This window comes from Bacillus sp. REN10 (assembly GCF_016820555.1).
Lineage (GTDB): Bacteria > Bacillota > Bacilli > Bacillales > Domibacillaceae > Bacillus_CE.
This window is the reverse complement of sequence record NZ_JADHDW010000008.1, coordinates 1-115343: the sequence shown is the minus strand read 5'-3', so window position 1 is coordinate 115343 and position 115343 is coordinate 1. Positions and strand designations below refer to the sequence as shown.

The 115343-nt window shown below is 38.1% G+C and carries 118 protein-coding genes, 4 pseudogenes, 3 riboswitches and 2 other annotated features; of the genes and pseudogenes, 75 read left to right on the top strand and 47 right to left on the bottom strand.

Annotated elements, in window-relative coordinates; genetic code table 11:
• Positions 1-131 precede the first annotated feature (131 nt).
• Both IRB43_RS12365 and IRB43_RS12360 read left to right on the top strand, forming a co-directional pair.
• The gene (locus IRB43_RS12365) at positions 132-911 is read left to right on the top strand and encodes an SDR family oxidoreductase (protein ID WP_203363790.1); all 780 of its coding nucleotides are present in this window, start codon (positions 132-134) and stop codon (positions 909-911) included.
• A gap of 191 nt (positions 912-1102) precedes the next feature.
• A riboswitch (cyclic di-AMP (ydaO/yuaA leader) is annotated at positions 1103-1240 on the top strand.
• Positions 1241-1332: 92 nt separating this feature from the next.
• Positions 1333-2646, top strand: a complete 1314-nt coding sequence (locus IRB43_RS12360; protein WP_203363789.1) for a TrkH family potassium uptake protein — start codon at positions 1333-1335, stop codon at positions 2644-2646.
• Between the two features lie 16 nt (positions 2647-2662).
• Here the strand turns inward: IRB43_RS12360 and IRB43_RS12355 are convergent, their stop codons facing one another.
• Positions 2663-4036, bottom strand: a complete 1374-nt coding sequence (locus tag IRB43_RS12355; RefSeq protein WP_203363788.1) for an MATE family efflux transporter — start codon at positions 4034-4036, stop codon at positions 2663-2665.
• Positions 4037-4104: 68 nt separating this feature from the next.
• On the bottom strand, positions 4105-4716 hold the full coding sequence (locus tag IRB43_RS12350) for a TetR/AcrR family transcriptional regulator (RefSeq protein ID WP_203363787.1): 612 nt from the start codon (positions 4714-4716) through the stop codon (positions 4105-4107).
• Positions 4717-4878: 162 nt separating this feature from the next.
• Here IRB43_RS12350 and IRB43_RS12345 point away from each other — a divergent pair, with 162 nt between their 5' ends.
• On the top strand, positions 4879-5763 hold the full coding sequence (locus IRB43_RS12345) for an ATP-binding cassette domain-containing protein (RefSeq protein WP_203363786.1): 885 nt from the start codon (positions 4879-4881) through the stop codon (positions 5761-5763).
• A complete protein-coding gene (locus tag IRB43_RS12340) occupies positions 5760-6560 on the top strand; it encodes an ABC transporter permease subunit (RefSeq protein WP_203363785.1) in 801 nt (266 codons plus the stop codon). The genes IRB43_RS12345 and IRB43_RS12340 overlap by 4 nt, the downstream gene beginning before the upstream one ends.
• A gap of 106 nt (positions 6561-6666) precedes the next feature.
• Here IRB43_RS12340 and IRB43_RS12335 read toward each other — a convergent pair whose 3' ends face one another.
• On the bottom strand, positions 6667-7224 hold the full coding sequence (locus IRB43_RS12335; RefSeq protein WP_203363784.1) for a GNAT family N-acetyltransferase: 558 nt from the start codon (positions 7222-7224) through the stop codon (positions 6667-6669).
• A 320-nt stretch (positions 7225-7544) separates the two neighbouring features.
• On the opposite strand from IRB43_RS12335, the gene IRB43_RS12330 reads away from it, so the two are divergent.
• Positions 7545-8558, top strand: a complete 1014-nt coding sequence (locus IRB43_RS12330; protein ID WP_238941989.1) for a helix-turn-helix transcriptional regulator — start codon at positions 7545-7547, stop codon at positions 8556-8558.
• A gap of 336 nt (positions 8559-8894) precedes the next feature.
• Here IRB43_RS12330 and IRB43_RS12325 read toward each other — a convergent pair whose 3' ends face one another.
• Together IRB43_RS12325 and IRB43_RS12320 are read right to left on the bottom strand one after the other, a co-directional pair.
• The gene (locus tag IRB43_RS12325) at positions 8895-9098 is read right to left on the bottom strand and encodes a cold-inducible protein YdjO-related protein (RefSeq protein WP_203363783.1); all 204 of its coding nucleotides are present in this window, start codon (positions 9096-9098) and stop codon (positions 8895-8897) included.
• 122 nt (positions 9099-9220) lie between these two features.
• Complete coding sequence (locus IRB43_RS12320) at positions 9221-9400, bottom strand: aspartyl-phosphate phosphatase Spo0E family protein (RefSeq protein ID WP_203363782.1); 180 nt, start codon at positions 9398-9400, stop codon at positions 9221-9223.
• Between the two features lie 235 nt (positions 9401-9635).
• Here IRB43_RS12320 and IRB43_RS12315 point away from each other — a divergent pair, with 235 nt between their 5' ends.
• From IRB43_RS12315 to IRB43_RS12295, 5 genes are all read left to right on the top strand, one after another.
• Entirely contained in the window at positions 9636-11348 is a 1713-nt protein-coding gene (locus IRB43_RS12315; protein WP_203363781.1) for a sigma-54-dependent Fis family transcriptional regulator, read from the top strand.
• Between the two features lie 147 nt (positions 11349-11495).
• Complete coding sequence (locus IRB43_RS12310; protein WP_203363780.1) at positions 11496-13010, top strand: class I adenylate-forming enzyme family protein; 1515 nt, start codon at positions 11496-11498, stop codon at positions 13008-13010.
• A 27-nt stretch (positions 13011-13037) separates the two neighbouring features.
• A complete protein-coding gene (locus IRB43_RS12305; RefSeq protein ID WP_203363779.1) occupies positions 13038-14597 on the top strand; it encodes a fatty acid--CoA ligase in 1560 nt (519 codons plus the stop codon).
• Between the two features lie 359 nt (positions 14598-14956).
• The gene (locus IRB43_RS12300) at positions 14957-15187 is read left to right on the top strand and encodes a hypothetical protein (RefSeq protein WP_203363778.1); all 231 of its coding nucleotides are present in this window, start codon (positions 14957-14959) and stop codon (positions 15185-15187) included.
• Between the two features lie 133 nt (positions 15188-15320).
• A complete protein-coding gene (locus IRB43_RS12295) occupies positions 15321-15929 on the top strand; it encodes a DedA family protein (protein WP_203363777.1) in 609 nt (202 codons plus the stop codon).
• A 273-nt stretch (positions 15930-16202) separates the two neighbouring features.
• Here the strand turns inward: IRB43_RS12295 and IRB43_RS12290 are convergent, their stop codons facing one another.
• Positions 16203-16727 (bottom strand): DUF2199 domain-containing protein, encoded by a 525-nt coding sequence (locus IRB43_RS12290; protein ID WP_203363776.1) that lies wholly within the window; start codon positions 16725-16727, stop codon positions 16203-16205.
• A gap of 26 nt (positions 16728-16753) precedes the next feature.
• Complete coding sequence (locus IRB43_RS12285; protein ID WP_203363775.1) at positions 16754-17866, bottom strand: NAD(P)/FAD-dependent oxidoreductase; 1113 nt, start codon at positions 17864-17866, stop codon at positions 16754-16756.
• Positions 17867-17980: 114 nt separating this feature from the next.
• On the opposite strand from IRB43_RS12285, the gene IRB43_RS12280 reads away from it, so the two are divergent.
• The 11 genes from IRB43_RS12280 to IRB43_RS12230 all read left to right on the top strand — a co-directional run bounded on the left by IRB43_RS12280 (position 17981) and on the right by IRB43_RS12230 (position 26953).
• A complete protein-coding gene (locus tag IRB43_RS12280; protein WP_203363774.1) occupies positions 17981-18892 on the top strand; it encodes a hypothetical protein in 912 nt (303 codons plus the stop codon).
• An 84-nt stretch (positions 18893-18976) separates the two neighbouring features.
• Complete coding sequence (locus IRB43_RS12275) at positions 18977-19642, top strand: DUF975 family protein (protein WP_203363773.1); 666 nt, start codon at positions 18977-18979, stop codon at positions 19640-19642.
• 77 nt (positions 19643-19719) lie between these two features.
• Positions 19720-19903: riboswitch (cobalamin riboswitch) on the top strand.
• A 123-nt stretch (positions 19904-20026) separates the two neighbouring features.
• Positions 20027-20602, top strand: coding sequence for a GNAT family N-acetyltransferase (locus IRB43_RS12270; RefSeq protein WP_203363772.1), 576 nt, complete (start codon positions 20027-20029; stop codon positions 20600-20602).
• A gap of 73 nt (positions 20603-20675) precedes the next feature.
• Positions 20676-21299 carry a hypothetical protein gene (locus IRB43_RS12265; RefSeq protein WP_203363771.1) on the top strand — a complete coding sequence of 208 codons (624 nt, stop codon included), beginning with the start codon at positions 20676-20678 and terminating at the stop codon, positions 21297-21299.
• Positions 21300-21796: 497 nt separating this feature from the next.
• Entirely contained in the window at positions 21797-22123 is a 327-nt protein-coding gene (locus IRB43_RS12260) for a late competence development ComFB family protein (RefSeq protein ID WP_203363770.1), read from the top strand.
• 251 nt (positions 22124-22374) lie between these two features.
• A complete protein-coding gene (locus IRB43_RS12255; protein ID WP_203363769.1) occupies positions 22375-22719 on the top strand; it encodes an ArsR/SmtB family transcription factor in 345 nt (114 codons plus the stop codon).
• 14 nt (positions 22720-22733) lie between these two features.
• On the top strand, positions 22734-24029 hold the full coding sequence (locus IRB43_RS12250) for an arsenite/antimonite efflux transporter (protein ID WP_203363768.1): 1296 nt from the start codon (positions 22734-22736) through the stop codon (positions 24027-24029).
• A 15-nt stretch (positions 24030-24044) separates the two neighbouring features.
• On the top strand, positions 24045-24464 hold the full coding sequence (gene arsC / locus IRB43_RS12245; RefSeq protein WP_203363767.1) for an arsenate reductase (thioredoxin): 420 nt from the start codon (positions 24045-24047) through the stop codon (positions 24462-24464).
• Between the two features lie 23 nt (positions 24465-24487).
• The gene (gene arsD / locus IRB43_RS12240; protein ID WP_203363766.1) at positions 24488-24853 is read left to right on the top strand and encodes an arsenite efflux transporter metallochaperone ArsD; all 366 of its coding nucleotides are present in this window, start codon (positions 24488-24490) and stop codon (positions 24851-24853) included.
• A 20-nt stretch (positions 24854-24873) separates the two neighbouring features.
• Positions 24874-26643 (top strand): arsenical pump-driving ATPase, encoded by a 1770-nt coding sequence (arsA, locus tag IRB43_RS12235; RefSeq protein WP_203363765.1) that lies wholly within the window; start codon positions 24874-24876, stop codon positions 26641-26643.
• Between the two features lie 34 nt (positions 26644-26677).
• Positions 26678-26953 carry an iron-sulfur cluster assembly accessory protein gene (locus tag IRB43_RS12230; protein WP_203363764.1) on the top strand — a complete coding sequence of 92 codons (276 nt, stop codon included), beginning with the start codon at positions 26678-26680 and terminating at the stop codon, positions 26951-26953.
• Positions 26954-27113: 160 nt separating this feature from the next.
• On the opposite strand, the gene IRB43_RS12225 is transcribed toward IRB43_RS12230, so the two are convergent.
• Positions 27114-27620 carry a ferritin gene (locus tag IRB43_RS12225; protein ID WP_203363763.1) on the bottom strand — a complete coding sequence of 169 codons (507 nt, stop codon included), beginning with the start codon at positions 27618-27620 and terminating at the stop codon, positions 27114-27116.
• A 240-nt stretch (positions 27621-27860) separates the two neighbouring features.
• Positions 27861-28088 (top strand) — a binding site (T-box leader).
• A gap of 32 nt (positions 28089-28120) precedes the next feature.
• Positions 28121-28349 (top strand) — a binding site (T-box leader).
• 53 nt (positions 28350-28402) lie between these two features.
• On the opposite strand from IRB43_RS12225, the gene thrS reads away from it, so the two are divergent.
• Positions 28403-30319, top strand: coding sequence for a threonine--tRNA ligase (thrS, locus tag IRB43_RS12220; protein ID WP_203363762.1), 1917 nt, complete (start codon positions 28403-28405; stop codon positions 30317-30319).
• Between the two features lie 31 nt (positions 30320-30350).
• Here the strand turns inward: thrS and IRB43_RS12215 are convergent, their stop codons facing one another.
• Positions 30351-30656, bottom strand: a complete 306-nt coding sequence (locus IRB43_RS12215; protein WP_203363761.1) for a hypothetical protein — start codon at positions 30654-30656, stop codon at positions 30351-30353.
• Positions 30657-30856: 200 nt separating this feature from the next.
• Here IRB43_RS12215 and ltaS point away from each other — a divergent pair, with 200 nt between their 5' ends.
• Positions 30857-32797, top strand: coding sequence for a lipoteichoic acid synthase (gene ltaS / locus IRB43_RS12210; protein WP_203363760.1), 1941 nt, complete (start codon positions 30857-30859; stop codon positions 32795-32797).
• A gap of 46 nt (positions 32798-32843) precedes the next feature.
• Here ltaS and IRB43_RS12205 read toward each other — a convergent pair whose 3' ends face one another.
• Both IRB43_RS12205 and IRB43_RS12200 read right to left on the bottom strand, forming a co-directional pair.
• Positions 32844-33149, bottom strand: a complete 306-nt coding sequence (locus IRB43_RS12205; RefSeq protein ID WP_203363759.1) for a hypothetical protein — start codon at positions 33147-33149, stop codon at positions 32844-32846.
• The gene (locus IRB43_RS12200; protein ID WP_203363758.1) at positions 33139-33348 is read right to left on the bottom strand and encodes a helix-turn-helix transcriptional regulator; all 210 of its coding nucleotides are present in this window, start codon (positions 33346-33348) and stop codon (positions 33139-33141) included. Before IRB43_RS12200 ends, IRB43_RS12205 begins: the two co-directional genes overlap by 11 nt.
• A gap of 273 nt (positions 33349-33621) precedes the next feature.
• On the opposite strand from IRB43_RS12200, the gene IRB43_RS12195 reads away from it, so the two are divergent.
• From IRB43_RS12195 to IRB43_RS12185, 3 genes are all read left to right on the top strand, one after another.
• Complete coding sequence (locus IRB43_RS12195; RefSeq protein WP_203363757.1) at positions 33622-33864, top strand: hypothetical protein; 243 nt, start codon at positions 33622-33624, stop codon at positions 33862-33864.
• Between the two features lie 12 nt (positions 33865-33876).
• Complete coding sequence (locus IRB43_RS12190) at positions 33877-34182, top strand: hypothetical protein (RefSeq protein ID WP_203363756.1); 306 nt, start codon at positions 33877-33879, stop codon at positions 34180-34182.
• A gap of 117 nt (positions 34183-34299) precedes the next feature.
• Entirely contained in the window at positions 34300-34836 is a 537-nt protein-coding gene (locus tag IRB43_RS12185) for a hypothetical protein (RefSeq protein ID WP_203363755.1), read from the top strand.
• 120 nt (positions 34837-34956) lie between these two features.
• Here IRB43_RS12185 and IRB43_RS12180 read toward each other — a convergent pair whose 3' ends face one another.
• Positions 34957-35739: a nucleotidyltransferase domain-containing protein gene (locus IRB43_RS12180; protein WP_203363754.1), complete on the bottom strand. Its 783-nt coding sequence runs from the start codon at positions 35737-35739 to the stop codon at positions 34957-34959.
• A gap of 218 nt (positions 35740-35957) precedes the next feature.
• Here IRB43_RS12180 and fmdA point away from each other — a divergent pair, with 218 nt between their 5' ends.
• The 5 genes and pseudogenes from fmdA (at position 35958) to IRB43_RS12160 (ending at position 38911) form a co-directional block, all read left to right on the top strand.
• On the top strand, positions 35958-37136 hold the full coding sequence (gene fmdA / locus IRB43_RS12175) for a formamidase (protein WP_203363753.1): 1179 nt from the start codon (positions 35958-35960) through the stop codon (positions 37134-37136).
• Positions 37137-37156: 20 nt separating this feature from the next.
• Positions 37157-37222, top strand: a pseudogene (locus tag IRB43_RS18265) (zinc ribbon domain-containing protein); the annotation flags it as partial.
• Between the two features lie 29 nt (positions 37223-37251).
• The gene (locus IRB43_RS17890; protein ID WP_238941987.1) at positions 37252-37692 is read left to right on the top strand and encodes a hypothetical protein; all 441 of its coding nucleotides are present in this window, start codon (positions 37252-37254) and stop codon (positions 37690-37692) included.
• Positions 37689-38450: a glycosyltransferase gene (locus IRB43_RS12165; RefSeq protein ID WP_203363751.1), complete on the top strand. Its 762-nt coding sequence runs from the start codon at positions 37689-37691 to the stop codon at positions 38448-38450. The genes IRB43_RS17890 and IRB43_RS12165 overlap by 4 nt, the downstream gene beginning before the upstream one ends.
• A gap of 242 nt (positions 38451-38692) precedes the next feature.
• The gene (locus IRB43_RS12160; RefSeq protein WP_481748146.1) at positions 38693-38911 is read left to right on the top strand and encodes a DUF7674 family protein; all 219 of its coding nucleotides are present in this window, start codon (positions 38693-38695) and stop codon (positions 38909-38911) included.
• 90 nt (positions 38912-39001) lie between these two features.
• Here IRB43_RS12160 and IRB43_RS12155 read toward each other — a convergent pair.
• Positions 39002-40265, bottom strand: a pseudogene (locus tag IRB43_RS12155) (MDR family MFS transporter).
• Positions 40266-40646: 381 nt separating this feature from the next.
• Positions 40647-41000 (bottom strand): hypothetical protein, encoded by a 354-nt coding sequence (locus tag IRB43_RS17885; RefSeq protein ID WP_238941986.1) that lies wholly within the window; start codon positions 40998-41000, stop codon positions 40647-40649.
• A 1315-nt stretch (positions 41001-42315) separates the two neighbouring features.
• Here IRB43_RS17885 and IRB43_RS12145 point away from each other — a divergent pair.
• The 3 genes from IRB43_RS12145 (at position 42316) to IRB43_RS12135 (ending at position 46013) form a co-directional block, all read left to right on the top strand.
• On the top strand, positions 42316-42705 hold the full coding sequence (locus IRB43_RS12145) for a hypothetical protein (protein WP_203363749.1): 390 nt from the start codon (positions 42316-42318) through the stop codon (positions 42703-42705).
• A 318-nt stretch (positions 42706-43023) separates the two neighbouring features.
• Entirely contained in the window at positions 43024-44502 is a 1479-nt protein-coding gene (locus tag IRB43_RS12140; RefSeq protein ID WP_238941985.1) for a CapA family protein, read from the top strand.
• Between the two features lie 317 nt (positions 44503-44819).
• On the top strand, positions 44820-46013 hold the full coding sequence (locus IRB43_RS12135) for a serine hydrolase domain-containing protein (protein ID WP_203363748.1): 1194 nt from the start codon (positions 44820-44822) through the stop codon (positions 46011-46013).
• Positions 46014-46603: 590 nt separating this feature from the next.
• On the opposite strand, the gene IRB43_RS12130 is transcribed toward IRB43_RS12135, so the two are convergent.
• The 4 genes from IRB43_RS12130 to IRB43_RS12115 all read right to left on the bottom strand — a co-directional run bounded on the left by IRB43_RS12130 (position 46604) and on the right by IRB43_RS12115 (position 50340).
• The gene (locus tag IRB43_RS12130) at positions 46604-47959 is read right to left on the bottom strand and encodes a sigma-54 interaction domain-containing protein (RefSeq protein ID WP_238941984.1); all 1356 of its coding nucleotides are present in this window, start codon (positions 47957-47959) and stop codon (positions 46604-46606) included.
• A 675-nt stretch (positions 47960-48634) separates the two neighbouring features.
• Complete coding sequence (locus tag IRB43_RS12125) at positions 48635-49093, bottom strand: acyl-CoA thioesterase (RefSeq protein ID WP_203363746.1); 459 nt, start codon at positions 49091-49093, stop codon at positions 48635-48637.
• Positions 49090-50007 carry an alpha/beta hydrolase gene (locus tag IRB43_RS12120; protein WP_203363745.1) on the bottom strand — a complete coding sequence of 306 codons (918 nt, stop codon included), beginning with the start codon at positions 50005-50007 and terminating at the stop codon, positions 49090-49092. The genes IRB43_RS12125 and IRB43_RS12120 overlap by 4 nt, the downstream gene beginning before the upstream one ends.
• Before the next feature lie 24 nt (positions 50008-50031).
• Entirely contained in the window at positions 50032-50340 is a 309-nt protein-coding gene (locus tag IRB43_RS12115; RefSeq protein WP_203363744.1) for a muconolactone Delta-isomerase family protein, read from the bottom strand.
• Between the two features lie 268 nt (positions 50341-50608).
• Between IRB43_RS12115 and IRB43_RS12110 the strand changes: the two genes are divergently transcribed.
• The 17 genes from IRB43_RS12110 to IRB43_RS12030 all read left to right on the top strand — a co-directional run bounded on the left by IRB43_RS12110 (position 50609) and on the right by IRB43_RS12030 (position 71435).
• The gene (locus IRB43_RS12110; protein WP_238941983.1) at positions 50609-51604 is read left to right on the top strand and encodes an NAD(P)H-dependent flavin oxidoreductase; all 996 of its coding nucleotides are present in this window, start codon (positions 50609-50611) and stop codon (positions 51602-51604) included.
• Positions 51604-53028, top strand: a complete 1425-nt coding sequence (locus IRB43_RS12105; protein ID WP_203363743.1) for a carotenoid oxygenase family protein — start codon at positions 51604-51606, stop codon at positions 53026-53028. The genes IRB43_RS12110 and IRB43_RS12105 overlap by 1 nt, the downstream gene beginning before the upstream one ends.
• A 53-nt stretch (positions 53029-53081) precedes the next feature.
• The gene (locus IRB43_RS12100; protein WP_238941994.1) at positions 53082-54809 is read left to right on the top strand and encodes a class I adenylate-forming enzyme family protein; all 1728 of its coding nucleotides are present in this window, start codon (positions 53082-53084) and stop codon (positions 54807-54809) included.
• Positions 54810-54836: 27 nt separating this feature from the next.
• Positions 54837-56042 carry an acetyl-CoA C-acetyltransferase gene (locus IRB43_RS12095; RefSeq protein WP_203363741.1) on the top strand — a complete coding sequence of 402 codons (1206 nt, stop codon included), beginning with the start codon at positions 54837-54839 and terminating at the stop codon, positions 56040-56042.
• 96 nt (positions 56043-56138) lie between these two features.
• Complete coding sequence (locus tag IRB43_RS12090; RefSeq protein WP_203363740.1) at positions 56139-57242, top strand: acyl-CoA dehydrogenase family protein; 1104 nt, start codon at positions 56139-56141, stop codon at positions 57240-57242.
• Positions 57243-57307: 65 nt separating this feature from the next.
• A complete protein-coding gene (locus tag IRB43_RS12085; RefSeq protein ID WP_203363739.1) occupies positions 57308-58498 on the top strand; it encodes an acyl-CoA dehydrogenase family protein in 1191 nt (396 codons plus the stop codon).
• 97 nt (positions 58499-58595) lie between these two features.
• Entirely contained in the window at positions 58596-60152 is a 1557-nt protein-coding gene (locus tag IRB43_RS12080; RefSeq protein WP_203363738.1) for a class I adenylate-forming enzyme family protein, read from the top strand.
• Between the two features lie 169 nt (positions 60153-60321).
• The gene (locus tag IRB43_RS12075) at positions 60322-61707 is read left to right on the top strand and encodes a 3-hydroxyacyl-CoA dehydrogenase NAD-binding domain-containing protein (protein WP_203363737.1); all 1386 of its coding nucleotides are present in this window, start codon (positions 60322-60324) and stop codon (positions 61705-61707) included.
• Between the two features lie 794 nt (positions 61708-62501).
• Positions 62502-63161: a response regulator transcription factor gene (locus tag IRB43_RS12070; RefSeq protein ID WP_203363736.1), complete on the top strand. Its 660-nt coding sequence runs from the start codon at positions 62502-62504 to the stop codon at positions 63159-63161.
• Complete coding sequence (locus tag IRB43_RS12065; protein ID WP_203363735.1) at positions 63161-64204, top strand: sensor histidine kinase; 1044 nt, start codon at positions 63161-63163, stop codon at positions 64202-64204. The genes IRB43_RS12070 and IRB43_RS12065 overlap by 1 nt, the downstream gene beginning before the upstream one ends.
• Positions 64205-64253: 49 nt before the next feature.
• Positions 64254-65741 carry a multicopper oxidase family protein gene (locus IRB43_RS12060; protein ID WP_203363734.1) on the top strand — a complete coding sequence of 496 codons (1488 nt, stop codon included), beginning with the start codon at positions 64254-64256 and terminating at the stop codon, positions 65739-65741.
• Between the two features lie 418 nt (positions 65742-66159).
• Positions 66160-66480, top strand: a complete 321-nt coding sequence (locus IRB43_RS12055; RefSeq protein WP_203363733.1) for a DUF3870 domain-containing protein — start codon at positions 66160-66162, stop codon at positions 66478-66480.
• A gap of 149 nt (positions 66481-66629) precedes the next feature.
• Entirely contained in the window at positions 66630-67703 is a 1074-nt protein-coding gene (locus IRB43_RS12050) for a DUF819 family protein (RefSeq protein WP_203363732.1), read from the top strand.
• Positions 67704-67757: 54 nt separating this feature from the next.
• Positions 67758-68840 carry a dipeptide epimerase gene (locus IRB43_RS12045; protein ID WP_203363731.1) on the top strand — a complete coding sequence of 361 codons (1083 nt, stop codon included), beginning with the start codon at positions 67758-67760 and terminating at the stop codon, positions 68838-68840.
• A 32-nt stretch (positions 68841-68872) separates the two neighbouring features.
• Positions 68873-69886, top strand: coding sequence for a C40 family peptidase (locus tag IRB43_RS12040; protein ID WP_203363730.1), 1014 nt, complete (start codon positions 68873-68875; stop codon positions 69884-69886).
• 750 nt (positions 69887-70636) lie between these two features.
• On the top strand, positions 70637-70915 hold the full coding sequence (locus IRB43_RS12035) for a hypothetical protein (RefSeq protein ID WP_238941981.1): 279 nt from the start codon (positions 70637-70639) through the stop codon (positions 70913-70915).
• Positions 70916-71183: 268 nt separating this feature from the next.
• A complete protein-coding gene (locus tag IRB43_RS12030) occupies positions 71184-71435 on the top strand; it encodes a hypothetical protein (protein ID WP_203363729.1) in 252 nt (83 codons plus the stop codon).
• Positions 71436-71588: 153 nt separating this feature from the next.
• Here the strand turns inward: IRB43_RS12030 and IRB43_RS12025 are convergent, their stop codons facing one another.
• From IRB43_RS12025 to IRB43_RS12005, 5 genes are read right to left on the bottom strand one after another with little or no spacing between them, the layout of a single operon-like run.
• On the bottom strand, positions 71589-71882 hold the full coding sequence (locus IRB43_RS12025) for a DUF3784 domain-containing protein (RefSeq protein WP_343070869.1): 294 nt from the start codon (positions 71880-71882) through the stop codon (positions 71589-71591).
• Positions 71883-71936: 54 nt separating this feature from the next.
• Positions 71937-72662: a hypothetical protein gene (locus tag IRB43_RS12020; RefSeq protein ID WP_203363728.1), complete on the bottom strand. Its 726-nt coding sequence runs from the start codon at positions 72660-72662 to the stop codon at positions 71937-71939.
• A complete protein-coding gene (locus IRB43_RS12015) occupies positions 72659-73369 on the bottom strand; it encodes a fluoroquinolone export ABC transporter permease subunit (RefSeq protein WP_203363727.1) in 711 nt (236 codons plus the stop codon). The genes IRB43_RS12020 and IRB43_RS12015 overlap by 4 nt, the downstream gene beginning before the upstream one ends.
• Complete coding sequence (locus IRB43_RS12010) at positions 73366-74220, bottom strand: ABC transporter ATP-binding protein (RefSeq protein WP_203363726.1); 855 nt, start codon at positions 74218-74220, stop codon at positions 73366-73368. The genes IRB43_RS12015 and IRB43_RS12010 overlap by 4 nt, the downstream gene beginning before the upstream one ends.
• Complete coding sequence (locus IRB43_RS12005) at positions 74217-74816, bottom strand: TetR/AcrR family transcriptional regulator (protein ID WP_203363725.1); 600 nt, start codon at positions 74814-74816, stop codon at positions 74217-74219. The genes IRB43_RS12010 and IRB43_RS12005 overlap by 4 nt, the downstream gene beginning before the upstream one ends.
• Positions 74817-75064: 248 nt before the next feature.
• Here IRB43_RS12005 and IRB43_RS12000 point away from each other — a divergent pair, with 248 nt between their 5' ends.
• The 4 genes from IRB43_RS12000 (at position 75065) to IRB43_RS11985 (ending at position 78437) form a co-directional block, all read left to right on the top strand.
• Positions 75065-75778 carry an ABC transporter ATP-binding protein gene (locus IRB43_RS12000; RefSeq protein WP_203363724.1) on the top strand — a complete coding sequence of 238 codons (714 nt, stop codon included), beginning with the start codon at positions 75065-75067 and terminating at the stop codon, positions 75776-75778.
• Positions 75771-76916 carry an ABC transporter permease gene (locus tag IRB43_RS11995; RefSeq protein WP_203363723.1) on the top strand — a complete coding sequence of 382 codons (1146 nt, stop codon included), beginning with the start codon at positions 75771-75773 and terminating at the stop codon, positions 76914-76916. Before IRB43_RS12000 ends, IRB43_RS11995 begins: the two co-directional genes overlap by 8 nt.
• Positions 76917-77102: 186 nt before the next feature.
• Positions 77103-77187, top strand: a riboswitch (cyclic di-GMP riboswitch).
• Between the two features lie 23 nt (positions 77188-77210).
• Positions 77211-77774 (top strand): hypothetical protein, encoded by a 564-nt coding sequence (locus IRB43_RS11990; RefSeq protein ID WP_203363722.1) that lies wholly within the window; start codon positions 77211-77213, stop codon positions 77772-77774.
• A gap of 114 nt (positions 77775-77888) precedes the next feature.
• Positions 77889-78437, top strand: a complete 549-nt coding sequence (locus IRB43_RS11985; RefSeq protein WP_203363721.1) for a GNAT family N-acetyltransferase — start codon at positions 77889-77891, stop codon at positions 78435-78437.
• Between the two features lie 70 nt (positions 78438-78507).
• On the opposite strand, the gene IRB43_RS11980 is transcribed toward IRB43_RS11985, so the two are convergent.
• Together IRB43_RS11980 and IRB43_RS11975 are read right to left on the bottom strand one after the other, a co-directional pair.
• The gene (locus IRB43_RS11980; RefSeq protein ID WP_203363720.1) at positions 78508-78660 is read right to left on the bottom strand and encodes a hypothetical protein; all 153 of its coding nucleotides are present in this window, start codon (positions 78658-78660) and stop codon (positions 78508-78510) included.
• A 35-nt stretch (positions 78661-78695) separates the two neighbouring features.
• The gene (locus IRB43_RS11975; RefSeq protein ID WP_203363719.1) at positions 78696-79565 is read right to left on the bottom strand and encodes a YitT family protein; all 870 of its coding nucleotides are present in this window, start codon (positions 79563-79565) and stop codon (positions 78696-78698) included.
• A gap of 120 nt (positions 79566-79685) precedes the next feature.
• On the opposite strand from IRB43_RS11975, the gene IRB43_RS11970 reads away from it, so the two are divergent.
• The 5 genes from IRB43_RS11970 (at position 79686) to IRB43_RS11950 (ending at position 82444) form a co-directional block, all read left to right on the top strand.
• Positions 79686-79931: a hypothetical protein gene (locus IRB43_RS11970; RefSeq protein ID WP_203363718.1), complete on the top strand. Its 246-nt coding sequence runs from the start codon at positions 79686-79688 to the stop codon at positions 79929-79931.
• Positions 79931-80647, top strand: a complete 717-nt coding sequence (locus IRB43_RS11965) for an N-acetylmuramoyl-L-alanine amidase (RefSeq protein ID WP_203363717.1) — start codon at positions 79931-79933, stop codon at positions 80645-80647. Before IRB43_RS11970 ends, IRB43_RS11965 begins: the two co-directional genes overlap by 1 nt.
• 241 nt (positions 80648-80888) lie before the next feature.
• On the top strand, positions 80889-81164 hold the full coding sequence (locus IRB43_RS11960; RefSeq protein WP_203363716.1) for a hypothetical protein: 276 nt from the start codon (positions 80889-80891) through the stop codon (positions 81162-81164).
• A gap of 147 nt (positions 81165-81311) precedes the next feature.
• Positions 81312-81965, top strand: a complete 654-nt coding sequence (gene bluB / locus IRB43_RS11955) for a 5,6-dimethylbenzimidazole synthase (protein ID WP_203363715.1) — start codon at positions 81312-81314, stop codon at positions 81963-81965.
• A gap of 257 nt (positions 81966-82222) precedes the next feature.
• Positions 82223-82444, top strand: a complete 222-nt coding sequence (locus IRB43_RS11950) for a hypothetical protein (protein WP_203363714.1) — start codon at positions 82223-82225, stop codon at positions 82442-82444.
• A gap of 80 nt (positions 82445-82524) precedes the next feature.
• On the opposite strand, the gene IRB43_RS18005 is transcribed toward IRB43_RS11950, so the two are convergent.
• On the bottom strand, positions 82525-82659 hold the full coding sequence (locus IRB43_RS18005; RefSeq protein ID WP_275296774.1) for a hypothetical protein: 135 nt from the start codon (positions 82657-82659) through the stop codon (positions 82525-82527).
• Between the two features lie 234 nt (positions 82660-82893).
• Between IRB43_RS18005 and IRB43_RS11945 the strand changes: the two genes are divergently transcribed.
• From IRB43_RS11945 to IRB43_RS11935, 3 genes are all read left to right on the top strand, one after another.
• Positions 82894-83256: a DUF2500 domain-containing protein gene (locus IRB43_RS11945; protein WP_203363713.1), complete on the top strand. Its 363-nt coding sequence runs from the start codon at positions 82894-82896 to the stop codon at positions 83254-83256.
• A gap of 112 nt (positions 83257-83368) precedes the next feature.
• Positions 83369-83545: a hypothetical protein gene (locus IRB43_RS11940; RefSeq protein ID WP_203363712.1), complete on the top strand. Its 177-nt coding sequence runs from the start codon at positions 83369-83371 to the stop codon at positions 83543-83545.
• 4 nt (positions 83546-83549) lie between these two features.
• Complete coding sequence (locus IRB43_RS11935) at positions 83550-84467, top strand: AraC family transcriptional regulator (protein ID WP_203363711.1); 918 nt, start codon at positions 83550-83552, stop codon at positions 84465-84467.
• On the opposite strand, the gene IRB43_RS11930 is transcribed toward IRB43_RS11935, so the two are convergent.
• On the bottom strand, positions 84464-85684 hold the full coding sequence (locus IRB43_RS11930; RefSeq protein ID WP_203363710.1) for an MFS transporter: 1221 nt from the start codon (positions 85682-85684) through the stop codon (positions 84464-84466). The two genes, IRB43_RS11935 and IRB43_RS11930, sit on opposite strands and share 4 nt — an antisense overlap.
• 304 nt (positions 85685-85988) lie before the next feature.
• Here IRB43_RS11930 and IRB43_RS11925 point away from each other — a divergent pair, with 304 nt between their 5' ends.
• The gene (locus tag IRB43_RS11925; protein WP_203363709.1) at positions 85989-86219 is read left to right on the top strand and encodes a hypothetical protein; all 231 of its coding nucleotides are present in this window, start codon (positions 85989-85991) and stop codon (positions 86217-86219) included.
• 50 nt (positions 86220-86269) lie between these two features.
• Here the strand turns inward: IRB43_RS11925 and IRB43_RS11920 are convergent, their stop codons facing one another.
• The 4 genes from IRB43_RS11920 to IRB43_RS11905 form a co-directional block, all read right to left on the bottom strand.
• Entirely contained in the window at positions 86270-87751 is a 1482-nt protein-coding gene (locus IRB43_RS11920) for an amino acid permease (protein ID WP_203363708.1), read from the bottom strand.
• Between the two features lie 252 nt (positions 87752-88003).
• Entirely contained in the window at positions 88004-89503 is a 1500-nt protein-coding gene (locus tag IRB43_RS11915) for an aminotransferase class I/II-fold pyridoxal phosphate-dependent enzyme (protein ID WP_203363707.1), read from the bottom strand.
• A gap of 201 nt (positions 89504-89704) precedes the next feature.
• Positions 89705-91111: a sigma-54 interaction domain-containing protein gene (locus IRB43_RS11910; RefSeq protein ID WP_203363706.1), complete on the bottom strand. Its 1407-nt coding sequence runs from the start codon at positions 91109-91111 to the stop codon at positions 89705-89707.
• Positions 91112-91325: 214 nt separating this feature from the next.
• Positions 91326-91838 (bottom strand): DUF3231 family protein, encoded by a 513-nt coding sequence (locus tag IRB43_RS11905; protein ID WP_203363705.1) that lies wholly within the window; start codon positions 91836-91838, stop codon positions 91326-91328.
• Between the two features lie 253 nt (positions 91839-92091).
• Here IRB43_RS11905 and IRB43_RS11900 point away from each other — a divergent pair, with 253 nt between their 5' ends.
• Complete coding sequence (locus tag IRB43_RS11900) at positions 92092-92502, top strand: hypothetical protein (RefSeq protein ID WP_203363704.1); 411 nt, start codon at positions 92092-92094, stop codon at positions 92500-92502.
• A gap of 103 nt (positions 92503-92605) precedes the next feature.
• Here the strand turns inward: IRB43_RS11900 and IRB43_RS11895 are convergent, their stop codons facing one another.
• From IRB43_RS11895 to IRB43_RS11860, 8 genes and pseudogenes are all read right to left on the bottom strand, one after another.
• Positions 92606-93328: a thermonuclease family protein gene (locus IRB43_RS11895; protein ID WP_203363829.1), complete on the bottom strand. Its 723-nt coding sequence runs from the start codon at positions 93326-93328 to the stop codon at positions 92606-92608.
• 323 nt (positions 93329-93651) lie between these two features.
• Positions 93652-93906: a hypothetical protein gene (locus IRB43_RS11890; RefSeq protein WP_203363703.1), complete on the bottom strand. Its 255-nt coding sequence runs from the start codon at positions 93904-93906 to the stop codon at positions 93652-93654.
• Between the two features lie 204 nt (positions 93907-94110).
• A complete protein-coding gene (locus tag IRB43_RS11885; RefSeq protein ID WP_203363702.1) occupies positions 94111-95376 on the bottom strand; it encodes an SMI1/KNR4 family protein in 1266 nt (421 codons plus the stop codon).
• Between the two features lie 77 nt (positions 95377-95453).
• Positions 95454-96137 (bottom strand): ankyrin repeat domain-containing protein, encoded by a 684-nt coding sequence (locus IRB43_RS11880; RefSeq protein WP_203363701.1) that lies wholly within the window; start codon positions 96135-96137, stop codon positions 95454-95456.
• Positions 96138-96351: 214 nt separating this feature from the next.
• Positions 96352-96663 (bottom strand): nucleotidyltransferase domain-containing protein, encoded by a 312-nt coding sequence (locus tag IRB43_RS11875; RefSeq protein WP_343070868.1) that lies wholly within the window; start codon positions 96661-96663, stop codon positions 96352-96354.
• Positions 96660-97163 carry an HXXEE domain-containing protein gene (locus IRB43_RS11870; RefSeq protein ID WP_203363700.1) on the bottom strand — a complete coding sequence of 168 codons (504 nt, stop codon included), beginning with the start codon at positions 97161-97163 and terminating at the stop codon, positions 96660-96662. The genes IRB43_RS11875 and IRB43_RS11870 overlap by 4 nt, the downstream gene beginning before the upstream one ends.
• Positions 97164-97365: 202 nt before the next feature.
• A pseudogene (locus IRB43_RS11865) lies at positions 97366-98070 on the bottom strand (class I SAM-dependent methyltransferase); the annotation flags it as partial.
• 227 nt (positions 98071-98297) lie between these two features.
• Positions 98298-98579: a DUF2642 domain-containing protein gene (locus IRB43_RS11860; protein WP_203363699.1), complete on the bottom strand. Its 282-nt coding sequence runs from the start codon at positions 98577-98579 to the stop codon at positions 98298-98300.
• Between the two features lie 168 nt (positions 98580-98747).
• On the opposite strand from IRB43_RS11860, the gene IRB43_RS11855 reads away from it, so the two are divergent.
• The 3 genes from IRB43_RS11855 to IRB43_RS11845 all read left to right on the top strand — a co-directional run bounded on the left by IRB43_RS11855 (position 98748) and on the right by IRB43_RS11845 (position 100520).
• Positions 98748-98993, top strand: coding sequence for a hypothetical protein (locus IRB43_RS11855; protein ID WP_203363698.1), 246 nt, complete (start codon positions 98748-98750; stop codon positions 98991-98993).
• A 567-nt stretch (positions 98994-99560) separates the two neighbouring features.
• Complete coding sequence (locus IRB43_RS11850; protein ID WP_203363697.1) at positions 99561-99860, top strand: hypothetical protein; 300 nt, start codon at positions 99561-99563, stop codon at positions 99858-99860.
• A gap of 108 nt (positions 99861-99968) precedes the next feature.
• Positions 99969-100520, top strand: coding sequence for an SH3 domain-containing protein (locus IRB43_RS11845; RefSeq protein ID WP_203363696.1), 552 nt, complete (start codon positions 99969-99971; stop codon positions 100518-100520).
• A gap of 127 nt (positions 100521-100647) precedes the next feature.
• Here IRB43_RS11845 and IRB43_RS11840 read toward each other — a convergent pair whose 3' ends face one another.
• Complete coding sequence (locus IRB43_RS11840) at positions 100648-101838, bottom strand: coenzyme F420-0:L-glutamate ligase (protein WP_203363695.1); 1191 nt, start codon at positions 101836-101838, stop codon at positions 100648-100650.
• Between the two features lie 118 nt (positions 101839-101956).
• Here IRB43_RS11840 and IRB43_RS11835 point away from each other — a divergent pair, with 118 nt between their 5' ends.
• From IRB43_RS11835 to IRB43_RS11825, 3 genes and pseudogenes are all read left to right on the top strand, one after another.
• Complete coding sequence (locus IRB43_RS11835; RefSeq protein ID WP_203363694.1) at positions 101957-102853, top strand: LysR family transcriptional regulator; 897 nt, start codon at positions 101957-101959, stop codon at positions 102851-102853.
• Positions 102854-103466: 613 nt separating this feature from the next.
• A complete protein-coding gene (locus IRB43_RS11830) occupies positions 103467-103970 on the top strand; it encodes a DUF1259 domain-containing protein (protein ID WP_238941980.1) in 504 nt (167 codons plus the stop codon).
• Positions 103971-104455: 485 nt separating this feature from the next.
• Positions 104456-104916 (top strand): annotated as a pseudogene (locus IRB43_RS11825) (CarD family transcriptional regulator).
• Positions 104917-105909: 993 nt separating this feature from the next.
• On the opposite strand, the gene cspC reads toward IRB43_RS11825, so the two are convergent.
• The 6 genes from cspC to IRB43_RS11795 form a co-directional block, all read right to left on the bottom strand.
• Entirely contained in the window at positions 105910-106113 is a 204-nt protein-coding gene (gene cspC / locus IRB43_RS11820; protein WP_203363693.1) for a cold shock protein CspC, read from the bottom strand.
• Between the two features lie 169 nt (positions 106114-106282).
• Positions 106283-106408 carry a helix-turn-helix domain-containing protein gene (locus IRB43_RS11815; protein ID WP_203363692.1) on the bottom strand — a complete coding sequence of 42 codons (126 nt, stop codon included), beginning with the start codon at positions 106406-106408 and terminating at the stop codon, positions 106283-106285.
• Between the two features lie 160 nt (positions 106409-106568).
• The gene (locus tag IRB43_RS11810; protein WP_203363691.1) at positions 106569-107081 is read right to left on the bottom strand and encodes a GNAT family N-acetyltransferase; all 513 of its coding nucleotides are present in this window, start codon (positions 107079-107081) and stop codon (positions 106569-106571) included.
• Positions 107082-107490: 409 nt separating this feature from the next.
• Positions 107491-107940 (bottom strand): hypothetical protein, encoded by a 450-nt coding sequence (locus tag IRB43_RS11805; protein ID WP_203363690.1) that lies wholly within the window; start codon positions 107938-107940, stop codon positions 107491-107493.
• A gap of 798 nt (positions 107941-108738) precedes the next feature.
• The gene (locus IRB43_RS11800; protein WP_203363689.1) at positions 108739-109956 is read right to left on the bottom strand and encodes a site-specific integrase; all 1218 of its coding nucleotides are present in this window, start codon (positions 109954-109956) and stop codon (positions 108739-108741) included.
• A gap of 65 nt (positions 109957-110021) precedes the next feature.
• Positions 110022-110534, bottom strand: coding sequence for an ImmA/IrrE family metallo-endopeptidase (locus IRB43_RS11795; RefSeq protein WP_203363688.1), 513 nt, complete (start codon positions 110532-110534; stop codon positions 110022-110024).
• Between the two features lie 191 nt (positions 110535-110725).
• Here IRB43_RS11795 and IRB43_RS11790 point away from each other — a divergent pair, with 191 nt between their 5' ends.
• Both IRB43_RS11790 and IRB43_RS11785 read left to right on the top strand, forming a co-directional pair.
• On the top strand, positions 110726-111208 hold the full coding sequence (locus IRB43_RS11790; RefSeq protein WP_203363687.1) for an MrcB family domain-containing protein: 483 nt from the start codon (positions 110726-110728) through the stop codon (positions 111206-111208).
• A gap of 53 nt (positions 111209-111261) precedes the next feature.
• Positions 111262-111951: a protein NO VEIN domain-containing protein gene (locus IRB43_RS11785; RefSeq protein WP_203363686.1), complete on the top strand. Its 690-nt coding sequence runs from the start codon at positions 111262-111264 to the stop codon at positions 111949-111951.
• 153 nt (positions 111952-112104) lie between these two features.
• On the opposite strand, the gene IRB43_RS11780 is transcribed toward IRB43_RS11785, so the two are convergent.
• Positions 112105-113019, bottom strand: a complete 915-nt coding sequence (locus IRB43_RS11780; RefSeq protein WP_203363685.1) for a LysR family transcriptional regulator — start codon at positions 113017-113019, stop codon at positions 112105-112107.
• 327 nt (positions 113020-113346) lie between these two features.
• Between IRB43_RS11780 and IRB43_RS11775 the strand changes: the two genes are divergently transcribed.
• Together IRB43_RS11775 and IRB43_RS11770 are read left to right on the top strand one after the other, a co-directional pair.
• Positions 113347-113880 (top strand): cupin domain-containing protein, encoded by a 534-nt coding sequence (locus IRB43_RS11775; protein ID WP_203363684.1) that lies wholly within the window; start codon positions 113347-113349, stop codon positions 113878-113880.
• Positions 113881-114082: 202 nt separating this feature from the next.
• On the top strand, positions 114083-114886 hold the full coding sequence (locus IRB43_RS11770; protein ID WP_203363683.1) for a dihydrodipicolinate synthase family protein: 804 nt from the start codon (positions 114083-114085) through the stop codon (positions 114884-114886).
• Positions 114887-115343 lie beyond the last annotated feature (457 nt).

The window sequence follows — 115343 nt, the reverse complement described above, 5'->3', positions numbered from 1 at the left end:
TGATCGACTGGCTTTTCTGGCTCTATGTGCTTTGTGCACGGTGTTTTTTCTATCTAACTACTTATATTTGCATAATGCCAGCAGGATGCTTACTATGATAATATAACTTATTTATTAATGGAGAGGATGTCATGAGGACAAAGACAGCGCTTATTACAGGAGGCTCGCGTGGAATTGGCAAAAGAACAGCGATGACTTTAGCGGAGAATGGGATGAATCTTGTGATTAACTACCGTTCCAACGAAAATGAGGCAGTTCAATTTGCTGAACAACTCTCAAAAGACTATGCTATACAGGCCATCGCTATTCAAGGAGATATTTCTAAAAAAGAGGATTGTGATCGCCTCATTCAACGAGCATTTGAGCGATTTAGCGGTATTGATATTTTTATTCATAATGCAGGTCCCTATATCAAAGAGAGAAAAACGCTAGATGAGTATACATGGGATGAGTGGGCATACATGATGGACGGAAATTTAAATAGTGTGTTTTATTTAACGAAGCTCACTCTTCCGTTTATGAGGGCAAATGGCTGGGGACGCATTGTCACATTTGGCTTTGATCGAGTGGAAACAGCCCCTGGCTGGATTTATCGCTCAGCTTTTGCCGCAGCTAAAACCGGTCTTGCTTCCTTAACGAGAACGATTGCCATTGAAGAAGCGAAACATGGCATTACAGCGAATATGGTATGTCCTGGAGATATTATTGGTGAATGGAAGGAAAAGAACATTGTCGATGCTTATGCGGAACCAAATGTCTTAACGCCAGTTGGTCGTAACGGAACTGGAGAAGATCTAGCGCGTGTGATCAGCTTTCTCGTATCCGAGCCATCTAGTTTTATTACCGGCAGCATCATTCCCGTCACCGGCGGACAAGATGTATTGGGAAAAGTGTTTCATTTGAAATCGTGATGAACAGGAAACAAGGCACTCTTTCAACAGTTTGTTGAAGGGTGCCTTGTTTTTCACGTTAAGAAAGTTTCTTTGATGTTAATAAACTTTCTTGATTTTCTATCATTAGCATCTGATTTTTTGGTGAAATTATGTTATATATTTACATGAAAATTGCTTTACAAGCTAGCGAGAGAGGAGTAATATAATATCATTCTTATATGCTTAATCCGCATGGAGCGGGGGAACCAACGCAGATTGATTTCTGCAGGGGTGAAGCCAAGAGACTTGGCCGGGCTACCTTCCAGTCCGAATCCGACAGCTAACCTCGTCAGCAACAGGAAGGCCTTCTGAAACCATTGGCAGGGGCTAATGGTTTTTTGTCGTGGTTTTGGGGAAAGTAAGACTGTTTGTAAATATTTAAGAAAAGAAGGATGTTACAATGAAAATCATAAAGATTTCACCATCAACTTTGCTTGTGGCTGTCTATGGGCTGTTTATTGTTTTAGGAGCTTGTTTATTAAAGCTTCCTATTTCAACAACGGCACCGATTCGCTGGGTGGATGCGCTATTCACTTCCGCTTCTGCGATGACAGTAACCGGCTTAGGTGTAGTGGATACTGGGACTCATTTTACGAAGGTAGGTCAGTTCATTATTATGGGTCTGATCCAAGTAGGAGGACTAGGAATTATGTCCTTTGGGATCTTGATCTTTATCATGCTTGGAAAAAAGATTGGTTTAAAACAGCGGCTGGCCATGCAGGAAATTTTAAATCAAGTACATGTCGGTGGAGTGATCCGGCTAGTTAAATACTTATTTATTTTTTCGTTAGCGATTGAGTCGATCGCTGCTGTTTTTTTAGCGATCAAATGGGTGCCGGAACTGGGATGGAAAGATGGGGTATTTGCTTCTTTTTTTCATGCGGTGTCTGCTTTTAACAATGCCGGTTTTTCTTTATGGCCAGACAACTTATCGAGGTATGTAGGAAGTCCAATCATCAATTTGACGATTACATCGTTAATTATTCTAGGAGGGATTGGTTTTACGGTCATCATTGATGTATGGGAAAAGCGCAAGTGGAGAAAATTCTCCTTGCATACAAAAGTGATGTTAGTTGCAACACTTTGTATCAATATCATTGGTTTACTATTCTTTTTTTTCCTAGAGTCTGTGAACGTGAAAACGATAGGAGCAATGCCGCTATCTGATCAGTTGTGGGCGTCTTACTTTCAATCAGTCACGACGCGAACCGCTGGATTTAATACCGTTGATTTAAGCGGACTAGAAAACTCAACAGCATTTTTAATGATGATTTTAATGTTTATCGGTGCTGGGAGCGGATCGACAGGAGGAGGTATTAAGTTGACCACCTTTGTGGTGATGCTAGTGACGATGCTGACCTATGTAACAGGAAGAAAAGACATTCATTTGTTTGAGCGTACAGTGCGTTCGGATCATTTGCTTCGGGTGTTGTCGATCACGATGGTAAGCACTTTTGTTGTTGTGGGAGGCGTGCTAATTATTAATATCACCGAGCCGCTTCCGTTCTTGCCGCTGATGTTTGAAGTGGTATCCGCTTTTGCCACAGTCGGCTTGTCAATGGGAATTACCGCCTCCTTATCCGTCATTGGAAAACTCGTGATTATTGCGATTATGATTACAGGAAAAGTAGGACCGCTTTCTTTAGTATATATCCTTGCCCGTAAACATGAGCAAAAATATAAATATCCGACGGAAGACATTTTAACAGGTTAATATAGAAAACCACGCCTTAATTGACGGCGTGGTTTGTTTGGATGGCTTTAAATTTTTTCTTTTGAATGAAGAGAAGTCGAGCGGAAAGAGTGAATGCTCCCGCGGTTAATCCAGAAATTAAGCCGATCCAATAGCCAAATGCGGCTAAATCGGTTTCATTCGCTAAATAGTATCCGAGCGGAAGACCGATGATCCAATAGCTGATCATCGTCATGATAAACGTAACATTGACATCTTTATAGCCGCGCAGTGCTCCTTGAACCGGTGCTTGAATCGCATCAGATAACTGAAATAAAGCGGCAAAGAGCAGAAATTGACTGGCAAGCTTGAGCACATCTGATTGCGAAGTGTAAATTGCGGCAATTTGTTCTCGTAATAAAAATAAGATACATGTGGCAATCATGGAAACCAATACGGTAATTGCCACGCCGAGCCAGCTGTATATTTTGGCATCCTTCCATCGCTTGGCTCCGATTTCAAAACCAACCACGATTGTTAAACTCATCGACATACTGAGCGGAATCATATAGAGCATCGATGAAAAGTTGAGAGCGATTTGATGAGCCGCAATCACATGTGTGTCATATTCACTCATCAATAGCGTCACTGCTGAGAAAATGCTCGTTTCAAAAAAGATCGACAGACCAATAGGAACACCGATTAATAAGATTTCCTTCCATTTTGGGAAAGAAATCGGCGGAAATGATCGAAAGATGTTATAGGAAGAAAACGGCCGTTTCTGATGGATGATCCATGCGGCAATCAAGGCAACGATCCAATAAGTGAGAGCAGAAGCATACCCTGCTCCAATTCCTCCAAACGCAGGAAGTCCCCACTTTCCAAAAATGAGTATATAGTTAAACAGCACATTTAACGGCAAGGCGATTAATGTAATAAGCATCGACGTTCTTGTCATGCCAAGTGCATCGATAAAACAGCGCAGTACGCTAAAGACAAAGACGGGAATAAGACCGGTAGCAAGAGCCGCCACATACCCTTTGGCGATGTGGTGCACGTTCTCTTCAAGTTTCATTGCATTTAAAACAGGGTTGAGAACGACAAGGCCAATAGCAAACACAATGACAGCAAGAGCGATGGATGCATAAATCCCTTGCATCACTGAAAAAGGGACCTCTTCTTTTTTCTCTGCTCCGACTAACTGAGCGACAATCGGAGTAATTGCCAGCAAAATCCCGCTTAGCCCAGTAAAGACTGGAACCCAAAGAGAAGAACCGATCGCTACGCCAGCGATATCGTCCGCTGAATAACGGCTCGACATCATAATATCGAAAAAGTTCATGGAAACCATTCCGAGTTGGGTAATTAAAATCGGAAGCATAATATAAAAAAGCTGCTTGAGCTTTTCTTTTTTTGTAAATGTTTGTTTCATGTTATCCTTCCTTTCGCCGTTATTTGGCAGAATGAAAGAATTATAACATACTTTTCTAGTAGAAGGGGCTAGTTTTCGTCATTGGGCATTGAATGCGGTGATAAGCCGTAAAAGAATAATTGAATTAATTCCTCCGTAAACTGGGCTAGATCATCATGCGAAAAGTCGTCATAGGTCAGTTTGTCACTCGCCTCTTTCCAGGTGTCTAAGTAAAACAAAATTGCTTGAATAGAGAGGTTTGGATTGATTTCGTTTCTTGCTTGGGCTTGTTGAATCATTTCAATAAATAAGGGCATGATGTCATTTTGATAGAGGGATTCAACAAATTGTTGTAGCTCATGATCATCCGTTAACAGTTGCTGAAAGTTTGCTGGTTCGATATCTTGAATCGTTGCTTTTTTTTGAAAAAGAATCATTTCGATTTTCACTTTTAAAGGAAGCTCACGTTGAAACAGGTCTTTCGATTGCTGTACTTGTTTGGCGATATATTCTTTCATGACCTCCCTTATTAATAACTCTTTACTTTCAAAATAATTGTAAATGGTTACTTGCGATACTTGAGCAAGCTGGGCAATTTCTTTGATCGTTATTGCTTTTGCTATTTTTGTTTTCAATAAAGTGAAAGTGGCTTCTTTAATTTGTTGTCTTTTCTTTTCCGTTCGTTTATCAAAACCGTTCATGAGAATCACCTAAATTTCGTTCGTTTTCTTTTATTATGCCACGTTTTGAAATGGAATAGAATAAATATTTCAAAAAAACATTGTGTTAAGGAAAAGAATGGCATACAATTAAAATGAAATATTTTATCGTTTATATTTCAAAACTTATCGGGGGTGGGCAAGGTGATCGATGTTAATGGATTGACGAAACAGTTTTCAAATGGTCGAGGGGTATTTGATCTTTCGTTTTCGATTGCAGAAGGAGAGGCATTCGGTTTTCTCGGTCCAAACGGGGCAGGAAAATCAACGACGATTCGTTTATTAATGGGGTTTATTCAAGCGGATCGTGGGCAGGCGACCATTCGACAGTTAGACTGCTGGAGAGAAGCAGCAGCTATTCAAGCATTCACTGGCTACTTGCCGGGGGAAATTGCTTTTATCGAAGGGATGACCGGCAGTGAGTTTCTTCAATTATTAGCTGATATGCGCGGAATGAAGAACCATTCTTTGAAAAATGAGTTAATTGAAAGACTGCAATTTGACCCAAATACACCGATTAGGAAAATGTCGAAAGGAATGAAGCAAAAAGTGGCGATCACCGCAACCTTTATGCATCGGCCATCTGTCATTATTTTGGATGAACCAACATCAGGACTTGATCCTCTTATGCAGCAGTTATTTATCAACCTTGTCAATGAAGAGAAAAAACGAGGTACGACTTTTCTATTTTCGTCTCATAGCTTTCAAGAAATTGAGCGGACATGTGATCGAGCGGCGATTATTAAAGATGGTCATCTAGTCGCAGAGAATGATGTGCGGCAGTGGCAAACTTTGCAGCGGAAAGTCATTGAAATAACAGTAGCAAATGAGGCGGAAGCGAGCCAACTTCAGCAAGTATTACAGGCCGAACGAGCAGATGAAAACCGAGTTCGAGTGATGGTAAAAGGTGACTTTAATTTGCTAATTCGTACCTTGGCGGATTATCATGTGTTGAATCTAGATGTGCATGCTCAAAGCTTAGAGGATATTTTTATGGACTATTATGATCGGAGAGGTGAACACTCATGAATGGTGCGCTGTATCAAAAGATGATGAAGGTACATGCAAAGGCGATGTTCAGCTATGGAATGGGGGCTGCACTTTACTTATTACTCGTGATTAGTGTTTATCCTTCCGTTTCAGGAACAGAAATGGATCAGCTGCTGCAACAAATGCCACAAGGGTTTATTGATGCGTTTAATTTAGATCAAGGAATGGGGACGCTGCTTGATTTTATTAGCGGCAAATTCTACGGATTGTTGTTTGTGATTATATTAACTATTTATTGTATTATGACCGCTTCACAGTTATTGGCTCGCCTAGTCGACCGCGGGGCGATTGCTTATTTGCTGTCGATGCCGGTAGCAAGAGACGCAATTGCTAGAACACAGTTGCTCGTATTGTTATCAGGGCTTGTGATCATTATCGGTTGTACGATGCTTGGTGGGATCATCGGAGCGTTTCTTTTTATTGATGAATCATTTGCACTCGGGAATTTTGTGAAATTAAATTTGATTGCTTTGTTGTTCTTTTATGTGATCAGTGGTATCGCTTTTCTATTTTCAGCAATCATGAATGATGAGAAGAAAGCTTTAGCGTATTCAGCTAGTTTAATTTTGCTGTTTTATGTGCTAGATTTAGCGGCAAAAATAAGCGATCAGCTAGATTGGTTGCAATATATGACGATCTTTACAGTGTTTAATCCAGCGAAGATTATCAAGCCCGATTATGCTTTCGGTTGGATTATGTTGGGGCTTGGATTAGCAGGAACGATCTTGTTTGCAGTCGCTATTCGCATCTTTACGAAAAAGGATTTAAGTGTATAAATTGGAAAACCCTTCAGCGGGACGCTGAAGGGTCTAATCATTAGCTCATAGTAGAGGATATGAGAATCGATTGTCACTTATAGTGAATTTGGCAGAGGGGAAATTTTTAAGCTTCCATTGCTTGATCGTCTGCTGCTTCGTTCATTTTGCGCATCATGTAGAGGGTGAATAAATCTTTTGAAATTTCAAAGAGATCGTACACATCTTCATGTTCATTGATTTGTGCGTAAATCGATGGACGCGTCTCGTTTGCTAAAATAGCATATGGTAGTTTTTGAGCCGCTTTTAAGGAGCGTGTATTTACTTTGCGGATTCGCATAAACACCGCTTCAATGCCTAGCTCATAAAATAGTTCTTGAAAGAAAGCTTCCTTTGCTGGAGCATTATATCCTTTTCCATGATAGGGCTTACCCAACCAAGTGCCCAGAAATCCTGCTTTTTCATTAATATCATATAAATTGATTGTACCAATTGGGTTGCCCCATTCATCTAAAATTGTGCGTGAAATTAATTCACCGCGCTCTTCCGCTTCAATTGTTTGTTTAGAAACGAAGACAAACTCTTCATAGGAGTGAGCTTTTTGACGCACGAAAGGGAAGACTTCGGGATGCGTCATCAAATCAAATAGTACATGGCTGTCATGTACATCGCGCTTCTTTAACATGTTAATCCCTCCATGTGAGGGCAGTTCGGTCCTACTGTGCCCGAATTCCACCCTCGAAATTTTTCATAGCTTTCATAAAAAATTTCGGGGTGGGAATCGAACCCACTAGAACCAGCTAAAGAAGCTGGTGGCGCACCATTTGCCTTCCCTAAATCACCATTGATTATTTGTTTTTCTGCTACTATCATACAAAAAAAATTTTTGTTTGGAAACTGTTTTTTATACATTTTTAAATTTTTTTTTTCGAGAAAAAGAGAAAGAAATATTGGATTTAATTCCTAATTTTTTTGATACAATGAAGGAAGAAAGGGGCGAAATGTATGATCAAAATTAACAACAAGCAACGGCTTCTTAAGCTGATGGAGTGGTTTCGGGAAGAGACGGATGAAGGTCATCAATGGACGATGGAGGACATCATTTCCAAGTTTCAAACATTTTATGGCGAAGAGTATAAACCAAATAAAAACTCATTAAAAGATGATATTGAAAATTTGATAGAAGCTAATTTTGATATTACTATCAATCAGGAAAAAGAAGGAATGCCGAAATACTATAGTCATCAATATCGGCTGTTTGAGCCTTATGAATTAAGAATGCTAATTGATGCCGTTGTTTCTGCCCGGTTTATCACGAAAGAAGAAACGAAAAGTCTCACTCGAAAAATAAAAACGCTAACAAGTAAGCAACAAGCGAAAAGGTTGCAAAATGAGCTTTTAATTGATACCTCAATCAAGAGTAAAAGCAAATTAGTTCGGCTGGCGATTCACGATTTACATGAAGCGATTACAGAGAAGAGAATCGTGACGTTTCAATACGGTCGATATAATGTGGACAAGCAGTTTATTTTAAGCCACGAGGGAGCACTATACAAAGTGAAACCGCTCGCTTTAACATGGGCACACGACTTTTATTATCTAATTGCTTATTATTTCGAAGCGGATGAAATTAGGCATTACCGCATTGATCGTATGCGAAATGTTCAAGTGACGGAAGAAGCGTTTGTGTATGAAGCTTTTGATGTTGGCAAATACGTTCAATCGACCTTTAACATGTTTGCCGGACAAGCAAACTGGATTAAAATTCGTTTTACTAATGAATTAATTAATGTGATGATTGACAAATTTGGCCATGGAGCAGATATCCAAAAGGATGGAGAAGAGCATTTTATTCTGTCAGCAAAAGCGATCGTCAGTGATGGTTTAGTAAACTGGATCTTAAATTTTGGCGCGAAAGCAGAAGTGGTGCAGCCATTTGCCTTAAGGGAGCGAGTGAAACAAGAAGTAAACAACATGTACGATTTGTATATAGCAGATAAGGTGAAGGCGCAAGAATAATCGCCTTCACCTTGTTTATTTTTTTATCATGTTGATTCGCTTTTTTGCATGAGAACGAGCGACAATTACAACATGTGCAGGTTTTTACTTAATGTTTAAGACCGAGGAGTCGGTCAATGACCAGTATCAGCGACTGAGTTTTGTCTACTCCTTCTAGGCACTAGCGACTAGTGGCCTTCCACACTCATCCTTGGGATAAGTCAACATCGATTTACTCATGTTCATCGTGCTTTCTTTATCTCGTGCGAGTCGTTTGAGCCCATATGTCGCCAAACAGTGCCATTTCGTCATTCTATCATTTGCTTATCGTGTCTGAGCCGTCGTCTCCACTTTTCTTTACTTATGTAAATTGTTGTTTTTTAGGGCGGTGATGTGTCGTGTTCCGGTGTTCATTTCTGATCCGCAGAATGGGCATGGCGGGGCATCTTTTGTAGCAAAGTCTTTTCTCATCCAGCCGTTACAGTTTGGTGACACACATTCCCATGTAGCCACGTCTTCACTCGGTAAAGGTTCTGTACGTCGGTTATTGTAGTAAGACATATCGTCACTTCCTAGTTAGCATATTTTTCGTTCCATGCTATTATCTCATACTTTTATGTGGTTTCATAAGTTTCTGTCTACTTTATTTGAAAGACTGTTATTTCTTGTTGTGTTTTTTGTGATTAATCGTTGAATGACTGGAAACTTCTGCTGATCATTTGGTACTTGGCAATAAGCTTGTCCAACTCTTGGCTGTACTTGATTGTCTCGCTGTGACTTAACCCCTTCATCATTCCTGTTTTAATCATCAAGTGACGTTTAGACATAATTTCGGTAACTAAATTCGAATCAATTTTTTCCATTTTTTAGTCTCCCATTTTTCATTCGTATTTTAATTCACACAACAGTATGTATTATGCCCAGTTTAGAAAGAAAATGAAAGATGTTCGACAAAACTTCTATGAAAGTTACAAAAAAACAATGCATACACGAATTTTGTTTATAAAAGGCTGTTGGCAAAAAAGTATCCTCCACTAACAAACCATGATAATATGAAGTTAAAATATTTGGAAAATTCTCAAAGAAGGAGGCGTCATTTTGACTTATATAAAAGATATCATGACACCGGTCACAGAAACGCTAGGTGAAATGTCTACGTTAAAAGAAGCACTTGTGATGATGAAGGAAAACAAATGGAACACTTTGCCTGTTACGAATGATCATCGTGAACTAGTCGGTGTATTTACCCGCAGTTCTGTATATAAAATGATCTTAAATGAACAGCCTTTGTCAGCGAATGTAATGGAGTATGTCATTGATCAGCCGTTCACACTTCCAGTGAATATGACGTTTAGAGAAGTAGCGGAAATTGTCAAAACGACTAAAGTAGGTACTGGAATTGTTCTTGATGAAAATAAGAAGGTTGTTGGTTTAGCTACACAAACAGATATTGTGAGGGCATTAATGCTGAAGCGGAAATTAGATACGGCGATTGAGCATGCGTATGACGGCATCATCCTGATTGATGAAAAGTCTCGCATTGAAATGGTTAATCCTGCTCTGTTGGATCTATTTAACTTACAGCAGCAAGACGTTTTGCATCAGCCTGTTGATCAAGTGTTTCCTCATTTTCATTTGTCGAAGGCTTTTCATACAGAAGAGGCGGAGCTTAGCGACTTTATGGAAGTGAACGGGATCAAGTATATTGTTCACCGCATTCCGATTGTTCAAGATCAAAAAGTGATCGGCGTGCTTGGCAAAGTGATGTATCGACAACTGCATGAAGTGAGCATTTTGTTTAAAAAACTCGAAAAAGCGGAAAGCAAGGCTGCTTATTATTTAAGTGAATTGAAAAAGTCAGAACAATCTCGATTTACATGGGATCACATTATGACGAATGATGCGTATTTAGATAAGTTGAAGAAAAGTGCGGCGAAAGCAGCTAAAGGTCGTTCAACCATTTTAGTTCGAGGGGAGTCCGGCACAGGAAAGGAATTGTTTGCTCATGCTATTCATGCAAGCAGCGCGCGAAAAGAAGGGCCCTTTGTCGAAGTTAATTGTGCCGCCATTCCTGAACAATTGCTAGAATCAGAGTTTTTCGGCTATGAAGAAGGAGCGTTCACGGGTGCGAATCGCAAAGGGAAAATCGGGAAGTTTGATTTAGCGAATGGCGGAACGCTTTTTTTAGATGAAGTTGGAGATATGTCGCTTGTGTTGCAAGCGAAGCTGTTGCGCGTCATTCAAGATCGTGAGTTTTACCGTGTGGGAGGAACGGAGCGTATCCATGTCGATGTGCGAATCATTGCAGCGACGAATCGGCCGTTAGAAGAGATGGTGCAAAATGGCGAATTTCGTGAAGATTTGTATTACCGGTTAAATGTCATTTCGTTATATATTCCGCCATTAAGAGAAAGAAAAGGAGATGTTCAATTATTAATTGACCATATAATGAAAGAATTAAACCGGGTGCTCAGCACAAGTGTGACGGGAATCAAAGAAGAGGCTCTCCAGTGTTTATTGTATTACGATTGGCCGGGAAATGTCCGTGAATTAAAGAACATTTTAGAACGAGCGATGACATTTGCAGAAACAGGACATATTCAAATGGAAGATTTACCTGAATATTTGACGACGAAAGCAGAGTCGGCTTTATTATCGCTTGATCAGTCTTATTCTTTAACGGAGCAAGCCGAAATGTCGGCGATTCAGAAAGTGATGGAAGAAGTGAACGGAAATAAAGCGAAAGCAGCTAGATTGCTAGGAATTAGCCGATCAGGCTTATATGAAAAACTGAAAAGATACCAATTATGAAACTGTCCATTTTTTGAACAATTGTGGCGCGTTTGTTCATGAATGAGACAGCCGCTAAGAGCGATCTTTTGTCCAGATCGCTCTTTTCGTGCTGGCATAAAAGTTGCAAATCTATTATATGAAATAACCAAAAAAGGGGGGAGTGAATTGGACATTGGCTACTATTTAGCACTAAATGCAAGAAATTACCCGACAAAGCGAGCAATTCATTGTGAGGGTAGAGAGTACACATATAAAGCGTTTAACGAGCAAGTAAATCGGCTTGCTCATGGGTTGCTGGACTTAGGTGTACAAAAAGGAGATAAAATTGCCTTAATGATGAAAAACTCGGACTACTTCGTCTTTGCTTATTTCGCTAGTGCAAAGATTGGAGCGGTGGTTGTCCCTGTTAACTTTCGGCTCACTTCACCGGAAGTTCATTATATTTTAGCGCAGTCGGATACTTTATTTGTTTTTTGTGATCAAGAATATGAGCCCATTATTCAAGCGGCTAAGAAGCAAACCGCTGTGAAAGCAGTGGTTGTGGCTGGACAAACGGTGAATCATGTCAGCTTCCAATCTCTCCTTGCTGTTTGCACAGATGAACCAAAGGTAGTTGTGTCAGAAAGTGACGACCTTGAAATTCTTTATACTTCGGGTACAACGGGTCAGCCAAAAGGAGCATTATTTGATCATCGACGCGTGTTTAATGTGGGGATGACAATGATCGCTGCAATGGGCATTCGTTCGAATGACCGTTTTCTTCATTTGGCCCCTTTGTTTCATTCCGCTCAGCTGAATTTATTTTTAGTAGCTGGCGTGATTTTGGGAGCCACTCATGTGATTCATCGTGAGTTTCATCCCGTTCAAGCGTTAGAAACGATAGAAAAAGAAGAAATTTCGCATTTTTTCGGTGTTCCTGCGATGTATAACTTCATTTTGCAAGTGCCGAATAAGGAAAAATACGATCTTTCTTCTATCCAAAGATGCAGTTATGGCGCAGCTCCAATGCCGCCTGAAATTGTGAAACAGAGCATGAAGCTGTTTCAAACGGATCAGTTTTACAACTTATGTGGATTAACGGAGGCGGGGCCAGGCGGGATTATGTTAGATCCTGAAGGACATAAATATCATCTTGGGAAAGGTGGAAAGCCGATTTTTTTGACGGAAGCAAAGGTGGTCGATTCAGAAGGAAAAGAGACTCCTCCAGGTATGATCGGTGAATTCGTCATTCGCGGGGAGACAGTGATGAAGGAATATTATAAGAAACCGGAAGAAACGAAGCGAGCATTACAGGATGGATGGCTATATACCGGTGATTTAGCAGTGATGGACGAGGAAGGATATATAACGTTAGTCGATCGGAAAAAAGATATGATCATTAGCGGTGGAGAAAATGTGTATTCGATTGAAGTCGAGCAAGTGATGTATGAACACCCGAGTATTTTAGAAGCTGCCACCATCGGCCTCCCAGATGAAGTATGGGGAGAGAGGGTAACGGCCATTGTTGTGCTAAAGCCTAAAGCAACGTTGGATGAGGAGGGATTTCGCCACTTTTGCCGGCAAAAGCTCGCTGGCTACAAAGTGCCTCGCCAAGTAATTATTGTCGATGAACTTCCAAGGAATACATCTGGAAAAATATTAAAATACCAACTGCGGCAAAGGTTTCATCCAATCATGTAATCATTTTCTTAAAGAGGGGGAAAAAAGATGTATGTAACAATTGCAGATGTTTTTGAATTAACTGTTCAGCAATATGCTGAGAAAGAAGCGCTGTATGATGAAAGAAGTGGAAATCGTTACACATACAAGCAATGGAATGAAGAAGTGAATAAACTGGCCCACGCTTTTCGTCAAGAAGGAGTCCAAAAAGGGGATATCATTTCCACCTATTTATATAATCGGGAAGAACTAGCGACGGCTTACTTTGCATGCTGTAAAATTGGTGCGGTCTTCAATCCAATTAACTTTCGATTAATGGCAGAGGAAACGGCTTACATTTTAAAAGATGCCCAACCGAAAATTGTGCTATTCGAACAAGCGTTAGAAGATCAAATCACCGCCATTGAATCGCGTTTTCCGCAAACCGCATTTTGGTATACGGATGAGGATACTCCGAGCTATGCGGTGAATTATCATCAAAAAATAAAGCATCAATCAACAGAAAAACCGATAGCAGATGTCAACGAAAACGATTTGTATGCCATTATGTATACGAGCGGGACAACCGGCCGGCCAAAAGGCGTGATGCATAAGCATCGCGATATGATTGAACAATCACAAGAGCTGATTTGGGCAACTAAACTTTCCAGCCGAGACCGCGGACTTGTGACTGCACCGATGTTCCACTGTGCTGAGCTGCATTGTGCATTTTTACCGCGCATCCATGTCGGAGGAAGCAATGTCATCCTTCATCAGTTTCATCCTCAAAAAGTACTTTCGCTCATTCAACAAGAACAGATTACGAAATTTTTTGCAGCTCCAACGATGTGGAATATGCTGCTGCAAGAAGATTTAAGCCAATATGATACTTCCTCTTTAACACTCGGATTATATGGGGCCGCTCCGATGGCTCCCGCTTTAGTGCGTGCGTGCCAAGAAAAGATTGGTGTGCGATTTGTCCAAGCGTATGGCATGACGGAAATGGGCCCGGCGATTACGTTTTTAATGGAAGATGAACAAATTACAAAAGCAGGTTCAGCGGGGCGGGCACTGCTTAATCACGAGATTCGAATTGTCAGAACAAGAGAAGAGCAACCATCTGATCCCAACGATATTGCTGCTCCTTTTGAGCCAGGAGAAATCATTGTGCGTGGCCCGAGTATGATGATGGGCTACTTTAACCGACCAGAAGCGACCGAACGTGCACTTGATCAAGGGTGGTACCATTCCGGAGACATTGGTTATTTTGATCCAGAGGGTTACTTATGGATTGCCGATCGCGTCGATGACATGATCATCAGTGGAGGGGAAAATATTTATCCTCGTGAAGTAGAGGATGTGCTGTTTGAACATGAAGGCGTGCTAGATGCAGCTGTCATTGGGGAACCCGATGAAACATGGGGAGAGAAAGTGATCGCTTTTATCGTTAAGAAAGAAAAGGTCGTCACGGCTGAAGAGCTAGAAGAATTATGCAAAAATAGTCCGAAGCTAGCGGATTATAAGCGGCCGCGCGCGTATATTTTTGTCGAAGAACTGCCGAGAAATGCCAGCGGGAAAATCCAGAAATTTGTTTTGCGTCAACAGTTAGAAGAGCAGGCGAAAAAATAAATATAAAGGGGATTTGAAAAAGCGAATGTTGCGTGATCAACTGACAGTTTATCCCGCATTAACGGGCTGTAAGACCCCCACCTCAACATGGCAGAAGAATCGCAGACGTGTAGGTGGGGGATCAACAGCCCGTAAACGCCCGATCCGTTCAACTAACAATCAGTGGGGGATGAAGAAAACCCCCACTGATTGAAGTTTCACTTTATATTCTGAAACAGCCATAATGAAAGGTCGAATCCGCCTGTTTGAAAGGGCGGATTTTTACAATTTAAAAGATTTAAAAAATATGCATGTTTAAGGAGGAAAAAGTATACAATAGGAAGAAATTAAAAGAGGGCAAACAAATAGGAGGGGAAAGAATGGCAGATGCATCGCACATAGGTTCAGAAGTAAAAACTAGTGTTCAGTTGCTTAGTCTACTAAATGAGAAGTGTCAGTTTGTTTGGAAGGAAAACGAACAAATCGAGATTAAGGTAGATCTGCATTCGTGGAAAGACTATGCCTTTTATGAATTTAAAGATTTACCTCGTCATGGTATTTGTCCGATTGAAGATTTATGGGGATTCGTGAAAATAAGCGAACTTGCTTAAAAACACTTGCACAGTAGCAAGTGTTTTTAATTTTGTGAAATCATTGAAATAGTTTATTATAATATATTAAGAATATTGACGATTTTTTCGCATATATATAGCAAGTAAATGACTATTTTGGCGGAGGTTTGCGATGCAACAATGGATTGAGCAAGTGGTGGAACAGTTTGGTTACTTGGGTGTTTTTTTGCTCATGTGTGTAGAAAATATATTTCCTCCTATTCCTTCTGAACTCATTTTGCCATTTGGCGGCTTTATGACAACGACCACATCGTTAACCATGTTCGGCGTGATATTATCAGCCACAGCGGGTTCTGTGTCTGGTGCTTTAATTTTATACGCGATTGGTCGGCTAATGGATGTGGAACGAATGATGCATATTGTAGACAGATGGGGACACGTCTTAAAAATTAAACGAGAAGACGTGACAAAAGCCGATGAATGGTTTGACCACAAAGGCTATTGGACGGTCTTTTTTTGTCGCATGGTTCCACTCATTCGCAGCTTAATTTCAATTCCAGCAGGGATGTCCAATATGAAAATCTGGCTGTTTCTATTATTAACTACGGTGGGCACACTTATTTGGAACACACTCCTTGTGTACGCGGGAGCGAAATTAGGACAATCTTGGGATATCATCCTTTACTACATGGGTATTTACTCTGATGTCATTTACGTATTTATTGCTTTACTATCTAGCTATCTATTATATCAGTATATAAAAAAGAGGAAGTCGGCCTAGATTCAAAAGCTATTGTGCATTCATGCTCTCAGAGTTTGAAATGGTGAATTGTTGTCCGAAACAAAAAATTTCATAGAAAAGCGTTCTGGATTGACAAGGTGCACATAGAATTCAGGTTTGCGGCTTCAGCGCATAATCTCCTGAAAGTAGCTGGCATCTACTACCTACGTTTAAAAAATACCGGAGATAAACTAAAAGAGGTGGAGAAAAACAAGTTGTTTTTCTTCACCTCTTTTAGTTTTAAGGACTTATTGGGACGCCCCCTTTGATACTTTAGACTTCGTTATCTTGACTGCATAATTGTTCAGCAATTTCTTGCACACGGTCCATTGTCATGCCTATGCGTTGCTCCATGGACAATGGATGTTCAGTCGGTTCTAGTTCAATATAGGGACGCATTCCTACTTCACGAGTATGAACCATCGCTTTTAAATTCAACGTGTCTGGATAACAAGGAAGGGAGGTAGAAAGCCAGCCGAACATCGGTGCTACCTTGTTTTCTCTTCCTTCTTCTTCCCAAAAATCAATGGTTGTATGCATACTAGCTTCACTTAAAGATACCCATACATTCCATACAAACGGCTCTTCTTCTCCTTTGACAGAGATTTCAATACATCCCCGAATGAAAAAATATTCATCATCAATGACGCATATGTCGGAATTGAGTTCTCCTCGAAGTTCTCTTTCTTCTGGATCTATCGTAAACCAATAGTCTGGAGCCGGGCTTCCATAACTCATGGGCAGTTCTGCATGATATTGACCGCAAGAAGTACATATGTAACCTGTTTCATTGCTCATTTTTTCTCTCCTGACTTCTTTCCTTTTTATTGTAAAGCACTAATGACATCATAATCTTCAAGATTGACCTCCGTTTCCTGCCCTAAAGCGATTTTAGCAAGCTCTGATCCGATATAAGGGCCCATTGTTAAGCCGGATGCGCCAAGCCCATTGGCAAAGAGCACACCTTCATGCCCAGGAAGGGGACCGAACACAGGCAAGAAGCCAGGCGTAAACGGTCTAAAGCCGACTCTCGTTTCAAGGATGGTGCCATCTGCTAAGCCAGGGGCGATATGCAGTGCTTTGTCTAACACCTCATGCATTCCGCTTGCCGTCACGCGTGTATCGAAGCCTGCTTCATTTTCATGAGTCGCCCCAGCCACAATGCGATCATCAAACGCTAAAATGTATTGATCGTTCGGCGGCATAATGACTGGCCATTGATTTGTTTTGACATTCGGCAGCGCGAAATGAACAATTTGTGCTTTTTGCGGTTCAACTTGTGCTTGTACACCTAACGACGCTAGCAATGGTTTTGCCCAAGCACCTACGGTAATAATAATTTGATCAAAGGTGAGCGTTTGATTATTGACATTGATTTCGCGGCTGTTTCGTTTTTCTCCTGTCCATTGAGCGTTTCCTTCAATGAAAGTGCCTCCTAGTTTTATCGCTGCTGCGAGTAGGGCATCGCGAAGCGCTCGTCCATCAACGCGCGCCGCTCCGCTCACATGAACTGCTCCGTACTTATCTTGAAGCGGTGGAAATAAAGCTTTGGCTTCAGCGGGACTTAAAATCGTCACTTCACCAATTTCTGGGGCTTCTTCTCGCCGTTTCAAGGCACGTTCTTTCATTTTGACTAATTTTTCTTCGTCGTCATGCAAGCTCAAAGCACCAACCTTGGCATATCCTGTGTTTGTTTCGCCTAATTGCTCAAGCTCCGCAATTAACTCAGGATAAAAACGAGCACCGTTTTTCGCAAGCCGGTACCATGCTTTATTTCTTCGCTGTGATAGCCATGGGCAAATAATTCCTGCTGCAGCGGCTGTGGCTTGGCCCTCGTCTTTTCGGTCAATGATCATCACTTCAGCGCCAGCTTTCGCGAGGTGATAAGCGGTAGAAGCGCCTAAAATTCCTGCTCCGATTACACAATATTTTTTCATTATTGACACCCTTTTTTTTATTTTCTTGTTTATCATAGCAGTTTTCATTTTTTACTTACAGTATAAGAATTGTTGGACTTGCCATTTGCATAAAGTGAAATAAGGGGGGAGGGAATGAATAAACAAATACAGTCTTTTTTGCCGCAACAGGCTCGTATTATCGAGATTGAGCCGAATCAGCCAGCAATTGTGCAAGTAGATGTGGACGGAGATCAGGAAAAGGAATGGCTCGTTGCTTACGAAGAGCAAGGAAAAGAATACTTGTTAGTCATAAAAGAGCAACACCCTTTTTATTTCCGCAAGTGTAATGGACAATATGAGTGGTTCCATCGAGATCAAGTGGTGCTTGATGTGAAGCAAGGGGATATCACAGGTGATGGAAACGCGGATACCATTTATTTGATTGGCACCAAACAGGAGGGAAGCGCCCATGTTCAAAACATAACCCTTGTTGTTCGCTACTACAATCAGTCTGTTGAAACGATTCCTTTAAAAGAAGGATCTGGATATAAGCCAACGATTTTTCTCGGTGATATGACAGGAGAGCAGATTAATGATGTGTTGATCGTGATTGATTCAGGCGGAAGCGGGGGGACGGTTTATGCGTACATTTATTCATTTCAGCAAGGAAACATGAAGCTGTTGTTTGATTCAGATGTATTTAATAAGAACTACCAATATAAGGTTCAATATCAAGATCAATATACAGTAAGAGTGGAAAGCGCTGTTCTGAAAAAGCGCTATACACTTAGCTTAAAAGATAAAGAGCTAGCGTATTTGTCGGCTATTTACCGATCTGATGGAACGTTAAGGCAACCAATTCAAGGCTTTGTCTCGCCTTTAGCAGGAATATATCCCATCGATTTGGAGAGGGATGGAACATATGAATTAGTGACGTTTCAAAATATTGCTGGTCAATATAACGCCGATCGGCTCGGATATGTCAACAATGTATTAAGGTGGAATGGGCAGAATTTTGTTCCATTGCGGCAAACGATAGAGATCTTTGGAAGAAATATCTCTTAATTTGTAGAATTTATTTATAAAAAGTAAATTCCAAAATAGATATTTATGTTACAATTTAACCATAAAAAGAAAGGAGTAAAAACAATGACTGTTCATATTTCAAGCATTAAAAAGGATGCGAGAGAAGCGTTAGCAGGAAATTGGGGAACGGCTGTTGTTCTCATGTTGATCATGTTTGCCATCGGTGGAGTCGTGCCTACCATGTTTGAGGTGGTTACTAGCGGTGGCTGGAGTAATTGGATCAATCAAGATACACCCCCCGCATCTTCTTCGATCTTGAGTTTAATCATTAGTTTTGCGATCATCCCTCTATCTGTTTCGATTTATTGGTTCTTTTTACATTTAGTTCGGGGAGAGCGTCAAAGCGTCGGAGAGGTATTTTCAGTTTATGCGAACGGTGGTCTGGCATTTAAAACGATTTGGATGTCCATTTTAATCGGGATTTTCGTCTTTTTATGGTCTTTATTACTGATTATTCCTGGGATTATTAAAAGCATGTCTTATTCGCAAGCATATTTTATTATGAAAGATCATCCCGAGTTATCTGCCCTTGAAGCAATTTCAGAAAGTAAACGCCGCATGAAAGGATATAAATGGAATTATTTTGTGTTGTATTTAAGCTTTATCGGCTGGGCGTTTCTTGCTCTCTTTACTTTCGGTATCGGGTATTTATGGTTAGTTCCGTACGTGCAAGCGTCAATGGCAGCTTTTTATCAAAAGCATATTGCCACTCAGCATCAGGAAATGTAATAGTTGATGAAAAGGCTGTCTCTATGGAGGCGGTCTTTTTGCTTTTGGTTTATTTTTTCTTTATAATAAATAATAACTGAATATTAGGAATTTATGGTGTCGCTAGCGACTTAATAGGGAATTTGGTGTGAAGCCAAAACTGTCCCCGCAACTGTAAGTGTGGATGGCATGAGAAAACCACTGTGTAAGCTTGCTTATATGGGAAGGTTCATCGTCAAACGAAGCACGAGTCAGGAGACCTGCCATAGATTCCGTAAGTTTCATTTCTTCGGGGAGTGAGAAATTGAAGCGGCAGTGATCTTTCTTATGCTTTTTTCTGCCGTTTTCAGCTCTTTCTTCTAAGAAAGGGTTTTTTATTTTGAAAAAAGAGAACGGAGGATGAAGATGGTTGAAATCATTTCGAACGAGGAAGCAGTCAAAATGAATATGAAAAGGCTTACATTCCACCCTTTGCTCAATCGCTTTCGTGCGCCGGACAAGCAGCAAGCTACTTTGCGAGCAGAGCTGAGCAAGGAAGTAGCAATGGCTTTAGCAATCGATCGTGATGCCATTATTGGCTATACGATCGTACTGCCGCCCGAAAGAGAAGAAAGATGGAGTAAGTTGCCTTTTGTTCGAACTTTAGGTGTAGTGGAAGTAGCACCAGGTTTTAGGGGGCGTGGGATAGCAAAACGACTCGTTCAAGCAGTAACATCTAACCAAGCGCTTGAAAGTAAAATCATTATTTCACTAGAATATTACTGGCATTGGGATTTACAAATGACGAATGGCGATGCGCACGCATATAAAAAATTGCTGAAAAAGATGCTACAGGCGAGCCGTTTTGAGGACATACCAACAAATGAACCAGATATTGCAGGTTATCCTTATAACTTTATGATGGGGCGTATCGGCAAAGAAGTCGCGAGCGAGGAGTTATATCAGTTTATGAAATTGTCGGATCCAAAAGCGTTTATGTAGCAAAGAGGAAGCTTCCGGCTATGTATGTATTAAACTATTATGGTATATTGATAAAAAATGGAGGTTGTTACGTATGAAAATTTCAATTACGAGAGCGTTAGCTGAACTGAAACTGTTAGATAAACGGATTCATTCAATGATGAATTCTACTCCATTGGTTCAATACCATGTTGGTAATAAACCGGTCAGTGGCTTTGCTTCTGTGAAGGAATTTGAAGAAAAAGCACGTGCAAGCTATCAATCCACGTTAGATTTGATTAAACGCCGAAATGCGATTAAGTCAGCGATTGTGTTATCGAACGCAATGACAAAGGTGGAAATCGCCGGTCATACATATACGGTTGCCGAAGCGATTGAGCGCAAAACATCGATCCAATATGAGCAAGAGCTTCTGCACAAGATGAAGCGCGAGTTTTCATCGGTGACAGATGAGGTAGAAGAGATTAATGCAGAGGTCAAGGAACAGCTAGACCGTCAATTAGAAGTGTTATACGGCCGAGAAGCAAAACTGAAAGTCGAAGAAAGCAACGAGCTGACGAGAAGTTATCGTGAAAAGCATGAAGCGAAAATCGTTGACCCGCTAAAATTACGTGATGAATATGAAAAGCTAGAGAAAAAGATTGATGAGTTTTTAACGGAAGTCGATTTCGTTCTGTCCACGTCCAATACGCTGACAGAAATTGAAGTACCTGAATAAATGAATACTCGTTAGTTAGTCGAAAATCAAGGCAACTGAACAGGTGCTAGCGGCTTTGACCTTACAGCCGCTCTAACTTTTATCATAATGAGATCATTTAGTGAGACACTAGATAAATTGGGATAAAAGCTCAAAGCTCAACGTTCAGCACTCAGAGCTCAAAAATCAAGACTCTTACCATTCAAAAATCAAGACTTACAGCTTATAAGTTCGATCAAATCCATGAGCCCGGCTCATACGGTGGTTGTTCATCGACCGTCTTGATTGCCGCATGGCTGACTAGCTAACTAGGTTACATACAAAAAACGACTGTCATCGCAGTCGTTTTTTTATATCAACAAAACCTCATTAATGGTTCTCCAGACCTATTGTAAGCTATGAAAAAATATTTAAAAATATGTATTTTTATTAAAGGTAAGTAAAATATTTCCGATAATAGAAGTAATCAATCTTTTTTTGAATGTACTTACTTATGAATGAGGATAGGAGAAATGAAGATGACTGTAAAAAATGCAATGGAAGAAATTGTTAGAGATGTAATCGAAGAGTACAAGGATCAGTTAAAAATAGCCTGTGGATGTCAAAATTGTTTAAGAGATGTGCTAGCTCTCTCCCTAAATCATCTACCACCTAAGTATGTAGCTGATCCTAGCAAAATTCCTTTTATTAAAGCTTTATATATGAAGCATACACAAGAATATGCGAATGTATTAACGACAGTTACTCAAGCGGCTGAAATTGTAGCAGCCAATCCTCACTGTCCGCTTCATGAAGAAGTCACATATGAAGAATGTAAAAAACTGTTAAGAGCCTATCCTAGCTAATGGGCTCTTTTTTTGATGATGATTTACGGTGGGGAAATAAACCAATGAAAAAGAATACAGAAATGCTACGCAAGTTCAAAGCAATGAACTGGACAAGCAAATAGGTGAAGAGCTTGGCTGTATGGCAAGTCAAAGCAAGCTATGCTTGTTAAGCTTAGGAATATTCGGCCTTGTAATTAATATATAAGCATATTATTATATAAGTGAATCGTTATATATTCATGCGAAGCTGAGTGCAGGAGGTGTTTTTTATGCAAGGATCAACAGTTGAAATAGGAAAAGCTGCAACGATCTTAAAATTATTAGGGGATAAAACAAGGCTAACGATGGTCAAAATGCTGGATGCGAATGATTATTGTGTTTGTGAATTTGTGGCGATTTTTAACATGAGCCAGCCAGCTATTAGTCAACACCTTCGCAAGTTGAAAGATGCTGAATTGGTACAGGAAATGAGAAGAGGACAATGGATGATTTATTCATTAAATAAGGATAGCTCTTATTATCCTTTCGTCCACAGCTTGCTTGAGCATCTTCCGAGCCAAGCCTTTAAATTAAAAGAACTGGAAGAAAAGGGATTGCGCATCTCTTGTGATTAATGGAGGTTAGTGTCGTGACAACAGCAATATTGGCATCGGGCATTTTTTTAGTAACACTGATTTTCGTCATATGGCAGCCTAAGGGCTTAAACATCGGCTGGTCAGCTTGTGGGGGAGCGCTCCTTGCCCTTTTAGTAGGGGTTGTTGGACTTAATGATGTACTAGAAGTAATAGACATTACATGGAACGCCACATTATCATTTATTGCCATTATCCTTATTTCACTCATATTAGATGAGATTGGGTTGTTTGAATGGGCTGCTTTGCATATGGCGAGAGCGGCTAAAGGGAATGGCATTCAAATGTTCGTGTATGTGAGTATGTTAGGTGCGATCGTCGCCGCGTTATTTGCGAATGATGGGGCCGCTTTAATATTGACGCCGATCGTATTAGCGATGGTTCGTCATTTGGAATTCAAGGAAAAGATGATCTTTCCCTTTATCATGGCAAGTGGATTTATTGCAGATACGACTTCTTTACCATTTGTGGTAAGTAACTTAGTGAATATTGTTTCTGCCGATTTCTTTCATATTGGATTTGTCGAATATGCTTCAAGAATGGTGATTCCGAACCTTTTTTCATTGACGGCAACCATCACGGTATTATTAATTTATTTTAGAAAAAGTATTCCGAAAACGTATGATCTATCTAAATTAAAACAGCCAGTAGAAGCGATTAAGGACGAAAAAATGTTTCGTCTTTCCTGGTATGTGCTTGCTATCTTACTGATTGGTTACTTCGCAAGTGAGTTCATTCAAATGCCTGTATCCATTGTGGCAGGAGCGGTCGCTATCTTCTTTTTGTTTATGGCAAGCAGAAGTCATGCAGTAAACACGAAAGCCGTTATGAAAGGGGCACCATGGAGTATTGTATTTTTCTCCATTGGCATGTATGTAGTCGTCTATGGGTTAGGAAATGCTTGGCTAACTCATTCCTTAGCCAGTGTCATTCAAGCAACGGCTGAACAAGGATTATTTGCGGCAACGATCGGAATGGGCTTTCTTGCTGCTTTCTTATCATCCGTCATGAATAATATGCCAACTGTTATGATCGATGCATTGGCCATTACGGAAACGAGCACGTCAGGTGCGGTTCGGGAAGCACTTATTTATGCCAATGTGATTGGATCAGACTTAGGTCCGAAAATTACCCCAATTGGATCACTAGCAACGTTAGTATGGCTCCATGTTTTATCTCAAAAAGGAGTGAAAATTTCCTGGGGAACCTATTTCAAAACCGGAATCGTTTTAACCATTCCGATTCTATTCATGACGTTACTAGGTTTATATATCGTGTTAATACTTTACTAAAAGGAGACATAAGGGATGGCTAAAAAGACGATTTATTTTTTATGTACGGGAAACTCTTGCAGAAGCCAAATGGCAGAAGGATGGGCAAAGAAATATTTAGGGGAAGAGTGGGAAGTTTATAGTGCCGGTATTGAGGCGCATGGATTGAATCCTAATGCAGTAAGGGCAATGAAGGAAGTTGGTATGGATATTTCAAATCAAACGTCTGACATGATTGATCCTGAAATTTTGAATCATGCAAATCTAGTCGTCACATTATGCGGAGATGCAGCCGATAAATGTCCAATTACTCCACCGCATGTGAAGCGTGAGCACTGGGGGTTTGATGATCCGGCAAAAGCGGAAGGAACAGACGAAGAAAAATGGGCGTTCTTCCAGCGTGTGCGTGATGAAATTGGTGAAAGAATCCAACGTTTTTCGGAAACTGGAAAGTAAGCATATAATAGGAGGTTTATCACATGAATAAAGTTGAAATTTTTGATCCGGCAATGTGTTGTTCCACTGGAGTATGCGGGCCTAGCGTAGATCCAGAATTAACTAGAGTAGCATCCGCTGTTTATTCGCTAGAGAAAAAAGGTTTTCATATTAAGCGATACCAATTAACAAATCATCCCGACAAATTTGCTGAAAACGATGAAATCAATCGTGTATTGATGGAAAAAGGTCCCGATGCTTTACCTGTTGTTTTAGTGAATGATCAAGTAGTAAAAATAGGAATCTATCCAACGAATGAAGAATTTGCCCAATGGTTTGAAGTAAAGGTCGAAGAATTAAATGAGAAGCCGAAAGTTCGACTTTCGATCAATTTAGAACAACTATCATAATTGGGGAAGAAGGAAGCCATATGTATCCTACATTCAGTCCAAATCATATTCATACTAAATTTTTGTTTTTAACAGGAAAAGGTGGGGTAGGGAAAACGTCAACGGCCTGCGCCACAGCCGTCGCCTTAGCTGACAGGGAGAAAAAGGTTTTACTCATCAGTACAGATCCTGCATCTAATTTACAAGATGTATTTGGCATAGAGTTAACAAGTACACCAACAGCTGTTCCGTCGATTGAACATTTATTTGTGAGCAATATCGACCCTGAGGCATCTGCTAAAGCTTATCGTGAAAGTGTAGTTGGTCCTTATAGAGATAAATTTCCAGCAGCTGTGGTTGCTTCGATGGAAGAGCAATTATCAGGGGCTTGTACAGTTGAAATTGCTGCATTTGATGAATTTACAGGTTTTCTCACCAATCTTGAGATTGTTAATCGTTATGATCATATTATTTTTGATACAGCTCCAACAGGTCATACGTTGCGCCTTTTACAGCTTCCGACTGCTTGGACAGGATTTTTAGAAGAAAGTACGCATGGGGCATCCTGTTTAGGTCCTTTATCTGGATTAGGACAGAAAAAAGAGCTCTATTCAAGGGCGATGTCTGTCCTTTCCGATCCAACTAAAACGACACTAATATTAGTGACAAGACCGGATGTGTCAGCTTTTGTAGAAGCAGATCGTGCTTCCACTGAGTTGAAAGAGATTGGTATTCAAAATCAAATGCTTATCATCAACGGACTCCTTCAAAAGCATAATGAAGAAGATGAAATCTCATCCGCTTTTTATCATCGACAAAGGAAGTCATTAAAGCGGTTACCAGAAAGTTTACAAGAAATCAATATGTACTCGTTACCGTATGTTCCTTACTCTTTAACAGGTGTGGAAAATCTCCGACATCTGTTTAAACTATACGAACAAACGCCAGTAACAGAGGTATACACGAAAAATCCATCAAATAATCTTTCAGGATTAAAAGAAGTTATTGATGATTTTTCAGTTCACAACAAAAAGTTAATCTTTACAATGGGGAAAGGTGGAGTAGGAAAAACAACCGTTGCATCAGCTATTGCGGTAGGGCTAGCTGAAAAGGGGCATCGTGTCCACTTAACAACAACTGATCCTGCTGCTCACCTAGACTATCAATTTCAGAGTGGGTATCTACATCCAAATTTAACTATTAGTGAAATTAACCCCAAAGTAGAAGTGGAGAAGTATAAAGCTGAAGTAATAGCACAATCAAGGAAGGACTTAGATGAAGCGGGTCTTGCTTACTTAAAGGAAGATCTAGAATCGCCATGTACAGAGGAGATTGCTGTTTTTCATGCTTTTGCGGAAGTAGTAGCCAAAGCAGAAAATGAAATGGTCGTCATAGATACGGCACCAACGGGACATACCTTATTATTACTGGATGCTTCTGAGTCTTATAGTAAAGAAATGGCTAGATCAACAGGAACTGTACCAGAAAGTGCAAAAAACTTATTGCCGCAAATTCGAAACTCAAAAGAAACAGCCGTGGTGATTGTCACACTTGCAGAAGCAACACCTGTTTTAGAAGCCTCTCGATTACAGGAGGATCTAAAACGGGCTAGTATTCATCCGCAATGGTGGGTGATTAATCAAAGTTTATCTGTCACAAATACGAACGACCCATTTCTAAAGAGCAAAGCAATAGCAGAAAAAGAATGGGTTGAAGAAGTCAAGGACCATAAAGCAGAGAAATGTGCCATTATTCCTTGGTTACGAGAAGAAAAGATTGGGTATGATCAGCTGAAAGATTATATTCAGTAGTCAGTGAGAAATTGATTTGAAGGAGGAATCAGAAATGAAAATTACAGATGAAGCTAAACAATTGTTGCAAAGTTTTTTAAATGAAAAAGGTGCAGAAGGCATTCGCTTAACTTCCGTGGCTGGCTGCTGCGGCCCGCAATTTTCCTTAACTTTAGATCCACCGCTTGAGTCCGATACGGTTCAAACAATTAATGGCATTAAAGTGGCATTCGATTCACAAATGACAGAAACGGATGAATTAACGTTAGATAAAGAAGAAAATGAAGATGGTACAGGACTCGTTTTATTAGGAGCTAGTAACTGCTGCTAAAAACTAGTTGAAAGCGAAGGACCTTCCGACAAGCTTTCTTATTCCATTCAAAAAGCCGATGATTCCTAAGTGTAAGGAAAATCGGCTTTCTTCATGTTAAAATTTATTTAGTACATGATTCTGCAGTCCATAGGCAGAACAAAGAGAATAGATCATTTTCCTATTCTGCTGGTGCTACAAATGTACGAGCGGTTAACTCCGTATCTAGCATAAAGAGAGCATTTGAGTCGTTTTCAATGCGTTTGATTTTATTGATGAGCGTATCAAAAGTGGCTTCTTCTTCCACTTGCTCATCAATGAACCATTTAAGGAATGCCATTGTCGCATGCTCGCGCTCGTCCATCGCAATGTCGGAAAGGTGGTAAAAACGCTTAGTGACCTCTCTCTCATGTTCATATCCGACTTGGAACGCTTCAAGAATAGAAGAAAACTCGTTATTTGGGTTTTCAAAGCCGGAAATAAGCGCTCTTTCGCCGCGATCATTAATATAGTGATATAGCTTCATTGCATGGAAACGTTCTTCTTCTGCTTGGACGAGGAAGAAGTTTGCAAAACCATCATAGCTTTCTGACGTACAATAAGCGGCCATTGCCATGTAAGTGTGAGCTGAATAGAATTCAAAATTCATTTGATCGATTAAGGCATCGCGTAAAGTCTTGGACAACATAGGTAAAAACTCCTTTGTATGTAGTGTGATAAAATTCTCGGTTTTTATTGAGAATTAGTATCAATTGTATTGTAATGAAAAAATTTGCGGTTGTCTAGTTACCAATCATAATCAATTTTTCCGACAGTTACAAGCATCTAAGAAAAAATTTAGCTCTAGAAGAAATAAGGCCAATAAAAAGAAAATTTTAACTTTTTATTGACTTGAATTTCCACATCCATTATAGTAGTGAACTATATAAAACAAGCGTTGAAAAGGACATGAGCATTTTTTACGGTTCACAGAGAGGGAAGTCGAGGTTGAAAGCTTCCTAACACGAAAAAATAGCTTACCGCCTTGGAGCTGTATTGGTGAAAGAATAGTAATCAATACCGTAGCGGCTACGATACAGCCAAAGGAGCCATCATGGCAAGGAACATGATGGGAATCTGGGTGGAACCACGGGTCTAACACACGCTCGTCCCTTTTTGAGGGATGAGTGTGTGTTTTTTATTTTATAAAGATAAGCGTTGAAAAGGACATGAGCATTTTTTACGGTTCACAGAGAGGGAAGTCAAGGCTGGGAGCTTCCTAACACGAAAAAATGACTTACCCCCTTGGAGCTGTATTGGTGAAAGAATAGTAATCAATACCGTAGTGGCTACGATACAGTCAAAGGAGCCATCATAGCAAGCAAACATGATGGGAATCTGGGTGGAACCACGGGTCTAACACACGCTCGTCCCTTTTTTAGGGATGCGTGTGTTTTTTTATGCGAAAAAATGATAAGAGGTGTTGAAAACATGAGTGTAAATGAAGTGGTCATTAAGTTTCCAGATGGAAAGGAAAAGAAGTATGCAAAAGGGGTATCTTTAGCAGAAATTGCGCAGTCGATTAGTCCAAGTTTAAAAAAGAAATCAGTGGCTGGTAAGGTCAATGGATCGTTGTATGATTTACAACGTAGCATCGATAAGGATGCAGAGATTGAATTATACGACCTTCATTCATCAGTTGGGATAGACATTATGAGACATACAACAGCCCATGTATTAGCTCAAGCCATCAAGCGTTTGTATGGAGACGTTCATTTAGGTGTAGGTCCTGTCGTTGAAAATGGTTTTTACTATGACATTGACATGGAACATCACTTAGCAGTTGATGAACTGCCAAAGATCGAGAAAGAAATGAATAAAATTATCGCTGAAAACCTTGAGATTACACGTGAGGAAGTATCACGAGAAAAAGCGAAAGAACTGTTTGCTCACGATCTGTTAAAACTTGAATTGCTAGAACAGATTCCGCCTGAAGATGTGGTGACAATTTATCGTCAAGGGGAATTTTTCGATTTATGTCGCGGTCCGCATTTGCCGGCGACTCGGTATATTAAAGTGTTTAAGTTGACTCATATTTCAGGAGCTTATTGGCGAGGAGACAGCAATAATCAAGTGCTGCAACGTATCTATGGCGTTGCTTTTGCTTCTAAAGAAGAGCTAGATGATTATTTTCATTTTATTGAAGAAGCACAAAAGAGAAATCACCGGAAATTAGGCAATGAGTTAGACTTATTTATGTTTTCTGAAGAGGCACCGGGTATGCCGTTTTATTTAGCCAATGGGCAAGTGATTCGCAATGAATTAGAGTCTTTTTTACGAAAGCTACAGCATGCACATGATTATCAGGAAGTTCGTACTCCAACGATGATGAATCAACAATTATGGGAGCAATCAGGGCATTGGGATCACTACAAAGAAAATATGTACTTCTCTGAAGTGGAGCATCAAAAGTTTGCTTTAAAGCCGATGAATTGTCCTGGACATATGCTGATCTTTAAAAACAAATTGCATTCTTATCGGGATCTGCCGCTTCGGATGGCGGAGTTTGGACAAGTTCACCGCCATGAATTCAGCGGAGCTTTAAATGGTTTATTGCGAGTTCGGACATTTTGCCAAGATGATGCCCATATTTTTGTCACACCGAATCAAATTGAAGCTGAAATCATGGCGGCATTAAAGTTAATTGATGAAGTCTATCATACATTTGGCTTTCACTATGAGATTGAGCTTTCGACAAGACCAGCTGATTTCATGGGGGCAGGAGCTCTGTGGGATCAAGCAGAAACAGCCTTAAAGAACGTATTAGACAATCTTAATTACCAGTATAAAGTAAATGAAGGAGATGGTGCCTTTTACGGGCCGAAAATTGATATTCATATTCAAGATGCGCTGAAAAGAAGCCATCAATGTGCAACGATTCAACTAGATTTTCAGCTGCCAGAAAAATTTGATCTCACATATATTGATGAGCAAAACAATAAAGTCCGTCCAGTGGTCATTCATCGAGCCGTGTTTGGATCAATTGATCGTTTTCTCGGTATTTTAATAGAACACTTCGGCGGCGTATTTCCTTTATGGCTAGCACCCGTTCAAGTAACAGTAATTGGGGTATCCAATGATGTTCACAAAGAGTATATAGAAAAGATCGGTAAACGATTGAAACAAGAAAGCTTGCGGGTGGAGCTTGATCTCCGTGAAGAAAAGCTCGGCTACAAAATTCGAGAAGCGCAAATGAAGAAGGTACCTTATATTGTTGTGGTTGGAGACCAAGAACAGGAACGTCAATCGGTGAGTGTCAGGAAACATGGGCAAGAAGCTTCCTATGTAATGGGACTGGAAGAGTTTATCGCTAACTTAAAGCAATCGGTTGTAAACAGAGAGCTCTAATAATAAAAAATAGTTTTAGATGGGGAGGATGCTAGCCGCCAAATGTGAACCCCATCCAAAATAATAGAGTAGCCATAAGAAGTACGATGCCTACTAACAAAGTGAGCAAAGGATAATATCTCGTTTTAGCGGTCTCTTCTAAAGAAGCGATGACTCCAGTGACAAAACAAATGACTCCATTAGCAGGTAATATAAATAAGGAAAAATAAAACCACACATCTAAAAAAATGGATAAGATCGCGACTACTATCACTTGTAATAATAATATTTCAAGAAGGTAGAATGAACATCTCCCAACGTTTGTTGTTGGGGGATTCGTTATTTTGTGCAAAAGCATGTTTATCCCTCCATTTAGCATACGACATGATGTTTTACCGGAAAAAGGGTGTTTATTTATCCAAGTTTCTATGTTACAGTATTAAACTGGTTCCCAAATGATTTTAGTTGACTTTTGATTGCTAAGAATTTATTATTTTTTTATTGTTTTTTTGTAAAAGTAGTTTATTTGATTGAAATATAAGAAGGAGTGAAAATGTGATGAAGGATGCAACAAATAAGAAATCACTTGTCAGCAAGCCTTTCATTTTCTTCTCTTTAGCTGTCGTACTTCTTTGGATAAAAACGTATATTGCTTATCAGGTAGAATTTGACTTAGGCATTGAAAATGCGATGCAGAAGTTTTTGCTATTTATAAATCCGATAAGTTCGGCCGTTTTATTTATTGGATTTGCTTTGTTTGCTAAAGGAAGAAAATTATTTAAGTGGATAATTAGAATCCATTTTCTATTATCTTTATTATTGTATGCAAATATTGCCTATTACCGTTTCTTTACTGACTTTATTACGTTGCCAACGCTAACGCAAACAGCGAACGTAAGTAGTATAGGAAATAGTATGGGTGCTTTATTTAAACCATATGATGTTTTCTATTTTGTAGATACGTTGATTTTAATGGTTTTCTATTTTTCTAAGTATGTGAAGCCAGAGTCAGTGAAAATCCCTCGTCGTCACAGAGCGGCTGTGTTTTTAACAGCGATTATTTTGTTTACGGTGAACTTAACCTTGGCTGAAATCGATCGACCACAATTATTAACGAGAACGTTCGATCGAAACTACATTGTCAAATATTTAGGAATGTATAACTTTACAATTTATGACGCGATTCAAAGCACGAAAGCTTCAACGCAGCGTGCATTAGCTGACGGCAGTGATGTCGTAGAAGTAGAGAACTTCACTAAATCCATTTATGCTGAGCCGAATCCTGCTTACTTTGGAAAGGCTAAAGGGAAAAACGTCATTTATATTCACTTAGAGTCATTGCAAAGCTTCATTATTGACTATAAGCTGAATGGAAAAGAAGTTACACCGTTTATTAATTCATTAGCGCATGATCCAAATATGTTTTATTTCGATAACTTTTTCCATCAAACGGCACAAGGAAAGACGTCTGATGCGGAATTTATGTTAGAGAATTCGTTGTTTGGCTTGCCAAAAGGGTCAGCATTTTCAATGAAAGGGCGCAACACATATCAAGCAGCACCGGCTATTTTAGGCCAGCAAGGCTATACGTCAGCGGCCTTCCATGGCAATTCAAAATCTTTCTGGAATCGCGATGAGATTTATAAAGCTTTTGGAATTGATCGCTTTTTTGATTCCAACTATTACGATATGAATGAAAACGATGTAATGAATTACGGATTGAAAGATAAGCCGTTCTTTGAAGAATCGATTCCGTTGTTAGAAACATTGCCGCAGCCGTTCTATACGAAATTTATCACATTATCGAACCACTTCCCGTATCCAATGGATCAAAAGGAAGCAACGATTGAACCACATCATACAGGTGATTCTTCGGTTGATGGTTATTTCCAAACAGCTAGATACCTAGATGAAGCTGTTAAACAATTTGTTACGTATTTAAAGAAATCCGGCTTGTATGAAAACTCCGTGATCGTCATGTATGGGGATCACTACGGAATTTCTGATAATCATAACGAGGCGATGTCTACTGTATTAGGCAAAGAAGTAGGCGCGTTTGAAAATGCGCAGCTTCAACGTGTGCCATTGTTGATTCACGTACCAGGTGTGAAAGGCGGCGTGCAGCATCAATATGGTGGTCAAGTGGACTTAATGCCAACATTAATGCACTTGCTTGGTGTCGATACGAAAGACTATCTCCATATGGGAACAGATTTATTATCTAAAGACCATAATCCGATCGTTCCATTCCGTAGCGGAGACTTTGTAAGTAAAGACGTCACAGGCATTAAAGGCAACTATTACAATACTGCAACTGGAGAGCCGATCGAAGAAACGGAAGAGATTAAACAAATGAAAGAATCCGTTGATAAGCGTTTAGAAATGTCGGATGAAATCGTCACGAAAGACTTACTGCGCTTCCACAAACCAAAAGGCTTTACACCAGTTGATCCATCTAACTACGATTATAATGATCATTCGGATGAACAAAAGAAATAATGAAAAGCTGCTGAGAAGAAATTCTTGGCAGCTTTTTTGCGCGAAATTAATTTTTGCTTTGTGCGATAGCCGCACCGATGATGTAAGAGATATTATGTCCCACCCATATCGCGGTAATAAGGAAAAAAGCAAGCTTAGACTCGAAAACAACAAGTGAGATGAACCAGACGATAAAAATGATGGCAGCGGAAGTGACCCAAGCATAGCTTCTCCCCATTTGGTGAATCCTCTCATAGCGTTCGTCGATGATTCTCTTTTTCTTTAAGTGACGATGGTTCAAAAAAATAATAGCTAATGTAACAACCCCAATTGCTAGCCAAATGATCACACCAAACATAAAATCACTCATCATTTTTCTCCTCCTCAAATAAGAAAACCTCTTCAATCGTACAATGAAACACGCGTGAAATTTTATACGCGAGCAGGATCGAAGGGTTGTACCTTCCTTTTTCTAAAGAAATGATCGTTTGCCTTGAGACATCTAAACGGTCCGCCAATTCATCTTGCGTTAAATGATGGGCCGCTCGCAGCTCTTTAATCCGATTTTCCAATCCATCACTCCCCTTTAGTAAAGTTAGCTTTACGTAAAGGATACTTTACAAAAGGGATGGATGTCAAGTTTACTTTACAAATATGTGGTAAAAATGCTAAGCATTGGTGTGATATAATAAACACTTAGAAAAAGGGATCCTCCCCTTTAACAGAAGGTGAATCGAATGAAAAATAAGATAAAGCCGATTTTTTTCACAACTATCATAGTACTTGCGCTTTTTTGGAAATGAAACTTTTTCCATATTAAAGACGTAGACGAAAGAGAAAGGCAGGTGAATGCTGTGAACATTTTTCTAGGAATATTATTGATGGTATGGGGATTCATGATTGTTTGTTCTTCCGTGTTTAGATTGAAAAAAGAGGATTACAGCAATCAAAGAATTTTGGGGGCTAGCGGCTTTTTGGAGATGGAGTTCATGGTCAAAGCAATCGGTCAACTTCCTTGGAGGTGTATGAAAGCTTTTACTGTAATGGTGGGTTTGTCTTTTATTGTAGTGGGTGGAATTCTCATATAAGGAGTGAGTATCATGGTTAGTATTTCAACCTTGTTTCATCCAGTCACGCTGACTTTATGGGTCATTCCTATTGCGATTGGCTTAGGGTTAGCTATAACATGGATCAGTAACCGAATTATTCTGGGCGTATTAGCTCAACTCGTTGTACAGATTGGATTTGATGTCTGGTTTTGGAGATATTTTTATGAAAAGGGCACATATGCTGATCACGCGAGTTCATTTGACAATATTCTGCTTTATGCCTTCTTTAGCGGACTAACAGGAGTGTTGTCGTGGGTGTTACTTCAGCGGAAAAAGAAAAAAATTCCGCATGCATAATGGATTCAATGTACTTTTTTGTAAAACGGAGGTTATTATGAAGCAATCGTTTGGATTAGGTTATGCGTTAACGATAGGAAAAAGTAGGAATGAGGAGATGAAATGAGGAACATCCTTTTGAGAGTGATGTTGGTCATGTTTGTTTTAGCTGGGTGTAATAAAAACGAGATACAGTCTGAAATATATAAGGGACAAGATTTGGCGATTGGTGTGGTTGGTGAAATCCCAGAAGTGAGGGAGAAGAATATAGATTTTGAAGCTCTATCGTTAAAAGAAATTTCTGCAAATACAAAGGAAGTATCTGATAAGTTTGATTCTGTTTTCATTATGCCAGAGCAGTTTGCTGAGGCTGACGATGACCAGTATGTAGCCACTTATAAAGCTTTAAAAATTCCTACTTTTTTCTTCGAATCAAAGAAAGCGCATTTGCCTTTCGTACACGAAGACGTGACATACGAAACAGCGCCTAACATGGAAGAAACAGCTTATGCCGTCGGGTATCTTTATAGCGGAGAGGAAGAAGAATATAAAGATGACGTTTGGAGATATTTTTTGTATAACGGCGTCAAAAATAAAGTGAATATTCAAGATGTTTATACTAATATTTTTAAAACGATCGAGGAAGTAGCCCCGATTTCGCAACCGAAGTACTAAAAAGAAGAAGAGGCCTCAATGGTATTTTTTGTCATTCGTAAGACAAGGAACCGCCACTAAGTAAATAATTGCTCTATCAGTTTGTTCTCTTGTAGTGGCGGTTTGTCTATTTCTTTATCCTTACCAAACCTCGTCTAATGTTTCTCGAAACAACTGATCTAGTTTTGCTGTTGGATCAGAAGTGGAGCAGTTAATACTTTTAGCATACGCTTCAAGACGAATAATTTCTTCATAAAGAAACGCATTAATCAATGGATTTGGCGGTTCTTTATCTAGCTCTTCACCTGCTGTTTTTCTTTTCAATAGCAGCTCGACTTCGCTTTTTACCTTTCCCTCAGGAAGCATGTTGTCTAGCAATGTTTGAAAATCAAGCGGCGGAAATTCATTGAATTGTTTAATCCATTTAGCAGCAAGAACAGGACGAAGGGCATAGAAATATTTCTTCAGTTTCACTTGATCACGCTGCAAATATTCACGGTAGTTTTTGTTAGCCATATTTAAGTAATGGTACATACAGGAGTGCGGTGCGAATACCTCTTGTTGAAGTTGTTTCATCTGCTCCACTGTAGAAAAAGCCGTATAATAAATAATCGGTGAATGCAGCCACTCCAACAGAGGTGGGTTTGATTTGCGAAATAGTCTTAATGCTTTCGTCAGCTCCCATCCGCTCATATCAAGCAGGTCATCAATAGGCAACTCAATCACATCTCGCTTTTTGCCAACACCGATAGGATCAATGGCTAAATAATGCTCCTTCTTATGTATATAAATAAATCGCACATCATAATCGCTATCTTTTGAAGGAAAGCCCCAAGCTCGGCTGCCGGATTCGCAGGCGTATAAAACTTTTACGTTATATTCTTGTTCAATTTGGGTGATGGCTGTTAAAATTCTTGTGTTCATTAAAGGGTCTCCTTGTATTCTTTCTTTTCATTCTATAGGAATAAAAAGGCTCAATCAATTGAATAACATCAGCTTTTTATGGAATAAAATGCTTTTGTATCTCTATTAATATCTGAATATATTGACAGTTATCGATATTTATGGATAAAATGTAAACGCATACAATGATTACTACCATGAGAAACCTTGACCAAAAATGAGTCGAAGGGAGAATGGTTATGCCAAAGACGATGTTTCGATTAGACTTAAGTAAACCAATGGAGGAGCAAGCGCATCCAGGACATAATCGCTGGCATCCGGATATTCCAGCTGCCTTTTCGGTAGAGCCGGGTACCGCGTTTCGAATGGATTGTAAAGATTGGACAGATGGACAAATCAGTAACAATGATGATCCGAGTGATATCCGTGATGTCAATTTGTCACGCGTGCATGTGTTGAGCGGTCCCGTATATGTCCATGGAGCGGAACCTGGTGATTTATTAGTCGTTGATATTTTGGACATCGGAGCATTTCAAGGAGAAGAATGGGGTTTTAACGGTATCTTCTCTAAAGAAAATGGGGGAAGCTTCTTAACGGATCATTATCCAGAAGCAGCGAAATCAATTTGGGATTTTGAAGGGATTTATACGACGTCTCGACATGTGCCGGGTGTGAAATTTGCTGGAATCATTCATCCGGGGTTAATTGGTGTAGCCCCTTCGATGGAGTTATTAAATAAATGGAATGAACGTGAAAAAGCATTGCTAGAAACCGATCCTGATCGAGTGCCGACACTGGCAAATTTACCGAATCCTGAGCGTGCGGTGCTAGGAACGTTAAAAGGAGCGGAGTTTGATCGGGTGGCTAAGGAAGGTGCGAGAACGGTTCCACCGAGGGAAAACGGCGGAAACTGTGATATTAAAAATCTATCAAAAGGTTCGCGCATTTTCTTCCCAGTATTTGTTGATGGAGCGAAGTTATCGGTTGGGGATCTTCATTTCTCGCAAGGAGATGGCGAAATCACTTTTTGTGGCGGTATCGAAATGGCAGGATGGATCGATTTAAAGGTCGACGTGATTAAAGGTGGAATGGAGAAGTATAATATTACCGAAAATCCAGTGTTTAAGCCTGGTCCAGTTGAACCGAACTACAATGACTTTTTAGTGTTTGAAGGCATTTCTGTCGATGAAAAGAGTGGCCAGCAGCACTACTTAGATGCGACGTTAGCGTATCGTCGGGCATGTTTAAATGCGATTGAATATATGAAAACACTTGGCTACACAGGGGAACAAGCTTATATGATTTTAAGTACGGCTCCGATCGAAGGGCGAATTAGCGGTATTGTGGATATCCCGAATGCATGTTGTACAGTGGCCATTCCTACTCAAATTTTTGAGAAAAATATTTTGCCGAAATAAGAACGAATGGGGGGAGTAGTATGCCGAGCTACACCTTTAGATGCCAAGTATGCGGTGATTTCACCTTGTTTTTTAAATCAATAAGCGGGAGTAAAGGACAAGCTGATTGTCCAACATGCCAACGAGAATCGGTGCGCATCTATGCTCCTCCTTTAGTATCCACGGCTTCAAAGGAGTTAATGAATCGCATCGAACGTGGAATGGAGCCGCAGAGGATGACACGCGAACAGCTTGGGACCAAACAAAAGATGCAAAAGCCACGAACAGCGAACCGACCGTGGCAGGTGGGGAATTAAAAATGGAGCTATTCTGTTTAAAGGGTAGCTCCATTTTTAGCAATATAAGCTATATCGATCCGATTTTCAGCTTAACCGATTCATCTTCTCAAGTGAAACCGATTTCTAATAAGGGTGGTGTTTGTTATAGGCTTAAATTTCATGTGGTGAATTTTATAGATAAATTTTACTTTAATGACCACATCATTCACTCTCGGTTGTTTCAAGTTACAGTCACAGAAATAAAAATTGTTTCATTTAAAGGGGGAGCTATTTCATGATCGAAAAGGAGAACTCTTCAGAAGATAAAAATAAAGAGGATATAAAAATTTCAATTATAATACCCGCCCATAATGAAGAAAGGTACATTAGAAAATGCTTAGAATCTATTTTAAAAGCCTCAAAACTAACTAAAAATCAAGTTGAAATTATTGTTGTGTTAAATCGATGTACAGACAGGACGGAAGAAATTGCAAAATCGTATAAATGTATCACAATAAAGAATAACGACAAAAACCTTTCTAAGATTAGGAACACAGGTGTTGAAATAGCTAGAGGTGAAATCATCCTTACAATTGATGCAGATACACAGATGAACGAACATGTGTTGTTTAAGGTAGAGGAGAACTTAACCACTGGAAAGTACATTGGCGGGGGAGTTACAGGAAAATTTGAAAGAATGTCTTTAGGTATTTTTGTTTCAACCTTATTATTAATTGGGCCACTATTATTTAAATATGGAGCAATTTCCGTGGGAATCTTTTGGTGCTATAAAAAGGATTTTAAATCGATTGAGGGATTTAATGAAAATATGCTTATGGCAGAAGATGCAGACTTCGCTAAACGGTTAAAAGTGTGGGGAAAAAAGAAGGGGAAAAAATACGGGACGATTCAAAATGGGATGATAACTTCAAGCAGAAAGTTTGATAAACATGGAGACTGGGTTTTACTTAAACGTCCGAAAATGATATTAGCTTATCTTAAAGGAACAGACCAGAAATATGCGGATGAAGCATATTATGAAAATCAACATAGATAAAAATAGAAGTACCATTAGATTGTTCGTGAGTTAAACTAAAGCTAGGTTTCAAGATTAGAAATAAAAAATAAAGGTAAACAGATTGTGAAAAAATGTACTTAAATAAACAGTAGCGCTAATCGAAGAAGGATTAACGCTTTTTTTGTTGAATAGACAATTATGAAACAGGAGAAGAGCATTTACTTTATATCGACCTATCCGATTTCTCTGCTCATATTATAGATTTATAAAAACAAAACAAAATAGGTGAGTTCCCAGCAGTGTTTGAAGTAATAGAATTACTGCACACAAGTGGTGACGATTATGTTAAAGAGGCTTCAACAATTGGATTATTGGAAGGTATGCAAAATCAACTTCTTACTGACAAAATAGATACAAGTGTTTTTAAGCAATTCTTAAAGAAAGACTCATTAAAATGGTGGAACAATCTTAATGATTTTTGGGGCGGTAAAACTAACTAAGCAAAATAAAATGGACTCAATCGTTTTTAACTTGTAGAGTAGAAAAATAGGGAGCTGAAACTAACCTGTGATTGTTTTAGCTCCCTTTGTTTATTGTTTTAAGAGAAATTCTTCCTCTTGCTGTTCCCCATACATTCTAAATAATTGAATGTATAATAAGGTGCTCATGAGCGCAAACCCCAAAATAATACTGAAGATACCAATAGCGGGAATCCAACTAGACAGGAAAACAGTCACAGGCGCCAAAGATTTTCCTAGCGTGTTCTGCAAACTATCAGCTGCCATGTACTGCCCTCTTGCATGTTCAGGGGCATAGTGGCTAATAAAGCTCTGTGTCACCGGAGAGCGTACCATTTCACCAAAGGTAAAGATGATTGTAACGAAGAATAGAAACCATATATTGTTGTTCAAACCAACGAAGAAGGTGCCCAATCCGGCCAATAGGGCTGACAAGATAAAGATATTGCGCTCTTTCCAGTGACGCAACCATTTCGTAACTGGAAGAATAAATAGGACAAACAAAAGGCCATTAACCCCGACTAACCATCCATATATCTCTGTGCTTGATAGTGTAAGTGCCGCACCATTCCATATGAACAGCGTCTGAGAAGGAACATGGTTAATGACGTATACGGGCAAATAAAGATCTAATTGCATAATCGGGATTAGCGCAAGGATACCTGCCAGAATATACACTAGAAACACTTTATCGCGAAAAATAACGCCATATCCTTTCCATTGTTCTTTGAATGTGTGGGCAATGGAAGCTACATTTTTCAGCTTTTTCTGCGAGAGTGGCAATGTTTCGTGAACCATGAAGTAGATAGCTATAAAATATAGCAATAAGACGAAGGCACACGTCCACAACAATTCTTGGCGATAATGCAAGAAGAAAATACCTCCAAGTGCCGGGCCAAGAACGGCTCCGATGTTATTAACTGTTGCGAATGTTGCAAAAACTTCACGAAGATCTTGTGCAGGAACTAAGTCAGCAACCATCGCGGAGCTCGCTGGTTGATAAATGGCACCGCCTAACCAAATTCCGATAAAAGCCATGTAATCAATCCAATGGGACGATGACATGGCAAACGCTGTAAACATGACTGTCTGAAGCAAGGCACCTAATAACATTACGGGACGTCGTCCTAATCGGTCGGTTAAAGCACCTCCAAGCAGACTTCCGATAATGCTGAAAATGGGAGGGGCTATCATCAGTAAATCAAGCAATATGATTACCTAATTTTTGGCCAAAATAGACGGTTATAAAGGGAAAGTACATCCAGAACAACATATTAAACAGCCCTTCACCAATTAACCGAACTTTTAAATTATGATTCCATCGACGTATTCCCACATGATCATCCCTTTCTATCTCTGTTAAAATTACCGGCTGGGTATACAAAATATAGATGATTTTTCTAGAAAGGTATAGACTTATAATGGAAAATATTTTATACTAATAATATCAAAATCGAAATATAGAAACGCCTACTTTGATTGTTTTATAAAACGAACATTTGTTCCGATATAAAAAAGACGCTTCCGATAGGAGCGCCTTTTTTTATGTGTAGTTTTGTTCAGGGCTACCGTCAAAACGTACTTGGAGATAACATGTGTTTAATGCCCTTTCTCTTCCCAAGCCTTCTTCAAATTCTTATGCCATTCTTTTGGATTTTTTACGAAAAACCAATCAACGGAGTGGGCCGTTATCGGCAGTAATTTCTTGCGGCGAGCTCTAATCTTTTCGTGATAGGTATAAATGCGGATAAATCACGGTTGATTGCATGCCTCTTGTGGTGACATATTGAATACTCTCAATTTCTTCCCAATAGATTTTCGTTCCTTTCAAGTCGATCACTACTCCCTCATCATCCCAATAAAACCCTTTGCCTTCGCTTCTTTTTCTTAAAAAATAGAAAGAATAGCCTAAGAGTAGAAATGAAAAAAGCAGCATAATTAAAGAGGTAAATAGATTAGGGAGTACCTCGTTTATCCAACTAGCACAAAAGAAGAACAACATCACTCCGCCGGTAAGCATAAAAACTACTATTGGGTACAAGGATACTTGATATATTTTGATCTGTTTCAAGTGTAACAATCCCTTTTTTCGTTGATTTGTTGTTATTTTAACTGTTTTCTCTTATTTTTCATACTGTATTTAATTGATTTTTTATAATTAACTCATTCTCGTACTGACGTTGTGCTTTAAGATTTAAGAGGGGCTGTGAGAAGGCTACGGAACGGATGGGAATTGAGCGTTCTATCATTAATCTCAACCCTAAAATACCGCGCATACTAAGAGTAAACAGGTGAACAATCGGATCCAACTTTTCTTCATGAATAAAAAATTATGCCGATTTTTAATATCATTTACAGCAGTGGGACTTCCGTAATTTTTATTATGCGCATTAGAATAGGCACAGTGTAGCCGGAGTGAAATAGAGAGGAAAGCAAGTCTTTTTTGTTAGAGTTTTGGTGCCAATCGGTATCATTTTCCGAAACAAACTCAACGGAGCCCCCTAAAAGGATCACAGTATATCCGTTTGGTTCTTCAGGGATCCCTATATAATTCCATTGATGATTTATTTAGAAGAAAATTCCTTTCAACAATGCCGATCAACTCATTTTATTGTTTTCAACAGAACTGTCCACTTTTGAATACTACTATTCTTTATTTACTAAATGGATCATCCCTATTTATACTAAGGTAAATTCTTTTGTAAGGAGATTATTATGAGAACATCTGTACCTTGTCCAAATTGTCAAAAAGCAATAACACTTGATGATTTCGAGGATTTTTCATCCCCTTTTACTATGAAATGCCCGTACTGTAAAGTCAAGTTAAAGGAAACAAAAGTAACTCCATACCTTCTAATTGGTTTGATAGCAATAATACCTTTCTTTATTTACTTAACAGAAATATTAATATCTTTGCTGTCTGGCATAATACCTGCTATTGAAAAAGTACCTCCCTTTATCGTGTTTATTGGTCTGCTATATCCTTTATATGCTCTGTATGAGCGAATTAATGGACTTATTATGTTTAATAAAGGTAATTTACAATTAAAAAAACGATAGTGATAAGCGTATTATTCACACGCTTTTTTGTTTCTTAGGGGCTTGCTTTATGTATCTACCGTTTATCATTATTTTTTCTTATAATATCGTCTCTAAGAGAGTTCAATGTGCAAGAGATATTTATTCCTTTTTTTGAACTTGTGGATTTGTTTATCTTTTTTACATGGCTACTGACCGTTTCTTCTTCTTTGGTGTTTTGATTTTGGCTGGAAAGAGTGTGAGATAAAGACTGTTGAGGAACTACATTGAAAGAATTTTAGCAGAAAATGTTATGCTATTAATTAGAAACGAAAGATTACTACTCTATTTTTGAAAGGAATGATCTTTTGAGTAAAACTATTAAGAAGGTAGCTGTTAACACAATATTGACAATTACTTTTTTAGCCATGCTTATTCCTGTAATAATATTCGCAATCGTATTTGTTTGGGGCGATTATCGAGGGATGGATACTATCGTTTTTTTTGAGGACAGTGATTATGAGATAGGAAAAGCCCATAAGGAATATGCCGTGTTTCATCGAGAGGAAGGTGGATCATTATTCGATCATGTCACAGGATATTTACATGAGGATGATTATTTATATGCAGTCAATAAAGATCAAATGATGATCATTGACTTGAAGAAGGATAAGCATCAGATTAAATCATTAGTGGATGTTACAGAGGGAGAGCGTTTAATTTTAAAAGAGATCGAGAAGGACCCTCTAGTTAAATAATACAATAGGTTGCATCTCAGCGTTTATAACTAGCTGAGTAATTTTTTCAGTATGATTTTGGGTATTATTAACATGGTGTTTAAGTGAAAATTTGTCTGTTTATATAAACAATGAAGTCGAATATAATATTCTTTTTCATAGAGGGCATTTCTCGCGTAAATGTTTTTTACGAGAAAATGTCTTTTTTTGCATATTTATTATGGGAAAATATAAAAAATAAACAAATACATGGTAACATAGAACTGAGTAATGAATAAAGGGCTAGCATAAATGAGAAACTGAAGCTTGCCTAGTAATGAGAGAAAAGGAAGGGGAACGATGAAAAAGAAATTAAGAAAAAGAGGATGGCTGATGATTGCTGTCATTTTGCTTGGAGTAGGTGGTGTTTTTTCGGTTACAGGAAAAGAATCATCCGTATCTGATGCACAGAGTCAGAATAAAAAAGTTGAACAGAAAGATCTTACAAAAGAAGCCGTCGAGAAATTATCGAAACAAGCTAATGAGGTTTTACAGTTATTAGCTTCATCGGGCGGGTCATCCGAAGCTGAGCAGAAAACAAAGGAACTGATTTCTCAAATCAATCAATATAAGGTGAAAGACGATGCCATAGGGCAATATATGAAAATATTAAGTTCTTCTTTAAAAGCAGTGGATTCCTACCGGGAGGAAAATACTGATGAAAAAGCGTTAGGTCGAGTGTATCCGAACTATCTGTCTGCTCTAGCACAAGCAAAAGAAGCGGATCCTTCGCTGCGTTTGAAAGAAATCGATTCATACACTTGGTTTTATGCCGCAGCGGCTAATTATGAGCAGGGACAAAGGAAAGATGAGCAAATTACGATTAGTATGGTAGGGGATAATTCGTTTGGCACGTATCCAGAGGCTCCTGAGCATTTGCAGTTCGACTATGTTTTTGAGAAGAATAACGGCGATAATCAGTATGTGTATAAAAATAGCCTGCCATGGTTTAATTCGGATGACTACACTGTGATCAACGCAGAAAGCGCCTTTACAACCGAGACGAAGGCTGAAGAAAAAATGTGGAGAATTAAAAGTCATCCTAAATATGCGGCTTTTTTGCCAGCGAGCGGGATCGAAGCGGCGAACTTAGCAAACAACCATACAATGGATTATTTTGAAGTAGGATATCGCGATACATTGAAAGCTTTCAAGGAGCAGGACATTGCTGTTTTTAATGAAGGGACGCCCCTTGTTCGAAAAATTAAAAATGTTGAAACTGTTTTTTTAGGCTATGATTATAGATACAGAAAGTCAGCGGACTCGTACCTTGAAAATATTATTAGGGATGTGAAGAAGTATAAAAGAAAAGATAATTTAGTCATTGTCAACATGCATTGGGGGATCGAATACATGGAGACGCCCGCTTTCTATCAAACGAAATTTGGACATGCTGCTTTAGATGCTGGAGCCGATATTATCATTGGTCATCATCCTCATCGTTTGCAAAGTGTTGAAAAGTACAACGGGAAATATATCATTTACAGCATGGGAGACTACGCTTTCGGCGCTGATCCGACGTTAAAATCAAGGCAAACAGCGATCTTCCGTCTCAAATTCGCTAAGGAAGACGGTTCAGTAGTAATGAAAGGACTAAGAATTGTCCCGACTTTAGAAAATTCTAATGATAGTGAAACAGAAAACAACTATCAGCCGCTCCCGGTATTTGGCGAGAAGGCGAAAGAAGTCGTGGATGAGTTAACAAGAATAAGCACTATCATCCCGAATGGTGTCGATGAGTTTGACTATTTTGATCCTTTTCTTGAGAAGGTAGAATAATCAAGATGGTGCATTCATTTTTAGCTATTTCATTACTGGCCAATCATCTAATTCCTGCTAGAAGAAAGTGAAAAACACTTATGCCTTTTAGAATATAGATTAATAATTTGTTTTAACAGGAGAATACGATATGTACCTCCTGTTTTTATTTTTGTCAAACCTTTCTTGTGACCTCTAATGCAATGTTTCACGCTTAATCAGAGGATGTTAGATGTTCAAAAATTGACAAAATATATCCTATATGGTATTTATTTAATAAGTTAAATATTCAGAAAATATAGAAATCTATAAAATTAAAAAAGGAGAGGGTGAAGCTTATGATGAGACAAGCAGTCATGAATGATCTCAAGAGTTCTCTTGATAATGTTTTGCAGAATGCCGTAGGGAGGGCTGGAGGGATACCAGGAGTTGTTGCAATGGTAACTGATCGTGAAGGGAATATTTACGAAGGTGCAGCTGGGGTACGTGAGCTCGGTAAGGAAACACCGATGACAACTGATACGATGTTTACCCTATTTTCTACTACAAAAGCTATTACTGGTGCAGCATTAATGCAATTGGTTGATGAAGGAAAGGTGAGTCTGGACGATCCAGCCAAGAAATATGTGCCGGAGATTTCTGAGATTAAAGTTCTTGAAGGATTCGATAGTAATGGGAATCCAAAACTTAGGGAACCAAAGACAGACATTACAATTAATATGCTAATGCTCCATACGGGGGGCTTTGGTTATGATTTCTTCAGTCATGAGGATCGAAAATATCGTGTAGCTAAGGAGACACCTTCAATTCTCACAAATACTTTCGATTCAATCAAAAGTGTGCTTCTATTTGATCCAGGAGAACGCTGGAATTATGGCGTCAACATCGACTGGGTTGGTAAAATTGTCGAAGCTGTACGGGGCAAGCGACTGAGCAAAGTGATGGCTGAACATATTTTTGCTCCTCTTGGTATGACGGACATCGGCTTCACTTTGACACCATCAATGAAAGAGCGTCTTGCAACTATTCATACGCGTTTTCAGGATGGCAGTATCACAGCACAACCTGATCTTGTTTTTCCAGACCCTCCTGAAATGGACATGGGTGGACATGGATTGTATGCTAGTATTGGCGAGTACATGAAGTTTATCCGGATGATTCTAAATGACGGTGCTGGCATTCTAAAACCAGAAATAGTAGAAAAAATGTCTCGAAATGGGCTTGGAAATAAGAAGAGCGGTGGATGGATTACATCTGATTCTTCACTAACTAATGCTGGTGAGTTTTATCCAGGTGTTCGAAAGTCATGGGCTTACACTTTTCAAGTCAATGAGGACCCAACTCCAACAGGACGTCCTGCAGGCCAATTAATGTGGGCGGGACTTGGTAACCTATACTATTGGATTGACCGCGAAAATGGAATAGGTGGTTTTTTCGCCTCTCAATTATTACCGTTTCATGATGTGGCTTCTTACTTAGGTTTCATTGAGTTCGAGTCTACCGTCTATCAAACATTAAAACGACTAGGTTAAATAGAAAGAAAATAGTGATTGCTGGATTATTATGTTCGGCTATCACTGAATTAGCTTTTTATTTTCCAAGTTTTTAGGAAAGGAAATCAAAGAAACGGTGCAAGTTCATGCGTCTACATTAAATCTGTTAAATAATGGTGATGAAGCAAAGAGCGATATTCAAATTTAAAAAATGGTTAGTCTACCCTTATTAAATTGCCTAACGAACGCAAAAAATGAACAAGCAAAAGTTTGTTCATTTTTTGTTGTCAAAATACAAGAGATCACAGCGGGTACGCTTAGCGATATATTTCATGTGATCTTTTTGCTATCGGTTGTCGTCGCAGCGCCGATGATAGCCACTTTTTTAGCCACATTGTACCATTCAATAAAGGTGAAAATAGTAAACAAGTAACTATAACATGTAAATAGAGTGGCCAAAGCTGGCGGTGAATTCCCATCTAGATATTATAAAAGAAAGGGAGGAAGATTTCTATATTCCCCCTTCCTGCATCAGCCGTTCTATTCTATCTGCACTAAAGTCTGCATTACGGTGGCACTTTCTTTGTTAAGATGTGTCCTTTTCGGTAACAATATGAATGAATGCACGACTAAATGTGAAGTTTATATTTTTGCAGTTTTTTTACGACTGCAGATTGGCTAATACCAAGCGCTTTTGCAACCTTTCGCGTTGTTTTATACATTTGTATTTTTTCGAGGATAATTTTCTTCTCTACTTCTTCAAGTGTGTGTTTCAATGAATAACTTCCAGAAAGACTTGGGTGTTCCGCAATGAAAGGAAGGTCGCTCCAAGTAATTTCTTCTTGCTCGGAGGTGACAACTAGCCGTTCAATCATATTTTCCATTTCGCGGATATTCCCAGGCCAAGAATGTTTTTCAAACAATTCAATAACACCGGGCTGAAAATGCTTATGAAAATTATATTTTTGGTTTGTCTGATTTAAGATCATATGCGCTAGTGGTTTAATATCTTCTACACGTTCACGTAAAGGAGGAATGTTTAAGGGAACTATATTCAATCGATAGTAAAGGTCTTCGCGGAACTCGCCATTTTTAATCAATTGTTCTAAGTTTTTATTCGTCGCGGAAATAACCCTAACATTAATCTTGACATCTTTTCGGCCACCAACTCTTCGAATTTCATATTCTTGTAGAACACGTAATAGTTTCACTTGAAGATCAATTGGCATATCGCCGATTTCATCTAAAAAGATTGTTCCGCCATTTGCTTCCTCAAAAAGTCCAGGTTTCCCGTTTTGGTTGGCTCCTGTGAAGGCCCCTTTTTCATAGCCAAATAATTCGGATTCTAGTAAATGTTGAGGGATGGCAGCACAATTGATTTTGATGAGCGGGTATTCTGCCCTTAGACTTTGCTGGTGGATTAGTTTGACAATAACTTCTTTACCGACGCCAGATTCTCCTAAAATAAGCACAGAAGAATCTACTTTAGCGACTTTTGTAGCTAGGCGAATAATATGTTGAGTTTTAGGACTAGAAGCGATGATATTCCCTGCTATCGGTACGGAAGGAAGTGTTTCTGGATGAAGGAAAAGTGGGTTCGCATTATTCTTTCGCTTTAATGCAATGGATAAAAGCAAATCAATTTTGACGTTTTTCAATTCAGAAATGTCGCGTACATTGAGAACGACGTAGTCTATTTGCCCCTTTGAATCAAAAATAGGGTTTCCTGTAACTAACGTTTCAACCCCGCGAATACTGATAACTTCTGTATGCGGACGTTTATCCTTCAAAATCGGCTCCGTTACTGATTTTGAAATATATCCTTTTTCAATCGCCGATGCAATATTTTCTCCAACAAATTCATCACGACTAAAACCTGTAATACGTTCGGCCGCTTTGTTAATCTCAAGACCAAAACCATGTTTATCAAAAATACAAATCCCATCATAGCTATGAAGAAAAGCAAGTGAATAAATAGTGTCCATTGTGTTCACCTCTTTTTCAATCTGTTCTAAATGATTCGTTATGGAATCGATCATTATATGAATAATAATATACTAAATATTCTGAATTTCAATCCTTTTTGTGGATTTGAAATAAGTTGAGATGTTTATAAAAAAGTTTGATTAAAAATCCTGTGTTGATATATGCAGAGTTTTTTCTTGTTCCACAAACGGGCCATATTGTTAAATAAGTTTGTCAGAACTTTTTGTGCTATGAAACGTATAGAAATTGTGATGGAGTGTACTTAAACTACATAACAAGTTGTGGAAGTGATTAACAAAAAAGGGGGATAAAAACTGGATTTATTATCTTGATAGCTGTTGGATTCATTACAATCGGATTTGTTTTTCTTGGTTTTATAACAAGAAATATGGAAAGTAAGATCCATCAAGGTTCAGCTACCCGATTCATAGTTTGGAGGATAGTGGGAACCACTGTTTGGGCGATAGTAAGTATTATTCTTATTGTGTGGTGGTTATTTCCTAGATTTTTGTGAAGAAGTGTACTTAAACAAACAGGCGCTTTAGTTGAGCAAGGATGATAAAAATTATCAAACTTTTTTATTAAAGGATGATTCAATTGAATTTAGAAAAAGCGTGTTTTGATCAATCTTTTTTCAAATCACGCTTTTTCTATGTATGCTTTTTGGAATGCTACTAAACTAAAGATTCATCTTTTTCTAATTCTCGTATCGATTCTTTGACGAAATCAGACAGGGCAATGGTTTTTCTGGTGATGCTATCCATTAATATAAGTGTTGACCAATTGGATGCAATCAGTTCACCTGTTGATTTTCGAAGGATTGCGCTTTCCAAAGTGAGAGATTTTGTTCCGAATTTAGAAGTTCTTACTTTGATGATTAATTCCTCACGCACATAAGCTTCACGGTGGAAATGGCAATATATATCGCCAACGACAAACATTAGTCCGCAATCATAGAACCCAAAATGCTCGAGGTAATCAGCACGTCCTTGTTCAAAGTATGGACTGTAACTTGTATTGTTTACATGGCCAAATAAGTCTGTTTCACAAACTCGAACCTTCGTGTGAGTAGAAAAGTGGAATTGTGTAAGCCAATCTTCAACAGTGGGTTGGATATATGCTGGAAGAGTCATTTTCTCACTCCTTTGCGTAAATGCTCTACGAACCAGCTTGTAGCCGCTTGTTGTGCAGCCTCAAATGTTTCACCATTGTAAACATCGAAATGACCTTTTGGTAATTTTACAAGTTTTTTAGGCTCCTTTGCTTTCGAATGAAACACTTCAATAGCTGCGTCAGGTGGCGTGATTCCGTCTTCTGTTGCAACAATCATCATCAATGGCGTCGGTGAGATGATATCCATATTAGCAGCGGGAAAATATTCTAAATAATGTTCCATAGATTCAAGTGTAATATAGTTTTTCCAAGTAGGAGCAACCTCTTTAGACATTTTTGTAAACCACGGGTATGCTTCAGGATGCGTTTGTGCACAGTTTTGATTATCTTTGCTGACAACAGGAATATGTTCAACAGGTGCACCAGTATAGCGTGCTTTACGGTAGGCAATCAGCTTTTCGATGTAGGCGTGCATATTTTCTTTTCCCATTTTTTTCTCCATACCAATCCAGCCACGAATGGTTGGGACTTGTGAAACAATTGCTTTTACACGACGATCGAGTCCTCCCACCTGTAAAACGTGTCCTCCGCTATAAGAAGTCCCCCAAATCCCAATTTGATCTTCCTGTACATTTGGATGTGACGAAACCCATGAAATCGCATGTCGATAATCTTTAATCTGCTCTAGAGGATCCATATGCTGTCGGTTTTCTCCTTCACTTTCTCCAAAGTTACGATAGTCGATAATGAGCGTAACCAATCCAGCCTCGGCAAACTTTTCCGCATACTTCGGTAAGTAAGCCTCTTTGACAAGACTAAATCCATGTGCCATCACGATAGCTGGATATGTTGCTGTATCTTCTCCAGACGGAATATAAAGTAATCCACTGCATGCAATCCCATCACTCATATACGTAATTTTTTCGATTTTCATCCTATTCCTCCTCAAACAATCGCTTTATTTTTTGCTCCATCGGTTAATAACATCTTCTGCAAACTCAAGATATGGCCGAATCGGGGTCATTTCTTGAATGGTTAAATAATTAGCTAATGGTAGTTGTGCAGTAAAAACACGATCTAATTCATCATGTGAATCAGCTCGATAAATTAATATGACTTCTTTCCGTCCAGCAATTTTATAGGCACTTATTATTTTTTTGTGTTCCATTGCTTTTCGAGCAACTGCTATTTCCTTTTCCCATAATGCCCAAAGCCCCTCATTTGACAGTTCTTTTTGATGAACTGATGCACGGATGAAAAATAACATCGCATTGTCCCCCTTATTATTCCATAGTCATTTTTGTTTCCAGGTAATAATATGCAAAAAGTATACCAAGCCTTTAGATTCCGTTAACATCGTCTTTTAATGAAAGAAAGCCCTATTTTGATTCGAAATCGAATCGGAATAGAAAGAGTTGATTATAAAAGTAATCAAAAAGAAGGTTGTTTTGCGATAATACCTGTTTTTGGGTGTTGGCATGGTAATTGCAATTTATTCACTGTGAAAGGGCTTGGATCAGAGAGGGGGAGAGTTTTTGGGGAATAAAGAAGTGATTTTGAGGAGAATCGGGGACCAAACAGTACTGCCGGTTATATCAGCGCCTATGTTTTTAGTATCAGGTCCGGAATTAGTGACGGCTTGTTGCAGAAGTGGTGTAATGAGTGCTTTTCCAGCACCAAATGCCCGAACAATCGAACAATTAGAAGATTGGATGAAAACAATTAAAGGGTCATTAGAAGAAAGAACAAATAATGGCCAAAAAATTGCTCCGTGGGCAGTAAATATAATTGCCCATCGTTCATATGATCGTTTGCAACAAGAATTGGAGCTGTTAATCCGCTATGAACCTCCCATTGTGATAACGGCATTAGGAAGTCCAGCTCGAGTGGTGGAAGTTGTTCATAGTTATGGTGGATACGTATTTGCTGATGTGAACTCTGTGAAATTCGCGAAGAAAGCCGCACAAACAGGAGTGGATGGTTTAATCCTCGTCAGCTCCGGAGCGGGCGGTCATACAGGAGCGATGACGGGCTTTGCTTTTGTAGAAGCGGTACGTCAATTCTGGGATGGGGTCATTGTCCTTGCAGGAGGCATATCGAGCGGAAAAGGTATTTTAGCCGCACAAGCACTTGGAGCCGATCTTGTTTACATGGGAACCTCCTTTATTCCAGCTGCCGAAAGTATGGCGCAGCAAGAATATAAAGAGATGGTTGTGGAGGCGGAGTTTGACGATATTTTATTGACGAATGCCTTCACGGGCGTTCATGCGAACATGCTGATTCCAAGTGTTGTAAAAGCAGGTCTAGTACCTGAGAAGTTAACACCGAAAGATTCGATTGATTTTAGTAATCCACAAAGTGATACAAAAGCTTGGCGTGATATTTGGTCGGCCGGGCATGGGGTGGGAGCCATTCAAAGCGTTCAACCTGCTGCCGGAATTATTCAACATTTACAACGAGAATATAAAGAAGCACAAATCGAATTAAATACAAACAATCAATGGAAAAACAGTGAAAAGGAGCGAATCTGATGAGTAAAGTGGAATTTAATCCTTATTTAAAAGCCCCATTATATGCACCGATTGATGAAGAACTATTCGTAGAGGAACTACAAGTGATTGAAGGTGAAATCCCTACTGACTTTAGTGGTGCGTATGTCCGTAATGGCCCGAATCCAAAGTATGAGCCGATGGGGCGCCATCATTGGTTTGATGGAGATGGAATGTTACATGCTGTCTATATTAAAGATGGAAAAGTGAGTTATCGAAATCGTTATGTTCAAACAAAAGGTTATCAGCATGAAGATCAAGCGAAGAAATCTGAATGGGTCGGGCTAATGGAAGACGTATCAAAAAATCCAAGTTTTGAAAGGTTGAAAAACACTTCTAATACGGATGTTGTCTATCACAATCATAATCTGCTCAGTCTTTGGTACATTTCTGGTGAGCCCTACCGCATTGATGCGAAAACATTGGAAACGATTGGAGTAGAAGATTTTAATGGTCAATTAAAATCAAGCGTTTCTGCCCATTCAAAAGTCGATGAAAATACGGGAGAATTTATTTTCTTTGACTATGGAACAAAATTTCCATATATGATGTATGGTGTTGTTTCAGCAGATGGAAAAGATGTGCATAGTGTGCCAATCGAATTGCCTGGACCGCGAAACCCTCATGACATGTGGATTACAGAAAACCATTCCATTTTGATGGATTTACCGTTATTCAACAATTTTGAAGCGTTGAAAAAAGGGCGCTATAAGGTTGAGTTCTATCGTGATATGCCGAGTCGTTTTGGTGTGATTCCAAGGTACGGAGCTTCGGAAGATATTCGCTGGTACGAAGCCAATCCTTGTTATATCTACCATACAATCAACGCATGGGAAGAAGGTGATGAAATTATTCTTATCGGTTGCCGGGTAAAAGAGCCAGAGCCGCCAAAACATGCGGGCGAAAGCGATATTGAACGGATGATGCAATTTTTACAGTTGAATGCGCAATTGTACTACTGGCGTTTAAATACAAAAACTGGAGCAGTAAAAGAAGGGGAACTTTGTGATATGAATACAGAGTTCCCAGTCACCAACTTAAATTATCTGGGACGAAAAGGGCGCTATTCTTATAATGTTTATATTGATTCAGCGGTTACGCTAAAATTTACGGGTTTAGTTAAATATGACACATGGACAGGCGCCTCGAAGAAGCATATGTTCGCGCCTCAGCACTATGGAACGGAAGCAGCATTCGCACCAAAGAAAAATGCCGAATCAGAAGATGATGGGTATGTTCTTTCTTATATTTATAATGAACAAGAAAATAAATCCGAGTTGATCATCTTAGATGCACAGCATTTCGAACTGGAGCCAATTGCTAGAATTGCGTTGCCGCAACGGGTTCCAATGGGCTTCCATGCAACGTGGATTTCTGGGGAAAATTTCTATGGGGGAGATGCATAAAGTAAGCAGATCGGCTAATAGAAACTTGCGTAGCTAAAGGGGGAGAAGTGGAAATGATACTGGCAAGCAAAGAAATCATTAAAGAATATGAAGAAAAGGGATGGTGGGGAACAGAGACTATCTATGATGTATTCCGTCATCACGTCAATAATCGACCGCATGTTGAGGCCATTATTGACCCCCTCAATCGTGAAACCATTTGTCATCAAGCACCAAAACGACTCACGTACCAACAACTTAGTGACGAAGCAGATCGGCTAGCGGCTATTTTGATGAAACATGGAATTAAGAAAGATGATATTATTGCCGTTCAATTACCGAATACCGTTGAAATTGTTATTTCTTATTTAGCTATTTTACGAATTGGTGCGATAGTAACGCCATTACCCGTTCAATATCGAGAGCACGAATACGACACCCTGCTTAATTTTGTTGAAGCCAAGGCTGTCCTTACTATGTCACGCATTCTGAATTACCATGCCGCGCAAACATTTGTAGAGATGCGATCGAAATTGCCAACGATCGAAACGATTTTTGCATGGGGCGAAGCTATTCCAGCAGGAGTTCTCTCCATCGATCAAGCAGAGTTATCACTGGAAGATAATGAATATCTTCAACAAGAAATAGCTGCGAATCCATCTACAACCAATGATATTTTTACGATTTGTTGGACATCAGGTACAGAAGGAAAGCCGAAAGGAGTTCCAAGGAGTCACAATGAATGGCTCATTTCCGCTTACGCTTCGGTTGATGTTGCGGAATTTACAGAAGAGGACGTATTGCTCAATACATTTCCGATGGTCAATATGGCAGGAATTGGCGGCATGTTTGTTCCTTGGTTAATTGCCGGCAGTAAGCTAATGATGCACCATCCGTTTGACTTACCGGTACTTTTGCAACAAGTAGCCACTGAACGCGCCACGTATACATTAGCTCCACCAGCGCTGTTAAATATGATGCTGAATAATGAAGCTATCTTAAAGCAAGCGAATTTTTCAACTTTGCGAGCTATTGGTTCCGGATCCACTCCACTCTCTTCTTGGATGGTAAGAGGGTGGAAAGAAAAATTTGACATTGATATTATCAATTATTTTGGTTCGAATGAAGGAGCAACGTTTATAAGCGGTCCAAGGGATATTCCCAATCCTGAGCAGCGCGCCAATTTCTTCCCGCGCTTTGGTGTAAAGGGATATGAGTGGTCAACAAGAATTGCGCATCGTTTTCAAAGCAGAATTGTGGACGTAGAGACGGGGGAAGTCATTACGGAGAGCGGCATGCCGGGTGAAATGAGAATTAAAGGGGCAAGTGTGCTGCAAGGCTACTGGAAAAGAGAGGACCTTAACTGCAAAGTATACGATAAAGATGGCTTTTTCTGTACCGGAGATCTATTTGAAATTGTTGAAGTAGATGGGGTTCAACGATTCTACCGTTTTGTTGGGCGTTCTAAAGATATTATTATTCGCGGCGGCATTAATATATCGCCAGAAGAAGTTGAACACTTCTTACAAAGTCATCCAAAGATTGCGGAAGTTTCAGTCGTCGGTGTTCCTGATAAAGTGATGGGTGAAAAAGCCTGTGCTTGTATTGTATTGAAAAATCCAGAGGAAACTATTGATTTAGAAGAAATAATCGCATTTTTTAAAGAGAATGGTTATGCAACCTATAAGATTCCAGAATATATCGCAATTTATAAGGAGCTCCCTCGTAATCCTGTAGGGAAAATATTGAAACATCGTTTACGCGAGCAAGTACTTGAAGAACAGGAAATTGAGTATAGCTAACAAAATTTTGAGAGTGGTGATCATCAAATGGATGCTTATATTTACGAAGCGATTCGCACACCGAGAGGCATGGCAAAGAAAGAAGGGTCTTTAGCTCCTGTTAAACCGATAAAACTCGTTTCACAATTACTTGCTGCTATAGAGAATCGTCATTCTTTTGATAAGGAGATCGTAGAGGATCTTATTCTCGGCTGTGTGACGCAAGTGAACGATCAGGGGGCTAATATTGCTAAAATCTCTGCTCTTTATGCTGAATGGCCGGAATCGATTAGTGGAGTAACGATCAATCGTTTCTGCGCTTCTGGTTTGGATGCGGTAGGAATGGCGGCGCTAAAAACGCACTCGGGGATGGAAAACGTGGTGTTAGCAGGTGGGGTAGAATCTGTTTCACGCGTCCCTATGTTCGCTGATAAGGGTGCTTGGTTTGTTGACGAAGAAGTACGTGCGCAAACTGGATTTGTGCAGATGGGCATTTCGGCTGACATCATCGCCTCTTTAGAAGGTTTTTCTCGAAGTCAGCTAGATGAATATGCTGTTCAATCTCAAGAGCGGGCGGCAGAAGCGAGAAGAAAAAACTGTTTCTCCCGCTCGATCGTTCCTGTTTATGACGATGAAAAAAATCTGTTGCTCGATCATGACGAGTTAATTCGTGAAAACAGCTCTATGGAAACATTATCGAAGCTTACACCTTCTTTTATCAAAATTGGTGCAGGGGAAGCAGAAAGCAAAATCTATCGAGCTTTCCGGGAATTAAATAAAATTGAACATCTGCATCATGCAGGGAACTCACCCTCTTTAGCCGATGGAGCTTCCTTACTACTTGTAGGGAATAAAGAAGCCGCGCATTCTTTAGGGATGAAGCCAAGAGCAAGAATTATTGGAGTGGTGAATGCTGGAGCGAGTCCATATCTATTGACAGGTGGACAAACAGCTACTGAAAAAATATTAGAGAAAACCAAGCTTTCCGTAGAAGATATTGACCTTTTTGAATATAACGAAGCTTTTGCCGCAACTGTTTTGAAATATATACATGACTTGAATATTGACGGAGAAAAAATCAATGTCAATGGTGGGGCTATATCAATGGGACATGCACTAGGGGCTACAGGCGGTATGCTTGTGTCCACAATGATCGATGCGCTAGAAAGACAGGAAAAGAAGCGAGGGTTAATTGCAGTAAGTGGCGGGGGAGGGACTGGAACCGCCCTTGTTATCGAAAGAATCGAATCATGAGATAAATCTATAAGGGATGGATCACTTTTTCCGCGAAATGAATGCTAAGGAAGAAAGATTCATCTAGTCAAAAATGATTGAGTTGAGGTGAATCAAATGGAGTTTTCTTATAATGATGAAGAAGTAATGTTGCAACGCAGTATACGGGATATGCTGAAAGAAAAAAATACAATTGAACATGTTCGTCATTTTATAAAAACGAGTGAAATGAGTCAAGAGATACGTAAACTAATCGCTCAACAAGGGATATTAAGTATGTTTGATCTAGCTAGCGATGAAAATAAAGGGATGATTCCTGGAGTGATTTTTGCACAAGAAGCTGGTCGTGCATTGTTGGCGTACCCGTATATTGAAGCCACTTTGGTGAACGCTTTATTGTCCACAAGTGACATTCAAGCCAAAATGGTTGCGAATATTGAAACAGGGAGAACACTTCCTACGATTGCGTGGACGAGCACGGAAGCGAGGGTTGAAAAAAGAGGTGAAAATCATTATGTTGCGAACGGCATCCTCAAGGAAGTCCCGTTTGCTAAAGATGCTGACTTGATCCTTGCATCAATCCGAGTTTTAGGCGGTGGTTTTTCCAGTCAAGAAGAAGAGACACTGGTTCTCATTGATGCAAAAAGCAATCATTTAAATTTTCTTAATAATCAATCTATGGATGAGACATATCCTTTATATGAGGTAGCACTTCATGATTATGCTTTTGATCAATCTTCCATCGTATTAGCAGAGGGAATGGGAGTCGGTAACCAAAAGATGAAGGAACTGAAACGAATAGCTTCGTTATTGCTTGCTGCAGAATTAACGGGGGCGAGTGAAAGAATGATGCACTCCACTTTGCAATATTTAAAAGAGCGAAAACAATTTGGAGTGGCGATAGGATCTTTTCAAGCATTGAAGCATATGGCTGCAGATATGTTTACACAAATTGAAAGTATGAAAGCAGCGATTGATTATAGTGCTTGGGCGCTGGATATGAATCATAAAGAAGCCGAAGAAGCGGTTTCAATTGCTAAATCATATGCATCCTCCCATTCAATCAAAATCGCAGGGGATGCCATTCAAATGCACGGGGGAATCGGTTATACGTGGGAAAATGACATGCATTTATTTTTCAAACGCATTCGACGTGCCGCTGCGATATTAGGGAATAGTTATGATCATCGTGAAACTATAGCAAAGCTGGTCATTGATTAAATCAATTCGAATGCATTGAAAGTAGTGTAGAAACAACATATAAATGATAACGATGAGGTGAGGGCATGGATCTTTCATTAAGCAAAGATTTAGAAGCATATCGTTTAGAAGTTAGACATTGGTTACGAGAGAACTTACCTGATAATTGGGGAACACCTTTATATACAAAACCGCAAAATGAGGAGGAAGAGGTAGCCTTTTACCGCGGGTGGGAGAAAACGCTTTATTCAGGAGGATTTAATGGAATCACTTGGCCAAAAGAGTATGGAGGTCAAGGAAAAACAACGATACACGAAATTATTTTCTTTGAAGAGGCTGGAAAGTTAAATGCTCCTCCTGAAGTAAACGCCTTAGGCAAATCTCTATTTGGACCGACATTATTAGTTTACGGTACCGAAGAGCAAAAAATGCGTTATTTAGAGCCTTTATTGAAAGGAGAAGAAATGTGGTGTCAAGGTTTTTCGGAGCCGAATGCCGGATCTGATTTAGCATCGCTTCAAACGAGAGCGGAGTTAGACGGGGATGAGTGGGTCATAAACGGACAGAAAGTTTGGACAAGCGGAGCGCAGTTTGCTGACTGGTGTTTTGTCTTAGCACGAACAGATAAAGAAGCCCCTAAGCATAAAGGCATAACATTCTTTCTCGTTCCTATGAACAGTGAAGGGGTGACCGTTCGTCCGATTGTTCAAATGGATAAAAAGGCAATGTTTAATGAAGTGTTTTTTGATAATGTTCGGATTCCAAAAGGGAATTTTGTCGGCGAGCTAAATAATGGATGGCAAATTGCCATGACAACATTAAGTTTCGAACGTGGAACGATGTCACTTGGAAGACAAGCGCAATTTCAAAAGGAATTCGAGCAAATTGTTAAGTTAAGTAAAGAGTTGACAACGGCAGATGGTTCACGTATTGCGGATACAACTTACTTTAGACAAAAGCTTGCTGAAATTTACTCAGAAATCCGTATCTTCCGTTATCATGGCTTGAAAACAATGAGTCAGCTTATGAATCATAACAGACTAGGTCCTGAAGCTTCCATGCAAAAAGTATTTTGGAGCTCTATGCATGTGAAATTGGGAGAATTGGCGATGGAAGTGCTCGGTAAGTATGCACCGTATTGGGGTGAAGATAGTTTAGGAAAAGGGAAGTTGCATGAAATTGATTTTATCTCTCGAGGAGAAACGATTTATGCGGGCACGACGCAAGTTCAGAAAAATATTATTGCAGAAAGAGTTTTGCAATTACCACGGGGATAATCAGTAGACGCATGACGCATGGAAATCATTCGATGCTAGAAGGGGAAATCAGTTAAGTACTAAATAGCATTCCTAAAAAACCAAGGAGGGAATTCCTATGATGTTACTTACTACTATATTGAAAGAGAACATAGAAAAATTTGGGGAACATGATTTTATTCGTTTTGGCGATTCCACGTATACCAATATAGAACTAGATCATTTATCAACTAAACTTGCTAATTATCTGCAAACAAAAGTGAAGAGTCAAAGTGATAAGGTAATTGTTTATTTGCAAAATTGTCCTGAAGTTCTTGTCGCCTATCAAGCCATTTTAAAAGCAGGAGCTGTTGTCGTTCCCGTTATGTATGCATTAAATGCAAACGAAGTTCATTATATTATGGAAAATTCTGATGCAGATACAATCATTACATCGAGCAGCTTGTACGATAATATTGTTACAGTAGCACAAAAAATGGATAAGAAGATTCATGTTATTGTTACAGATGCGTTCGAAAATGGACATGTTGAAAGAAATATGGAGGTCCATGAATTAAATCAAATCTATTTTTCTTCAGAGGATAAGCTGATTGAAAATAATCTGAATGTAAAAGAAGACGATTTAGCTGTCATCCTTTATACATCAGGTACGACTAGCCAACCAAAAGGAGTCATGTTAACACATCGAAATCTTTACATTAGTGCACAAGCCTCTGCTAATGTAATGGAAGTTGAGATGTTAAGGAAGACAACTGTAGTCGCGCTGCCTTTAGCACATAGCTTCGGTTTTACAGCGATGAATATGTATTTAAACCTTGGAAGTACCGTAATTGTATTAGAAAGATTTGATGCAGAAGAAATTTTTAAAGCGGTTGAAAAATATAAAATCCAATCTTTTTCAGCTGTCCCAGCCATGATCTATGGAATGATTATGCATCCGTCTATCGATAACTATGATTTTAGTAGTGTAGTAGGGATTTTATGCAGTTCAGCTCCTTTGCCAATCGCTTTGTCGGAAGCGTTTACAAGAAAAACAGGTGTACCGATTTGGCAGGGATACGGTTTATCTGAAGCAGCGCCTGTCGTATCGCTTCAGTGGAGAGATATGGTTCAAAAAACAAGATCTGTAGGGCCACCTATTGACATTGTCGAGGCAAAAGTAATTGACGAAGATGGAAACACATTGCCGACGGGTGAGATTGGTGAGCTGGCAGTAAAAGGATTGAATGTAACACCTGGTTATTACCGACTTGAAGAAGAAACGGCTAGAACCATTGTCGACGGCTGGTTGCGTACGGGTGATATCGCATATATGGATGAGGACGACTATATTTTTATCGTTGATCGCAAGAAAGATATGGTGATTCGAGGCGGACTAAATATTTTCCCTCGAGACATTGAGGAAGTAATCGTTATGCATTCAGATGTCTTAGAAGTTGCGGCGGTGGGTGTGCCTGATGAACAAATGGGAGAGTGTTTAGTCGCGTATGTGGTTAAAAAACCAGACGCCTCAATCACAGCAGAGGAGATTATTGCATTCAGCCAAGAACATTTAGCGAAATATAAAACGCCAAAGGAAGTCATTTTTATCGACCAATTGCCTCGTAATGGAGTGGGAAAAATATTAAAACGCGGTTTAGTAGACATTTATCAAAAGGAAGTGACTAACAGATAACGAGGAAAGCTGAAATTTTGGCCATATAAATCGAACAAACTTATTAATAAATAGATGAAGATCGTTGTTTCAAACGACAAAAAAAGGCGACTACAGCTGAATCAGATTGCAGTCGCCTTTATGAATATGCAACTAAATAGGAGAAAACATAAAAAAGGAAGTGTTTGAGGTGGGCTATGCAATTAAAAAAGCGGCAGTTTTAGGGGCAGGTGTCATGGGCGCAGGTATTGCAGCTTATTTAGTAAATCAAGGATTGTCTGTTCAACTACTCGATAGAAGTCCTAAGAAGTTAAATGACGAAGAGGAAGCAAAAGGATGTAGTGTAGAAGATGCATCCGTTAAAAACCGACTCGCAAACGATGCAATTAACAGACTTCTTCAACAACAGCTTCTAACAGAAGATCAATTATCCTCCATTACGGCTGGAAACTTTGAGGATGACTTAGCAAGTTTAAAGGATGTAGACTGGATCATTGAAGCAGTTATAGAAGATTTACAAGTGAAAAAAATGTTGTTTCAACAAATTGAGCAGGTGCGTTCAGAAAAAACAATAGTTAGTTCCAATACTTCTGGATTAAGCATTCAAGCAATGGCAGAGGCGTGTTCGGTGGAGTTTCAAAAGCATTTTTTAGGCACACATTTTTTTAATCCTCCTCAGTTGTTAAAACTACTTGAGCTCATCCCAGGAGAAAAAACGTCTGCTGAAGTGTTAAACTATATGCAATATTTTGGTAAGGAAGGTTTACAGAAGGGAGTCATCCTCGCAAAAGATACCCCGAATTTTATTGCAAATCGATTAGGAACCTTTGGGATGTTTATTGCGTTACGTGAACTTGAAAAAGGGGACTATTCAGTAGGCGAAATAGATTCAGTTATGGGATCATTGATCGGTCGTCCAAGCTCTGCGACATTTCGAACTGCGGATGTAGTAGGAATCGACACGTTGAAGTTGGTAGCGAAGCATATGCAGGAGCAGGCAAAGGGTGTTGAAAAAGAAATGTACCAATTGCCTCCATTTATTAATCGAATGATCGAAAATGAAATGCTTGGCGTAAAAAAAGGTCGTGGGTTTTACCAGAAGTTAGATGGCGAAATATTAGAGTTGAATGTTAAATCAATGAAATACGAACCTATTAAAAAATTAAAGACACTTTCTTCTGTTGAAAAAGCGATGCAAATAGAAGATGTTGGCGAGCGAATGAACATATTAATGTATTCCGATGATCGTGCAGGTAAACTCATTTGGACTATGTTATCAACAACTTTGCGATTTGCTGGACATCTACATGGTGAAATTGCAGATGATATTGTATCAATGGACAATGCATTAAAATGGGGATTCGGTTGGGAGCTCGGTGTCTTTGAAATTTGGGATGCGATTGGTGTCACAAGGTCGGTTGTAAAGATGAAGGAAGAGGGAGAAGCTATTCCACCTATTGTACAACAACTTATGGACAAAGGATACGATTCTTTCTATAAGAAAGTAAACGATAAGAATTATTTCTTCAATGGTAATGTATATGAACGATACATTGAATATAATTTGGCAGTCTAAGCGTAGCTGTTAAATAAACGAAAAACACAACAAAACAGGAAGTCACCCCGATTCATTAATAGGTGGCTTCCTGTTTTGTCGTAAAAGACAGACTGCTCCTTTCAAATAGGTTCAACCGGGCCATTGGGAAATTCTCAATTTCCATTTAAAACAGTCCCCGCTGAGACGAAAGTGTTCGGCTGGATGATCGAATGACAATAAAGCAAAATAAAACTACTTTAGCATCAATGGGCTTATACGATTTTATTTATTATTGCATAATATTTGCTTAATCAATCTAATTTGGCCACGGTGGTTTATTTCATCCTCCATGACGTGGTACCATAGCCAGTAGTTATTATGAGAAATACCATTCTCCCATTTGTTTTCCTCAAACAACCAGTCTTCAGTTTTCGAGCTTAACAGTGATAAAGTTTTTTTTCTCGTTTCAAATAATACCTTTAAGTAATAATCAAGAGGTTGGTTCTTAATTTCATCTTTTGCTTTTTCCCCACTATACTTATGATATTTTAATGATTTTTAATTTATAGGGTCAGACCACATAGGTAGAACATAACGAAGACGGTTTTCGAAACAATTCAATCCTTTAAATAATTGTATTTTACATACAGAGTGACGATCTATCCGAAAAGGTTGAACATGTATTTACACAAAAATATTGACACTCCCGAAGTTTCCATCACAAAATAAAAGTCAGAACTTACAAAATACATATTAACCATATGTTCTCTTTCACCGTTTTTATTGTTTGTGATGTTTTAGAATAATTTATACAAAGTTGGTGAAATTAAAAAATGCGAGTATTAATTGTAGATGATGAAGAAAAGATTACAAATGTATTGGTATCTTATTTTGAAAAAAACGGAGATCATACATGGGTTGCACATACTGGAGAATCTGCAATCCAAATTGTAGATCAAATACCTCTTGATATGATTATTTTAGATTTAATGCTACCAGATATGGCAGGTGAAGATATTTGCCAATATGTAAAATTAAATTACGACATCTGTGTCATTATGCTTACGGCAAAGGTCTGTATTGATGATAAGGTGAAGGGATTTAAAATGGGTGCAGATGATTATATAGTTAAACCATTTCATCCTAAAGAAGTATTAGTAAGAGCAGAAAGGTTGTTACCAGATTCAAAGAAAAAGCAAATTATAACTTTAGGACCGTTAGAATTTCATAAAGATGAAAGAAAAGTATTAATAAATCATCAAAGCATTCAGTTTACGCCACACGAATTCAGTATTCTACTATTACTAGCTGAAAATCCTAAAAAGGTATTTAGCAGAGATGATCTTATTCAAAAAATATTTGGGTTTGATTCGGACATAAATCCCCGTATTGTGGATCAACATATTAAAAATATTCGTAAAAAGGTGAAGGAAGATTATATCCAAACTGTCTTTAGATTAGGGTATAAAATAAACGAGAAGGTTCAAGAATAATGAAGTTTAATATAAAAGTTGCCTTAATTATAACCATTTTTTCATCATGCATGCTCTTATTTATTACAGTGATATTACTTTATAAAGGCCATGAACATTTGATGATGCTGCATATTACCGACTCTGAAGAATTAATTCATCATTTTGATATGGCATTAAGAGAAACGGCATTGTGGGCATTAGGCTTATTACTTATTGTCATTTTGATTTCTAGTTTGTTAATTGCAAGAGCATTGACTAGGCCGATTCAAGAACTAAATCATTTCGCGTTAAGGCTGGTTCGTGGAGACCGTCACTTAAATATAAGTTATACCGTTAATGATCAAATTGGCCAATTAGGTCAGTCGTTGATAAAACTAGATGAAACATTAAGTGCTTATGAATTGCGTCGTAAAGAAATGACACAAGATCTTGCACATGAAATTCGTAATCCACTAGCCTCAATAAAAAGCTATTTAAGTGCATTTGAAGATGGGGTTTGGACAGCTACTCCAGATCGCTTGCAAGCATGTGTTGAAGAAATTGATCGGCTTATTATCCTCATTGGAGAATTAGATACATTAAATGATATTAATAGTCCTACATTTAAAGTCATTATGAAAGAGCAACCGATTGCTAATTTAATCGAGAAATCTGTTATTGCATTAGCAAGTGAATTACTTGAAAAAGAAATACAGATAGAAATGGATTTAGACAAAACAATTCATGCAAAGGTAGATGCTCTGAGATTGAATCAAATTCTACACAATATTATTAAAAACGCCATATACCATGTTCAAAAGGGGAGCATTATCTCCATCAAATTATATAAAAAAAGCTGTAACTATTTCATTCTTGTACATGATAATGGAATTGGTATGGATGAAGAGACAAGTAAAAAAATCTTTGAACGAAATTATCGAGGAGAAAATCGATATACTGGCAATGGGATTGGTATGACAATTACTAAAAAGCTAGTGGAAGCACATAACGGTACAATTTCCGTCAAAAGCGAACAAAATATAGGAACAACATTTTTTATACAAATGCCCGTTTCTACATAATTCCTACACAACTATTCTGTATATTTACAGCGAAAGGAATGGTTGATATATGAGGAAAATAGCATTAGCAAGTATTGTTGTAAGTCTGAGCATACTAGGAGCTTGTAGCCAAGGAAATAGTAACAATACGAAAAATATGGACCACTCTTCAATGGATATGAAAGGTATGGATCATTCTTCTATGGATATGAGCCATGAATCCAATACAGAGTTAAAAAGCAGTCTTGGAGAAAATGAATTAACTTTTCCAAAAGTACTAAAACCAGATCATGAGGATAACAATTCCATTTCATATACCATTCGAGCTCAACAAGGTGTTTCAGAAATATTTGATGGAATTAAAACAAAAGTATACGGATATAATGGGGACTTTTTGGGACCAGTAATTCGAGTGAAAAAGGGAATGGAGGTCACCATTCATTTAGTCAATGATTTAAAAGAAGATACTACTTTCCATTGGCATGGTCTTAAAGTTCCTAGTAACGAGGACGGGGGACCACATAAAGTATTGAAACCTGGCGAGTCTGAAACCATTCACTTTACCGTCAAACAGGATGCTGCTACACTCTGGTTTCATCCACACCCTATGCATGAAACAGGAAAACAAGTATTTAAAGGTTTAGCAGGGTTACTTTATATCGATGATAAGAATAGTGAAAAATTAGATATTCCAAAAACTTATGGAGAAGATGATTTTCCAATTATTATTCAAGATAAAACATTTACTGATGATAAACAACTTGATTATGACAAAGTAATGAATGAAGATGGAACAACAGGGGACACGCTTTTAATCAATGGGATTGTCGACCCAAAACTAATAGTGGATCGTAAAAAAGTTCGCTTACGTATTTTAAATGGTTCCAATATGAGAAGTTATACTCTACACTTTGATAACGACATGGAATTTCATCAAATCGCAAGTGATGGTGGTTTCTTAAATAAACTAAACACAACAAAAGAGATTGAAATTGCACCTGCTGAACGGGCTGAAGTTCTCGTAGATTTAACTAAAGTGGAGGGAAATGTAGTTACACTCTTTAATAAAGATAGTGTAGCTATTCTGCCTATTCATTTAAAAGGATCAGCGGATAATTCCAAAACAGCAAAAGCTATAAAGTCATTAAATAACCTCCAAATTTCTGATGAAGTAAAAAATAAAAAGGTCACAAAAAAAATTAAATTGGCTGGTATGGGGAAAAATGTGACAATTAATAATAAGAAGTTTAATGCAAATCGAATTGATCTAATACAGAAACAAAATAAAACTGAAGTATGGGAAATAGAAAATATGAAAGATTCAACGGGGGGAATGGCCCATCCTTTCCATATTCATGGTACACAATTCCAAGTTATATCAATTGATGGAAAAGAGCCTCCAAAGAATTTATCTGGATTAAAAGATACCGTTTCTTTAAAACCTGGACAAAAAGCAAAAATTGCAGTTAAGTTCACTGAAAAAGGAATTTACATGTTTCATTGTCACATTCTGGAGCATGAAGACAATGGAATGATGGGACAAATTAAAGTGGATTAGTTAACTAGTTGTGCATTTTATATAGTTTATATTAGAGCTACACTGGATAAGAATCTTTTTATAACATAAAATACGCCGATCTTTCTTACATAAAGAAATCCGGCGTGTTTTTTCGGCTAGTTTCAACCATAAATAAGAGGGAATATAATGCATAATTGCTCACTTTTTTGATTTTTGACTGATAAACTATTTTAAGTGATTACGCATATCAGCAATTGTTGGTTTAGAGTGTAACTGCAACCCCTAAATGGACCTTATTTCTTACCGAATGCTGAAAATTCATTATTGCCTAAAAAAGGTAGGAATGATATATTATATAATATCCTTTGAAAACGATTTCACGGTACAAGCTTCTGCAAGTTTTCCCTTGTTGGTCCCTTGTATCGTCTGATATTACGCTTGAAAGGAATTGGCTCGTATGTATGATAAGAATACGATTTTTATTATTGGTGATGCTAAAGCGCCCCAAAATAATCCGATTACCAAAAAATATAATCAGTATTTTCTGGCAATTGTGGTCGATGAGACAGATGGAAAGATCATAGATGTTGAATGTTCGGCAACAGTGGACATAACTAAACGTTTTGTGCAATCGCTTTTTATTGGACGTTATATTGATGATCCTTCGATTGCAGAAGACATTAGCCAGCGTTATTTTGGATCATCCCAAAAAGCGTTAATGGTTGCCTTTAATGATGTTCAAAAAAAATATCAAGAAATTGCTGCTTTGCCTAATTAAACCTAGGCGAAATCCAGTCTAACTGTTTTATTGTTAGGCTGGATTTTTTTATTGTGAAAAAAGGGGGAGAGTGTAAATATCACTTCGCTGATTTATTCACTCTCTAAACCTTAAATTTATAGATTTCACTTTTAAAGGAGATGATATCAATGATTCAAGATGGATTTATGTATCTCAGTGTGCTTGTTGCGATGGCCGCTCTGATGGTCGCTTTTGAGAAACGATTTAGCACAAACAAATTCTTTAAGTTTATACCGGGCATTGTTTTGATTTATATCGGAGCCGCTGTGATGCAGACATGCGGGGTATTTGCCAATAATGAGTCTACTGCAGCAATGTACGCAGGTGTTAAAGGGGCTTTACTTCCAGCAATGCTCGCTATCATGTTATTAAAATGCGATATACGAAGCATTATTAAGCTTGGTCCAAGAATGCTTGGCGGATATCTTGTAGCAGTTGTCAGTATTATGTTTGGGTTTGTTATTGTGTATGCTCTTCTCCAGCATTTCTATGTGGATGGCACTTGGAAGGCTTTTGGAGCACTTGCTGGAAGTTGGACAGGCGGATCAGCCAATATGGTTGCCCTTCAAGGCATACTGAAAGTACCTGAAAATATTTTCGGCTATGCCCTTATGATGGATACAATCAATTATGCTGTTTGGGTCATGTTCATGTTTTGGCTCGTTCCATTCGCCGGAAGATTCAATCGTTGGACCAAAGCAGATGCTGGATTCACCCACCAAGGGTTTAATGAGATTGCTGCTGCAAGTGAAGAGGAAAAAACAGGGCCTCGCTTCCAACATATCTTGTATTTACTTGGTATTGGTCTCTTAATTTCTTCCTTATCAACTTTTGCCGGTACGCACTTGCCTGAAGTTGGAGCTGTTATTAATAGTACAAGCTGGACCATTATGATCGCATCGGTTATTGGGTTACTATTGGCTCAAACGCCTGTAGCTAAAATTCCAGGGGCGCTTGATGTTTCTAATGTCATGCTTGTTCACTTAATCATCATGCTGCTTTTAGGGAAACTATTTAAATATGATCTATTTACGCTTGGTGTGGCGAGTTTAGCAAATATTGGAGGGATGGCATCGGCGCCAATGTTAGCGGCTGCATATAGTCGAACACTAATCCCAATTGGGGTTATCATGGCTCTCATTGGCTCATTCCTTGGCACTTACTTTGGAATGCTTGTTGCTAAAATTTTGGCCATTCTATAAAGCGTTCATCAAGAGTTATGTAAGGGATTTGATAAAGAAAGGAAGTATACAACTATGATGATCAAAGATTTACAAGTCAACCGCCGAAAAATACCATTACTTATGCCCTTTAAAACAGCTTTAAGAACAGCAACAGAAATAGAAAGTACGGATGTTACTTTGACTCTTGAGAATGGAATCATAGGGAAAGGAGCAGCTGCACCTACCTTCGTTATTACAGGAGAATCTTCTGAAAGCATTGTGGCCGCTCTTACGGGGCCCATAAAAGACATACTCGTCGGAAGTGACATCAGTCATTTTCAAACTTTGCTTCAGGCCATTCAATCTTGCTGCGTTGGCAATTCAAGCGCAAAAGCCGCGGCAGATATCGCTTTGCATGACGCTTATTGTAAATGGCTACATGTACCGTTACATGCTTTTCTTGGAGATAAAAAGCCGCTTCAAACATGTATGACTATTGGGGTGGATGCACCGAAACAGATGGCCGATGACGCGAAAAGAAATATAGATCTTGGGTTTAAGATTTTAAAAGTAAAGGTAGGGGCGAACCCTAGTCTTGATATTGATCGTATTGAAGCTATTCGAGATGTTATTCCAAAAACCGTTAAGCTCCGTCTTGATGCTAATCAAGGATGGACGCCAAAACAAGCTGTCCAATTGATCAATGACATGGAAAAAAGGAATTTAGGAATCGAATTTGTTGAGCAACCTGTGGCAAGCCATGATTTAGAAGGGTTGAAATTCGTCACAGAACGCGTGGGGATCCCAATTATGGCAGATGAAAGCGTATTTTCAGCAAAAGACACATTAACGCTTATTTCTGGACGCTATGTTGATCTATTAAATATTAAACTTATGAAATGTGGCGGTATTTCAAATGCTTGGAAGATTGCCAGCATCGCTGAGACAAATGGCGTTGCTTGTATGATTGGAAGCATGATGGAACCTGCACTTTCGGTCGCTGCAGCCGCCCATTTTGCGGCGGCCCATCCGAACGTGAAGTATTTTGATTTAGACGCTCCATTGTGGCTTTCCGAAGAAACACAGGAACTCTCTTATGTTAATGAAAAAGTTATTTTATCTGATTTACCTGGGATCGGTTTGGTTAACACAGTGCTTGGCACGGTCAAAGGTTAGATGCTGAATGAATAAAATAGGGAGGGCTAGGAATGAAACGTTGGTTTTTGATGATGATTGTGTTTTTAGCCGGTGCAGCGTTCAATACACCAGCCTATGCTAAGGAAAAAAACATAGAGGAAACGGCTTATGTCGATGTCTCCGTCGCAACGCTTTGGACAGCTCCGGATATTTTGCGACCTGTAGATGCGCCATCCGCGACAAATCCTGTGGATATGAGAAAATGGACAAGCTCTATGACATATGAACAGCAAGTCCAATTATCTACTGATGGAATGCTAGAAACTCAAGCTTTGTACGGCAATAAGGTCACAATTCTTGAAAGACAAGGCGAATGGGTCAAAGTTGCAGTAGATGGTCAACTAACACCGCGTAATGACTTAGGGTATCCCGGATGGATGCCATCTTCTCAGTTAACATACAGTGAAAAATATGCTGAAAAGGAAAATCAGCCGTTGGTTTTATTTAAAGCGCCAACGACTTATCTTTTTAAAACGCCTTCTTTCAATCATAAAGAAATTGAAATTAGTTACAATACTCGCCTGCCTTATATAGGAGAAACAAAGCAAGCTTATAGAGTGTTAAAGCCAGATGGCAGCCATGCATGGGTAAATAAACAAGATGCACAAATATATCAATCGCAATCCGCCATTCCGACACCGAAAGGACAAGACTTGGTCGAAACAGGAAAAATGTTTTTAGGCCTTCATTATTTATGGGCTGGAATGAGTGGATTTGGATTTGATTGTTCAGGATTTACGTTTACCATCCATCAATCGCATGGCATCACCATCCCGCGTGATTCAAGTGTTCAAGCAAAATATGGGGAGCCTGTGAGGCTTAATAAACTAAAACCTGGTGATTTACTCTTTTTTGCCTATGATAATGGGAAAGGAAGAATTCATCATGTAGGGATGTATGCCGGGGACGGTATGATGATTCACTCACCAAATTCAAAAAGGGATGTTGAAATCATTCCTGTTAATACCAAGGGATATATTGAAGAATTAGCAAGCGCTCGCCGTTATTTTTCAGATAGTCAGTAAGATTTAAAGGGTAATACCAATACCTTGAACAAAAGAGGCTGCTCATTTTTTGGTAGTAGCCTCTTTTGTGTATATACCATATCGCCGATTTACTATACTTCATCTGTATGGGGAACAGGTACTAATATAGAATGTAAATACTTGTTATTAAAATACTGCTTTAAAACCTTGAAATTTATCTGAATTCAATTTAAAACTGATGAACGCAATGTTAGGTCACAAAAAGCGATAGAAAAATAGGTGGAGTGTGGGAAGGCGTATTAAGCAATCAGATGATTCGGCAGGATGGCACCTTCCGTAATTCCGTATTGAACAATGGTGTGCCGGAGAAAGGAGTTCGTATACTTGGTCGTTCTTGCAGAAATTTTACGCGCAATAGCTAGTGTATTACTTATTTTTAGTGCCACTTTCTATTTGCGACATTTGGAAAAAACTAAAAAGCAAAGAAAACTTTCAGCCTTTGAATTCACAATGTACATAATCATACAGATTGCATATGGCCTCCTTGCAATCAGTTTGTTGATTTCGGTGTTTGGTAATTAAATTATTGCATTTGTAATTAGGAACCAGTGCATACGTTTTTCTCTCATTTCTGTAATCGGGCGTACTTCTTAAATAAGAGTGCGCCTTTTTAGAAGCGGAACAGATGGTTGTCTAGGTGTTGTTTAGAGAAGAAACATAAGCGCAGCAGATACCTTAATAAAATTCAAAGCAAGGGGTTAATCCTTATTTAGAGGAGCCATAAAAACAATGATGAAAGTAATTTTAGAGTTGATCGGTAGTTTTTTATTCGCAGGAATATATGTTAGTAGTGATGTTTTGGATACTAAAAAAATTGATCATAATATTGAACGGTTAAGGCAATATGATTGGTTTGAGAATATTTATAATGATGAGCGTTACCATCGCTTGTTTTTTGTAAATAGGAAAGTTAGACATTATTTGCAAAGTTCAATTCGTGTAAAAAGAATGATGAAAAATGAACGAGCACAAAAGAAATTGATAGTATTACTGAATAAGCAGTTATAATGAGGGGAAATAGAGTCTGTAAGTATGGAATAATTGTCAAAATCAGACTTTATTTGGTGAGTTAGAGATTCCGTATGCTTATAATGTCAATAGTAGTAAAGATCAGTCTATGCTTTTTATGGTGAACGGAGATCATCTTATTTAATAGCTTTAATGCAAAATTTCTGTCCTGAAATGGATAGGATGGTAGATAAGTCATTCCGAGCTTCACCTAAAAAGTTAAGATAGTCACTTTCTAGGTTTTTGAAAAAGAAGGGGGAAGATGAGGATGAAAGAAAACGTTCCATATGTACAAAAAAATCCGGGAGTTGCTGCTGTACTTAGTTTCTTTTGGTCTGGACTAGGGCAGATTTATAATGGACAGATTGTAAAAGGTATTTTGCTGATGGTTTGGCAAGCACTGAATGCTGCACTTATGGCAGTGTTCATCGGGTACTTGATTTACCCAATTGTATGGATTTTTGGTATTTTCGATGCATACAGAACAGCAAATAAATTGAATCGAAAACATATTCAGTAACACGAAACAAAGCTTGATAATATTTGGTTAAATGATGAAAGTGTACTGAAACGAACAAAGCAGGTTAGTACAATAAAAAGGAGTAAGTCCCAGGAATAGGTTGACTCCTTGTTGTACTAATCTGCCCTTTTTATTCTGCTTAAATGGAGAAACCTATTTTTTAAATCGATTCCCCGTATTGAAGTAGACTAAGGCAAACACGATAAGACAGACAAATAAAATCAGGCCAAGGCCAAACAAAATTTGGTAATCTAGTATTTCGCTTAATGCCCATAGTAATAGACTAACACAAATGCCATACATAATTTTGCTCATAAATTTGCAAAGTTCCGCTTCGTTATATTTTTCTTTTTCACTTTGTGACATGGTGTTATATCCTGCGATTAAGAAGGCTCCTTTGCCTTTTGATAAAACGATCGCAAATATGAGAAATGGTATTAAAATCACGAAATATACAATTGCGCTGCTCAGTTGAGGTCATTCCTTTCTACCTTCTCTTATTTACTCCACTTGATTTAAAAATTTCTTCATCAGCAATCGAAAAAGGAGTCCATGATACATCATGCCAATGAGCCAAAGCAGAAGAAATGTCGGAAAATGATTGGCTCCTAGTAAGTATAGCTTTGCTGGCCAGAAGGTAGGGATTAAACTTCCGGTTATTTGCCATATTTGTTTTAAAAAATAGGCGATCAAGGGAGCAAACACGATGAGACCGATTCCTTTGGATAAAGCTAGGCCTTCAATTTTATTCGCAGCAAAAGCAGCTTGAAATAAAGCGATGATTGCCGCTTCTAAAGCGAGCATCGGAATGAGAAACAACATCATGGTGATGCTTGGTGAGTCAAGTGATGAAAAGAGAAACCAATATGTACTGAATAGGATCGTTAAAGTAACCGGAATGGCTAAGCGGTATTGAAAATAGCCCGTTTTCGTGAGCGGAGTGACAGCAAAATAAGAAATAATCGATTCATCCCGCTCATCCAACATCATAAATCCTGTAATCACTCCTGTCATTAATGGAATAAGTATCATGGTAAAGCTCATAATTAATGGGTGGAAATTAGTCAATTCCCAATTGAACTGCCGCTCTAATACTTCATTGAGGAAAGGCACACCGAATCTAGTAAATACAATAAGTAAGCAGGGGGCGAAGAAAATCAGCATAAACATCGGGTCTCGGTACATTTGCTTAGCATCCATTCGCATTAACGATTTAATAGCGCTCACCATGTCCGCTCCCTTCCGATTTTTAGAATAATAGATTGATAAAAAGACCGTTGGGCAAGCCAAAATGAGAAGGTAGCCCACCCGAGTAAGGTGATGATACAGTATAAAATGTCAGAAATGCTAATCGGTTCAAAGACCGAATGTAATAATAGAAGGGAGGCATGGGTAGGCAGCCACATCATCCAGTTAGAATCCCATATTCCGGTATAAGAAAGAAGCGGCAAACAAAATATAGTTGTGTAAATAACGGATTGTAGGAAAAACTCATTCACCGTTTCACAACGTACAGCGACCGCTAATCCAATCAAAGTAAAGATCATGGATGTAAGCATGACACCGATTGTAAATAAAAACAACGAGCGCTCAAACCCAAAAGTCATTATGTGAATATACAAAGAGGAAGTGACCGACAACAGCATAAGCGATAACGTTTTTGAAAGAAGATATTCCTCTGGTTTATAAGGAGTGACAAATAACGGATCATGAATGTGTTGTCCTTTTTCTAATAGTACAAGCCCACCAATAAAGAAAAAGCCGAGCATACTAGGGTCAGAGAAAGTCAGTAACACATTGGCTGTTTCCCGATAAGAGGAAGGTATTTGGAATAAGAGTAACAGATAAACATGACTAATGAGCAAATAAACAAAGTATAGCCCGTGACGAAATTGCAGTTTTATATCATAAAATAAAGCAGAAGCGAGCCTCATGTTAACTTCCTCCCCATGACTTGAATGAAAATCTCCTCTAGAGATGGTTCAATTGTATGCATCGTTTCGATCGTATTTCCCTTCAACAGATGTAAAAACGGTTGATTCTGATCGAGATTATGCATCGGAAACTCACTTGTTCTTGGTTCATTATTCTCTTTATATCCAACGCGAAGCAGTTTTTTTCCATAGCGTATTTTCAATGATTGTGGCGAGTCAATAAGTCGAATTTGCCCATCTGCAATAAAGGCGATTCGATCACATAGCTCCTCAGCGGCACCCATATTGTGTGTCGTTAAAATTATCGTTTTTCCATCCTTCTTCCATTGGAAGAGCAACTCTTTCACCATTTTGGCATTAACCGGATCAAGACCAGACGTCGGTTCATCGAGAAATAAAATGTCTGGCTGATTCAGTAAAGCACGGCATAAATTTAATCGCATTTTCATGCCTTTCGAGAAATCGCTTACTTTCGTGTGGGTATCTTGTAGTAAGCCGACTTGATTTAATAATTCAAGCGGATTAACTGTCTTTGTTCTGTATAGGGAAGCGAATAGAGATAAATTTTCAATGGCAGTCAATCGACTATAAAAGTTAGGGAATTCAAAAGCGACACCAATCTGTTCATAGAAATCGTTTTTTGTCTCCCGTAATTCCTCTCCTAAAATGGTTACTTGCCCTTGATAATTTTTCAAAAGACCAATTAAAATCTTTTGAATTGTGCTTTTGCCGGCACCAGAAGGACCTAAAAATCCAAAGATTTCTCCCTTTCCAATTTGAAGATCAATGTCCTTAATCGTGGGCTGCTTTTTCCCTGGGTACGTAAACTTTAGTTGTTGGACATGAATCATTTGTTCATCAGCCCATTCGCAACGAGGTCAATCAGTAACTGAATGGTTTCTTCATAGTGATCGGCTCCGATTTTTTCCTTTTGTAGCGACAGCAACACAATTGAACGAATCAGACTGACAATCGTTTCAGGCTCTTTTTGTACGATCACACCTTTTGCTTGTGCCTCTTGAATAATTGGCAATAAAAATGCGGCATCATCTGCAAAATGTTGTTCTAACTTATCTGCAGGAATCTTGCGAAATAACGTTTCAAGCTGCCCTTCTTGATGCAACTGCCGAATGAACGGATTTTCCTCCATAATCGCAAACGATTCCCGCAAAAACTCCTGAAATTGTTCTTTGCTAAAAGTACCTTTCGAAAAATATTTTTCGACTAAGTATGTGCGAATTGCTTCTTCCTCCTGTTCTAACACCGCGAAATAAAGTTCTTCTTTTGATTGGAAAAATAAATAATAAGAGCCTTGAGCAATTCCGACTGCTTTCGTTAAATCACCAATGCTCGTTTTCTTCAAACCGAGGGTAGAAAATAAGTATTTACCTTTCTCTAACAAGGAACGATAGATTTTTTCTTTTTCCTCTTCTGTAAACTTTGGCATAGTTAACCACTCCTTTTTTGAATATATGAATAATTTTATCATTAATTCATAATTAGATCAATTTTTTATCTAACATAATTGATCTTTAATATGAGCAGAGTTTGTTTTGGTCGGAACTTTTTCGAAACAAGCTCTTTTTTTGTGTTTGATCAATGTTAATAAAGAGGCAGAAAAAGAATAATAGAAACTTTTCTCATAATTTACCGTATATAAGGGTGAATAGTACGTAGCAAGGGGGAGAAGGGGATATGTCACTACTGTCAATACATATTCAACAAGCTGGTTATGAAACGAATGAAACGAAGGTGGCTGATGTTCAATTTTCGATTAAGAAAGGAGAATTAGTTGGGCTCATTGGGGCAAATGGGGCAGGGAAAAGTACAACGATTAAAAGTATTCTTGGGCTAATACCCTTTTTTGAAGGGGAGATCGAGAACGAAGAGGGGATGAACCTTTCTTATTTGCCGGAGTATCCGGTGTTTTATGATGAATGTACATTGCAGGAGCATATTGACTTTGTTGCAGCGATGGAGCACTTGACAGATGAAGTGGTCAAGGAGCGAGTGGACCCTTTATTAGAGTTGTTTCAGATGAGCCCGCATCTTCATGAATTGCCAAACACGTATTCTAAAGGGATGCAGCAAAAAGCGATGATTATCTTAGCTTTTATGACGAAACCGGATCTCTTAATCATTGATGAACCTTTCATTGGGCTAGATCCGATTGCGACAAAAATATTGTTAGCGCTTATACAGCAAGAGAAAGAACGAGGCGCGGGAATTTTGATGTGTACTCACGTATTGGACACAGCGGAAAAAGTGTGTGACCGCTTTTTGCTGATCAATGCAGGCAATCTGCTAGCGGATGGAACATTAGAAGATTTGCAAAGAATCAGCAAACAGCAGCAAGCTTCCTTATTTGATTGTTACCACCATCTGATTGAAGGTGAGCGGTGTGAGTAGCTGGCAAGTATTGATGGATCGGGTGAAAAGACATCGCCTGTTTCAATATAAAATGATTCGCTCGATTCTTGATTGGACCGTGCTTCTTTATATAGCTGTTCCAGCGGTGATTGCTGCTACGGTTATTTACCGTTCGTGGTGGCTTGACATGCCGGAATGGAGCAATCAATTTAATCTTATTTTCTTAAATGTTTTAGCGTATGTCATTGGCTGGTTTGGCAGCTATCGTACATATGTTCAAGAAGCCGACGCTCTTTTTTTGTTTAAGCACCGGGTGAAATTTATTCAAATGAAAAAGTGGGCGTTTGCTTATTCCTTTGGCCAATGGGTGTTAAAAAGTCTATTTATTACCCTTATTTTACTGCCTTTTTTATTGTTTCATTTTTCGTTCACCCTAAGTGAAAATGTGGGATTTTTCCTGTTGTTAATTGGCGGCACGTCTTTCGTTACAGCGATTCAAACACTTTTCTTTTTTAGGGAAGCGGGGTGGAAGCAAAAGCTATCTCGGGCTGCCGTTTTTATCGTACTGCTGTTTGGACATTTATTGATTTTTCCGGCCATCATCTATCAATCGATGTATTCGATGGCTGTAGGGGTTCTTTTGATTAGTATTGCTTTTATGCTGTTATGGCCAAGAGTGACGGCGACAGCCTATTTTCAAGACGAAGTCAGAAAGGAAAATGAATTACGGTCGAAACTGATGAACTCTATCTTTCAGCTGTCTCCCGATATGGAGAAGCCGAAAGTGATGAAACGGAAGAAGCCGTTTCTATTCCGCAAGTCCAGACGCATTTTCAAGCAGCGGACAGAAGAGCACGGTTTGATTGAACTGTTTATGAAAATCCTTATTCGTAATTTGACATACTTGAGCGGCTATGTGCGCCTAGTTTCAGTGACAGCTGGAGCGATTGTCGTTGTCCCGCCTGTCTTGTTTAAAGTGCTCATTCTTATTGGATTTAGTTTCTTTATTCATGGCTGGATAATCAATGTATGGGATCAAGTCATTCTTTCGCATCCTATTAGTAAAAAGTACGAAACGAGGCCTGCCTTTTATCAGGCAAGGAAAAAAGTCAGTGTATGCAGCATGGCTCTGGCGTTTATTTTTTTAAGTATTCTTTTCATTATTTGCATCATTTGAGTAAGAAGATCGATGAAGAAAGTCGTTGATTTTTAAAAAAATTCTCCTGTTTTTAATATATGGTCACGGTGATTTTTTTAATTAAAAATAGGAGAATCATGCCTCAATTATTACGGTAGTTATACATATATTAAAATTTTAAAATTTGATCAAAACTACTTTTTCTTTTAAAAACATTGTTGTATGATGAAGCCGTGGTACAGTCAGGGAAACCTGATGTCACAAAGCTAGAGGGGCTAAGGATCGCGATCAATGCCAGCCAGCTACCGTTACCCAAGAGGAGGAGATATGGGAATGAAAAAGAATTGGTATTCAAAAACAGCAGCAAGTTTATTGGCGTTTACGCTAGTTACATCATCGGTCTCTATGGCGAGTGCGAAAGCGCCAGAAAACACAAAACCGCAAGTAGAACAGAAAAAAGAACAAAAGAAACAAGCACCCATTAAATCACAACAAGGAAAAGTGATTGAAAAGCGCTTAAAAGCTTCTGAAGCAACTATTAATAAAATCACAAAAGCGATTAACACTGAGTTTGGTGTCAATCAAGAAGGACAAGCACAAGCTGATTTAACAAAAACAGTTGCCAACAAAAAATACAACAGCTATGCTGGAAAGCTAAAAGCAGAAATCAATAAATTACGCGCGATCGATAAACAAATCGCGGTGTCTAAGAAAAAAGATAAAAAAAATGCAGCTGATTACGAAACATTAGCGCAAAAATCAAAAGAACTACAAAAGCTAGCAAATGATGAGATCAAACGATTAAAATCACTTGTTGAGCAAGCAACAGCACCGAAAGTGGAGGCTCCTAAAGAAGAGAGTAAGACTCCTGCACCAGAAGAAACAAAAGTTTCATAATATAGAATAGGAAATTAAAAGAGACTGTCTTGAGCGGTCTCTTTTTTTATAATCCGAATTTTTCATTTATTTCCCATTAAAGTTATTTTATTATAAGAAATAAGGAGGATGATTATGACGATAACCCACTGGACAAGCAAAAACATTACACTTCGGGCTATTCAACCTGATGATCTAGTCATTTTTGATTTGTTAGATGAAGAGATTTTAAGAAATATGGATTCACTACATTTTCCGCGCTCTGCGGACCAAATGAAAGAATGGTTGGCGGAACAATTGGAAGAAAAGGATGCATTCCGTTTTATCGCCGTTGATCAGCAAAATAACATAGTGGGCATGATTGAAACATTTGATTGTGATCGAAAAAATGGTACATTTGATTATTATTTAGCTGTGTTTAAGCCTTATCGAGGAAAAGGCTATGCAAAGGAAATGATCCTTTTAGTGATTGGCCATTACTTTTCGGAACTAGCTTATCAAAAGGTTAATACAACTGTTTATTCTTTTAATAAACCATCAATTTGTTTGCATGAAAAATTGGGGTTTGTGAAAGAAGGACAGCTAAGAAATATCATTTTTACGAAAGGCACCTACTTTGATGGGATTTGCTATGGAATGACAAAGCAAGAATTCGAACGACATTATTCAACTTATTTATCGTAAATTATGTAAAGAAATAGACGAGCCGCTAAGATTAGTCAGGACACGTCTGTTTCTTTTTTAGTAAGTGATGTTAAAAAGCTTTGAAGATGGAGTTTAGGAAGATGGTGATAACAATCACAGCGGCAACAAAGGTGACTTCCAACAAATGTTTTTTCTTATTTTTCTTTTGCTCTAACTGTTCGCGATAGGCTTGCTGGACGTTTCTTTTGTCCGTTTGTCTCATCTTTTGTCCTCCCTGTTAGAGATCCGTTTAGTATGTTAATTCCCCGATTCATACATCTTAGACAATGAAAATCCCCGTCCTAAAATTTCGGATGCATTGAGGAACACAACGAACGAACTTGGTTCTTGCTCCTGCAATAATTTCTTTAAATAAATCGCTTCTTGTTGTTCCATCACGGACATGATTAATGTTTTCTCCTTATTGGAGTAGCCTCCGAATGAGTGAATTTTGGTAAAGCCGCGATCGACTTCATCTTTAATCATCGATTGAATTAATTCCTCTTGCTCGGTAATGATGAGAACAAGCTTAGATGAAGAGGATTGCAATTGGACAAAGTCAATGACTTTACTTGTCACATAAATGGACATCATCGCATATAAGGCAAGTTCCAGACTAAAAACAATGGCGGATGTGGCTACAACCATTCCATCGACAATGAGCTGTGAATAGCCGCTCGATAAACCAGTGTATTTTTTCAATAGTTGGGCAAGCGTGGCGGTTCCACCTGTTGAACCTTTTCCGCGATACACAATTCCTAGCCCCACACCTAACATGATCCCGCCGTAAATCGCTGCGAGCAATGGGTTATCAATTTTAAATGGAATATCAGCGCTAAGCCAAATCGTGAAAGGAACAAAAAAGGTTCCTACTAATGTTTTATAACTAAAATCTTTTCCTAATAAAAGAATACCTAATACGAATAATGGGAGGTTAATGATCCATTGCACATAGGCAGGATTAAAATGATACACCTCATATAAAATCGTACTAATGCCAGAAACGCCGCCCGCCGCTAATTTGGCTGGCAAAAGAAACATATTATACGACAAACCAACTAAAATAGAGCCGACAACTATGGAAACATATTCAATGATCAGTATTTTCTGTGATGCTTGTTTGTTCATGTATTCTCCCTGTCCTTTACGTATTTCTCAGATTTTTATTTTAACATAAATAACAGCAATGAAAACGCCGCGACCATTAATCAAGCTAAGAATAAGTTATATTAGGAGGTGTGAAACTAAATGGATTTCTACAATGTGGTGATTATTCCGCTTATATTAGGTATAGTGGAAGTATTTAAAAGAGCGGGATTGCCCACAAAATATAGTCCTATCGTTGCGGTGTTTTTCGGCCTGTTATTTGGTGTTTTTTATCTTAATCAAGGTATGAAACAAGGAATCATTGTTGGTTTGATGTTAGGGCTCTCTGCTTCTGGCTTATATAGCGGTTCTAAAAATGTAATGGAAAAAAGAAAGGAAGACGAATGATGGCGCATATTTGGCTAGACGCCGGTCATGGAGGAAAGGATGCTGGAGCGGTTGGAAATGGAATGAAAGAAAAAAATGTTGCTTTAACACTCGCGACCCTTACAGGAAAATATTTGTTGTCACATTACATTTGTAAAGTAAGCTACAGTCGTACGACTGATATTTTCGTCGAGCTTTCGGCTAGGGCAACAATGGCTAATCAGACAGTAGCAGATTTCTTTATTTCGTTTCACGTCAACAGTAGCAGTAATCTTGCTTCAAGAGGCTTTGAATCGTATCGGTATATAGGCACACAAGGAAAGACGGTACAATTTCAAAAGGCTGTCCATCAGTCAGTGATCACATTTATGAACTCATATAATATAAAAGATCGGCAAATAAAAGAGGCTGATTTTGCTGTGTTAAGAGAGACAGATATGCCCGCTATTTTAGCAGAAAATTTATTTATCAGTCATACTGAAGAAGCAAAATTGTTAAAAGATCCCACTTTTTTATCAGGACTCGCGACCGCTTATGCAAAAGGAATTGCACAAGGAGCGAACTTAGTTCCAAAGAAACAAGAAGATACGAAAAATCTTGCTAGTCCGCGTTTTCGAGCGGCTCAACAATGGGTAATACAACAGGGAATAAGCGATGGCACTGATCCGCGTCGGCCAGCTACAAGAGAAGAAGTTTGGGAGATGATCTATCGAGCAAATCAGTTGAAAAAACGATAAATTAATAAATATTAAGCAGAAAACTTTAAGTAAAATAGTATATAAGTCAACAGGGAAGACTACTAGCTTAACATGGTAGGAGAAACACAGATGTATAGGCGGGTGAGGTTCGTATTATAACATTGGGTCCTAGAGTCTCCTAGGGCTTTTTCTTTTGATGGTAGCGAATGTTGAGGTTTTGTAAAGATGAGTGTGATACTTTCATATGTAGAGTAATTAGCCTATCGAAGGGGTGGCATCAATGTGTGTGATCTCAGAGTTGTTAAACAGATGGAATGAAATAGATAATAAAGTACTCACTCTTCAAGAAATAGATGATTATTTGCAATCCATATCAAACTCTCAAAGTATATTTAACGTCACTGAAAAGCAATGGAAAAAATGGCGGCGAGGAGATTTTGTCTATTTTTTTTATATGATTAATGAGAAGTCAATTATGATGAAAATGGATGTCATGCTTGATCACGGTGTATCACCAAGTACCATTGTAAAAGTGGTGAACTGTCAAGCGGTTTGATGGTGTACGCATAGTCTAAAGGCTAATTCAGTACCGCTGCAGCAACTACTTCAGAGAAAATTTTAGCTTTCTTATTCATGAAGTGATTGGTTTTTACCACCGTATCCCCCATTTTATGCTACTATTTAAATAAAAGGGGGGAGAAAGATGTTTACGAAAGAAGAAAAGGATGCCATTTATAAAGTGATCTATAAACGCCGGGATATTCGCAGTTTTTTACCTGCGCCGATTCCGTCTGAAGTGATCCGTAACATATTAGAAGCGGCTCATCATGCCCCATCTGTCGGTTTTATGCAGCCGTGGAATTTTATTATTATTTCTTCTCAAGACGTGAAAGAGCAATTAGCGTGGGCAGCCGATAAAGAAAGAAGGGCACTTGCGGTTCACTATGAAGGAGAGAAGGAAAATAAATTTCTAAGTTTGAAAGTAGAAGGATTAAAAGAGGCGCCTCTTACAATTTGTGTCACATGTGACCCGACTAGAGGAGGCTCACATGTGTTAGGGCGCAATTCCATTCCCGAGACTGATGTTTTATCCACTGCTTGCGCCATTCAAAACATGTGGCTTGCCGCCTGTGCAGAAGGACTGGCCATGGGTTGGGTGAGTTTTTATAAGAAAAACGATATTCGCGATATTTTACACATTCCGCCTCATATTGATCCAGTCGCTTTAATGTCGATTGGTTATACGGATCAATATCCGGATCAGCCTATTCTTGAGACGGCTAAATGGGAAAAAAGACGTTCAATCGATGATTTAATTTTTAACGAGAAGTGGGGACAACAATTCTCATTAAATTAAGTAATGAGAATGTATGTTTAGAAGAATACAATCACTCCTGATTTTAAATCAGGAGTGATTGTATGAAAGACACTTCTTCCTCCTGTGCACTTACTCTCCTCTTTCAAATTTCTCCTGTTATGAGTTTGTAATCAGCTATTTTCAACTTCGATCCTTCGTTTCTTTTAAAATTCCACTTTTATATTGAAAAGTTTGTCCATTTCATCAGTACTCCGAACAGCATATTATTTAGTAACAACATAGAAAGGAGTGAAATAGTGAACTTTCAAATCATTCTTCGCAACGGAGAATCTCTTGATATCTCATGCGGTCCTGGTATCGGAAGAAGTACAACCTTTACACTTTCTCCAAAGCAAGCGCTTATTGTAAGATGTGGAAATAGTTCTCTTTTTATCCAGTGTCAGCCTGGGAATGTGGAACAAACGTTTGAATTAGTGTTAGATAAGAACCAAACTGTAACGGTAACGTGTAACAAATAAATTGTTTTTTGCGAGCAGAAAGATAAAGAAAAGACAATACCGTCAACCCTGTAGTTGACGGTAATTTTTATGTCTTATTGTTAAAGTTTATTTTTAATCTCTTCCAAAAGAGAAATGATCTTTTCATTTTGTTCGATCATGGTCTTGTTTTGTTGTCTAATTTTTGCAAAATCAAATAAAAAGATGAATAAAATGATTCCAATAAAGAAACCCATACCCTCACCTCCGTGTGTACCATTTTAACACATCCTTTATATTCAACTTGTTCAATTCTAGCGACATAAGAATGTTAATTTGGATATGCTGTTGATTTTTCTAACTAGATAGGATGTGATGATGACGGAAAATCAATTTAGGTTTATATATTACATTTTTAGGAGGAGAGAATTTGGAACTTTTTATCTTCTTGCTTCGTATAATTGTATAATTATAGCAAGGGGGTGGGTTTTATGTATGATGTGGATGGAGGCGGAGATTGGCTCTTTACAGCTCTTCCGACATTGGTAGGAATTGTTTTTGTGATCGTGTTCGTTTTTATTATTATGAATGTATTTAGAAGTGTCGTTGAGTGGAAGGATAACGAGAGCTCCCCTCGCTTAGCGGTTCTAGCCATGGTGAAGACGAAACGAACAAATGTGACGAGGCATGGTCAGAATCACTCTACTACGACTTATTTTGTGACATTTCAGTTCCAAAGTGGGGACCGTTCAGAATTTCGTGTGTCAGGTAAGCAATATGGAATGCTTGCAGAAGAGGATGTCGGCACGCTGACTTTTCAAGGAACAAGGTTTATTGAATTTACGAGGGAGTGAATACATCGTCATGAATTTTAAGAAGATTCAGAGGTTGAAACAAGGCTCTTAATTACTATTTGCCAATGCTAATATTTATAATTGAAAATAAAAATTTATAGAGGGGGATTACATGAATAAGAACGTTTTTTTAATTAAACTATTGTTCTCGCTAGCTGTTCCGGTGTTCACCTTTATTTATGTAAAAGATAGCTTTGGCATAATTTCGGCTTTCATATCGGGATTCGTTTTACTAATGGTATTAACCATCCTGCTATTTTCAAGAAAAGAAAAACGTGATACTTGGTGATTATATGGAATACGTAGTAACTTTTCAAAAAGTGATTGATTACATAGATGAACATATTCATGAGGCCATATCTATACATGACTTAGCAAAGCATATTGGCTATTCACCGTTTCATTTCTTGAGAATTTTCAAAGAAGTTGTAGGTGAAACACCGATGGACTATGTGACGAAGCGAAAGTTGCAATTTGCTTTGCGAGATATGAGCCAACAGACAAGGATCCATGATATTGCCTTTAATTATGGGTATGAATCGTATGCAGGATTTTCTAAAGCGTTTAAAAAAGTGTTTGGCGTATCACCTGCAACGTATCGGATGCATTGTCCAAATGCAGAACCGCCTGTCGTTCATTTAGAAGAACTAAAGTTAAATCAAACAGGCGGGATGATCTATCAGCCAAAAATGATCGTAAAGGATTCCTTTGTAATTGTAGGCAAAGCCTATGATATCAAAATGAAAGATATCAAAACGACAAAAGATGCCCCCGCTAACTGGTATGATAGTGGACTCACTGACGGTGAAATTGAGAGAGTACTTTATGATACGTTCTCCCCTTCCACACATGGAGAGTTTTGTTTAAACGTTGCTCATGAACATGATTGGTCCAGATTTACTTATTTTTTTGGCGTGTTAGAAGAACAAGTAGATAGACCTTTATTAGCCGATTTTCAAAGAATCACAATCCCAGCTTCTACTTTTGCTGTTTTTAGCACACCTCCAGTTGAACCGAATGATTTTGTGAATTCTGTTAAAGGAACTTGGAACTATATATTAAACTATTGGTTCCCGATGTCCGGGTATGAAATTGATGAAACAAGTTATGATTTTGAATTTTATGATGAAAGGTGTCATCCATGGGAACATCAGATGGTTACGATGGATATTTACATTCCGATTCGGAACAAAAACGAGAGACTAAGTTAGTCTCTCGTTTTTAGTAATTTTTGATAGATCAATAACACAGGTGATAGCAGAACAGCGCTTACAGCCAACCCAATTTTTATGGATGAATATTGGCTGATCAAACCAGATACTGGGCCCCCGCCAATTTGACCAATGGCATCTACTTGCCCTTTAAAGGAAAAGAAGGTGGCGCGCTTTGAAGAATCTGTAATTAATTGATTAAACCATATACTTTCAAAAGTAGATGTGACATCTCGAATGACTTGGATGATTAAGAAAAAGAAAATGAAGCCTATTAAATTTGTTGAAAAAGCAAAGCAAATTAACGCCATAATCAGGACAAAGTAACCGAATCGTAATATTTTATATAGGGTTTTAAAATGGATTTTCTCTGATATTGGATTTAAAAACTGAAAGACGATAATCGTAACAACAGAGGTAGCAAATTGCAGACCGCCAACAACGAAAATTGTATTTTTTTCTGATAAAGTTCCTTCAATCGTACTGGTGATATGTGAAATCCAAAGTCGATCAAACCCTTCGCTATAAATACCAACAATAAAAGCAATCAAAAGAACGTAACGTAAGATTATGTTACCTTTGAATGAAGAAAATACGCTTGACCACATGGATTTTATATCATGTATAAAAGTAAGTGATTCTTTGGTCTTTTGCTTTATTCTTTTCGTTTCAGTCATATATGTCCATAAGTAGAGGGATAAAAGGAAAAATCCAATGGCGCCAATTAGAATAGAAGCTTGGATGGACATATATCCAATGACCATCGCCAATAAAATCCCAAATAAGTTACCGGCATTTTCATATGTTGTACTATTTATAAATACCTTATCTACTTTGTTTAATCCAATTTCGTCTGTGATCCATGCTTGTAATGCACCACTTATGCAAGTATAACCGATTCCCCAAATGATTTGTGCCATCAAAATGGCTGTGAATGTAGGGAATAAACCTTCAATAAGGAATCCCAGGCCTATTAAAAAGTAACCAAGAACAATGGAGAATTTTCTCCCTTTATAGTCAGCAATAAGACCGGTCGGAATTTCACATATAAAAATCGTTAGTTCTAATACTGTACCTACTAATACCAGTTGCAAAGGGTTCATCTCTACAATTTGAACATAGTATAAAAGATTGATAGCAAATACCGTCCAAAAGAATACATGTGATAAAAAAGATTGGGATAAATATAGTAAAGCTGGTTCTTTACGTCGTGTCATGTCAAACAGTTCCTCTCAAAATTATATAAATCTAAATCGATTTTCCGACATCATCACATCCTATCTAGTTAGAAAAATCAACAGCGTATCCAAATCAACATTCTTATGTCGATTGAACAAGTTGAACATACATAGCTTAATCTAAATGATTAAACGATCGCTATTCCAAAATTGCTATTATATAAAATGTGTCAGAAGTGAGTAGTTGTATAGCCAAAGGGAATGATTCACAGAAAATAAAAGGAGGATTTTTACATTTTTGCAGGAATTATAGTATATAAGATCAAAATAGAGGAGGGGTATTGTGACCGATTTGAAAGAGGTGAAGACGTTAGAGGAATTAGAAAAAATCATTTGTAATGATTCTTTTGAGTTCAAATGTAAACAGACGAATCAAGTCGTTGTCGATATGAAACCGTATCCTTTTGATATTATTGCTTACTTTTTTGAGGATCGGAAGCTGCGCATGTCCCCGGTGGAATATTTGCATGAAAATTTAGCGCTGATCAAGAAAAACCAGCCACACCTATCTTAAATAAATAGGCTACTCCAAAAGGATGAGTTTTGGAGCAGCCTATTTATCTTTTATTCTCGGTTAAAATTACATTGATTAAGAGGGACGACTTTTGTTTTTTTCGACCATTTATAGCCAAGCCATATGAATAAGAATAGCGGAAGGCCGATGTAAGAAACAAGGGCTCCGTTCCAATCAATTTCTCCATTAGTGAAGGCGTTATAGTTTTGCCCCAAAATGACAATGAAACATAGCCCAAAGGCAAAAAGAGGACCAAATGGGAACCACTTTGCTTGATAGGGAAGTTCGTTCAAATCACGGCCTTGAGCAATATAAGCTTTACGGAAGCGGTAATGGCTAATGGAAATACCAAGCCAAGCAATAAAGCCTGACATTCCGGATGCATTTAATAACCAAATATAAACAACTCCATCTCCGAAGAGAGAAGCGAGGAAAGCTAGTGTTCCAACGAGAGAAGTGACGATCAAGGCACGTACAGGAACGCCGCGATGATCGAGCTTTGCTAAAAACTTCGGGGCTTTTCCTTCTTTTGCTAGATCTCTGAGCATTCGTGTAGAGGCGTACAAGCCAGAGCTACCAGCTGAAAGAACCGATGTTAAAATAATCGCATTCATAACAGAAGCAGCAAAGGCAATTCCAGCTTGTTCAAATACTAGAGTGAAAGGGCTCACTGTGACATCATCATTCGCCAAGCTCGGTGTCATATATGGAATGAGCAAGCTGATGACTAAAATGGCAAAAATATAAAATAATAAAATACGCCAAAATACTTGTCGAACAGCTTTTGGAATCGATTGACTAGGGTTATCGGTTTCTCCAGCGGCTACTCCGAATAACTCTGTTCCTTGGAAAGAGTATCCGGCAGCCATGAAGATCCCTAAAATGGCCATAAATCCGCCATGGAATGGGGCATCGCCAATGGTAAAGTTCTTGAAGCCGACATATTCGCCGCCGATAATGCCGAAAATCATCATAACACCCATCACTAGAAAAATAATGACGGTAGCGACTTTAATCATGGAAAACCAGTATTCAGATTCTCCAAATCCTTTAACTGACATGTAATTTAATAAAAAGATCAGCGTTAAACATAGGCCGCTCCATATAATAGAAGGACTATCCGGGAACCAAAACTTCATCAGCAACGCGACAGCTGCTAGCTCAGAAGCAATCGTAATCGCCCAGTTGTACCAGTAATTCCAGCCGAGAGCAAATCCGAGTGCTGGATCCACAAAACGTGTCGCATATGTGCTAAATGATCCTGATACCGGTAAGAAGGCGGCCATCTCCGCCAAACTTGTCATAACAAAATAGACCATAAACCCAATAATCGCATAAGCCAGCAGAGCGCCGCCTGGTCCCGCTGTATGAATAGCGTTGCCACTGGCAAGAAATAATCCTGTTCCGATCGTCCCTCCAAGGGCGATCATCGTTAAGTGTCTAGATTTTAAATGACGTTTGAGCTCTTGCGGTGTTTCTTGATGACTGTCATTTGAAACGACAACCGTTGATTGTGAGGCGTTACTTTGCATATAGTGATCCGCTGCCAAAACCTATAAATATCAATGAGTTTGTACCGTTTGATTGTTTATAGTGCTGCTTGTTTTGACAAAACGGTTTCCCCTCCTTTACTCATTTTATTTTTGCGAGAAACGTTTCTCCGCAACCTGCTTAAACGTTTCTCGATGGTACCTATTTCGGATTCCTTATATTAATAGAGATATTTTCTTTACATCATAATTCGATCTTTGTTACATGTCATTAGGTAAAATCCACCGCTATTGTTAACGTAGAACATAAATCGACTGCATCGTATCATCCGAAGGGCTTTGGAAGTATGCCCCCATGGCCGTTAGCTGCTCAATTGTTTCAACATGGGTCGCAGTGATTTTTTCTCCTGGTGTCAACAATGGAATGCCAGGTGGGTAAGGAAGCACCATTTCCCCAGCTAAAGCACCGACCGCATCTTTTAGAGCTACTCTTTTGCGAGGCATATGAAAGGCTTCATGAAGGGAAATCTCTTGTTGATAGAGCGTTCCTTCTTGAGCGAACAGCACAGTTTCTCCTTTGTTGGATTCCATTATCGGCCATTGTTGAAGCTTCTGATCGATCGCTTGAATGGCTGTCACGACTTTGTCAATATCCTCTACTTCTTCATTTAAGGAGAATAAAAAGACGATATTGCGCGGGTCGCTGATCTCTGCTGTACAGCCCTGCTCATAAAATAAGTCGAGCAGCTGGTAACCGGAGATGGCTTCATTGTCACTAGATATAATCCATTTAAGAGGATCTCGATAATCGACTTCATCACTGCCGCCCCAAATAGAAAGCGTTTTCAATTCGGGTGTTAACTCCGCTCGTCTTTTCTCTAAACGGTGTGCTGTTTCCGTTAATTGCTCACGTCCATGTGTGACTAAATAACGTCTGGCCAAATCAAGAGAAGCCAACAGCGGGTAGGAAGGGCTCGTTGATTGAATCATCCCTAACACTTGCGCCAATCGTTCACGAGAAACGAGATCTCCTTTGACATGGAGCATAGAAGCCATTGTCATGGCCGTTAACATTTTGTGAGTGGATTGGACAACAAGGTCTGCTCCTTTAGAAAGAGCGGAAGGAGGTACGAAATCCGATTGTCCGAAATGCGCACCATGAGCTTCATCGACAATTAATGGTACTCCTGCCTGGTGACAAGTATCGACTAAATGAGAAATATCTTGGCTCATTCCGTAGTAATTAGGGTTAGTAATCCATACAGCTTTCACATCCGGATGTTCCTTTAACGCTTTCTCGATAAAATCAAAATCAGATACTTTCGCTACTTTTGTCGTGGATTCAATAGCTGGAGCGATGAAAATTGGGTGAGCGCCCGCTAGCATGAGTCCGTGGAAGACAGATTTATGCATGTTGCGCTGTACTAAGATCTTATCGCCAGGGCCGCATAAAGTAAGAGCAATTCCGATATTTCCAATCGTGCTTCCTCCTACAAGAAAAAAGGTATGGTCTGCTCCGAAAGCATCTGCGGCTAACAATTGTGCATCTTTAATGAAATCGGTTGGGTGATGAAGATCATCAATGCCTTTTGATTCTGTCGCATCAATTTTTAGGATGCTTGCAAAACGATCGAGCGCTGCTTCATCAAATACGCGTCCATCTTTATGTCCGGGCACGTGAAGGGAAGTGCGCTGACTTTTTTCATATGAACAAAGCGCTTCATACAGCGGCGCTTCTTGATGATTGACAGAAGAGTTGATCGATGGAGCAAAGGTTGTTAATGTAAGATTCATATTTTTTTCCTCCTATACACGTTAAGTGATGTATTTGTACGGTCACTTTTCTATAGCAAATTCCATGCCATAATTTAGACACAATTCGAAGGAGGGTTGATATAATAAGGAAAACAAATGAATGGATCGGGAAGCTAACAAAGAATGTATGAGAAAAATATGGGAAAAAGCGAAGAACACCGCCGGAAATTCGGCGGTGTGTCAAGAAAAACTTAGTTTCGTTAATTTGTATTGCAACGTTTGCCGTGGAATCTTTAACAGTTTGGCTGCTTGCTGGATATTTCCGTTTGTCTCTTCTAGCGCCAAATGAATTAACTGTTCTTCTGTTTCGGCTAATGCTTGGCGTAGAGGCTGTAAAGAAGGCGTTTCTGCTTTCAGTGATATGCAATCGCTTTCAAGAATGTGCGGCGGGAGATGTTCCTTTTTAATGATATCGCTCTCTACTAAGTTCATCGCGGATTCAATCGCATGTTCTAGTTCACGAACATTGCCGGGCCAATGGTAGTGGGCCAGGGTGTCCTTTACTTCCGTCGTTGTTTTCGTGACCAGTTTGCCGAAGCGGAAATTATATTTTTGAATAAAGTGATCCATCAGTAAAGGAATATCGTCTTTTCGATCTTTGAGCGGCGGAAGCTGAAGCTGAATGACATTTAAGCGATAGTAGAGGTCTGAGCGCAATGTTTTTTCCTGGACACATTGTTCGGCAGGTTCGTTTAGCGCAGCAATAATCCTTACATTTACGGCAAACTCCTTCGTTCCGCCAACTCTTCGTATGATGCCGTTTTGCAATACCCGTAGCAGTTTTGCCTGAACATCGAGCGGCATCGAATTTAATTCATCTAAAAACAATGTGCCGCCGTCCGCTAGCTCAAACAAACCAGGCCGGTCCATCGCTCCTGTATAGCTTCCTTTTGCTGTTCCGAATAAAATACTTTCAAGCAGCGAGGAGGGGATCGCCGCACAGTTTTGAGCAATAAAAGGCTTCGTTCGACGGGGGGAGGCATTGTGAATCGATTGCACAAGTAATTCCTTTCCGGTCCCTGTTTCACCATAAATTAAAATAGGGGAAGTTGTCGCAGCTACCTTGGTCGCTTTTTCTTTTAAATCATTAAAGGCTGTATCATTTGTAATGATGTCAGTCATATGAAAGCTAGCGCCCGTTTGGTGATTCGCTGACTTGGACTGCTGTTTCGTTGTCTCCACTTTGGCTTGCAAATCGAGCAGCTTCTCCGATAATTGTTTAATTTTCGTTAAATCCTTTGCAATTTCAACAGCACCGACTAATTCATTATTGACTTTAATAGGCAAAGTCGTATTGACTGTATCAATCAGCATGCCGCGAATATTGTAGTAAGATTGATGCTGATTATAAATCGGTTCTCCTGTTTGACATACTTTCATTAGCGTGCTCGTTCCAACGGATAAAGAGGGGAACACCTCTAATAAGTGTTTTCCAACGACTTCTTCTTTGGCTAACCCATCATGTTTAGCGGCCACATGATTATAATAAATCGTCAAGCCATTCGCATCTACCACATGAATCCCTTCGTCGATCGTGCTTAAAATGGCTTCAAACATTTCTTTTGCATTCGTTACATTTACGAGCATACATTGATTTCTCCTTTTTAAGCTGATTGTTCAAGAAGTGCTGAATTTTTGTCATTTAGATGCCGAATTTTCGGCAAATATTATCCAGAAAAGGAAAAGAATTTTGGGGTTTCAATTATTATCATGAGGGAATTGAGAGAAGTTTTCAATCATTTTTTCTATTTGTCTTTGTAAAATCAAAAAGACAAGCGCCCCATACAAGGCGCTTGTGTGCTTAGCAGTCTTCCGATTTATTTTGATGTAATGGAGGAGGAATGAGCCAGCCTTTTTCTTTATTAAGTCGTAATGCTTTGCCTCCAAGAGCCGCTTTTTGCATGTGGAATTGTCCGAACATCATCGCAATATCTTCGCGAATACATTGTCCCATTGCCTGACTACAAGCCACTAATCCGCCAGCGAAAGTCATGGACAGAGCCGCTGCGATTTCCGGGTCCATAAATCTAGCTCCAACTGGAATATCCTCGAGGCAGGCATTTGGACGATCTGGCGGAGTAGGAGGAAGTCCAACGCCGTTTTCTTTTAATAATGTCTCTAGCTGTTGAATTTCTTGTTTCGCTTGTTCAATTGTTTCTTGAAGCAGCTTCTTCAAGTCTTCATCCCCAGCATGATTTAAATGTGTTTGAAAGCCAGACACCGCTCCTTTCGTCGTTAACAAATAAGACCAAGTTGCAAAGACTTCTCCGTAATGCATCGGTTCCGTTTGAGGATTGCCACTTAAAATACCCATAAACACACTCCTTATTCTGTTGGTAAAATTCATTGAAGTCACGCTCCTCGTCGAGTATTTCACTCAAAGGAGTTCATACATGATCAGTATTTGTTGACAGCTGATTTTTTATTCGCAATAGACAAAAGTAGCCGCTTGAAATAAATAAAAAAAGAAGAAAGCCTATCTTTATTCAAACTTGTTTCTGATGAAGCGAACACGATGCCTAATGTTTTACATAAAATAAAGGAGCAGGAATAGGGTGGTGAACAGAATGAAACGCCAGCAACAGACAAATAATCAGAAAGAAGCTCTCACGAAAGAAAAAAATGAACAAGTGTTAGCGTTAGAAAAAGAAGTGGCTTTAGGGCTATGGATTCAAGTGGTAGGCCAGCTTATTGAAGTGAAAGGGTTGTCGGAGCTGTTGCGAATAGAAAATGATACAAGTGGAGTCGGCGAACAGCAAATTTTGACGGGGGTTTGGATCCGAACAATTGGTCAAATATTAGAGGCGATTTCTGTCACGAGTCAAATTAGCGAAACGGATCTTACTCAGTTGCTTCAAGAGCAAAAAGTCGCTTTAACTGGAGACTTACTTGTCGCGCTGGGAGCTGCTTATGAAACGGTTGGAGGGATTCGGGTACTAGAAGAAGAGACCGTTAAGACTGCCCGTATTATTCCTTAATATAGAAAGTGAATGCGTAGATAATAGAAGAAGTGTGCTTAAACATATAGCATTAATAACGCCTCTGTCCTTAATCATGGAAAGAGGTGTTAAAAGAGTCTATTTACCTTTCACAAGCCCAGCCGTCATTATCGCGGTCATGCTTAGGCTCATAAGCTGGATGGCCGCGTTTCACTCCATTTGGATACACTTTACGCATCTCTGTACAGTTTTTAAACTTTGTAGGTTTTGGCTGTGGCTTCGGTTTGACTGGAGTAGGTTTTGGAGCTGGCTTTAGTGTGCAGCCGCCATTTACAGCGTTAGTATTGGACCAAATGCCAAGCTTTTTCTTTTTAGCTGTATCTTCTGCTTTTTTCAATTGATCTAAGTATTGAGTGTTTGGCGGATATACAGCGAGACGAGCTAGTCCCTTTTCTAACAGTGTTTGATTAAACATTTTGTCATTAAGATATACATAGGCGAGAATGCGTCCATATTTGTCACGCGTTTGAACACCTAGTTCTAATTTGATGTTTTTATTTAGCAGGCTGTCCTTCGTAAACTTAGATGCTTCTGGTCCGTAAAGTTGTACGCATCTTTTTGGGTCTTTCGTTTCCGGTGTATCCACTAAGATGAGACGTACCGTTTCCTTTTTCCCCTTATAATTCACTCTAATGGTGTCTCCATCTACCACTTCTGTTACTTTCGTTGTGACGGCGGTTTTAGGAGCGGCTGCTTCAGCGTATATATTTTCCTTAGCAAAAGGCGCGAAGGCACTGCCTAATAGGGATAAGGATAATGCTGTAGCTACTATCGGTTTGAGCCATTTTGATTTTTGATTAAACATAAAACCACTTCCTTTGTAATAAATAGAAACACAATTACTTCATCTGTAATTCATATGAATCATGAAAAATGATCTATGAACCAATGAAAAAAATATCGTTCATGCAAAAGAAAAGCGACATCTATTATTATCTTATAAACATATTTGAAATTCTACATTCATTTTTCGTCAAATAACGACAACACCTAAAAAAACAAGACCGCTAAGTGGATGGGTCTTGTTTTTAGGTGTTGTTTTTAGATTGTGCTGTTTGGTGATACAGAATGTTTGCGCGTGTATACAAATTTAATGTAATCGTGGATTTTCGCATAATATTGCCTTATTTAAACGTTTTCTGGTGCTTCATTGTTCATTTTAATTGAAAGGAATTCCTTTTTAGCAATCATTTCTTCCGTTGCTACAAAGAATACTCCCATAAGAAAGATAAAGACTGCTCCTACAACGGTTCCGATCCCAATTGGAGTTAAAATGCTGAAACCGCTTTCAATGAAGCCGATTAAAAAAGTGAGAATTCCAACTGAAAGAATTACTCCGCTAGTGTTTTTCACTGCATTTAGCATGTTCATTTTAGATTTCATTTTGTTCATCCCCCTTGTAAGTATATTATTCACCAAGTTCACAAAATTGTCAATTTTAAATATGAATTTTTCGTCAATTTTTTGTCTTTTTTATATAAGTGCTTTCGAATTTTATGGATATAGTTTATAATGTAAAAATTTATTTTAGGAAATAAAAAAGAGCCTGCATCAATCATTCTTTATTAACGATGCAGGTTTTTTCTATTAATGAGGAAGTTTTGCTATAATTTCCTCGATTTTCCGCTTATATGTACGCAAGATGGACTGAGCTTGAATATGGATCAGTTTCGTTTTTAACGCTTCTTTTTCTGTTTCATTCATAACAGGCAGAGTATCTTTTTTCAACATAATCAGTAGGGCACTCACTGCGACTTTCTCACAAATCTCTGATTCTTCCAGCCACTCCATCATGATTGCTGCAGTCGGGTTGGAGCTGGCAAATAAAGAATCCCAGCCGTCGATCGGATTTCGTACCCATGATTTCATCCATGCAATGACTCGGTGAGAATGAAACCTAGCTAATTGGGCATTTGCATCAAACCCATTCATCTTTTGTTTATATGTTAAAGCTTGAAGCTCTAAATCTTGAAAAATGCGATCAAGTGCTTCCTTCTCCGGTAAGGCATGATAACTTAAACGAGCTCGAATGATTCTTAATTCATCTTCCGTTTGAATCACTGGATCCTCACTGTTTAAGTACATGCCAAACACGTTCGTCTCCCATAACGATCGTACCCAATCCGCCGCCCCTTCTTTGGCGGTAGTTCCCATCATTTTGGTCCAATAGGAAAAATGTGATGGATCACGAACCATTCGATCATACCAAGCGTCGAAAATTTCAATTGGTTCATAAACTTGATATGCTTGTTGAATTTTTTTGGATTCAATTCCATGATAAAGAGTGTACTCAATTAATTTTTCTAAGCCTGTCACTTCTTCCAATGAAGCAGTTAGAAAGCGAGTCATCCATGTTTGCCACTGTTGCAGTGCTTCACATTTTAAGTCAATGCCATGTTCATTTGTCACGTCCGTCCAGTTCCAAATCCAAGCTCCATACAGTTGAATAATTATTTGAATAAAAGTTTCTAAATTTGGTGCTAAAGTGACGATTTCGCCTTCTTCATGTAAGAAACAGACAACAGAAAAATTATTCTTTGCGTCTAACATCACTGGGTTACTCGCTCTAGAGCTGCTGAAGGAAAGGTACCGCCGGTCATCTGATTCTCCCACACATTCCATATCTATAGGGTCCTCAAACCAGCCGACTTCGATAGAGCTCCATCCCATTTCTCCACTCATAGCTGGTAAAGTATCCGGTTCCATGACAGAGTCCGGCAAATCCCAAAAATAAGTGAGACTGCGACAGCCTTGCAATAGCTCCCATAACTGTTGAGGCAGGGTGACTCTAAGCTGTTGTTCTAGTTCTGTCAGCTCACTGTCACTCATTCCTTCCGCTTTTTCAACGAACAATGTCCATCCCTGCATCTTTCATCGCTAACACTATGTCGTCGATTTGTTGCAGGCACTCTTTTACCCATATGGTCATTTTATTTTCCCCCTGGAAGCTGGTCTATGATTTTAAGAGCGAGCTGGTAAGCTTCCTCTGATCGATAAGCAGTATCTTCTAAAATTTCATTGACTCCGAGAAGGTCATACATTTCCAGCGTTGTTACAAGGTGAACCGTTCGGTTATGTAGTAACCATTCGAGCGGCCACAAGTCATCGTCCCAATTAAACTGCATCACATAAGCATGAATGAGCTCCGGCGAATTCAAATATTCTAATTTTTTCATAAGAATCGTCGCTGATTCTTCATATAGCAGTTCATCAATCAAGGATTGTTCTTGTTTTGTTAAAGTTAATCGAAAGGCACCTTCTGTCTCGATTAAAAGATCAGCTATCTTTTTATCATAGCGCGCTTGGTACCATGGGGTATAACGAATACCTTTCGGATGATTCAACTGTACTCCATATTGAATGAGCAGTTCCACTACCTCGCTATTTCCAAACTTAATCGCTTTACTAAGAACTGTCTCACCGAGTTTATCTTTTATTTCAAGATTAGGCTTCAGCTGAAGATAGGCTTCTATCCAATTCGTCGGACATTTGTGAGTAATCATCACATGTAGTGGTGTACGCAAATAAGTATCTTGAGAATCTCGCTGTTCACCTTTTGCTAGCTCGATTACTTTTTCCCATTCTTTTGCTTTAATCGCTTCAAAAATAGACAATCGCTTTCTTCCTTTCTATTAAATAAAAAAGCTCCATTTCTAGTCTTGTAAAAATGAAAGATCTAAAGCCTATTCCTTTACGTTATTGTTTATATATTTCACGTTACAGTCATTAATCATATACAGTAGAAATTTCTTTGTTTCTTTCGCTCTTTTCCACCTTGACGAAAAAAACGAACTTGTATTCTCTCCCTGTCGTAATCGCAAAACTTCTTTAAATAGTACATTCCATTTGTTTGGTAGCGTTTGTAATGCATATTCGACACACCAGTTTCTCGGCAAGAGGATTTATTTTTTTCACTTTCTGATGAAGTCTACTTAAACGATCTAACTCTGTATTTGTTAAACTTCTTTTTAAAATCGTTATAAAATCGACATCACTCTTTCGTTCATCAAATGCTGATAGAGCGATTGAACCATAGAGGTAAACGCCATAGATCACATCAGACAATTCAGCCTTCAGCAAGTTCGTATAATCTAGTAATAATGAATTTACCTCGTTTGGTATGTTTACATTTTCCTTCATCTTATGACCCACCTTGATAGAATTAGAAAAATAAAAATAATCGGTACCATCACAATGACGCTAATAACAAGATATAAACCAATTGTTTTTAATCGAATACGATTCGCTTTCATTGACAGGTACAATACAAAGGACATATATGGAATTAACAACAAAACCGCAGATATTAATCCAGGCATATAGCTTTGAAAAATCATCGATTGAACGATGTGAGTCAATCCATTAATAAGCAATAAACAGGCACTTAGCATTGTTAAGGTGAAGGTGAGCTTGTTTCTAAGTTTATATTCGAGGATGACCACGACCGTCACAACAACTGTTAACATAATCATCGCAAACGCTAACGAGTGAAAAGAATATAGCTCTCGCAAAAATGCAAAAGACTTATCTGCTAAATGTTCATTTGTCCAGTTTTCTAACTGGGGAAGTTCTTCACCATTATGTATGGCAAAAATAACCGGGAGCGCCCATAATATTTTGTAAAAAAGATCTTTGTTCATAGAGGAGCCTCCATTTTGATGAGAAGTGCGATAGCTGGAATATTATTTTCCTGTTGATCCTAATTATACCAATTATTTTAGTGGGGAGCTATTGAGGTGAATGGAGAAGATAAAAGATTATGACCGGAAATGCGGGATAAATATGAGTAAATAAAAAACCGCTCAATCATCTTAAGTATTGAGCGGCAACATGAATAGACTATTATTTTTTTACCGCATGAATGTAATGAATCGTTTCAAATGCGGTTAAATAATCCGTTCGATTACTAAAAAATCGTTCATTTATTTTGGTGGGAGATAAGTGTTCATATATGAGTAATCCAATATCCTTCAAAAATTTCTCGATTTCAATGTAGGAGAAACACGATTTCATAGGTTCTCCACCAGCAGCGGCTAGTTTTACCATGTTCTCTACTCTGTTTGATAATCCTTTTTCGTGGAATAGGTTTTCGTCTGCATAATCAAAGACGATCGAACTGCCTGACGGGAGATTAGTAAATAAACTCTTAAGCAAACTTTTTATTTCATCCTTAGTTAAATAATAGGAAACGCCTAAAAAACTAAAAAAGGTTTTTTGATTTTTAAATCCCTTTTTAACTAATCCTTCGTTGGAAAATTGTTTAGTAAAATCCATCGAAATAAAGTGAAGGTTATTTGGAATTTCTAGTTGTGCATTTGCGAGCCTTTCTTGTTTAAACTGTTGCATAGATGGATAGTCAACTTCAAATATTTCCAGATGTTTTATTAATTCTGGATGACGAAAACAAAATGTATCTAATCCAGCTCCGAGAATAACGGTTTGGTTCAGTCCTAATTTTATCTCGTTTATTAAAACTTTTTCACAATAGGCCATTCGTGCTAAGGGAGTTGGAGAAAGCTGGACTTGTGTAATCCATTTTAAAATTTCATCTTGTACAGTATGTTAAAAGAATCCGATATACAAAGTTCATACTGGGTTTAGTTGAGCAAGAATGACAAAGAAGAAGGACGAATTGATTATATTTTGTATTTGCGCCAAGCATGTTAGGTGGCTTTGCTGTTATATAGTATAAAAGAAAAAAGCCAAGATTACTCTTGACTTTTAGACAGTATGGAATTATGGAGGATCTAAAGATGATTTTATACTTGTTTTAGCTAATAATGATAGTCGTCATGATGCTTGTTAGATTTTGATCTGTTTTCATGAGGCTGTCCCCAAACAGGGCCCCTATGGCCGCTTATTAATCGAAAAAGCGCGACAATTAAGGCGATTCGAATAGCTAAGCGTACTAAACGCCCATTCATTCTAGTTTGTAAAACAATAGAATCACTCCCCACAGATAAGAGGGTTCCTGAATAGGTACCTTCAGTTGTTATAACTTCAACTTCTTGTCCTACCAGACTTTGGGTAAAACGATGAAAATCTTGCTGACTCAAATTGAGCACCTCCTTCCTTAATACTAGTAAATGCAGTGATCTAAAAAAGGAGTGGATGATTATAAGAGGAAATTAAGTTTTTTATTAACGTGCGATCATCTCATGTATCCTACATAGCATCCATAAAAAAACGAATACTAAATTTGAGAGAAAAAAGAGGTGATACGAATGAACATATGTCCTTTATGTAACGCATTTAAGGAATCGGAAGTGTATTGTCCAAAATGTCGTTCCCGATTAGCCGACTTAGGCAAAGTATCCGATTTTTTAGACCCTTATGGTCATTGTAATGATCAAGAAACAGTAAAGATGGGTGACGGCTACTCCAATACTGCGAAGGATCAAATTTGTCCTCATTTAATGCACTGTCATCATTGCGGATATGATGAAGTGAAGTTTGTTCAGGAAGAATAGCGGGTAAAATTGCTGGATCTAATGATTAAGAGGTTTCAATTAACCAGTGCAATGTTTATTAAACAATTATGACAAACAAAGTGGAGAAGAAGTGGAAGAGTCTTTTTGTAAAGGGAAGTTGTTGATTTTTTACAGTGTTATTGTTGGATTTGTCACATGTATATCAGTGTGGTATTAAAAAACTCCCCCGAGGTGCTAAAATATTTTTGGTTCACGAACCAGAATACTAGCACACGGGGGAGTTTTTATATTAAAAGTAGCACATACCACCTAGAATTGTAACGATCATAAGATGTGTGAAAATTTTACAAATATGATCATAGGTTATATTGAGTTGAATCCGCTTTGCTTTTAGTAAAAGATACAGTAGAAAGAGAGTATAGGAGACTAACAACAAAACCGCAGATATTAGTCCAGACATGGGGAAATATACAAACGTTGTTAGGGAGAGGGTATTCAAAATGAAAATAATTCCAAATTAAAGAGGGTATTTGATATAAATGGATAATATTATAACTAAGAGAGGATGCTGTTTAATACCATTTCAACTCGAAAGGGGGATGGGAGTTGACATATATTTATGAACTGCAAAATATGTTAGGTGTTGAATCTGTAGGTTTTATTCTAGAGTTATTGCTGATTACATCTTGTCTCTCAACAATTATTCACATCCTAACTAAAAATCAATATGTTTCCTTGTTATGTTCTGCGCCTATTTTTTATTTAGTTTCTATGGTTCAATACCAAGTCACGCACCTGTTTCTTCTATTGCTAGCAATTTTAGTTCAAGCAATAATTATTGTTACAATAGAACGTCAATTACAAAAGAAAGAGAAGGATAGCAATTCTCAAAAGATATTACAGTAGTATTGCGTTCTGTTGCTTGTATGGAAATAACTAAAATAACTTACATCTTGGAAATGTTTTTTCTGTGATTAAAAAGTGAATATTACCTAATAAGGAGGAAGCTATTTCATGAATAAACGTTTTTTTCTTATAGTTTTAACCTTGATCATAAGTTTATTTTCGTTGAGTTCAACCGATAATGTGCTTGCTGCTACCAATAGCCCTAAGTCTAATTATACAGTTTATATAACAAGTGCTAATGTGAATGTTTATAATAAACCAAATGGTAAAAAGGTCGAGACAATAAAAAGGTGGGCTGGAAATGAAAATGACGGTGGTCCTGGAATACCGAACACTTTCGTAGTCAAAAAATTTGTTGCTAATAACTGGGTTCAAGTGGCTCATAAAAAGGCTAACAATAAGACTGTTCAAGGATATGTTCAGACAAAATATATATCGCCCAATTATCTTTCATTAGATTTTGCGATGATTGACAGCACAAATGGCTTGAATTTAAGAGCGGCACCAAATACAAAATCTAAGGTGCTAAAAGTTATTCCATATGGTACAAGAGTTGATATCATTGATGATGATAATACAAATTATGGCTGGTTCAAAGTCAAATATGTTGTTAACAATAAATCAGTAATAGGATATATAAGTAAGAAATATGTAAGATAAATCTTTCATGATTCAATTAGGGGATCTTGTTGTTAAACTCTTTGCATGTTGTATATTTTTATTGAAATAACGTGAAATAAAAAATCAGGGACCCGAAGAAGATCGCATTCCGCAGGTCCCTTAAAAATTAATGAGTATAGTTATCAAAATAACCTTGAATATAGATAATTGGTGTTCCTTTATCGCCACTTCCTGAAGTCAAATCAGATAAAGAGCCGATCAGATCTGTCAATTTTCTCGGTGTTGTCCCTTGAGCTTCCATCGCTCCGACTAGGTCTTCCTCTTTATTATTAATAAACTCAGTGATCGCTGCTTTTAGCTCTTCGCCTTGTAAATCAGCAAAGTTATTATCCGCTAAATATTTTAATTTTACTTCGTTTGGTGTGCCATCAAGTCCAGCTGTGTAAGCAGGGGAAACGACGGGATCTGCAAGTTCCCAAATCTTTCCGACAGGATCTTTGAAAGCACCGTCTCCATAAATCATTACTTCTACTGTTTTTCCTGTTTTTTCTTTCAGCATTTGCTGGATCTTATCCACGATTGGCTGGCAAGTATGCGGAAATAATTTTACGCTGTCTTCTGTTGCTTTATTCGATCCAAGCAGACCGTAGTTTTCGTTATAGCCACTGCCATCAATAGACTCGGATAAAATGTCGTCTAAATTATAAATTTTCTCGCCACCATGTTCTTTCAAGATTCGTTTTGTACGGAATCTTGTATGAATATCACAAGTGAGCACACTCTTTGTGTAGTTCAAAATCGTTTTCGCGTTGTTCGAGAAGATCACTTCGCATTCAACACCGTGTTCCTCAACAATGGATTTGTAGTATTCAATGTAATCAACGCCTGTAAAGGTATGCTTATTATAGCCGAAATGCTCGCGGAACTCTTGTTCTGTTAACACATCTGTCCAAGGATTTACACCTTTTTCGTCGAGTCTGTCGATTTCAACTAAATGGTTGCCGACTTCATCAGAAGGGTAGCTAAGCATTAAGACGATTTTTTTCGCGCCTTTGGCAATACCGTGAAGACAGTTCGCAAAACGGTTACGGCTTAAAATAGGGAAGATCACACCGATAGTATCGTCCCCGAATTTAGAACGAACGTCGGCGGCAATGTGATCAATCGTTGCGTAGTTTCCTTGAGCGCGTGCAACGATCGATTCGGTGATCGTGACGATGTCTTTATCATTGATTTGAAAGCCTTCCACTTCGGAAGCTTTTAACACGCTATCTACAACGATTTGTTCAATGTTATCCCCTTGATTGATGATCGGCCCACGCAAACCTCTGACAACAGTTCCTACTACTCTTTCCAATTGAATCGCTCCTTATTAACTATGTAAATGAATTTAAATATTTATATTTTTACTATACATTGGAATTATGATATAAGTAAAATTAATATATCTAATGGTGGGTATAAGGAGAGGTTATATGATAAGTAAATTAGATTTATATAAAGTGTTTTGTATCGTAGGAAAAAGTGAAAGTTTCTCGAAAGCTGCCAAAGAGTTATATATGACGCAGCCCGCTGTCAGCCAAGCGATCATGCAATTGGAGCAGGAATTGGACACTCGTCTTTTTAATCGAACACCTAAGGGAGTTTCCTTCACCAATGAAGGGAGCCTTCTATTTGAATATGTTCAATCCGCCATTCATTTAATTGATGCGGGAGAAGAGAAGATGTTAGAATTTAAAAATTTAACGACTGGTGAATTAAAAATTGGGGTGGGGGACACGATTTCTAAATATTTTTTACTGCCTTATTTAGAGGTTTTTCACAATAAATATCCAAATATTACATTAAAGATTATTAACGGAACAACTGATGAACTCATTTCAATTTTAAAATCGGGGGAGGTAGATATCGTCTTTTGTAATTTTCCCATTCACGACTCCACCTTAGAATTACGTCCTTGCTTCGAAATTCAAGACATCTTTGTTTATGGCGAGAAATTCAAGAAACTATTATCTAAACGAGTTAGCATGCAGGAATTATTAAAGCTGCCGCTCATTTTTCTCGAACAAAAGTCCAACTCCAGAAAATATGTCGAGGATTACTTATTATCGAAAGGACTCAAACTTTCACCTGAATTTGAATTAGGTTCCCATGATTTACTGCTGGAATTTGCCAAAATCAACTTAGGTGTTGCTTGTGTAACAAGAGAATTTTCCAAAGAATATTTAAGTAAAGGGTTGGTATATGAAGCAAAATTAACGGAAGACATTCCAAAGAGGGACATAGGTGTATGCTTTTTAAAAAGTGTACCGCTCTCGCCAGCTTCCACTAAATTCGTAGAGTTGATCGAACATCAGCAGCTCCCGCTTTAAACAATGAGATAAACAAGTAGATGAGGTGTGCGGGGGTGATCTTTACATCATGGCTTAACTTGCTAGGAATCTTTATAGGTATAAAAGCATTGATTGTATGAGAGGTCCATTATGTCAAGCTGAGATGAGTCAGCGGCTTTTAGACATTGGCCATAAAGTGAAAAGGGGGATTTTCTATGAATAAAAAAGACTTTCCTTTAGCTTTAATGATCATCATGTTTAGCACTGGCTTAGCAGTTTCTTTCTTTTATGGGGTAGTAGACATTTTTATAAATAACTGAAGCACTAGAGGTAGAGTACGCAGCATCAGAAAAAACGACCGAACCATCTTTAACGAGAGATGGTTCGGTCGTTTTTTTGAATATATATTTATAGCGTGAAGGTAACGGATGGTTTTAAAAGTGGATAGGTAACCATTTCGATTTTAGAAATAAAGTTCATGAATTTTAGCTAGTGATAAATATTCATAAATTAGTAATCTTGATTTTTCTAACATTTTCTCCATTTTAAAATAGGAAAATTAAAAAAGGTGCTTGTCTTAGTATAAGCACACAGCCATATCAGTCTTTCTAGAATACTTTATTAGTAGAGAAGAGAAAGGAGGTGAAATACATTGGGATACAATCATAATCATCATAACAGGTCCTTGCAACGCTGGGACGATGAATCTGGCTCTCGTTGCTGTCCCCACAATCGCTCGGATGCGGGCGTCGGAGGGATAGGTACTAGAGCTTGTCAAGAGCTTGCGGCTATTATCGGCGGGGAAGTGATTACTACAACACCAGCTTGTGTCGTACAGCGTAATCGTGAAATTAACGCTACGATCCTTAAACGCACTACCCAGTCCCCTCTTGCCCTTCCATTTGCCCTATCTTTTGAAAACAATGGGCTTAACCTTGGCGAATCTGTTGTTCTCCAAGAAGAAATTAACCCGTTTATGACAGAACTTCGCAAAAGAGGCCTCACTGTTACTGCAGTGCATAACCACTGGCTGTTTGATCAACCTAGATTAATGTACATGCATTGGGAAAATGTCGGCGATCCATTTCAATTTGCGATGAACAGTTTTCAAGCTGCGGTGGCTGCAGGTCTATTTAGAAAAAGCAATCGGAGATAACTATTCATTAGCTGTAAACCTAGTCAATAAAGAGCTGCAAAGTTAACTTGAAACGTTAGACTTTTGAAAAACTTGATTTGTCTTAAAGATGTGCTGGACGTGATTGCTGTCACGTCCAGTTTACTACTTTTTCTGTTGAATATTCATCGTCTAGAACTTCGATACACTTGTAACAAACACCTTTTACAAAAAACAAGAACACTTGATCAAACAAATTGAACCATTCCTCGAAAAAATGGCTCAATCTCCTGACGACGTACTCAATAGGTTATGTCAGTCTCATATGGTGATTACTTAACTTGGATTTATATAGCATCATTATTAGGAATCTGACACGTTCTCTATTATTTTGATTTTTTGCTTGAACTGATTTTCAAAGGGGAATTTATTGACATTGAAAATAATATCATGTTATTATTTAAATTTTGATAAAAAATGAATATATGATAACCTTAAGAAGGTTACCATATATGGAGGTGGATTATATGTTTCAAATTGGCGATAACATTGTGTATCCAATGCACGGAGCAGGCATAATTGAAGCCATAGAAGAAAAAGAATTCTTAGGGGAAAGACAACAGTATTATGTCATAAAAATGTCAATCAGTAATATGCAAGTTATGATTCCAACACATAAAATATTGAGTTCAAGTATACGACCAGTTACTGATATACTTGCATTAAAACACATCATACACATTTTTCAGCATGGAGAATCAGATAGGTTACTGCCGTGGAAACAAAGGTATAAAGTAAACACGAGTAAAATAAAAACGGGTGAAATACAAGAAGGCGCTGAGGTTGTACGTGATTTAATGCGTATGAAGAAAGAAAAAGCACTTAATGCAAGCGAAAAAAAATGTTGGATCATGCATATCAATTTTTGATTAGTGAACTGGAGCTAATTAAGGGAATCACTGCAAATCAAATGAAAATTTTCTGTTAAGGTGAATTATAGATATGTATTTCATTCCGATAAAAATTCTGAATTTTTAGGAAGTATTATGATTAAAAGTAAATCATTTCAAAAATGTTCAACTTCTTCAATTATTTTTAGAACATTCACCTCTTTTGTTATTTCTACAATCTAATCCATTTTTATTATTTAAATTTCTTCTACGAACATTTGAAGCTTTATCAAAAAACTCGATAAAATAGTCACTTGGTGTTTGTAATCCTGATTCACACTGGCACGGACAAGGAGCCGTAAGGATGGAAGAGAGGTAGGGCTTTCATTGTTTTAGGGATATCTAAGTGGTTATTCTGGAAGATAAAACAAACACTCTTACCTCTATCTTTAAGAATTTTTTACATCCACTGTGACAATGAATAGTAATTGTTTATCTTCTTTTCATAAAAGAGATACGCGAGTTGGTAACATCTAAATATATGGTCAGCGATAGAAAATGACTGAACTTCTAGAACTAGAAACCATTTTTATAATTTATTTAGCATATTAATAGAAATTGATACTTCGTTTAGGGTGACACTTTTGACGTTGGCACACGTCACATTTACGTTGGTTATTTCGTAAATATTTTTTGCTTCCTTACTAAATAGTATTGGTCCCGAACTACGACTACCAAGTATTTGGAATAGGAAAAGAAAAGATCTTAGATGATAAACTTTTAATCAGAGGTTATCTGAAAATGGTTTGTAGGACGTGAGATTGTGAAGTCTTGTACTTAAATTAACGGGCAGGTTAGTGAAAAAAGAAAGAATAAAATGTAATTGTATTCGAAAAAAATAAATAACTGATATACATTCCGCATATTGTCAATCGAGTATGTTATACTGTAAACAAACCTTTGAAGCTTTAAATCTTTTTCTATTACCTGTACCATTGTATCATCTCCCTACTCGAACGTTGAGTAGGGTTTTTTAGGGCATAAAAAAACAGGCACTATATAAAGAGCCTGTTGTTATAATCGTTTTAAGATTAAGCAACTGTTTGAACGTTAGCAGCTTGAGCTCCACGAGCACCTTGCTCAACGTCAAACGTTACTTTTTGACCTTCGTCTAAAGATTTGAATCCGTCACTTTGGATTGCAGAGAAGTGTACGAATACATCGTCTCCGTTTTCACGTTCGATAAAGCCAAAACCTTTTTCTGCATTAAACCATTTCACTGTACCTTGTTCCATTTTTGTTGCCTCCTAGTGCGTTACCACACATTATATTACTATCCTTGCTCAAAGTATCATCAAGACGAAAAGTCGATATTCATACTATCCTTTACACCGAACAAAAATAATTCTTCTTTATCATAGCAGGAAACGGAAAAAATTGCAAATCAATATTATCATTGGTTCATCACGAGAAGTCGGGGATGACAATCTTTGAAGAAGGTGTAATCTCATATTCTGCCGCAATATCTGCTAGCGATTTGCTGTTTTCATAGAGCTTTACTATTTGTAGTTTAATCATGATTTTGATCATGACAGGAGAGTCCTGTCTACATTGAGTTAATCAACAGGCGTGTTATTTTTTTAATGACTTTATTGGAAAGTAAACAAGTTCATTAGCTCTACACACTTTAAACTAATCCCCTTAATAGTACCATCTATGAAAAGGTATTTCTGAAGCATTTTTTCAAATTCTATTCCCATTCTTCTTTCAGAATAGCGTAGTAATACTCATCCCACCAATCATTTCCATTTGGAATGCATTTCTTGAAAAATCCTTCTCTTCTCATTCCCATCTTCTCCATTACTCGGTATGATGGTGTGTTTTCAGGCTGACACGTTGCAATAATCCTATGTAAGTTTAGTTTATTGAAACCATATTCTAAAACGCCCTTAGCTGCTTCGGTAGCATATCCTCTTCTTTGAAAAGAAGGATTAAATACCCATCCGATTTCATATGTGTGATTACCAAAGTATTTATGAAAGGCTATATGTCCAATTAAGGTGTTTTTTTCTATTTCTACAACAGGAAAGTGTTCAGCGTGAGCACCTATGTTTTTGTCTATAAATTCTTTCGCTCTTTCTCGTGTATGTACGCCATCAGGGATATACTTCATAACGTCTCGCTTCGATGTGTATTCATATACTGCTTCCCAATCATCAACTTGAAATTCACGTATCAATAATCTATTTGTTCTTATATTCATTGTAAAGCCTCCTAAGCAGAGTATTGGGAGTAGGCCATGGACTTTTAGTTTAGCGTTTACAAACCTACCTGCTTTGATGTTCAGTATAATTGTTCCGCCACATTTTCAACGAACCACGCAGTTCTAATCTATTACCACTTGCTATCTAGTGAATATTGGAAATTCACTAGATTACCTTTAGGCAGGTGTTGAAATTGACTATACAAAAATGTTTAAATTGTCATCAGCAACTTAAATGGAATTAGATTTTTAAGTCCCCTTTGTCGGCATATAAACCCATATACTGTGACAAATGCAGAAGTAAGCACAGCGTGGATTTTTCTTCGAAATTAATTTACACCTTCACTCTTATTACTATAGGTAAGTGTCAAATCGGTAATAGATGTAATTTATTCTCTGATATACATTATCACCATTCCGCCAAATCTAAAATATCATATACTCTTGAATCATTAAAATCTGTACTTGATATATTAAGTCCTTCTACTACGTCTTTCAATCCAGCAATCCAAATAAAATCTTTTTCATTTTTAGCCTGTTTTAAACTACCTTCTAGATATAAAACTACAGTTTCTTTTTTTATTTGTTTCAAGACTTCAAAAGCACCTTCTACCCCAGGCCAATTTATATCTTGAAATAAAGCAAGTAAACTTGGTAATGCTTTTTCGTTTTTGGGGTATCCTAACAAACTGATCACTTTAACTGCATTTTCCCAAGTTGATTTCAAATAATCTTGAATTAACATTCCAACGAACTCTTCCGGAATATTTAAAAGTGATGCAATTGCTTTTGATTGTTTTTCTTCTTTTAAGTTCCAGTCTAATTCTAGAATCTGTTTCATAACATCTTTTTCCGTCACTTTAAACACCTCATTATCTTACTTTAACAGATATTGATTGTAATATTTTCGTAAATGGAAAAGAAAATTTTGTGCCGCGGCCTTTAGATTTAGAAGAAGAACATCTGGTATCTCTTCTTAAAGAAGGGATCAAAGCGGAAGTGATTTCTAAGGAGATGCTACAAAAAGTTATTGATGAGTCTTGATAAAATACATGCTGATTTTCCAAGAGCGTCTGTCTAGGCGTTCTTTTTTTATGCAAGAAAAGGGATATAAGTTATGAGGGGAACTTACGAAAGGAGTTGCCCAGAATGAGAGGAAAAAGAATGCAGCATAACACAGATACATTATGGAATACAGCCCCTCTTTTTATTGCAAATAAAAAATCCCTGATCATAACCGCCAGAGATTTTTCCCACATAGTTTAGATATATTAACAATTTAAAATTAATTTACATTCCACATAGTATGTGATACACATTTAAAATAGCATGATCTACTAATTTGATCAACAGATTTATAACATACTACGTTGAATATAGGTTGTTGAAGTGTAAAGCCCTCCTATTTGAGAGCTTTTAATTCTGGGTACGGGTTGGGTACCAATTGGGTACCAAATTGATCAAATCCCGTCATTTTCAACCCAAATTAATCAGATAGCGAGCACCTAAAACCTTGACACAATCACACTTCCAAGGTAATAATAAGAATTAACTTGAATAGTGTATCCTTCGGGGCAGGGTGGATAGATTCACCTTCGCCCCGTTTTTTATCCATCAAAAACGTTGATATATCAAGGTTTTAAGGAAGTGGGAAGAGCTACAAACCACTAATTGTTGACGAGTTGTTGACGGATTTACGAGGATTGAATTTTTCAAACTTCTCAGCGGCTGCTGTTGAAGTTCTTCTTGTGACATGACCATAAACGTCAGTCGTTACTTTAGAAGAGTTATGTCGTGCTCGCTCTTGTATAATTCTCATGTTCACGTTGTCCTCAATTAATAGCGTGATCATTGTATGTCGTAAATCATGCAACCGCATATTGAAGCCATGCTTGTTTTTGATTTTCCACCATTTTTGTGTGATGCTCTGAGGATGGAACCTTCGACCTGTTCCGTTATGAAATAAATATTGATGATCTCCACCTTGCCATTGATCACCCAACATCATTCGTTCTTTTTTCCACTCATGTACAAATTCTTTTAGTTCATCCATGTACCACTGTTGCATTGTCAACTCATCGGACCGGCCATTCTTTGTGTCTTTAAGTATGGGTGTTCCATTTGCTGAAATCAAACTCTTATTAATGAGAAGGGAATTTCTTTCCCATACAATATCTTTTAATTCAAGCGGAGCTACTTCGCCGCGTCGTAGACCGCCAATAAGCGCAGTCAGGAAAATCATGCGCCAAGTAGGGGTAAGGTTATCATAAAGCCACATTATTAGTTCGGCAGCTTGCTCCTGATCTAGAAAAGCCATTTCAGCTTTTGAAGTTTTGGGACGATCTATAGATTCCATTGGATTATTTTTTATTACTCTCCATTCTTTAGCTGTAGAAAATATATGGCGTAATATCTTATCTATTTCATAGATTGTATTAGGAGAAAGGCCGCCTGACTTCCCATCTTTTCTTGCCCCATCTTTAGATAGATAGTCATAAAATGTAACGACATGCATAGGGGTTATTTTTTCAATTCGTTTTGATTCAAAATAAGGGTTGATATGGTTCTTTATATTGACTAATCGTTCAGCAAGTGTTTTGACGCCTAAGACCTTTTGAGCTTTTTTTGTTCGCCATTCTTCAACAAAATCACTAAAGAGCATTTTATTAGGTGCAATATATTCTCCAGCTTCAACTTCGGCTTTGAATTTGTAAAGCTCTGCTTGCAAAAAGTCGTTCAACTGTTTTTTCTTTTTTAATAATGATTCTTCTACTCTTACTGTTTTAGTGCGTTTATCACGTTTTCCTTTTGCATCGCTTCCGATTTCTACTACAAGTAAGAAAGATTGTTTTCCTCTTTTTTGAATACTCGCCATCTTATTTCACTCCTCTTTTATTACTATCATTTCGTTTGACCCTGTATCATTCAAGCTATGTATAGCTACAATCCGTTTTGCCGAGCTTCGTTCATCTGACGATAAAAATACAAACTCTCTCGCTGCCTTAGCCAACGTTCCAGGCGTTCTGTAGCAAATTCAATATCTACGTTGAATGTATGGGCAATAACAGCAATTACTTCTTTTTTACGCCAAGGAAATGAAAGTTTCTCTAACATAAAACTCGGCACACAAAAGTGATACATAAAGTTATTGGCTTGCCACTCCTGCATTTTAATAAAAGGGGGAGGGAGGGTTAACTGGCTGCCACAGTGCCTTAACAAATGTCCCAACTCATGGCCAAAATCTTGCCATTGTTTTTCGGGAGGTAGCCGTTGATCGATAAGGATTAATGTTTCCAGCGAACCTAAAAGGGTCTTACTGCTGTTATTAATATATTCAATGTCTATTCCTAGTCGTTTAGCTATCACCTTCATGTCTAATTGATCTGGTTTATAGATATGGATAGATTGATATAAGGAAAAAATATAGTCTTCTAGTAATGTAGTATGGGCCATTGGCTTCACCTCGAGAAATATTTAGGGAACGTGTGTTCTGTTTAATGATATAATAAAATCCTTTCCCAGGAAAGAGAAGGGGTTAAATTAATAGATTATCTTTCACAAGCCCAGCCGTCTTTATAATGTAGTATTATGGTTTTAATAAAGAAAATAATTTTGAACCAAAACTTTTACAGAGAGGTATAACGATGTCAATTAGAAAAACATTAAAAGAAATAATGATTCAAAAGCAAAATAATGGATCAGTAAATGAGTTAATAACAAAAACTTTAGTAAATGAATTAAAAAAATTACATATTATTAAAATTAGACCAGACATACATATCTATAGACGAACAGGTACTGGTGGTGAATCATTTGTACCATGGGTAGGTATTATGAATAAAAATTTAACAACTACGGTAACTAAATCCCTTTACTTAGTATATCTGTTTGCACAAAATGGACAAAAAGTATATATCTCATTAAACCAAGGTGTAACTTATTTAGACAGCTTAAGAAAGGAATTCAATAATTCATCAATTAAAAAATTGGATTTTTTTGAAGCATGTGCAAAGGTTTTATTGGATGAAATATCTGATACAGATGATTTTATAACGGGCACTCTCTCTTTAGTAAATGATCAGAAAAAAACTCCGATGGACGTAGTTACCAATATTCAAATATTTTAGCAATTGAATACAAGGTAGATCAGTTACCTAATGAGGCTGAAATTATATCTGATTTGGATCTGTTATTAGAAAAATATGAGGAACTTCAAAGTAAGGTTAGTGATTATCATTCTTTTATAAAAGAATATAGTTTTAAAGCACTAAGATATGTAGAAAATGCTAAGTCACAAAAAGAAATTAAGAAAAATAAATGGAAAAAAACTGAAGTTTCCAAAATGGCTTTAGTTGATCCTGTAAATACACTTCAAAATGAAATTAAGAAAAGAGAAGGAAATCAACAAGTTACTTCAGATAACAAGTTAAAGAAAAAGTTAAAAGAACAACAGGATATAGGAGATTTAGCAGAAATTGAAGTTTTAGAGTATTTTAAATACCATATAAATCAAAAGTTTGGAGAAGAAAAAGCAAAAAATGTAGTTCAAGTTTCTAAAGAAAAAGGTCATGGACTCGGATATGATATAAAAGCTTTTGATTTAGAATCAGGAGAAGAAATTTATATTGAGGTAAAAGGGACTAAATCAACAGATACAAACCAAGATTTTTTTATGAGTATAAATGAATTAAGAAGTCTAATTGGCAGAAAAGACTTTCGGATTGTTAGAGTATTTGGCGTAGGAACAGGTAGTTCAAAATTAATGATTTATGATGGATTTGAAAATTATGACTCTGTAGAAAAACTACTAGATGAAAAGTTGAATGCGGAGCCCATAAATTTCAGAATTAAAGGTATTAAAATTAACTAATTAATATAGAAATTTTATTTTTAGTTACTTCACAAGCGAAAATCCCACTGAATTCATGTTTCTTCAGCGGGATTTTTTCCGTTTTGTTCAATATATCTTCGCCAAAGCCTTATCATCTGTTCCTCATAATTTTAACGGAGAAAGGTGAAACTTTTAATCGAAGCTTTCAGTAGTCCTATAATTTAAATGAAGCGAAATGTCTTTTAGATTATTAATAAAAATATGTGTAGCAGCAGACAGGTATTTATCTTTTCTATAGACGATCCCTATTTCCCGAGAAAGATTAGAATTTGAGATTGGGATAATTTTTAAATCAGTGTGATTAAGGTATTCTAAGTAAGGTTTAGGTAATATAGTTATCCCCACTCCTTCTATAACCATATTAATTAAAGATTCCATGGTTGTAATCTCAAAGACTGGTTCAGGAAAAAAACCTAAGTCCTTACAGGCTTTATTAATAAGCTGTCTTATAAAATAATTTTCGGGAAGTAAGATGGAAGGTGTTGTCTGCAACGCTTCTAAACCCAATATATCCTGTTTTTCTAACGGGTGTCCAATGGGTACTGCAAAGGCCATTTCCTCTGTATATAAAGGAATTGTTTCTAATTCTTCCCCTTTCATAGGTAAAAAAACTATCCCAAAATCCAACTTATTATCCAATAAATGTTTTTTGATATCCCCAGTACGCAGCCCAAACACAGATATCTTAATAGCAGGGTATAGACGGTGAAAATCAAGTAGGGCAGGCGGAATGAGGTAATTTTCAACTGTTAAAACGGTCCCAATGGAAATTGTTCCTCTTTGAAGTCCATTCAATTCATTTATTGAAGTTCTTGCTTGTTCTAGTTCTGAAAAAATATTGCGAGTATACTTTAAAAGCAACTTTCCTGACTCGGTAAGGTCCGTCTTTTTACCGATTCGGTCAAACAAAGGTGTTCCTATTTCATGTTCTAATAACCTGATTTGTTGGCTTAGAGAAGGCTGAGAAATACCAACCTTTTCCGCGGCTCTTGTAAAGTGAAGCTCTTGGCATACTGCATAAAAATATTCAAGTTGTCTTAATTCCATTCTAAGGCCTCCTGATTTAAAAAGTAGTAGTTAATAGACTAATGATGTGTGAAATCCTGAGAATATTGTTTATATAAACCCTGTAAAACAATTTATAGCTATATGAGTTACAGTCATAGGACAATCCTATTGTTATTATATGAATAATTGAATTGAACTATCAATCGTGCTATCTTAAACTATTCATAACATAAAAGTCCAACTTATCAAAATATTTAATTTAAGGTTGGAAAATCAATTAGAATTGTAAGGTTTGATTGATTCTTTTATGTTTTAGCAAAAGTGTTCTAAGTAAGAACAGATTAAAAACTTGAGGAGGTTAACAAAATGGGTAATGAAAGAACTGGTATTATCAGCTACAGGGAGTTTTTGAAAAAGAGCAGGAAGCCTGCGATTCGAGCATGTTCTTGGAAGTGGAAAGACATTTATCCTTTGCTTAATAAATCTGTATCAGAGGATTTTCTTGAAGCTGGACGTGGAACATTATCGCTCATTCATAAGGATACGGGAGATGCGTATGGCACTTCATCAACGATGAACGTAGTAGTCCAAGTTTTCAAACCTGGTGAGCATAATAAGCCACATCGTCATACTAACGTAGCCCTAAATTTAGTATTTCAGGGGAAAGGTTTTAGTATTGTGGATGGCGAGAAGATTGAATGGGAAAAAGGGGATCTATTCCTAGCTCCACCTTGGTCTTCCCATGAACATTGCAACACCTCAGAAACAGAGGATGCTATTCTTTTTACTTTCCAGGATGTTCCGGTTCTTACTTCAATGGGTACATGGTTTTTAGAAGAACCAGTGGGGACCGCACCTCGACACATAGTAAGACCAGAAACACAGACAAAGAAATCATAAGAAGTATTAGCTGATAATTGTCATGATTAAGTACGCATACAAATTTCACACAAAATAAGCCGAAAACAATTTAATCGTTGAAACGTGATCTAACATTTGAAACTTTATTTTCATTATACTTTTAAGATATTGTTTCTAAGAATTGAATGTTTGACCTTCTATGTTACTTAGTTTTTTTAATAAATACTGGAGGATAGAATTAATGAAAAATTTTAATGTTGCTATTCCAACTCCCTTTCATGATGATGAAAGTATATATTTTGAAAGCTTTAATCCAATCGTTGAATACTTAACAGATAACGGAATAGAGTCATTACTTGTGTCTGCTACTACAGGTGAACAAAATTCAATGAGTATCGAAGAGAGAATGCAAATCATTGATTATTTTAACCAGCAAAACTTTAAAAATGTTGAACTTATGTTTGGGGTATCAGCTACAAGAACCAAGGATGCAATAAAACTTATCAAGAAGCTTAATGATTCTGTTTTTGATGCAATTCTAATTCAGTTCCCGCCCTATATCCAACCGACACAACAACAAGCGATTTTCTATATTAATGAGTTGTTGAGCCATACAACTAAAAATGTTGTACTTTATAACAATCCTTTTCGAACAGGATTTGAACTGAGTGCCGAATCACTTAATACTCTTATTGGCCAAAAGCACTCTAATCTTGTGGGAATTAAAGAAGAGAGCGATGTTAAACGACATAATAATACAAGTTTACCTAAGGATTTCATTATGTTTGCTGGCGGAGATGTAAACTTCACAGAAAAGGTAGTTCAGGGATGTAATGGGCTTTCCAGTATGGTAGGAAATGTTTATCCAAAAGAAATCAAGCAAACCTTTAATGACCTGTTAATGAATAAGCCAATTGACCTTAAGAAAATAAATCATTTGATTAATGAAGTTACACGTCATCAGACAATTATAAACATAAAAAACCATTATAATTCTTTAGGTATAAAAGTAGGCACTTGCCGCTCTCCTATTAAAGATATTTAATTTTTTATAAAAATACCTTAAAATGACAGCCAAATAAAAATAACGAAATAATCTTTGAGGTCGTGGTTTAACACACCTATAGCAAAAAATAACTATATTTAGGCCGCGTTCTTACTAGAAGAATGCGGCCTAAATAGCATAAAAACTTTTGATATATTATGCAAGCCCTCTCTTTCAAGACTGATAATTAAAAATCACTTAGAATTCTTCAATTGAAAAGGAATGAAACGGTACAACTCTTTTATAAACGGTATAACTTTACTTAAAACGGTACGTTTTTTATAAACAGTACGACTTTATTTTAAATCCACAACTTCATCGATTCTCACTGGGGTGATCATTATCCATTGATACCAGGTAACTAAAGCAAAAACCCACTGAATTGATCTGACCCAATAAAGTTAGACAAATAATTTTAGGCAGCTTCCAAGACTTGAGTTCGGTATTCTACTGGGCT

Excerpts from the sequence above, each read along its gene's own strand:
- IRB43_RS12365 (WP_203363790.1), top strand. The coding sequence starts at position 132 with ATGAGGACAAAGACAGCGCTTATTACAGGAGGCTCGCGTGGAATTGGC.
- IRB43_RS12360 (WP_203363789.1), top strand. The coding sequence starts at position 1,333 with ATGAAAATCATAAAGATTTCACCATCAACTTTGCTTGTGGCTGTCTAT.
- IRB43_RS12355 (WP_203363788.1), bottom strand. The coding sequence starts at position 4,036 with ATGAAACAAACATTTACAAAAAAAGAAAAGCTCAAGCAGCTTTTTTAT.
- IRB43_RS12350 (WP_203363787.1), bottom strand. The coding sequence starts at position 4,716 with ATGAACGGTTTTGATAAACGAACGGAAAAGAAAAGACAACAAATTAAA.
- IRB43_RS12340 (WP_203363785.1), top strand. The coding sequence starts at position 5,760 with ATGAATGGTGCGCTGTATCAAAAGATGATGAAGGTACATGCAAAGGCG.
- IRB43_RS12335 (WP_203363784.1), bottom strand. The coding sequence starts at position 7,224 with ATGTTAAAGAAGCGCGATGTACATGACAGCCATGTACTATTTGATTTG.
- IRB43_RS12330 (WP_238941989.1), top strand. The coding sequence starts at position 7,545 with ATGATCAAAATTAACAACAAGCAACGGCTTCTTAAGCTGATGGAGTGG.
- IRB43_RS12325 (WP_203363783.1), bottom strand. The coding sequence starts at position 9,098 with ATGTCTTACTACAATAACCGACGTACAGAACCTTTACCGAGTGAAGAC.
- IRB43_RS12320 (WP_203363782.1), bottom strand. The coding sequence starts at position 9,400 with ATGGAAAAAATTGATTCGAATTTAGTTACCGAAATTATGTCTAAACGT.
- IRB43_RS12305 (WP_203363779.1), top strand. The coding sequence starts at position 13,038 with ATGTATGTAACAATTGCAGATGTTTTTGAATTAACTGTTCAGCAATAT.
- IRB43_RS12300 (WP_203363778.1), top strand. The coding sequence starts at position 14,957 with ATGGCAGATGCATCGCACATAGGTTCAGAAGTAAAAACTAGTGTTCAG.
- IRB43_RS12295 (WP_203363777.1), top strand. The coding sequence starts at position 15,321 with ATGCAACAATGGATTGAGCAAGTGGTGGAACAGTTTGGTTACTTGGGT.
- IRB43_RS12290 (WP_203363776.1), bottom strand. The coding sequence starts at position 16,727 with ATGAGCAATGAAACAGGTTACATATGTACTTCTTGCGGTCAATATCAT.
- IRB43_RS12285 (WP_203363775.1), bottom strand. The coding sequence starts at position 17,866 with ATGAAAAAATATTGTGTAATCGGAGCAGGAATTTTAGGCGCTTCTACC.
- IRB43_RS12280 (WP_203363774.1), top strand. The coding sequence starts at position 17,981 with ATGAATAAACAAATACAGTCTTTTTTGCCGCAACAGGCTCGTATTATC.
- IRB43_RS12275 (WP_203363773.1), top strand. The coding sequence starts at position 18,977 with ATGACTGTTCATATTTCAAGCATTAAAAAGGATGCGAGAGAAGCGTTA.
- IRB43_RS12270 (WP_203363772.1), top strand. The coding sequence starts at position 20,027 with ATGGTTGAAATCATTTCGAACGAGGAAGCAGTCAAAATGAATATGAAA.
- IRB43_RS12265 (WP_203363771.1), top strand. The coding sequence starts at position 20,676 with ATGAAAATTTCAATTACGAGAGCGTTAGCTGAACTGAAACTGTTAGAT.
- IRB43_RS12260 (WP_203363770.1), top strand. The coding sequence starts at position 21,797 with ATGACTGTAAAAAATGCAATGGAAGAAATTGTTAGAGATGTAATCGAA.
- IRB43_RS12255 (WP_203363769.1), top strand. The coding sequence starts at position 22,375 with ATGCAAGGATCAACAGTTGAAATAGGAAAAGCTGCAACGATCTTAAAA.
- arsC (WP_203363767.1), top strand. The coding sequence starts at position 24,045 with ATGGCTAAAAAGACGATTTATTTTTTATGTACGGGAAACTCTTGCAGA.
- arsD (WP_203363766.1), top strand. The coding sequence starts at position 24,488 with ATGAATAAAGTTGAAATTTTTGATCCGGCAATGTGTTGTTCCACTGGA.
- arsA (WP_203363765.1), top strand. The coding sequence starts at position 24,874 with ATGTATCCTACATTCAGTCCAAATCATATTCATACTAAATTTTTGTTT.
- IRB43_RS12230 (WP_203363764.1), top strand. The coding sequence starts at position 26,678 with ATGAAAATTACAGATGAAGCTAAACAATTGTTGCAAAGTTTTTTAAAT.
- IRB43_RS12225 (WP_203363763.1), bottom strand. The coding sequence starts at position 27,620 with ATGTTGTCCAAGACTTTACGCGATGCCTTAATCGATCAAATGAATTTT.
- thrS (WP_203363762.1), top strand. The coding sequence starts at position 28,403 with ATGAGTGTAAATGAAGTGGTCATTAAGTTTCCAGATGGAAAGGAAAAG.
- IRB43_RS12215 (WP_203363761.1), bottom strand. The coding sequence starts at position 30,656 with ATGCTTTTGCACAAAATAACGAATCCCCCAACAACAAACGTTGGGAGA.
- ltaS (WP_203363760.1), top strand. The coding sequence starts at position 30,857 with ATGAAGGATGCAACAAATAAGAAATCACTTGTCAGCAAGCCTTTCATT.
- IRB43_RS12205 (WP_203363759.1), bottom strand. The coding sequence starts at position 33,149 with ATGATGAGTGATTTTATGTTTGGTGTGATCATTTGGCTAGCAATTGGG.
- IRB43_RS12190 (WP_203363756.1), top strand. The coding sequence starts at position 33,877 with ATGGTTAGTATTTCAACCTTGTTTCATCCAGTCACGCTGACTTTATGG.
- IRB43_RS12180 (WP_203363754.1), bottom strand. The coding sequence starts at position 35,739 with ATGAACACAAGAATTTTAACAGCCATCACCCAAATTGAACAAGAATAT.
- fmdA (WP_203363753.1), top strand. The coding sequence starts at position 35,958 with ATGCCAAAGACGATGTTTCGATTAGACTTAAGTAAACCAATGGAGGAG.
- IRB43_RS17890 (WP_238941987.1), top strand. The coding sequence starts at position 37,252 with ATGCCAACGAGAATCGGTGCGCATCTATGCTCCTCCTTTAGTATCCAC.
- IRB43_RS12165 (WP_203363751.1), top strand. The coding sequence starts at position 37,689 with ATGATCGAAAAGGAGAACTCTTCAGAAGATAAAAATAAAGAGGATATA.
- IRB43_RS12140 (WP_238941985.1), top strand. The coding sequence starts at position 43,024 with ATGAAAAAGAAATTAAGAAAAAGAGGATGGCTGATGATTGCTGTCATT.
- IRB43_RS12135 (WP_203363748.1), top strand. The coding sequence starts at position 44,820 with ATGATGAGACAAGCAGTCATGAATGATCTCAAGAGTTCTCTTGATAAT.
- IRB43_RS12130 (WP_238941984.1), bottom strand. The coding sequence starts at position 47,959 with ATGGACACTATTTATTCACTTGCTTTTCTTCATAGCTATGATGGGATT.
- IRB43_RS12125 (WP_203363746.1), bottom strand. The coding sequence starts at position 49,093 with ATGACTCTTCCAGCATATATCCAACCCACTGTTGAAGATTGGCTTACA.
- IRB43_RS12120 (WP_203363745.1), bottom strand. The coding sequence starts at position 50,007 with ATGAAAATCGAAAAAATTACGTATATGAGTGATGGGATTGCATGCAGT.
- IRB43_RS12115 (WP_203363744.1), bottom strand. The coding sequence starts at position 50,340 with ATGTTATTTTTCATCCGTGCATCAGTTCATCAAAAAGAACTGTCAAAT.
- IRB43_RS12105 (WP_203363743.1), top strand. The coding sequence starts at position 51,604 with ATGAGTAAAGTGGAATTTAATCCTTATTTAAAAGCCCCATTATATGCA.
- IRB43_RS12100 (WP_238941994.1), top strand. The coding sequence starts at position 53,082 with ATGATACTGGCAAGCAAAGAAATCATTAAAGAATATGAAGAAAAGGGA.
- IRB43_RS12095 (WP_203363741.1), top strand. The coding sequence starts at position 54,837 with ATGGATGCTTATATTTACGAAGCGATTCGCACACCGAGAGGCATGGCA.
- IRB43_RS12090 (WP_203363740.1), top strand. The coding sequence starts at position 56,139 with ATGGAGTTTTCTTATAATGATGAAGAAGTAATGTTGCAACGCAGTATA.
- IRB43_RS12085 (WP_203363739.1), top strand. The coding sequence starts at position 57,308 with ATGGATCTTTCATTAAGCAAAGATTTAGAAGCATATCGTTTAGAAGTT.
- IRB43_RS12080 (WP_203363738.1), top strand. The coding sequence starts at position 58,596 with ATGATGTTACTTACTACTATATTGAAAGAGAACATAGAAAAATTTGGG.
- IRB43_RS12070 (WP_203363736.1), top strand. The coding sequence starts at position 62,502 with ATGCGAGTATTAATTGTAGATGATGAAGAAAAGATTACAAATGTATTG.
- IRB43_RS12065 (WP_203363735.1), top strand. The coding sequence starts at position 63,161 with ATGAAGTTTAATATAAAAGTTGCCTTAATTATAACCATTTTTTCATCA.
- IRB43_RS12060 (WP_203363734.1), top strand. The coding sequence starts at position 64,254 with ATGAGGAAAATAGCATTAGCAAGTATTGTTGTAAGTCTGAGCATACTA.
- IRB43_RS12055 (WP_203363733.1), top strand. The coding sequence starts at position 66,160 with ATGTATGATAAGAATACGATTTTTATTATTGGTGATGCTAAAGCGCCC.
- IRB43_RS12050 (WP_203363732.1), top strand. The coding sequence starts at position 66,630 with ATGATTCAAGATGGATTTATGTATCTCAGTGTGCTTGTTGCGATGGCC.
- IRB43_RS12045 (WP_203363731.1), top strand. The coding sequence starts at position 67,758 with ATGATGATCAAAGATTTACAAGTCAACCGCCGAAAAATACCATTACTT.
- IRB43_RS12040 (WP_203363730.1), top strand. The coding sequence starts at position 68,873 with ATGAAACGTTGGTTTTTGATGATGATTGTGTTTTTAGCCGGTGCAGCG.
- IRB43_RS12035 (WP_238941981.1), top strand. The coding sequence starts at position 70,637 with ATGATGAAAGTAATTTTAGAGTTGATCGGTAGTTTTTTATTCGCAGGA.
- IRB43_RS12030 (WP_203363729.1), top strand. The coding sequence starts at position 71,184 with ATGAAAGAAAACGTTCCATATGTACAAAAAAATCCGGGAGTTGCTGCT.
- IRB43_RS12015 (WP_203363727.1), bottom strand. The coding sequence starts at position 73,369 with ATGAGGCTCGCTTCTGCTTTATTTTATGATATAAAACTGCAATTTCGT.
- IRB43_RS12010 (WP_203363726.1), bottom strand. The coding sequence starts at position 74,220 with ATGATTCATGTCCAACAACTAAAGTTTACGTACCCAGGGAAAAAGCAG.
- IRB43_RS12005 (WP_203363725.1), bottom strand. The coding sequence starts at position 74,816 with ATGCCAAAGTTTACAGAAGAGGAAAAAGAAAAAATCTATCGTTCCTTG.
- IRB43_RS12000 (WP_203363724.1), top strand. The coding sequence starts at position 75,065 with ATGTCACTACTGTCAATACATATTCAACAAGCTGGTTATGAAACGAAT.
- IRB43_RS11990 (WP_203363722.1), top strand. The coding sequence starts at position 77,211 with ATGAAAAAGAATTGGTATTCAAAAACAGCAGCAAGTTTATTGGCGTTT.
- IRB43_RS11985 (WP_203363721.1), top strand. The coding sequence starts at position 77,889 with ATGACGATAACCCACTGGACAAGCAAAAACATTACACTTCGGGCTATT.
- IRB43_RS11980 (WP_203363720.1), bottom strand. The coding sequence starts at position 78,660 with ATGAGACAAACGGACAAAAGAAACGTCCAGCAAGCCTATCGCGAACAG.
- IRB43_RS11975 (WP_203363719.1), bottom strand. The coding sequence starts at position 79,565 with ATGAACAAACAAGCATCACAGAAAATACTGATCATTGAATATGTTTCC.
- IRB43_RS11970 (WP_203363718.1), top strand. The coding sequence starts at position 79,686 with ATGGATTTCTACAATGTGGTGATTATTCCGCTTATATTAGGTATAGTG.
- IRB43_RS11965 (WP_203363717.1), top strand. The coding sequence starts at position 79,931 with ATGGCGCATATTTGGCTAGACGCCGGTCATGGAGGAAAGGATGCTGGA.
- IRB43_RS11960 (WP_203363716.1), top strand. The coding sequence starts at position 80,889 with ATGTGTGTGATCTCAGAGTTGTTAAACAGATGGAATGAAATAGATAAT.
- bluB (WP_203363715.1), top strand. The coding sequence starts at position 81,312 with ATGTTTACGAAAGAAGAAAAGGATGCCATTTATAAAGTGATCTATAAA.
- IRB43_RS18005 (WP_275296774.1), bottom strand. The coding sequence starts at position 82,659 with ATGGGTTTCTTTATTGGAATCATTTTATTCATCTTTTTATTTGATTTT.
- IRB43_RS11945 (WP_203363713.1), top strand. The coding sequence starts at position 82,894 with ATGTATGATGTGGATGGAGGCGGAGATTGGCTCTTTACAGCTCTTCCG.
- IRB43_RS11940 (WP_203363712.1), top strand. The coding sequence starts at position 83,369 with ATGAATAAGAACGTTTTTTTAATTAAACTATTGTTCTCGCTAGCTGTT.
- IRB43_RS11935 (WP_203363711.1), top strand. The coding sequence starts at position 83,550 with ATGGAATACGTAGTAACTTTTCAAAAAGTGATTGATTACATAGATGAA.
- IRB43_RS11930 (WP_203363710.1), bottom strand. The coding sequence starts at position 85,684 with ATGACACGACGTAAAGAACCAGCTTTACTATATTTATCCCAATCTTTT.
- IRB43_RS11920 (WP_203363708.1), bottom strand. The coding sequence starts at position 87,751 with ATGCAAAGTAACGCCTCACAATCAACGGTTGTCGTTTCAAATGACAGT.
- IRB43_RS11915 (WP_203363707.1), bottom strand. The coding sequence starts at position 89,503 with ATGAATCTTACATTAACAACCTTTGCTCCATCGATCAACTCTTCTGTC.
- IRB43_RS11910 (WP_203363706.1), bottom strand. The coding sequence starts at position 91,111 with ATGCTCGTAAATGTAACGAATGCAAAAGAAATGTTTGAAGCCATTTTA.
- IRB43_RS11905 (WP_203363705.1), bottom strand. The coding sequence starts at position 91,838 with ATGGGTATTTTAAGTGGCAATCCTCAAACGGAACCGATGCATTACGGA.
- IRB43_RS11900 (WP_203363704.1), top strand. The coding sequence starts at position 92,092 with ATGAAACGCCAGCAACAGACAAATAATCAGAAAGAAGCTCTCACGAAA.
- IRB43_RS11895 (WP_203363829.1), bottom strand. The coding sequence starts at position 93,328 with ATGTTTAATCAAAAATCAAAATGGCTCAAACCGATAGTAGCTACAGCA.
- IRB43_RS11890 (WP_203363703.1), bottom strand. The coding sequence starts at position 93,906 with ATGAAATCTAAAATGAACATGCTAAATGCAGTGAAAAACACTAGCGGA.
- IRB43_RS11875 (WP_343070868.1), bottom strand. The coding sequence starts at position 96,663 with ATGAAGGAAAATGTAAACATACCAAACGAGGTAAATTCATTATTACTA.
- IRB43_RS11870 (WP_203363700.1), bottom strand. The coding sequence starts at position 97,163 with ATGAACAAAGATCTTTTTTACAAAATATTATGGGCGCTCCCGGTTATT.
- IRB43_RS11855 (WP_203363698.1), top strand. The coding sequence starts at position 98,748 with ATGAACATATGTCCTTTATGTAACGCATTTAAGGAATCGGAAGTGTAT.
- IRB43_RS11845 (WP_203363696.1), top strand. The coding sequence starts at position 99,969 with ATGAATAAACGTTTTTTTCTTATAGTTTTAACCTTGATCATAAGTTTA.
- IRB43_RS11835 (WP_203363694.1), top strand. The coding sequence starts at position 101,957 with ATGATAAGTAAATTAGATTTATATAAAGTGTTTTGTATCGTAGGAAAA.
- cspC (WP_203363693.1), bottom strand. The coding sequence starts at position 106,113 with ATGGAACAAGGTACAGTGAAATGGTTTAATGCAGAAAAAGGTTTTGGC.
- IRB43_RS11815 (WP_203363692.1), bottom strand. The coding sequence starts at position 106,408 with ATGATCAAAATCATGATTAAACTACAAATAGTAAAGCTCTATGAAAAC.
- IRB43_RS11810 (WP_203363691.1), bottom strand. The coding sequence starts at position 107,081 with ATGAATATAAGAACAAATAGATTATTGATACGTGAATTTCAAGTTGAT.
- IRB43_RS11800 (WP_203363689.1), bottom strand. The coding sequence starts at position 109,956 with ATGGCGAGTATTCAAAAAAGAGGAAAACAATCTTTCTTACTTGTAGTA.
- IRB43_RS11795 (WP_203363688.1), bottom strand. The coding sequence starts at position 110,534 with ATGGCCCATACTACATTACTAGAAGACTATATTTTTTCCTTATATCAA.
- IRB43_RS11790 (WP_203363687.1), top strand. The coding sequence starts at position 110,726 with ATGTCAATTAGAAAAACATTAAAAGAAATAATGATTCAAAAGCAAAAT.
- IRB43_RS11780 (WP_203363685.1), bottom strand. The coding sequence starts at position 113,019 with ATGGAATTAAGACAACTTGAATATTTTTATGCAGTATGCCAAGAGCTT.
- IRB43_RS11775 (WP_203363684.1), top strand. The coding sequence starts at position 113,347 with ATGGGTAATGAAAGAACTGGTATTATCAGCTACAGGGAGTTTTTGAAA.
- IRB43_RS11770 (WP_203363683.1), top strand. The coding sequence starts at position 114,083 with ATGAAAAATTTTAATGTTGCTATTCCAACTCCCTTTCATGATGATGAA.